This is a genomic window from Bradyrhizobium sp. KB893862 SZCCT0404, from assembly GCF_018130885.1.
Lineage (GTDB): Bacteria > Pseudomonadota > Alphaproteobacteria > Rhizobiales > Xanthobacteraceae > Bradyrhizobium > Bradyrhizobium stylosanthis.
Window position 1 is genome coordinate 1 of sequence record NZ_JAFCLT010000004.1, and the last position, 112,467, is coordinate 112,467.

At 66.1% G+C, this 112,467-nt stretch carries 105 protein-coding genes and 1 pseudogene (1 of these 106 only partly in view); 57 read left to right on the forward strand and 49 right to left on the reverse strand.

Annotated features, from left to right (window positions below; genetic code table 11):
• Positions 1-206 (forward strand): annotated as a pseudogene (locus JQ617_RS17815) (methyl-accepting chemotaxis protein); the annotation flags it as partial.
• A gap of 123 nt (positions 207-329) precedes the next feature.
• Here JQ617_RS17815 and JQ617_RS17820 read toward each other — a convergent pair.
• Positions 330-4,142, reverse strand: coding sequence for a YhdP family protein (locus JQ617_RS17820; RefSeq protein WP_212027875.1), 3,813 nt, complete (start codon positions 4,140-4,142; stop codon positions 330-332).
• A gap of 204 nt (positions 4,143-4,346) precedes the next feature.
• Here JQ617_RS17820 and JQ617_RS17825 point away from each other — a divergent pair, with 204 nt between their 5' ends.
• Positions 4,347-5,027, forward strand: a complete 681-nt coding sequence (locus JQ617_RS17825; RefSeq protein WP_212027454.1) for a peroxiredoxin — start codon at positions 4,347-4,349, stop codon at positions 5,025-5,027.
• Positions 5,028-5,139: 112 nt separating this feature from the next.
• On the forward strand, positions 5,140-6,504 hold the full coding sequence (locus JQ617_RS17830) for a M23 family metallopeptidase (protein WP_212027455.1): 1,365 nt from the start codon (positions 5,140-5,142) through the stop codon (positions 6,502-6,504).
• Between the two features lie 53 nt (positions 6,505-6,557).
• Here JQ617_RS17830 and JQ617_RS17835 read toward each other — a convergent pair whose 3' ends face one another.
• Both JQ617_RS17835 and JQ617_RS17840 read right to left on the reverse strand, forming a co-directional pair.
• Entirely contained in the window at positions 6,558-7,754 is a 1,197-nt protein-coding gene (locus JQ617_RS17835) for a DUF5666 domain-containing protein (protein ID WP_212027456.1), read from the reverse strand.
• Positions 7,751-8,635 (reverse strand): DUF6502 family protein, encoded by an 885-nt coding sequence (locus tag JQ617_RS17840; protein WP_212027457.1) that lies wholly within the window; start codon positions 8,633-8,635, stop codon positions 7,751-7,753. The genes JQ617_RS17835 and JQ617_RS17840 overlap by 4 nt, the downstream gene beginning before the upstream one ends.
• Positions 8,636-8,762: 127 nt before the next feature.
• Between JQ617_RS17840 and JQ617_RS17845 the strand changes: the two genes are divergently transcribed.
• Genes JQ617_RS17845 through JQ617_RS17865 form a run of 5 tightly spaced genes read left to right on the forward strand, consistent with a single transcriptional unit; the run spans position 8,763 to position 14,287 of the window.
• Positions 8,763-8,924: a hypothetical protein gene (locus tag JQ617_RS17845; protein ID WP_212027458.1), complete on the forward strand. Its 162-nt coding sequence runs from the start codon at positions 8,763-8,765 to the stop codon at positions 8,922-8,924.
• 8 nt (positions 8,925-8,932) lie between these two features.
• Positions 8,933-10,882, forward strand: coding sequence for a glycosyltransferase (locus JQ617_RS17850; RefSeq protein WP_212027459.1), 1,950 nt, complete (start codon positions 8,933-8,935; stop codon positions 10,880-10,882).
• Positions 10,883-10,885: 3 nt separating this feature from the next.
• Complete coding sequence (locus JQ617_RS17855; RefSeq protein ID WP_212027460.1) at positions 10,886-11,626, forward strand: ABC transporter ATP-binding protein; 741 nt, start codon at positions 10,886-10,888, stop codon at positions 11,624-11,626.
• Complete coding sequence (locus tag JQ617_RS17860) at positions 11,623-13,002, forward strand: glycosyltransferase family 4 protein (RefSeq protein ID WP_212027461.1); 1,380 nt, start codon at positions 11,623-11,625, stop codon at positions 13,000-13,002. Before JQ617_RS17855 ends, JQ617_RS17860 begins: the two co-directional genes overlap by 4 nt.
• Positions 13,003-13,012: 10 nt before the next feature.
• Positions 13,013-14,287 carry an O-antigen ligase family protein gene (locus JQ617_RS17865; protein ID WP_212027462.1) on the forward strand — a complete coding sequence of 425 codons (1,275 nt, stop codon included), beginning with the start codon at positions 13,013-13,015 and terminating at the stop codon, positions 14,285-14,287.
• 7 nt (positions 14,288-14,294) lie between these two features.
• Here JQ617_RS17865 and JQ617_RS17870 read toward each other — a convergent pair whose 3' ends face one another.
• The 7 genes from JQ617_RS17870 to JQ617_RS40355 all read right to left on the reverse strand — a co-directional run bounded on the left by JQ617_RS17870 (position 14,295) and on the right by JQ617_RS40355 (position 24,236).
• Complete coding sequence (locus JQ617_RS17870; RefSeq protein WP_212027463.1) at positions 14,295-15,530, reverse strand: ABC transporter substrate-binding protein; 1,236 nt, start codon at positions 15,528-15,530, stop codon at positions 14,295-14,297.
• A gap of 106 nt (positions 15,531-15,636) precedes the next feature.
• A complete protein-coding gene (locus JQ617_RS17875; RefSeq protein WP_212027464.1) occupies positions 15,637-16,539 on the reverse strand; it encodes a DMT family transporter in 903 nt (300 codons plus the stop codon).
• A 142-nt stretch (positions 16,540-16,681) separates the two neighbouring features.
• Positions 16,682-17,563, reverse strand: a complete 882-nt coding sequence (locus JQ617_RS17880) for an NAD(P)-dependent oxidoreductase (protein ID WP_212027465.1) — start codon at positions 17,561-17,563, stop codon at positions 16,682-16,684.
• A 2-nt stretch (positions 17,564-17,565) separates the two neighbouring features.
• Positions 17,566-18,697 (reverse strand): peptide chain release factor 2 gene (gene prfB / locus JQ617_RS17885; RefSeq protein ID WP_212027466.1). Its coding sequence is split into 2 segments (ribosomal slippage): positions 17,566-18,627 and positions 18,629-18,697, totalling 1,131 coding nucleotides; the frame shifts between segments, so codons are not numbered across the junction.
• Between the two features lie 110 nt (positions 18,698-18,807).
• Entirely contained in the window at positions 18,808-21,324 is a 2,517-nt protein-coding gene (locus JQ617_RS17890; RefSeq protein ID WP_063683756.1) for a penicillin-binding protein 1A, read from the reverse strand.
• A gap of 233 nt (positions 21,325-21,557) precedes the next feature.
• The gene (locus JQ617_RS17895; RefSeq protein ID WP_212027467.1) at positions 21,558-22,856 is read right to left on the reverse strand and encodes an N-acetylmuramoyl-L-alanine amidase; all 1,299 of its coding nucleotides are present in this window, start codon (positions 22,854-22,856) and stop codon (positions 21,558-21,560) included.
• Positions 22,857-23,471: 615 nt separating this feature from the next.
• Positions 23,472-24,236, reverse strand: a complete 765-nt coding sequence (locus tag JQ617_RS40355) for a hypothetical protein (protein WP_349630628.1) — start codon at positions 24,234-24,236, stop codon at positions 23,472-23,474.
• Positions 24,237-24,281: 45 nt separating this feature from the next.
• Between JQ617_RS40355 and JQ617_RS17900 the strand changes: the two genes are divergently transcribed.
• Positions 24,282-26,687, forward strand: a complete 2,406-nt coding sequence (locus JQ617_RS17900) for an Rne/Rng family ribonuclease (RefSeq protein WP_349630629.1) — start codon at positions 24,282-24,284, stop codon at positions 26,685-26,687.
• A 68-nt stretch (positions 26,688-26,755) separates the two neighbouring features.
• Here the strand turns inward: JQ617_RS17900 and JQ617_RS17905 are convergent, their stop codons facing one another.
• Positions 26,756-27,436 carry a helix-turn-helix domain-containing protein gene (locus tag JQ617_RS17905; protein WP_212027469.1) on the reverse strand — a complete coding sequence of 227 codons (681 nt, stop codon included), beginning with the start codon at positions 27,434-27,436 and terminating at the stop codon, positions 26,756-26,758.
• 207 nt (positions 27,437-27,643) lie between these two features.
• Between JQ617_RS17905 and JQ617_RS17910 the strand changes: the two genes are divergently transcribed.
• Together JQ617_RS17910 and JQ617_RS17915 are read left to right on the forward strand one after the other, a co-directional pair.
• Positions 27,644-29,140 carry an amidase gene (locus JQ617_RS17910; protein WP_212027470.1) on the forward strand — a complete coding sequence of 499 codons (1,497 nt, stop codon included), beginning with the start codon at positions 27,644-27,646 and terminating at the stop codon, positions 29,138-29,140.
• A 27-nt stretch (positions 29,141-29,167) separates the two neighbouring features.
• Entirely contained in the window at positions 29,168-30,400 is a 1,233-nt protein-coding gene (locus JQ617_RS17915) for an NAD(P)/FAD-dependent oxidoreductase (RefSeq protein ID WP_212027471.1), read from the forward strand.
• Here JQ617_RS17915 and JQ617_RS17920 read toward each other — a convergent pair.
• Positions 30,397-32,454, reverse strand: coding sequence for a tetratricopeptide repeat protein (locus tag JQ617_RS17920; protein WP_212027472.1), 2,058 nt, complete (start codon positions 32,452-32,454; stop codon positions 30,397-30,399). The two genes, JQ617_RS17915 and JQ617_RS17920, sit on opposite strands and share 4 nt — an antisense overlap.
• 87 nt (positions 32,455-32,541) lie before the next feature.
• Entirely contained in the window at positions 32,542-33,378 is an 837-nt protein-coding gene (locus JQ617_RS17925; protein WP_212027473.1) for a helix-turn-helix transcriptional regulator, read from the reverse strand.
• Positions 33,379-33,484: 106 nt separating this feature from the next.
• Between JQ617_RS17925 and JQ617_RS17930 the strand changes: the two genes are divergently transcribed.
• On the forward strand, positions 33,485-34,375 hold the full coding sequence (locus tag JQ617_RS17930) for an SDR family oxidoreductase (RefSeq protein WP_212027474.1): 891 nt from the start codon (positions 33,485-33,487) through the stop codon (positions 34,373-34,375).
• Positions 34,376-34,505: 130 nt separating this feature from the next.
• On the opposite strand, the gene JQ617_RS17935 is transcribed toward JQ617_RS17930, so the two are convergent.
• The 3 genes from JQ617_RS17935 to JQ617_RS17945 all read right to left on the reverse strand — a co-directional run bounded on the left by JQ617_RS17935 (position 34,506) and on the right by JQ617_RS17945 (position 37,753).
• Positions 34,506-35,840 carry a dicarboxylate/amino acid:cation symporter gene (locus JQ617_RS17935; protein WP_212027475.1) on the reverse strand — a complete coding sequence of 445 codons (1,335 nt, stop codon included), beginning with the start codon at positions 35,838-35,840 and terminating at the stop codon, positions 34,506-34,508.
• Between the two features lie 83 nt (positions 35,841-35,923).
• On the reverse strand, positions 35,924-36,481 hold the full coding sequence (locus tag JQ617_RS17940) for a biotin transporter BioY (RefSeq protein WP_063683766.1): 558 nt from the start codon (positions 36,479-36,481) through the stop codon (positions 35,924-35,926).
• An 84-nt stretch (positions 36,482-36,565) separates the two neighbouring features.
• A complete protein-coding gene (locus JQ617_RS17945) occupies positions 36,566-37,753 on the reverse strand; it encodes a pyridoxal phosphate-dependent aminotransferase (protein ID WP_212027476.1) in 1,188 nt (395 codons plus the stop codon).
• Positions 37,754-37,943: 190 nt separating this feature from the next.
• Between JQ617_RS17945 and JQ617_RS17950 the strand changes: the two genes are divergently transcribed.
• From JQ617_RS17950 to aat, 10 genes are all read left to right on the forward strand, one after another.
• On the forward strand, positions 37,944-39,344 hold the full coding sequence (locus JQ617_RS17950; RefSeq protein ID WP_212027477.1) for a M48 family metalloprotease: 1,401 nt from the start codon (positions 37,944-37,946) through the stop codon (positions 39,342-39,344).
• Between the two features lie 95 nt (positions 39,345-39,439).
• Complete coding sequence (locus tag JQ617_RS17955; protein WP_212027478.1) at positions 39,440-40,207, forward strand: DsbA family protein; 768 nt, start codon at positions 39,440-39,442, stop codon at positions 40,205-40,207.
• Between the two features lie 210 nt (positions 40,208-40,417).
• On the forward strand, positions 40,418-41,185 hold the full coding sequence (locus JQ617_RS17960; protein WP_212027479.1) for a DUF1236 domain-containing protein: 768 nt from the start codon (positions 40,418-40,420) through the stop codon (positions 41,183-41,185).
• A 248-nt stretch (positions 41,186-41,433) separates the two neighbouring features.
• Positions 41,434-41,901, forward strand: a complete 468-nt coding sequence (aroQ, locus tag JQ617_RS17965) for a type II 3-dehydroquinate dehydratase (protein WP_212027480.1) — start codon at positions 41,434-41,436, stop codon at positions 41,899-41,901.
• A 35-nt stretch (positions 41,902-41,936) separates the two neighbouring features.
• Positions 41,937-42,428, forward strand: coding sequence for an acetyl-CoA carboxylase biotin carboxyl carrier protein (accB, locus tag JQ617_RS17970; RefSeq protein ID WP_212027481.1), 492 nt, complete (start codon positions 41,937-41,939; stop codon positions 42,426-42,428).
• A 59-nt stretch (positions 42,429-42,487) separates the two neighbouring features.
• Entirely contained in the window at positions 42,488-43,846 is a 1,359-nt protein-coding gene (gene accC, locus JQ617_RS17975) for an acetyl-CoA carboxylase biotin carboxylase subunit (protein ID WP_212027482.1), read from the forward strand.
• Between the two features lie 109 nt (positions 43,847-43,955).
• Positions 43,956-45,473: a sensor histidine kinase gene (locus JQ617_RS17980; protein ID WP_212027483.1), complete on the forward strand. Its 1,518-nt coding sequence runs from the start codon at positions 43,956-43,958 to the stop codon at positions 45,471-45,473.
• Entirely contained in the window at positions 45,470-45,910 is a 441-nt protein-coding gene (locus JQ617_RS17985; protein WP_212027484.1) for a response regulator, read from the forward strand. The genes JQ617_RS17980 and JQ617_RS17985 overlap by 4 nt, the downstream gene beginning before the upstream one ends.
• Entirely contained in the window at positions 45,907-47,010 is a 1,104-nt protein-coding gene (locus JQ617_RS17990) for a sensor histidine kinase (RefSeq protein WP_145659426.1), read from the forward strand. The genes JQ617_RS17985 and JQ617_RS17990 overlap by 4 nt, the downstream gene beginning before the upstream one ends.
• Positions 47,011-47,066: 56 nt before the next feature.
• The gene (aat, locus tag JQ617_RS17995) at positions 47,067-47,747 is read left to right on the forward strand and encodes a leucyl/phenylalanyl-tRNA--protein transferase (protein ID WP_063683778.1); all 681 of its coding nucleotides are present in this window, start codon (positions 47,067-47,069) and stop codon (positions 47,745-47,747) included.
• Positions 47,748-47,754: 7 nt separating this feature from the next.
• Here aat and JQ617_RS18000 read toward each other — a convergent pair whose 3' ends face one another.
• The gene (locus tag JQ617_RS18000; RefSeq protein ID WP_212027485.1) at positions 47,755-48,786 is read right to left on the reverse strand and encodes a DUF2155 domain-containing protein; all 1,032 of its coding nucleotides are present in this window, start codon (positions 48,784-48,786) and stop codon (positions 47,755-47,757) included.
• Positions 48,787-48,995: 209 nt separating this feature from the next.
• Between JQ617_RS18000 and lipP1 the strand changes: the two genes are divergently transcribed.
• From lipP1 to JQ617_RS18015, 3 genes are all read left to right on the forward strand, one after another.
• Entirely contained in the window at positions 48,996-49,943 is a 948-nt protein-coding gene (gene lipP1, locus JQ617_RS18005) for a LipP1 family hormone-sensitive lipase (RefSeq protein ID WP_212027486.1), read from the forward strand.
• Between the two features lie 117 nt (positions 49,944-50,060).
• Entirely contained in the window at positions 50,061-51,065 is a 1,005-nt protein-coding gene (locus tag JQ617_RS18010; RefSeq protein ID WP_212027487.1) for a Na+-dependent transporter, read from the forward strand.
• Between the two features lie 195 nt (positions 51,066-51,260).
• Complete coding sequence (locus JQ617_RS18015; RefSeq protein ID WP_212027488.1) at positions 51,261-54,398, forward strand: acetoacetate--CoA ligase; 3,138 nt, start codon at positions 51,261-51,263, stop codon at positions 54,396-54,398.
• 9 nt (positions 54,399-54,407) lie between these two features.
• Here the strand turns inward: JQ617_RS18015 and JQ617_RS18020 are convergent, their stop codons facing one another.
• Together JQ617_RS18020 and JQ617_RS18025 are read right to left on the reverse strand one after the other, a co-directional pair.
• The gene (locus tag JQ617_RS18020) at positions 54,408-55,202 is read right to left on the reverse strand and encodes a methyltransferase domain-containing protein (RefSeq protein WP_249157239.1); all 795 of its coding nucleotides are present in this window, start codon (positions 55,200-55,202) and stop codon (positions 54,408-54,410) included.
• Between the two features lie 35 nt (positions 55,203-55,237).
• Positions 55,238-56,176, reverse strand: a complete 939-nt coding sequence (locus tag JQ617_RS18025) for a GlxA family transcriptional regulator (RefSeq protein ID WP_212027490.1) — start codon at positions 56,174-56,176, stop codon at positions 55,238-55,240.
• Between the two features lie 104 nt (positions 56,177-56,280).
• Here JQ617_RS18025 and JQ617_RS18030 point away from each other — a divergent pair, with 104 nt between their 5' ends.
• Positions 56,281-56,967, forward strand: coding sequence for a DJ-1/PfpI family protein (locus JQ617_RS18030; protein ID WP_212027491.1), 687 nt, complete (start codon positions 56,281-56,283; stop codon positions 56,965-56,967).
• 392 nt (positions 56,968-57,359) lie between these two features.
• On the opposite strand, the gene JQ617_RS18035 is transcribed toward JQ617_RS18030, so the two are convergent.
• On the reverse strand, positions 57,360-57,767 hold the full coding sequence (locus JQ617_RS18035; RefSeq protein WP_212027492.1) for an NADH:ubiquinone oxidoreductase subunit NDUFA12: 408 nt from the start codon (positions 57,765-57,767) through the stop codon (positions 57,360-57,362).
• Between the two features lie 247 nt (positions 57,768-58,014).
• Between JQ617_RS18035 and JQ617_RS18040 the strand changes: the two genes are divergently transcribed.
• From JQ617_RS18040 to JQ617_RS18050, 3 genes are all read left to right on the forward strand, one after another.
• On the forward strand, positions 58,015-58,641 hold the full coding sequence (locus JQ617_RS18040) for a BA14K family protein (protein ID WP_212027493.1): 627 nt from the start codon (positions 58,015-58,017) through the stop codon (positions 58,639-58,641).
• A gap of 243 nt (positions 58,642-58,884) precedes the next feature.
• Positions 58,885-59,298 carry a response regulator gene (locus tag JQ617_RS18045; protein WP_063683789.1) on the forward strand — a complete coding sequence of 138 codons (414 nt, stop codon included), beginning with the start codon at positions 58,885-58,887 and terminating at the stop codon, positions 59,296-59,298.
• Positions 59,295-61,535 carry a CHASE3 domain-containing protein gene (locus JQ617_RS18050; protein ID WP_212027494.1) on the forward strand — a complete coding sequence of 747 codons (2,241 nt, stop codon included), beginning with the start codon at positions 59,295-59,297 and terminating at the stop codon, positions 61,533-61,535. The genes JQ617_RS18045 and JQ617_RS18050 overlap by 4 nt, the downstream gene beginning before the upstream one ends.
• A 101-nt stretch (positions 61,536-61,636) precedes the next feature.
• On the opposite strand, the gene JQ617_RS18055 is transcribed toward JQ617_RS18050, so the two are convergent.
• On the reverse strand, positions 61,637-62,533 hold the full coding sequence (locus JQ617_RS18055) for a DMT family transporter (RefSeq protein WP_212027495.1): 897 nt from the start codon (positions 62,531-62,533) through the stop codon (positions 61,637-61,639).
• Between the two features lie 763 nt (positions 62,534-63,296).
• Between JQ617_RS18055 and JQ617_RS18060 the strand changes: the two genes are divergently transcribed.
• From JQ617_RS18060 to JQ617_RS18070, 3 genes are all read left to right on the forward strand, one after another.
• Positions 63,297-67,070: a vitamin B12-dependent ribonucleotide reductase gene (locus tag JQ617_RS18060; RefSeq protein ID WP_212027496.1), complete on the forward strand. Its 3,774-nt coding sequence runs from the start codon at positions 63,297-63,299 to the stop codon at positions 67,068-67,070.
• Positions 67,071-67,073: 3 nt separating this feature from the next.
• Positions 67,074-67,946: a DUF4062 domain-containing protein gene (locus JQ617_RS18065; RefSeq protein ID WP_212027497.1), complete on the forward strand. Its 873-nt coding sequence runs from the start codon at positions 67,074-67,076 to the stop codon at positions 67,944-67,946.
• 687 nt (positions 67,947-68,633) lie between these two features.
• Positions 68,634-69,428: a transglycosylase SLT domain-containing protein gene (locus tag JQ617_RS18070; protein WP_212027876.1), complete on the forward strand. Its 795-nt coding sequence runs from the start codon at positions 68,634-68,636 to the stop codon at positions 69,426-69,428.
• A gap of 140 nt (positions 69,429-69,568) precedes the next feature.
• Here JQ617_RS18070 and JQ617_RS18075 read toward each other — a convergent pair whose 3' ends face one another.
• Positions 69,569-69,970, reverse strand: a complete 402-nt coding sequence (locus tag JQ617_RS18075) for a carboxymuconolactone decarboxylase family protein (protein WP_212027498.1) — start codon at positions 69,968-69,970, stop codon at positions 69,569-69,571.
• A complete protein-coding gene (locus tag JQ617_RS18080; RefSeq protein WP_212027499.1) occupies positions 69,906-70,334 on the reverse strand; it encodes a MerR family transcriptional regulator in 429 nt (142 codons plus the stop codon). The genes JQ617_RS18075 and JQ617_RS18080 overlap by 65 nt, the downstream gene beginning before the upstream one ends.
• A gap of 367 nt (positions 70,335-70,701) precedes the next feature.
• Here JQ617_RS18080 and JQ617_RS18085 point away from each other — a divergent pair, with 367 nt between their 5' ends.
• A complete protein-coding gene (locus tag JQ617_RS18085) occupies positions 70,702-71,691 on the forward strand; it encodes a hypothetical protein (RefSeq protein ID WP_349630630.1) in 990 nt (329 codons plus the stop codon).
• Positions 71,692-72,083: 392 nt separating this feature from the next.
• Here JQ617_RS18085 and JQ617_RS18090 read toward each other — a convergent pair whose 3' ends face one another.
• The gene (locus JQ617_RS18090; protein WP_212027500.1) at positions 72,084-72,365 is read right to left on the reverse strand and encodes a hypothetical protein; all 282 of its coding nucleotides are present in this window, start codon (positions 72,363-72,365) and stop codon (positions 72,084-72,086) included.
• A gap of 193 nt (positions 72,366-72,558) precedes the next feature.
• On the opposite strand from JQ617_RS18090, the gene JQ617_RS18095 reads away from it, so the two are divergent.
• Positions 72,559-72,771 (forward strand): hypothetical protein, encoded by a 213-nt coding sequence (locus JQ617_RS18095; protein ID WP_212027501.1) that lies wholly within the window; start codon positions 72,559-72,561, stop codon positions 72,769-72,771.
• 9 nt (positions 72,772-72,780) lie between these two features.
• Here JQ617_RS18095 and JQ617_RS18100 read toward each other — a convergent pair whose 3' ends face one another.
• Both JQ617_RS18100 and JQ617_RS18105 read right to left on the reverse strand, forming a co-directional pair.
• Positions 72,781-73,074, reverse strand: a complete 294-nt coding sequence (locus JQ617_RS18100) for a hypothetical protein (protein WP_349630631.1) — start codon at positions 73,072-73,074, stop codon at positions 72,781-72,783.
• A gap of 131 nt (positions 73,075-73,205) precedes the next feature.
• Positions 73,206-73,829: a cell envelope biogenesis protein TolA gene (locus tag JQ617_RS18105; protein ID WP_212027503.1), complete on the reverse strand. Its 624-nt coding sequence runs from the start codon at positions 73,827-73,829 to the stop codon at positions 73,206-73,208.
• A 465-nt stretch (positions 73,830-74,294) separates the two neighbouring features.
• Here JQ617_RS18105 and JQ617_RS18110 point away from each other — a divergent pair, with 465 nt between their 5' ends.
• Entirely contained in the window at positions 74,295-74,645 is a 351-nt protein-coding gene (locus JQ617_RS18110; RefSeq protein WP_212027504.1) for a zinc ribbon domain-containing protein YjdM, read from the forward strand.
• 235 nt (positions 74,646-74,880) lie between these two features.
• On the opposite strand, the gene JQ617_RS18115 is transcribed toward JQ617_RS18110, so the two are convergent.
• Both JQ617_RS18115 and JQ617_RS18120 read right to left on the reverse strand, forming a co-directional pair.
• On the reverse strand, positions 74,881-75,801 hold the full coding sequence (locus JQ617_RS18115; RefSeq protein ID WP_212027505.1) for a DMT family transporter: 921 nt from the start codon (positions 75,799-75,801) through the stop codon (positions 74,881-74,883).
• Positions 75,802-75,833: 32 nt separating this feature from the next.
• Positions 75,834-76,283 carry a nuclear transport factor 2 family protein gene (locus JQ617_RS18120; protein ID WP_349630632.1) on the reverse strand — a complete coding sequence of 150 codons (450 nt, stop codon included), beginning with the start codon at positions 76,281-76,283 and terminating at the stop codon, positions 75,834-75,836.
• 130 nt (positions 76,284-76,413) lie between these two features.
• Here JQ617_RS18120 and JQ617_RS18125 point away from each other — a divergent pair, with 130 nt between their 5' ends.
• Positions 76,414-76,974 (forward strand): bifunctional transcriptional activator/DNA repair enzyme AdaA, encoded by a 561-nt coding sequence (locus tag JQ617_RS18125; RefSeq protein WP_212027506.1) that lies wholly within the window; start codon positions 76,414-76,416, stop codon positions 76,972-76,974.
• Positions 76,975-76,977: 3 nt separating this feature from the next.
• On the opposite strand, the gene JQ617_RS18130 is transcribed toward JQ617_RS18125, so the two are convergent.
• The gene (locus JQ617_RS18130; protein ID WP_212027507.1) at positions 76,978-77,124 is read right to left on the reverse strand and encodes a hypothetical protein; all 147 of its coding nucleotides are present in this window, start codon (positions 77,122-77,124) and stop codon (positions 76,978-76,980) included.
• A 261-nt stretch (positions 77,125-77,385) separates the two neighbouring features.
• Positions 77,386-77,631 carry a hypothetical protein gene (locus tag JQ617_RS18135; RefSeq protein WP_212027508.1) on the reverse strand — a complete coding sequence of 82 codons (246 nt, stop codon included), beginning with the start codon at positions 77,629-77,631 and terminating at the stop codon, positions 77,386-77,388.
• Positions 77,632-78,242: 611 nt separating this feature from the next.
• On the opposite strand from JQ617_RS18135, the gene JQ617_RS18145 reads away from it, so the two are divergent.
• Positions 78,243-79,550, forward strand: a complete 1,308-nt coding sequence (locus JQ617_RS18145) for a hypothetical protein (RefSeq protein WP_212027509.1) — start codon at positions 78,243-78,245, stop codon at positions 79,548-79,550.
• 4 nt (positions 79,551-79,554) lie between these two features.
• Here the strand turns inward: JQ617_RS18145 and pdxY are convergent, their stop codons facing one another.
• The 3 genes from pdxY to JQ617_RS18160 form a co-directional block, all read right to left on the reverse strand.
• Positions 79,555-80,373: a pyridoxal kinase gene (pdxY, locus tag JQ617_RS18150; protein ID WP_212027510.1), complete on the reverse strand. Its 819-nt coding sequence runs from the start codon at positions 80,371-80,373 to the stop codon at positions 79,555-79,557.
• A gap of 135 nt (positions 80,374-80,508) precedes the next feature.
• On the reverse strand, positions 80,509-81,150 hold the full coding sequence (locus JQ617_RS18155; protein WP_212027511.1) for an FMN-binding negative transcriptional regulator: 642 nt from the start codon (positions 81,148-81,150) through the stop codon (positions 80,509-80,511).
• 91 nt (positions 81,151-81,241) lie between these two features.
• Positions 81,242-81,886 (reverse strand): TetR/AcrR family transcriptional regulator, encoded by a 645-nt coding sequence (locus JQ617_RS18160; protein ID WP_212027512.1) that lies wholly within the window; start codon positions 81,884-81,886, stop codon positions 81,242-81,244.
• Between the two features lie 120 nt (positions 81,887-82,006).
• Here JQ617_RS18160 and JQ617_RS18165 point away from each other — a divergent pair, with 120 nt between their 5' ends.
• The 3 genes from JQ617_RS18165 (at position 82,007) to JQ617_RS18175 (ending at position 83,773) form a co-directional block, all read left to right on the forward strand.
• Positions 82,007-82,672 carry an O-methyltransferase gene (locus JQ617_RS18165; RefSeq protein ID WP_212027513.1) on the forward strand — a complete coding sequence of 222 codons (666 nt, stop codon included), beginning with the start codon at positions 82,007-82,009 and terminating at the stop codon, positions 82,670-82,672.
• Positions 82,673-82,856: 184 nt separating this feature from the next.
• The gene (locus JQ617_RS18170; protein WP_014495640.1) at positions 82,857-83,201 is read left to right on the forward strand and encodes a DMT family transporter; all 345 of its coding nucleotides are present in this window, start codon (positions 82,857-82,859) and stop codon (positions 83,199-83,201) included.
• Positions 83,201-83,773: a TetR/AcrR family transcriptional regulator gene (locus tag JQ617_RS18175; protein WP_212027514.1), complete on the forward strand. Its 573-nt coding sequence runs from the start codon at positions 83,201-83,203 to the stop codon at positions 83,771-83,773. The genes JQ617_RS18170 and JQ617_RS18175 overlap by 1 nt, the downstream gene beginning before the upstream one ends.
• A gap of 110 nt (positions 83,774-83,883) precedes the next feature.
• Here the strand turns inward: JQ617_RS18175 and JQ617_RS18180 are convergent, their stop codons facing one another.
• The 3 genes from JQ617_RS18180 to JQ617_RS18190 form a co-directional block, all read right to left on the reverse strand.
• A complete protein-coding gene (locus JQ617_RS18180) occupies positions 83,884-85,491 on the reverse strand; it encodes a hypothetical protein (RefSeq protein ID WP_212027515.1) in 1,608 nt (535 codons plus the stop codon).
• Positions 85,492-85,713: 222 nt separating this feature from the next.
• Complete coding sequence (locus JQ617_RS18185) at positions 85,714-86,031, reverse strand: hypothetical protein (RefSeq protein ID WP_212027516.1); 318 nt, start codon at positions 86,029-86,031, stop codon at positions 85,714-85,716.
• A gap of 129 nt (positions 86,032-86,160) precedes the next feature.
• On the reverse strand, positions 86,161-86,340 hold the full coding sequence (locus JQ617_RS18190; RefSeq protein ID WP_063683832.1) for a hypothetical protein: 180 nt from the start codon (positions 86,338-86,340) through the stop codon (positions 86,161-86,163).
• A 137-nt stretch (positions 86,341-86,477) separates the two neighbouring features.
• On the opposite strand from JQ617_RS18190, the gene JQ617_RS18195 reads away from it, so the two are divergent.
• Positions 86,478-86,768, forward strand: a complete 291-nt coding sequence (locus JQ617_RS18195) for a DUF3551 domain-containing protein (RefSeq protein WP_186467303.1) — start codon at positions 86,478-86,480, stop codon at positions 86,766-86,768.
• 14 nt (positions 86,769-86,782) lie between these two features.
• Here the strand turns inward: JQ617_RS18195 and JQ617_RS18200 are convergent, their stop codons facing one another.
• The 3 genes from JQ617_RS18200 to JQ617_RS18210 all read right to left on the reverse strand — a co-directional run bounded on the left by JQ617_RS18200 (position 86,783) and on the right by JQ617_RS18210 (position 90,324).
• Positions 86,783-87,010: a hypothetical protein gene (locus JQ617_RS18200; RefSeq protein WP_249157240.1), complete on the reverse strand. Its 228-nt coding sequence runs from the start codon at positions 87,008-87,010 to the stop codon at positions 86,783-86,785.
• Between the two features lie 220 nt (positions 87,011-87,230).
• Positions 87,231-88,247 carry an SH3 domain-containing protein gene (locus JQ617_RS18205; RefSeq protein WP_212027517.1) on the reverse strand — a complete coding sequence of 339 codons (1,017 nt, stop codon included), beginning with the start codon at positions 88,245-88,247 and terminating at the stop codon, positions 87,231-87,233.
• A 154-nt stretch (positions 88,248-88,401) separates the two neighbouring features.
• Positions 88,402-90,324: an FAD-binding monooxygenase gene (locus tag JQ617_RS18210; protein ID WP_212027518.1), complete on the reverse strand. Its 1,923-nt coding sequence runs from the start codon at positions 90,322-90,324 to the stop codon at positions 88,402-88,404.
• A gap of 102 nt (positions 90,325-90,426) precedes the next feature.
• Between JQ617_RS18210 and JQ617_RS18215 the strand changes: the two genes are divergently transcribed.
• Together JQ617_RS18215 and JQ617_RS18220 are read left to right on the forward strand one after the other, a co-directional pair.
• Entirely contained in the window at positions 90,427-90,882 is a 456-nt protein-coding gene (locus JQ617_RS18215; RefSeq protein WP_063683840.1) for a MarR family winged helix-turn-helix transcriptional regulator, read from the forward strand.
• A 118-nt stretch (positions 90,883-91,000) separates the two neighbouring features.
• Positions 91,001-91,435 (forward strand): COG4315 family predicted lipoprotein, encoded by a 435-nt coding sequence (locus JQ617_RS18220; protein WP_212027519.1) that lies wholly within the window; start codon positions 91,001-91,003, stop codon positions 91,433-91,435.
• 19 nt (positions 91,436-91,454) lie between these two features.
• Here JQ617_RS18220 and JQ617_RS18225 read toward each other — a convergent pair whose 3' ends face one another.
• A complete protein-coding gene (locus JQ617_RS18225) occupies positions 91,455-92,051 on the reverse strand; it encodes a L,D-transpeptidase (protein WP_186467301.1) in 597 nt (198 codons plus the stop codon).
• Between the two features lie 351 nt (positions 92,052-92,402).
• On the opposite strand from JQ617_RS18225, the gene JQ617_RS18230 reads away from it, so the two are divergent.
• On the forward strand, positions 92,403-93,494 hold the full coding sequence (locus tag JQ617_RS18230; RefSeq protein WP_212027521.1) for a hypothetical protein: 1,092 nt from the start codon (positions 92,403-92,405) through the stop codon (positions 93,492-93,494).
• A gap of 436 nt (positions 93,495-93,930) precedes the next feature.
• Positions 93,931-94,161 carry a DUF6894 family protein gene (locus tag JQ617_RS18235; RefSeq protein WP_063683845.1) on the forward strand — a complete coding sequence of 77 codons (231 nt, stop codon included), beginning with the start codon at positions 93,931-93,933 and terminating at the stop codon, positions 94,159-94,161.
• Here the strand turns inward: JQ617_RS18235 and JQ617_RS18240 are convergent, their stop codons facing one another.
• Positions 94,162-94,947 (reverse strand): SDR family NAD(P)-dependent oxidoreductase, encoded by a 786-nt coding sequence (locus JQ617_RS18240; protein ID WP_212027522.1) that lies wholly within the window; start codon positions 94,945-94,947, stop codon positions 94,162-94,164.
• A 128-nt stretch (positions 94,948-95,075) separates the two neighbouring features.
• On the opposite strand from JQ617_RS18240, the gene JQ617_RS18245 reads away from it, so the two are divergent.
• From JQ617_RS18245 to JQ617_RS18255, 3 genes are all read left to right on the forward strand, one after another.
• Positions 95,076-95,468 (forward strand): hypothetical protein, encoded by a 393-nt coding sequence (locus JQ617_RS18245; protein WP_212027523.1) that lies wholly within the window; start codon positions 95,076-95,078, stop codon positions 95,466-95,468.
• A gap of 107 nt (positions 95,469-95,575) precedes the next feature.
• Positions 95,576-95,827 carry a hypothetical protein gene (locus JQ617_RS18250; RefSeq protein ID WP_212027524.1) on the forward strand — a complete coding sequence of 84 codons (252 nt, stop codon included), beginning with the start codon at positions 95,576-95,578 and terminating at the stop codon, positions 95,825-95,827.
• Between the two features lie 128 nt (positions 95,828-95,955).
• The gene (locus JQ617_RS18255; protein ID WP_212027525.1) at positions 95,956-98,067 is read left to right on the forward strand and encodes an ATP-binding protein; all 2,112 of its coding nucleotides are present in this window, start codon (positions 95,956-95,958) and stop codon (positions 98,065-98,067) included.
• A gap of 7 nt (positions 98,068-98,074) precedes the next feature.
• On the opposite strand, the gene JQ617_RS18260 is transcribed toward JQ617_RS18255, so the two are convergent.
• The 4 genes from JQ617_RS18260 to minC form a co-directional block, all read right to left on the reverse strand.
• On the reverse strand, positions 98,075-98,260 hold the full coding sequence (locus JQ617_RS18260) for a hypothetical protein (RefSeq protein ID WP_063683853.1): 186 nt from the start codon (positions 98,258-98,260) through the stop codon (positions 98,075-98,077).
• Positions 98,261-98,471: 211 nt separating this feature from the next.
• On the reverse strand, positions 98,472-98,753 hold the full coding sequence (gene minE / locus JQ617_RS18265; RefSeq protein ID WP_028136732.1) for a cell division topological specificity factor MinE: 282 nt from the start codon (positions 98,751-98,753) through the stop codon (positions 98,472-98,474).
• Positions 98,750-99,565, reverse strand: coding sequence for a septum site-determining protein MinD (gene minD / locus JQ617_RS18270; protein ID WP_212027526.1), 816 nt, complete (start codon positions 99,563-99,565; stop codon positions 98,750-98,752). Before minD ends, minE begins: the two co-directional genes overlap by 4 nt.
• 21 nt (positions 99,566-99,586) lie before the next feature.
• Positions 99,587-100,285, reverse strand: a complete 699-nt coding sequence (gene minC, locus JQ617_RS18275) for a septum site-determining protein MinC (protein ID WP_212027527.1) — start codon at positions 100,283-100,285, stop codon at positions 99,587-99,589.
• Positions 100,286-100,651: 366 nt separating this feature from the next.
• Between minC and panB the strand changes: the two genes are divergently transcribed.
• On the forward strand, positions 100,652-101,473 hold the full coding sequence (panB, locus tag JQ617_RS18280) for a 3-methyl-2-oxobutanoate hydroxymethyltransferase (protein WP_212027528.1): 822 nt from the start codon (positions 100,652-100,654) through the stop codon (positions 101,471-101,473).
• 36 nt (positions 101,474-101,509) lie between these two features.
• On the opposite strand, the gene JQ617_RS18285 is transcribed toward panB, so the two are convergent.
• Positions 101,510-102,514, reverse strand: a complete 1,005-nt coding sequence (locus tag JQ617_RS18285) for an ABC transporter substrate-binding protein (protein ID WP_212027529.1) — start codon at positions 102,512-102,514, stop codon at positions 101,510-101,512.
• Between the two features lie 100 nt (positions 102,515-102,614).
• Between JQ617_RS18285 and JQ617_RS18290 the strand changes: the two genes are divergently transcribed.
• The 6 genes from JQ617_RS18290 to JQ617_RS18315 all read left to right on the forward strand — a co-directional run bounded on the left by JQ617_RS18290 (position 102,615) and on the right by JQ617_RS18315 (position 107,809).
• Positions 102,615-103,262, forward strand: coding sequence for a TetR/AcrR family transcriptional regulator (locus tag JQ617_RS18290; protein ID WP_063683865.1), 648 nt, complete (start codon positions 102,615-102,617; stop codon positions 103,260-103,262).
• 83 nt (positions 103,263-103,345) lie between these two features.
• Entirely contained in the window at positions 103,346-104,116 is a 771-nt protein-coding gene (locus tag JQ617_RS18295; RefSeq protein ID WP_212027530.1) for an ABC transporter permease, read from the forward strand.
• 18 nt (positions 104,117-104,134) lie between these two features.
• The gene (locus JQ617_RS18300; RefSeq protein ID WP_212027531.1) at positions 104,135-105,172 is read left to right on the forward strand and encodes an NAD-dependent epimerase/dehydratase family protein; all 1,038 of its coding nucleotides are present in this window, start codon (positions 104,135-104,137) and stop codon (positions 105,170-105,172) included.
• On the forward strand, positions 105,159-105,980 hold the full coding sequence (locus JQ617_RS18305) for a GNAT family N-acetyltransferase (RefSeq protein ID WP_212027532.1): 822 nt from the start codon (positions 105,159-105,161) through the stop codon (positions 105,978-105,980). The genes JQ617_RS18300 and JQ617_RS18305 overlap by 14 nt, the downstream gene beginning before the upstream one ends.
• 6 nt (positions 105,981-105,986) lie before the next feature.
• Positions 105,987-107,042: a dihydrodipicolinate synthase family protein gene (locus JQ617_RS18310; protein ID WP_212027533.1), complete on the forward strand. Its 1,056-nt coding sequence runs from the start codon at positions 105,987-105,989 to the stop codon at positions 107,040-107,042.
• The gene (locus JQ617_RS18315; RefSeq protein ID WP_212027534.1) at positions 107,030-107,809 is read left to right on the forward strand and encodes an ABC transporter ATP-binding protein; all 780 of its coding nucleotides are present in this window, start codon (positions 107,030-107,032) and stop codon (positions 107,807-107,809) included. The genes JQ617_RS18310 and JQ617_RS18315 overlap by 13 nt, the downstream gene beginning before the upstream one ends.
• A gap of 231 nt (positions 107,810-108,040) precedes the next feature.
• Here JQ617_RS18315 and JQ617_RS18320 read toward each other — a convergent pair whose 3' ends face one another.
• Positions 108,041-109,132 (reverse strand): TRAP transporter substrate-binding protein, encoded by a 1,092-nt coding sequence (locus JQ617_RS18320; protein WP_212027535.1) that lies wholly within the window; start codon positions 109,130-109,132, stop codon positions 108,041-108,043.
• Positions 109,133-109,355: 223 nt separating this feature from the next.
• Positions 109,356-110,054, reverse strand: a complete 699-nt coding sequence (locus tag JQ617_RS18325; protein ID WP_349630633.1) for a MarR family winged helix-turn-helix transcriptional regulator — start codon at positions 110,052-110,054, stop codon at positions 109,356-109,358.
• A 92-nt stretch (positions 110,055-110,146) separates the two neighbouring features.
• Here JQ617_RS18325 and JQ617_RS18330 point away from each other — a divergent pair, with 92 nt between their 5' ends.
• Both JQ617_RS18330 and JQ617_RS18335 read left to right on the forward strand, forming a co-directional pair.
• The gene (locus tag JQ617_RS18330) at positions 110,147-110,290 is read left to right on the forward strand and encodes a hypothetical protein (protein ID WP_212027536.1); all 144 of its coding nucleotides are present in this window, start codon (positions 110,147-110,149) and stop codon (positions 110,288-110,290) included.
• Between the two features lie 63 nt (positions 110,291-110,353).
• Positions 110,354-112,210, forward strand: coding sequence for a tannase/feruloyl esterase family alpha/beta hydrolase (locus JQ617_RS18335; protein WP_212027537.1), 1,857 nt, complete (start codon positions 110,354-110,356; stop codon positions 112,208-112,210).
• A gap of 207 nt (positions 112,211-112,417) precedes the next feature.
• On the opposite strand, the gene JQ617_RS18340 is transcribed toward JQ617_RS18335, so the two are convergent.
• Positions 112,418-112,467, reverse strand: the end of a protein-coding gene (locus JQ617_RS18340; RefSeq protein WP_212027538.1) for an SMI1/KNR4 family protein. It continues 454 nt past the right edge of the window; the window shows 50 of its 504 coding nt (coding positions 455-504); its start codon lies off the right edge, out of view; the stop codon is at positions 112,418-112,420.

Here is a 112,467-nt window from a genome sequence, read left to right on the forward strand (position 1 = left end):
CCACCGCCGAGATCGCCCGCAGCGTCTCCCAGACCGCGGAAGCGACCAAGGAGGTCACCACCAATATCGGCGGGGTCTCCACCGCCGCCAACGAAACCGGCAACGCCGCCGGCATGGTGCTTGCCGCGGCCTCCAACCTCTCCAAGCAGGCCGAGCAGCTCTCCGGCGAAGTCGGAACGTTCCTCGCCGGCGTGCGCGCGGCGTAAGGTCCAGCCGCCACCATCCCTACACGCGTCATGGCCGGGCTTGTCCCGGCCATCCACGTTCTCGGCGCTGACGATAGGAAAATGCGTGGATGCCCGGGACAAGCCCGGGCATGACGACCTCGGTTACCGCCGCGCGAGGCTGCAGCCGCTCGAGAGCTGGCGCGTCGAGCCGGTCGAGCCGTCGTTCGACTGCGACGGGAATTCCTCGAACGGCGAGTTCTGTTTGCCGGTGTTGAACTCGAAGATCTTGCGGAACAGGCCCGGCGCCATCGCCGAGATCGGGTTGACGCGCATCACCGGCGCGGCCGGCGTGCCGACGACCTCGTAGGTCACGCCGATCAGGCCCTCGTTGTTGCCGCCGCCGAGGAAGATGCCGAACAGCGGAATCTGGCCGAAGATGTTGTTGACGCCGTACATCGGCACGAAGGTGCCGCTCATGCAGACCTGGTTGCCGGGATAGTCGATCGAGCCCTCGATGGTGGCGCCGATCATCGGTCCCTTGACGACGCCGTCGCGGATCGTGAGCGCGCCGTTCTGGCGGGTGAACTCGGCGCGCAGTGCACTGAAGGAGACGCCGTTGCCGGTGCCGTTGGGCGCGCCCGCGGCGACGCGCTCGAGCTGCGCCTCGCCCTTGACGGTGAAGTCGCGCACGTTGATCAGGCCTTCGCGCGCGGTGTTCGGCTCCGACGTCGGCGGCTCCATCGCCACCACCATCTGGCCGCCGACCGCCTTGGTGTAGGTGTCGGTGAAGCGCAGCAGCGCGCCGGCATCGTTGGTCTGGAGGTAGATCACTTCGCGATTGCCCTGGGCACGGCCGCCGCGCAGATCGGCCGCAACCGGCGTATCACGGCCGATCTTGCCGCTCAGCGTGAAAGCCTTGATGGCGCCGCTGCGCTTCGACATCTTGGCATCGACGCTGCGCATCGCTTCGCCGTTGAAGCCGGCGACCGCGCCGAGCTTCACGTCGATGTCGAAATCGACGTTCTTCAGCTTGCTCTTGGCATCGTCCTTGGAGTTGCCTGAGATCGCCGACTTCAGGAAGCCGCGGCCGTCGAACACGTCGCCGCGCATGCTGCCGCGCACCACGCCGTCCTGGCTACGCTCGACCTTCAACGACGCCTTGTCGCCGTCCGACGGCGCGTAGGTCGGGAAGTTCGCGTTCATGAGGTCGCCGTTCGGATCGACCTCGAGCGAGCCCTTGATCGACGCGCCGCCGCCTTCGATGACGATGTCCTCGAAACGGGTCGATTGCGCCGTCGGCACCACCTTGAAGCTGGCCTTGCCGGACTTGCCCGGCAGCTTGACCCAGCCCGGCAGGATATTGTCGAGCTTGACCGAGGTCAGGTCGGCCTCGACGCCGAGCTTGGTGGTCTGGTCCGGACCGCCGGCGATCTTGCCGGACAGCTTGATCGGCAGCGAGCCGCTGACGGCGGGGCTGAGATCGAAGCCAAGACGGGCGCGGCTCGCATCGTCGAGCGTCGCCTGCAAGCGGACATCCGCATCGCCCTCGGCCGGCTTGCGGTAGTCGAGCGAAGCCGCCTGCCCGTTGATCTTGACGTCGCCCTTGACCTGGTAGCCCTGGTTGTTGGCGGCGATCTTGAGGTTGTTGGCCTCCAGCTTCTGGTTCATCACCAGTTTTTCGGCGGAGAAGCCGTTGAGATCGGCGCTGACGGCGTAAGTGGTGTCGGCCTTGGTCAATTCACCCTTGACCGGCATGCCGAGCTGGATGTTCGCCGAGAACGTGCCCTTGGCGGTGTTGGGATCGACGACGGTCGCCGACAGATCGCTGAGCCGATCATTGGCGAGCATTTCGGCGGCCGCAGGCACGGGACCGTCGACGCGGAAGCGCGTGCGCGACGGCGACGGCTTGGGCGCCATGTCGGGCACCTCGAAGGTGAAATCGGAGATCGTGACCTTGCGGCCGGCGGGCGTGTCGGCAATGCCCTGCGTGATATTCACGGTCGCGGTACGCCCGGTCACGCGCGCCTTCAGATCGGCATCGTGCACGACGGGCATGCCGTCGACGGGGCGCACGGCGACGCCGCTCGCCACGATGTTGACCGAGAGGCCGTCGTCGGGGATCGGCGGACCCTTGCGCGGAAGGTTCTTGGTCGGTGAATTGACGCCGATCTCGATGCGCTGGAGCGTGCCGCGCTCGATCCGCTCGATCACCCATTCGCGCAGTTCGGGCACGATCAGCGTCGGCCACATCCGCTTCAGCGCGGAGGCCGACATCGGCGTTCCCGCGAAGCCGAGCGTGAGCCGCGGCTCGCCCGAATAGTCGATCGCGCCGGTGCCGGCGACGCCGATCTCGCCGTTGGAGACATCGGCCTGCGTCAGCAGCATGCGCTTGTGGTCGGTGTCGAAGCGGAATCCGATCGCGATGCGGTTGAAGACGAGCGGCGGCTCGTTGTCGATGCCGCCGAGGAGGATCGATCCGCCGCTGAAGCCGAGCTGCCAGTCGTTGATGGTGCCGTTGGGCGGCTCGACATGGGCCAGCAGCGTCAGGCGGTTGGCGCCGGAGAGGATCTTGAACGGGGCGACCAGCACCCGCCGGTTGGCGTCCCACTCGATATTGATCTCGGCGGAATCGATCGCCATCGGATAATCGGGCGTATCGGTGTCGATGATGTTGCCCGCGCCGATCGTGATCTTGCCGCGGAAGAAGGTCGGCACGCCGTCGCGGCCGAGCTCGCCCTTGAGCTCGCCGGTCAGCGGCAGGTCGGCGGTATAGGTGAGATCCTTGACGCGCAGCGCCAGCAGGATGTTGGAGGTCGAGACCTTGTCGGCCTTGATGTCGACCGAGCGCACGCCGTTCTCGGCGGGGCCGATCGTGGCGCGCAGCATCCACGGCTTCGCCCCCTCCTCGCCGAGGCTGAGCGCGACGCCGCCGCGGCTCGGCCGGCGCAGGCTGAGCGTGATGTTCTCGAAGGTCCATTTGCTGCCGCGCTGCTGATCGTCGACGATCAGGTTGCCGTTCTTCAGGCCGATCTCGTTGAGGTTCTGCCCGTCGAGGCCGGTCATGCTCAGACTGTCGAGCCAGTCGAGGCCCTGCAGGATTCCGCTCTGCGCTGTCGCCTGAGGCGCGGCCTGAGAGGCGGCTTGCGAGGTGTCCTGGCCCGCGGGCGCAGTGGCGAAAGGCGGCGGCGGGACGCCATTGCGCGGGAATGTCGGCGGCAGGCCGGCATCCTTCTTGGAGGCAACGCCCGTTGCCAGCGGCTTTGCGGTGTCGCCGGCGGAGACCGTGACGGTCCCGTCCGGCGCGATGCGGATGGCGAGCTCGGCGTCGACCAGGTTGAGGCTTTCCGCGCGCAGATGCCCCATCAGCAGGCCCGCGCCCGACAGCCTCACCTCCGCCTTCGGCGCGCTGGCGACGATGGCGTGGTCGCGGTCGCGCACGATGATGTCGCGGATGCGCACGGCGATGCGGACCCGCCCGGCCCGCTCGATCTGGGTGCCGCCGACCTCCACGGTGTTGCCGTGGCCGATATTGTCCTCGATGGCGGCCGCCAGCCAGGGCGTTGCGATGTCGAGATTGATGGGCCCCGCGCCAAGCCGCCACCACAGCGCGCCGAAGCAGCCGACGAAGATGACGATGAGGGCGCCCACCACCAGGGCCAGCCGCTTCAGCCAGCGGCCGCCGCCGAACCATCGGCGCATCGAGCCGAAGCCGTCACCAAAGCGATGGAAGCCCGAATGGGAACGCGACAGCAGCCGGCGTGCCCGATGGCCCGCCGCCGCTTCCTGCTCCGGATCCCAGTCGGCGTCGTCCCATTGCTGCGGCTCGTCCTGGCCGCGCTGCCGATCGAAATCCCGGTTGTAGTCCTGGGGCGACGTATTCCTTGCCATTGCCTCTCGATACAGGCGCCCGTCGTGGGGTTGAGCGCCGCCGGGACCGCAGCCGTCGACAGGGATCGAAGCGCCCCGCCCCGGCATTGCCGCCATACCTCGAATATTCCTGCTGTTCGTCATTTCGCCCCGGGAGCGCGTTCAACGAGCAGTGGGGTGGTGCGTGGAATTCCTTGTAACCATACTCCGGCGTCGTCAGACTTGCCCAGCCGAGGGCACGATTCCGGCACACCGGACGAGAGCTGCAATACCGCTTCGGTTGACAGGCCGAAAGCGTCGAAAGGAAGGCGTATGTCCAAGAAATCCCGAAAGAAATCGACCAAAACGCCCTCCGGCATCGCAACCGCTAAAAAGAAGACCCCGAAAACCCGGGCAACGACTCAAACAAAGGCTGGGAAAACACAGCGGACGCCGGCCGGCAAATCAACCGGGAGCATAGCAAAGACAGCATCGCATGGGGCCGCGTCGAAACAGTTAAATTCCTCCAGATCGAAGCCTGCGGCGAAGCCGGCGTTGACGGAAGGTCAGAAAGCCCCCGCCTTCCGCCTGCCCCGCGACGGCGGCGGCGTGGCCACGCTGGCGGACTATGCCGGCCAGAAGCTCGTCCTGTTCTTCTACCCCCGCGCCGACACCCCCGGCTGCACCCGGGAGGCCATCGACTTCACCCGCCTTGCCGGCGCCTTCACCGCCGCCGGCACGGCCGTGGTCGGCATTTCCGCGGATCCGTTAAAGGCCCAGGAGAAGTTTCGCGACAAGCATAGCCTCGGCGTCCCGCTGATCTCCGACGAGAAGCACGAGATGCTCGAGGCATATGGCGCCTGGGGCGAAAAATCCATGTACGGCAAGAGCTTCCTCGGGATTCTTCGCACTACGGTGCTGGTCGGAAGCGACGGCAAGGTCGCCAAGGTCTGGCGCAATGTCCGGGTCGACGGCCATGCCGATCAGGTGCTGGAAGCGGCAAGAAGTCTTTAACCAGCCCGTTAAGTTCTAACGGTTCCGTTTCCGGAAAATTAACCATGACGGGCCCAGATTGCCGCGGCAATTAGGCCGCAAGGAACCCATCCGACCGGCGCCGGGAGTGCCGATGTCGAAAAGTTCTGCCCAATATACGCAGTACCCGCAGCATCACCCCCACGACCACGGACGGGCTTACCATCGGCGTCCCCTCGCCGTCGCAGCGGCCGCTGCGATTCCGCTTCCCGACGCCGACGACGCCTACACCATCGTCCATCACGGCAAGCAGGTTCGTCTCGGACCGGTCGTGTTCTGGATCGTGGTCGGCACCGTCGTGCTGCTCGGCCTGTGGTCGGCCGCGACCGCCACCTATTTTGCCTTCCGCGACGACGTCCTGACCCGGCTGATCGCCCGCCAGGCCGAGATGCAATACGCCTATGAGGACCGCATCGCCGAGCTGCGCGCCAAGGTCGACCGGACCACCAGCCGCCAGCTGCTCGACCAGGAGCAGTTCGACCAGAAGCTCGACCAGATCATGAAGCGCCAGACGGCGCTGGAGTCCCGGGCAACGGCGCTGGGCGCCATGCCCGACGTGACGGGATCGATCCCGCGCACGGCGCCGCAGCGCGGCGATGCCAACCAGGGCGCGACGCAGGGCACGCCCAAGCCGTCGCCGATCAGCGACACCGTGATCTTCGTGGCGCCGCCGGATCGCGAGGCGCGGCTCGAGTCGCGCGCGCCGGCCATGCTGGCCGCTCCGACCCAGTTCGCCAAGAACCAGGGTTTCGACAACGTCCTGGTCCGACTCACCACCTCGCTCGACCAGGTCGAGCGGCGCCAAATCGCGGCGCTGAGCGCCGTCGAGGACGGCATGGATTCGCGCATGCGCCGCATGCGCGGCGTCGTCAGCGATCTCGGCCTCAATCTCGCCAGTCTCGAAGCCGCCGTGCCGCGCAGCGCGATGGGCGGACCGTTCGTTCCGGTCAAGCTGACCGCCAATGCCGGGCCGTTCGAGAAGCAGCTCAATCGCATCAACACGACCCGCGCCGAACTGGATCGGCTCAATCGCACGCTGGCGCTGGTGCCCTATCGCAAGCCCGTCATCGGCGAGGTCGAGTTCACCTCCGGTTTCGGCGTGCGCAGCGATCCGTTCCTGGGCCGGCCGGCGATGCACACCGGCCTCGACTTCCGCGCCGCGACCGGCGATCCCGTCCGCGTCACCGCCTATGGCAAGGTGGTCTCGGCCGGCTGGTCCGGCGGCTACGGCCGCATGATCGAGGTCGATCACGGCAACGGGCTTTCGACGCGCTACGGCCATCTCTCCGAGATCAGCGTCAAGGTCGGCGAGATCGTGAAGATCGGCCAGGTCGTCGGTCTCGTCGGCTCGACCGGCCGCTCGACCGGCCCGCATCTGCACTACGAAACCCGCATCGACGGCGAAGCCGTCGACCCCCAGAAGTTCTTGCGCGCCGGCGTCCGCCTCAGCGCGGGCTGAGCCCAAGCTCTCGCCAAATCCAAGCCAAGCTCTGTCAGAGCGCGCGGACCGGTTCAGCGCCGGCCGCCCATCCCGCCTCCGGGACCACCAAAGCCTCCGCCACCCATTCCGCCGCCGGGCCCCATCGGTCCGCCGGGCGAGCCCATGCCGCCAGGGCCCGAGGGGCCACTCGGTCCGGTCGGCCCAGAGCCTGGGTTTGCACCGGGGCTCGATCCAGGCGCGGGCGTGCCGCCAGGGCCGGGCTGACCGCTGCCGGGATTCGGCGCGCCGCGATCGGGATGCAGGATCGAGCCACCGCCCGACCGGTTGGGACCGCCGGTGCCACCAGGCGACTGCTTCGGCGCGCCCGGGAATTGACTGACCGCCTGCGCCGAATCCACCTGGAGGCCGCGCGAGCGATCGAACACGCCGTTGACGACCATGCGAGCTTCGCCCGCAGCCGGTCCGAAGCGTGAGCCGTCGCGCGCGAGGAGCCCCGAGCCGAGCTGGAGATTCGCGCCCGACCGCTGCACGTAGGCTTCGATCGACAGCCGGCTCGCGCCGACGAGATCCGAGAAATCATCGATCCGCGTGCGCGCGGCCTGCATCGCGCCCAGGCTCGCACTGCCCTCGACCTGGACGCGCTGCCCGACCAGCAGCGGATCGACGCCGTTCAGCCTGAGCCCGCCGATATGCAGCCCCTCGGGACCGCGCTCGACAAGACCCGTCACGCGCGCGGCCGTATCACGGCGCGGCTCGACCAGGCTTGCGACGATGACGCCGTCGGTGCGGCGCAGGCCGTAGACGGCGACCTGCGCGCCGGCGCGAAGCTTGCTCTCCTTGTCGCCGGCGACGATCTTCTGGCCCAGCACCGTCAGCTCGTTGCCCTTCACCTGTTCGATCGGCCCTGCGACCTCGCTCGCGATCGCAATGTTGCGCGTGACCAGCGTGCCGTCGGCCTGCCGGGTCGCGACCACGCGCGCGAGCTGGCCGATGCGCAAGCTGCCGGTGCCGGCCGGCTCGCCGTCGATCCGGACCGGAACATCGCTGGCATAGGTCACGCGCTCGCCGTTGACGTAGATGCTGCCGAAGCGCTGGATCACGCCGACGATGCCGGTGCCGCCGATGCCGTGGTCATCGCCGCGCGTGATTCCGGTGCCGCCGATGCCCTGGTCGGTGCCGCGTTTGACCTGCGCGCGGGCCATCGCCGTGCCGGCGAGCCAGAATCCCATCAACAGCAGACGGCGGGAGATCAGCGGCGGCCGGCTCATGAACCGCCCTCTTTGCCGGTTTCCTTGCCGGCGTCCTTCGTCTCGCCCTCTTGGTCGGCGTCCTCGCTGTAGATGTAGATGCCGAAATTCCAGCGGGCGTCACCACCCTTGTCCTTGGCGAGCGCGCGGTTGGCCTCGCGGTTGGCGGTCTTCAGCGCGTCCATGGCGAGTTCGCGCGAGCGCGCCTCGAGGCGCCGTGCCAGCTTGGGCGAGATGTTGTTGTAGTGCACTGCGCGTTCGAGGAAGCGCGGCCCGTCCGAGACGTTATGCGCGGCGGCGGCGATGTGGTCGTGCAAATTGCGGCCGAGATAATGCCATTTGCTGTCGTCCTCGCCTGACGGAACGAAAGCGGCCTCGACCAGCTCGATCTCGTCTTTGTCGTTGATGGTGACGAGCTTGCGGTCGACCCACTCGTCGAGCACGGCGCGCGGGCGCACGTCCTTGGTGACGGAGGCGACGAGCTGCTCGAATGACGGCGCATCGCCTTCGGCCGTGCGCGGCAGCGCGAGCGGCTCGCCCTTGGCGTCGGTGAATTCGGGGGCGGCGAGCCAGCGCGCGATCACGGCACTTGTCAGCGACACCGCAGCGGGGGCCTCGTGCACGGGCGCGCCAGCGCCGCGCAGCCGCGCCACCTCCTTGCGATGGATGCCGGTGAGCAGGCTGACGCGGCTGTCGGTCTGCTCCTTCCCTTCCAGCGCAAAATCATGCTCGGCGACGTTGACGAAGAGCTCGCGAAGCAATTGCGCCAGTGCCGGAAACGTCATGCCGCTCCGGATGCACAGACGCACGAGCGGGCGCAGCAGCCGCGCCAGCGGCGCGTGCAGCTTCGCGGCGGCATTCGGCTGTGGTGCCGCTGCTTTGGGCCCGGACTTCGCATTCATGTCTGAATTGTACCAATGCCCCACGTGGGACACAATCCCACATTTTCCCGTTTTGCGATTGACGTGGTAAATTTTCCCACATATACGAAACGCCACTGAGGGGCGCGACGTAAAGGGAATCACACCCATGGCTGACCGCTTGGTCCGCATTTCCAGTTCACAGCGTGCTGTGCCGGCTCCCGATTGGGGGCACGGCGCAATCGAGCCGATGCTGCCCGCGCTGCTGCGCGGCGTGATCTTCATCTCGGTGCTGGCCGCACCGTTCGTCGCAGCGCTTCTCGCAGGCTGACCGCGCCCATGCATCACACCCAAGAGACTTCACCCGAAACGCACGAAGCCCCGCGCCGCCCGTCGGTGCTGCACATCTTCAAGATCTACTATCCCGACCTGTTCGGCGGCACGCTGACGGTGATCCGCGACATCTGCGCGAGCCTGAAGGACGCGTTCGCCTCCGCCGTGCTGGTCTGTTCGCAATCGGCTGAGCGGCGCGAGATCGTCGTCAACGACGTGCCGGTCGAGCGCGTCCGCTCGTTCGGCAACATCATGTCGCTGCCCGCCGCTCCGACCTATCCCTGGCGTCTGTGGCGCAAGATCGCGACGCACGATCTGCTCGCGCTCCACGCCCCCTTCCCGCTCGCCGACCTCGTCTTCGCCTTTGGCTTCGGCGCCAGGCGGCCGCTGGTGGTGCATTGGCACGCCGACATCGTCACCCATGCTGGGCTGCGCTGGTTCATCCAGCCGCTGATGCGGCGGACGCTGCGCCGGGCCAAGGCGATCATCGTCTCTGACCACGTATTGATCGACAAGACGCCGCTCTTGCGCGAATTCGCGGACAAGTGCCACGTCGTGCCGTTCGGCATCGACACCTCAGGCTATGACTGGCCGACGATCGAGCCGCATCACGTCAACGATCGCGGGCGGCTCGTGCTCGCCTGCGGCCGGCTGGTGCCCTACAAGGGCTACGACGTGCTCATCCGCGCCGCGGCCAGGCACAATTTCGAGGTCTGGATCATCGGCGAGGGCGTCGAGCGGCCGCGCCTCGAGCAGTTGATCCAGGAGCTCGGCCTCGGCGACCGCGTGCGCCTGCTCGGCTCGGTCAGCGACTGCGAGCGCATCAAGCTGATGTGCCTGTCCGACGTCTTCGTCATGCCGTCGGTGACCAACGCCGAGACCTTCGGCCTCGCCCAGCTCGAGGCCATGGCGGCCGGCCGTCCGGTCGTGAACACCGCGCTCGACACCGCGGTGCCGCGCGTCGCCCGCCACGGCATGGAGGCGATCACCGTGCCGCCGGGCGACGCCGAGAAGCTCGGCGAGGCCATCGACACCCTGATCCGTGATCCCGAGCGGCGCCGCCGCATGGGACTGGCGGCGCGCACGCGCGCCCTGTCCCGCTATTCAGCTACGGCGTTCAAGCAGGGCATGGAGACCGTCTACCGCGACGCCGTCGCCGCATCCAACGCGGAGCGACCGGCGACCGCCGAGCGTCCGCAAGCGACCGGCTGGCTGGATACGGTGCGGATCGCGGCGGCACTGGCCTGGTCCGACATGCGGCACCGCTACGTCCGCTCGCTGCTCGGCCCGTTCTGGATGTCGCTGCAGATGGCGATCGTGGTCCTGGTGCTGGGCTCGGTGATCGGCCAGATGTCGAACACCGGCATGCTGGCGCGCCTGCCGATGCTGGCGCTGTCGATGACGGCCTGGACCTTCCTCAACGGCGTGGTGCTGGATGCGACCACGGCGCTGCAGAACTCGGCGAGCCTGATCCGCGACCGGGCGCTGCCGCCGGTGATCTTCCTTCTGCAATGCACCTTCCGTCAGGCGCTGTTCGCACTCCATAATGCCTGCGTGCCGCTGCTGCTGTGGCTCGTGTTCTCGCCGCACGACCTCTCCCATGGGCTGGCGGCGCTGCCCGGCCTGCTGCTGTTCGTGGCCTGCACCTTCGCCCTCAGCCTCGTCCTCGGCGCCATGGCCACTCGCTATCGCGATCTCAAGCCGATCATCGAATCCACTTTGATGCTCGCCTTCCTCGCCTCGCCCATCATCTGGTCGTCCGACATCATCAACCACCGCTCGACGGTGATGCGCATCAATCCGCTGACGCATCTGTTCGCGGTGTGGCGCGAGCCGCTGGCGGGCGGCCATGTCGATCCCGCCAGCATCGTCTACGTCCTCATCGTGCTGACGCTCCTGATGCTCGCGAGCGTGCTGACGCTGGTCCACCTGCGCAAAGCGGCATTCTGGATCTGACGCATGGTCTCGGTCAGTCTTCGCAACGTCTGTCTCGACTACCCGCTCTATGGCGCCTACGACTTCTCACTGAAGCGGCGGCTGCTCGGGCATCTCATCCGCGAGCCCGGCGAGATGCGGATCATCCGCGCCGTCGACGATGTCACGATCGAGGCGGAAGCCGGCGCCCGCATCGGGCTCGCCGGTCCCAACGGCTCCGGCAAGTCGACGCTGCTTCGGCTGATCGCCGGCGTGTATCCGCCGAGCAGCGGCAGCGTTGCGCTTAAGGGCAGCGTCGTGCCCCTGCTCGGCCTCAACGCCGGCGTCAACCTGGATTTCGTGGCGGAGGACAATATCGCACTGCTGCTGCGGATCAGCGGACACAAGCCGAGCCGCGCCGTGATCGACGAGATCTGGGCCTTCACCGAGCTCGAGGAGCGCATGCGGCGGCTGCCGCTGCGAATGTTCTCCTCGGGCATGCTGATGCGGGTGCTGTTTGCGACCGCCACCGCCTTTCCCGCCGACATCCTCCTGCTCGACGAATGGCTCAGCGTGGTCGACGAGCATTTTGCGGAGAAGGCGCAGCAGCGGCTGCTGAACATGGTGTCGCAGGCGGCGATCGTGATCATCGCCTCGCACGACCAGCCGCTGCTCCGCCGCACCTGCACCAGCATCATCAATCTCGATCACGGCCGCATCGCCTCGACTGTCACGGTCGAGCCGCACGCCACACACGCCATTGAGCTTCGCGAGAAACGCGCATGAAACAGAACATCCTCGTCGTGTCCGAGTCGCTCGGACAACCCAACCACAAGCGCGGCATCTTCCATTTCACCCGGGAACTGGTCCGCTCGCTCGCCTCGGAGGGGCACGAGCTCACGCTGCTCGTCGAGACCTCGAAACGCTATCGCAAGCTTTGCCGGCGCGAGCGGCGCACGAAGCTGTTCGCGGCACAGGCCCGCAACATCGAGCTGCTGGCACTCTATCGCTTCCTCGACGAGATCAACGTGAGTGGCCCGGTGACGCTCAGCGGCGCGCGCGGCAAATTCGATTGGCTCCGTCACAGGGCCGGAACGTTGCTGTCGCGGGACAACATACTCTGCCTCCTGCGCGCTATCGGCCTGCGTGGCCTGAATGTGCGGCTGATCGAGAACCGGCCCACAGCCCTCGAATATATTCCGCCGGATCTGAGCCATCTCGAGCTGTTCAGCGATTTCCAGCTCGAATCCGGATTCTTCAACTACCAGGACTCCTCCGCTTTCTTCCTGCTGCCGCCGCCGCGGATCGACGCCCGCGACTACGACGTCATTGTCGTGGACACCCCGACCCGGGTGGCGATCAAGCGCAGGCCGGACGCCAAGGTGATCTGCGTCGTTCACGATCTGCTGCCGCTGACCGATCTCAAGCTCAGCGACATTGCCACGCGGCAGTTCCTGGCGCGCATACGCACCAGCCTGCGTCAGGCCGACGAGCTCGCCTTCGTTTCAAATTACAGCATGATGCGGTTCAGGGAACTGTTGCCGCAATATGCGCATCTACCGGCGCGGGTCGTGTATCCCCGCACCCGGTTCGACGCCCCGGATGTCCTGCACCTCCCAGCCCCGTCGGGGCGTCCGGGGCGGCCGAGCTTTGTCGTCATCGTCTCCAACGAGCCACGCAAGAACGTCGCCGCCGTCATCCGCGCCTTCCGTGACGTGCCGCAGGCCGATCTCGTCGTGATCGGCTATGCCGGCGAGACCAGCCGGATGCGCAACCTCCCGCAAAACGTCCGCTTCGCCGGCTATGTCGACGAGCACGAGAAGGCCGCCTTGATCGCCGAGGCGCACGGCCTGATCATGCCGAGCCTGGCCGAAGGCTTTGGCGTACCGATCATCGAGGCGCTGGCCGCGAACACGCCGGTGCTGTGCTCGGACATCGCGGTCTTCCGCGAGGTCGCGGGGGAACTTGCCGATTATTTCGACCCGTTCTCGACGGACTCGATCGCGGCCTCCGTCACCCGCGTGCTGACGCGGCAGGAGGAGTGGCGCGGCAAGATCCGCGCGCGGCGCCACGAGCTTGCGGCGCGTTTCGGCTATGAGACCCAGGCCCGCGATTTCCTCGGGCGCGAGGTGCCCAGGGAGCGGCTGGTCGCGGCACGCTAGGCATCTGCGCATGACCGCCGAATCCGCGTTGTGGTCCGGTCCGCCCGCACCTAGCGACATCCACGGCCGCTGGCATTCGCTGGGTCAGTCGCGCGCGCTGATCCGGACCGCGGATGTGCTCGTGGTCCTGATTGCGGCGTCGTTGCCCTGGTCCACCACGGCGCCGTCGATCTTCGTCGGCCTCTGGCTGCTGGCGGTAACGCCGACCATCGACTGGCGCGACTATGCGCGTGAGCTCACGTGGCCGGCGTTCGCCCTACCCTTCGCGCTCCTGCTGCTCGCGCTTGTGGGCACGTTGTGGTCGGAGGGGAGCTGGCCAGACCGGCTGCATGCGATCAAGCCGGTCGCAAAGCTCGTGCTGATCCCGCCGCTGCTTCACCATTTCAGCCGGTCCGATCGCGGCTGTTGGGTCGGCCTCGCCTTTCTCGTCTCCTGTGCCCTGCTTGCGGTCTTCTCCTGGATCGTCCTGCTCGATCCCGCCTGGAAGATCACTGCGACGGCTTCCTCAGGCGTTCCCGTCAAGAACTACATCGACCAGAGCCAGGAGTTCACGCTCTGCGCCTTTGCGCTGGTGTTGCCCGCTCTGACCTTTTGGCGCGACGGTCGTTCGGTCGCGGCGACCTTCTGCCTGGCCTTGATCCTGCTGTTCGTCACCAACATGGTGTTCGTCGCCGCGGCCCGCACGGCGCTGCTCTGCATGGCCGTGCTGCTGGTCTTGTTTGCCTGGAAACATCTAAGCCGCCGGGCGACGCTCGTCCTGCTGGCAGGCACGATCGTCGCGAGTGCGGTGGCCTGGACGGCGTCGCCCTATCTGCGCCAGCGCATCGCCGACATCGCCGTCGAATACCGCCACGGGCACGAAGACATCAGCCGCGCCTCGACCGCGCAGCGGTTGACCTACTGGCGCAAGGCGCTCCACGCCGTCGTCGAGGCGCCGCTGATTGGCCATGGCACCGGCGCGATCAAGCGCCAGTTCGAGCGCGCCGCCACCGGCGAAAACAGCCTCGCTGCGGAGATCGTCAGCAATCCGCACAACCAGACCCTCAACGTCGCGATGCAATGGGGCCTTTTGGGCGTCGTCCTGCTCTACGTGATGTGGATCGCCCAGCTTCGCCTGTTCCTCGGCGAGGGCCTTGCCGCCTGGATCGGCCTCGTCGTTGTCGTGCAGAACATCGCGAGCTCATTGCTGAACTCGCATCTGTTCGATTTCCACGAGGGCTGGATGTATGTGCTCGGCGTCGGCGTCGCCGGCGGCATTGTCCTGAAGGCCCGCGCCCGCGGCTAGGCTCCGGCTACTGGCTGCGCTCGTGGCCGACCTCGCCGGTGATGACGTCGCCGAACAGCTCCCAGGCCTGCCCGTTGAAGCGCATCAGTTGCATCTGCTCGATGGGAAAGTAATCGTCGGCCGAGGTGTTGACCATGATGCCGGGCAGCATCAAATCGGTGTGGAAGTTCTTGAGGTTGGCGGCCTGCTTCATGACGTTCTCACGCGTGAGATTGTCGCCGCACTGCTTCAGCACCTGGGTCATCGCCTCGGCCTGAACATAGCCATAGATGTTGTTGGCGTTGGCCTTGTCGCCGTCAGGATAATACTTGTCCATGAACGCGCGCCATTTGATCACGGCCGGGTCCTTGTCCCAGGTCGGATCGGTCGGATCCTTGAGATAGACGGTCGAGATGATGTCCTTGGAATAGTCGAGCCCGGCGGGCTTGAGCACCGAGGCGACCGAGGTCGCGGTGTTGGCGAGGAAGAACTTCGGCTTCCAGCCGAGCTCGCCCACTTTGCGGATCGCCTGCGCCGAGCCTTTCGGGGCAGCCCATGAGAAGAAGATATCCGCCCCGGAATCGTGCAGCGCGACGATCTGCGAGTCGATCGAGGGGTCGCTCACCTCATAGGACTTGTCGGCGATGATCATGCTCGCCTTGTCGCCGAGCCCGTCCTTCAGGCCCTTGAACTGGTCCTTGCCGGCGTCGTCGTTCTGCCAAAACACCGCGATCTTGCCGTTCGGAAAATTGTCGCGGATGTATTTTGCGTAGATCCGGCCTTCGCTCTGGTAGTTCGGCTGGAAACCCATGGTCCATGGGAAATTCTTCGGGTCCCCGAACTTGGTGCCACCGGAGGCGACGAAGAGCTGCGGCACCTTCTTCGCATTCATGTATTTCATGATCGCGGAGTTCGAGGGCGTGCCGAGCGACTGGAAGATCAGCAGCACTTCGTCGCTCTCGACCAGCTTGCGCGCCTGCTCGATCGCCTTCGGCGGCGAATAGGCATCGTCATAGCTGATGAAGTCGATCTTGCGCCCGTTGATGCCGCCCTGCTCGTTGATCATCTTGAAGAAAGCGGCCTCGGTCTTGCCGATCACGCCATAGGACGACGCCGGCCCGCTATAGGGCATGATGTTGCCGATCTTGATGTCGGTATCGGAGGCGCCGGGGTCGTATTTCTTCTGCGCAGAGGCCGGTGCCGTGGCGAGCACTCCGGCAGCAAGCAGAACGAGGGCAGCGAGATTCTTGCGACGACCCGGCATCGGTCTCTCCCCTATTTTGTAGTCTTGTTTTGTGGAGAGTGTCGCAAGGAGACTCGTCGCTGGCAAGCGCTTCGATTTTCCGCAGCGTGAAACGTTGTTGCGGAACCTATTCGACGCGGCACAGCAAGCCGAGCGCACGCCCGTCGATCACCAGCAGCGCGCTGCCGATCACAATCGCGCCCGCGATCTCGCGCGCAGAGATCGGCTCGCCCAGCACCAGCCAGCCCAGCAGGATCGCGGTGACGGGAATGAGCAGCGTCACCAGCATGACATTGCTCGCGCCCGAGCGCCGGATGATCTGGAAGAACACGATGTAGGCGAGCGCCGTAGACAGGGTGGCCAGGCCAAGTACAGCCAGCCACGTCATGGCGCCGGGCATCGGCAGATGCCACGGCTGCTCCATGATTCCGGCGACGGCCGCCATCATCACCGTCGATGCCATCAATTGAAACGTCGCCGTTCCAAGCGGCGCCGGGTCCTTCAGCAGCCGCCGCGCCGCGAGCGCCGCAAAGCCGTAACTGAGGGCGCCGCCCAGGCAAAGCAGGATGCCGAGCCCCTGCCCCGGCCGCGTCTCGATGCCCCATCCGCGCAGGACGACCACGCCGGCGACACCCAGAACCACCCCGGCCACGCGCCGCGTCTGCAAGGCTTCTTCGCCCACTGCCGCCATCACCATCACCGTGAACAGCGGCGTCGTCGCATTCAGGATCGACGCCAGCCCGCTCGGAATGAAAGTCTGGCCGATCACGATCAGCGAGAATGGGATGACGTTGTTGAGCAGTCCGATCGCGAAGAACGGCTTCCATCCCGCAATGCCCTTCGGCAAACCTATCCCTTGCATGCGGAGCAGCATGGCCGCGCCGAGCGCGACACGCAAGAACACCAGCGTCAGGGGCGGCAATTCCCGCAAGGCCGCGCCATTGAAGAAGAACGAGCCGCCCCACAGCACCGAGAGCACAGCGAGCAGCGACCAGTCTCGCGCGTCGATCCGGTTGTCATTCGGGGACATGTGTCTCATCTCGGCGGCCGAGCCTGTCGCCTAGAACGCGGCTATGGCGAAAGCCACCCGATTTCCGATGAAGCTCGGTTTGCAGACCCAATGTCCGGAGGCCGCGGAGCGAGCGAAGCTGCTCCATGTGGTTGCGTTCGGCCTAGGACGGCTGCTTCGGCCGCGACACCAGCTCGATCATCCTGCCCTCATCGTCGTCGGGCATTGCCGCCTTCGCCTGCGCATAGGACTCGACCGCGGCGCGCGACACCAGCGGCTTGTCGGCGAGCAGGCTCTCGGCGAGCTTCACGGCGTAGGCGGCATCCTTGTGCCGCAACGCTGCGGTGAAGGTCGCGCCGGAAAAATCGCGGGCGACCATGCGCTTCGAATGCCGCTGCACTTGCGGGCTTGCGGCGACGCCCGCCTGGATCGACTCCAGCACCAGGTTCATGTCGAGCCCGGCCTGCTCGGCGATCGCGAGCCCTTCGGCAAGGCCGGCAATCTGGATCGCGCCCATGAGATTGTTGATGAGCTTGTAGACGGTGCCGGAGCCGACCGCGCCGAAATGACGGATGGTCGAGCCGATCGGCTCGAGGAAAGGACGGGCGCGCTCGAGATCGGCGCTATCTGCGCCGACCAGCAGCGTCAGCTTCCCGGCGGCTGCCGCATCCGGCAATCCCGTCACGGGGCAGTCGATATAGATCAGCCCGCGCGCGTTCAGCTCGCGGCCCATCTCGCGAGCGTGGTCATAGGAGACCGTGGAGCATTCGATCGCGATGGTGCCGGCTTTGGCCGTCTTGGCCGCGCCCTCCGGCCCGAGCCAGACCGCGCGCGAGGCCTCGTCGTCGGCCACCATGGTCACGACCGCATCGGCATCGATCGCGGCATCTTCCGGCGAGGTCGCCCACAGCGCGCCGCGCGCGATCAGGTCTTCCGCCTTGGCCTTGCTGCGATTCCACAGCGTGACCGTGAAGCCGGCATCGAGATAGCGGCCGGCCATGCCATGGCCCATCCGCCCAAGCCCGATGAAGGCGACGCGTGTCATGGCTAGTCCACGTCCTCGACGTCGCCAGCGGTGGTGCCGAAGGCGCGCTGCGCCAGCGTCGCGGCCATGAACTCGTCGAGATCGCCGCCGAGCACGCCCGACGTGTCGGAGGTCTGCACGCCGGTGCGCAGATCCTTCACCATCTGGTAGGGCTGCAGCACGTAGGAGCGGATCTGGTGGCCCCAGCCGATATCGGTCTTGGCGGCCTGATCGGCGGCAGCCTTCTCCTCGCGCTTCTTCAGCTCGATCTCGTAAAGGCGCGCGCGCAGCATGTCCCAGGCCTGCGCCCGGTTCTTGTGCTGGGAGCGGCCGGCCTGGCAGACCACCGCGACGCCGGTCGGGATGTGGGTCAGGCGCACCGCGGATTCGGTCTTGTTGACGTGCTGGCCACCGGCGCCGCCCGAGCGCATGGTATCGACGCGGACGTCGGATTCCTTGATGTCGATCTTGATGCTGTCGTCGATGACGGGGAACACCTGCACGCTCGAGAACGAGGTGTGCCGCCGCGCGTTGGAATCGAACGGCGAGATGCGCACGAGGCGGTGCACGCCCGCTTCGGTCTTCAGCCAGCCGTAGGCGTTGTGCCCGGAGACCTGGATGGTCGCCGACTTGATGCCGGCCTCTTCGCCCTCGGACTCTTCGAGATACTCGACCTTGAAGCCGTGCGTTTCGGCCCAGCGCGTGTACATGCGCAAGAGCATCTGCGCCCAGTCCTGGCTCTCGGTCCCGCCTGCGCCGGCATGGACTTCGAGATAGGAGTCGAAGCGATCGGCTTCGCCCGACAGCAACGCCTCGAGTTCGCGCCGCGCGACTTCCTTCTTGAGGTTCCTCAGCGCGGCTTCGGCTTCGGCCACAACACCGTCATCGCCCTCGGCCTCGCCGAGCTCGATCATGCCGATATCGTCTTCGAGCTCCTGCTCGACCTTGCCGATGCCCGACAGCGAATCCTCAAGCGAGGTCCGCTCCTGCATCAGCTTCTGGGCCTTCTGGGGATCGTTCCAGAGATTGGGATCTTCTGCGAGCTTGTTCAGCTCGGCGAGGCGTGCCGTCGATTTCTCGACGTCAAAGATGCCTCCTCAGCAGCCCGACTGACTGCTTGATCTCTTCTACCAACCGTTCGATTTCGGCGCGCATGTCGTTCTCTGGTCTCGCGGAATTCCGCGTGCAATTCGAAATGGGGATGTAACGGCGGCGGCTGCAAAGCGCAACCGCCCGAACCGCAATCGTCAGTCTTGTCCTAAGCCTTAGTAGAGACCACCGGTGCCCGGCCGCATGAAGAAGCCGGAATCCGGCTGCTGCTGCTGCGAGGCCGGCATGCCGCCGCCGCCGCGCCCGTCCGCGTCGGCCACGCCGATGACGGAGTAATTATCCGGCGGCGCCGTGCCCGGCTTGAAGGCCTCCAAAATGGTTCCGCCGGTCTCGCCGGGGCCGGCGCGCATGCCGGTCTTGGAGACGACGCGAACCAGCTTGATGCCGGCCGGCACCTTGAACGGAACGGCGGGCTTGTCGGCGAGCGCGAGCTTGAGGAAATCGCGCGCGATGGGCGCGGCCAGATGGCCGCCGGTCGCGGCGTTGCCCTTACCGAGCGCGCGCGGCTTGTCGTAGCCCATGTAGATCGCAACCGCGACGTCGGGCGAGAAGCCGACGAACCAGGCGTCCTTGGCCTCGTTGGTGGTGCCGGTCTTGCCGGCGATCGGCTTGCCGACCTCCTTCACCACGGTCGCGGTACCAGCCTGCACCACGCCTTCCATCAGCTCGGTGATCTGATAGGCGGTCATGGAATCCAGCACCTGCTCGCGGCGGTCGATCAGCTGCGGCTCGTTCTGGTTCTTCCAGCCGCCCGGTGCATCGCAGCCGCGGCATTCGCGCTGGTCGTGCTTGAAGATGGTGTGGCCGTAGCGGTCCTGGATGCGGTCGATCAGCGTCGGCTTCACGCGGCGGCCGCCATTGGCGAGCATCGAGTAAGCCGTGACCATGCGCATCGCCGTGGTCTCTCCGGCGCCGAGCGCGTAGGAGAGATAGTTCGGTAGTTCGTCATAGACGCCGAAGCGGCGGGCATATTCGCCGATCAGGGGCATGCCGATGTCCTGCGCGAGGCGCACCGTTACGGTGTTGAGCGACTGCCGCAGCGCGTTGCGCAGCGTCACCGGTCCCTGGAACTTGCCCGACGAGAAGTTTTCAGGCCGCCACACGCCGGCGCCCTGCCCCTGGTCGATTTCGATGGGCGCATCGAGCACGACGGTCGACGGCGTGTAGCCGTTGTCGAGCGCGGCCGAATAGACGATCGGCTTGAACGACGAGCCCGGCTGCCGGTAGGCCTGCGTGGCGCGGTTGAACTGGCTCTGGTCGAACGAGAAGCCGCCGACCATCGCGAGCACGCGGCCGGTCCACGGATCCATCGCAACCATCGCGCCGGACACTTCGGGGATCTGGCGCAGGCGGTACTGACCTTCGACCGGCTGTCCCTCCTTAGTGTAGAGCGGATCGGCATAGATGACGTCGCCGGGCTGCAGCACTTGCGCCACCGAGGTCGGGGTCCTGCCCTTGGCGTTGCCCTGGGCCGCCCTCGCCCAGCGTACACCGTCGACGGTGACGAGGCCGGTCTCGCGCTGCTTGCTGATGGCGCCACCGAGCTCGCGGCTCGGCTGGAAGCCGATACGCGCCGACTGGTCGCTGGTCTCCAGCACCACCGCCATGCGCCACGGCGAGATGTCGGACAGCGACTTGATCTCGGCGAGCTTCACGCCCCAGTCACCGGAGATATCGAGCTTGCTCATGGCGCCGCGATAGCCCTGCTGCTCGTCATAGTTCACGAGGCCGGCAACCATGGCCTTTCGCGCCATCACCTGGATCTTCGGATCGAGCGTGGTGCGGACAGACAGGCCGCCTTCGTAAAGCTTCTTCTCGCCGTAGCGCTCGAAAATGTCGCGGCGGACTTCCTCGGCGAAATATTCGCCGGCGAAGGTGTGGGCGCCGTTGGAACGATTGGTGACGGCCAGCGGCTCCTTGCGCGCCTTGTCGGCGTCGGCCTGCTTGATCCAGCCGTTCTCCAGCAGACGATCGATCACGTAGTTGCGGCGCTCGACGGCACGGTCGCGGTTGCGGACCGGGTGCAGCGTCGCCGGCATCTTCGGCAGCGCCGCCAGATAGGAGGCTTCCGCCACCGTCAGCTCGTTCACCGACTTGTCGAAATAGACCAGCGAGGCGGCTGCGATGCCGTAAGCGCCGAGGCCGAGATAGATCTCGTTCAGATACAGCTCGAGGATCTTGTCCTTCGAGTAGGTCTTCTCGATGCGCATCGCCAGCAAGGCTTCCTTGATCTTGCGCGAGAAGGAGACCTCGTTTGTCAGAAGGAAGTTCTTGGCGACCTGCTGGGTGATCGTCGAGGCGCCCTGCGGACGGCGGTTGGAGCCGAAGTTCTGCAGGTAGAGCACGCCGGCGCGCGCCATGCCGGTGTAGTCGATGCCGCCATGCTCGTAGAAATTCTTGTCCTCGGCCGCGAGGAAGGCGTTGATCACGAGCTTCGGTACCGCCTGGATGGGCAGGTACAGCCGCCGCTCCTTGGCATATTCGCCGAGCAGCGAACCGTCGACCGCGTGGACGCGGGTCATCACCGGCGGCTCGTAATCCTGAAGCTGAGAGTAATCGGGCAAGTCCTTGGAGAAATGCCAGATCAGGCCTGCCACGGCTCCGACACCGACAAGGAACACCACCGTTCCCGCGGCGAACAGGAAGCCCATGAACCGCACCAGCAAGCGCATTATGTGTTTATCCGTTCAAACTCTGGATCAGCCCAGTATCAGCCCCTTGGCACCCGAAACTGGCGCCAACCTCACGTCGCGAATTCACCGGCCTACGCAATCACATCAAGGCCGGGCCTAAAGACGCTTGCCGAGCGGGATTCTCTCCGATTCCGGAACCCCCTGCGGGGTTTTTATAAAGCGTCCGCTGTGGCCAAACTAGGGCCTTTGCGGCAGGACGGAAAAACGCGCCTTCAATTCGAGGCTCCGGCGGTCGTCGCCAGCCGTTTGGCCAGGAACCCGTCGATCGCCTGCGCCATCGAGCCCACCGCCTTGGACCGCCAGCCCTCGGACACGAGATGCTCGAGGTCGCCCTTGTTGGAGACGTAGCCGATCTCGACCAGCACCGAGGGCACGTCCGGCGCTTTCAGCACCCGGAAGCCAGCCGATTTCAGCGGATGCTTGTGCATCCGCACCGTCGACTTCATTTCGCCCATCAGCAGATGGGCAAAACGATTTGAAAACGTGCGGGTTTCCCGCTGCGTCAGGTCGATCAGGATGTCGGCGACGTCGGTCGGCTCCTCCGCAAGGTTGAAGCCGGCGATGGCGTCCGCACGGTTTTCCGCGTCGGCCAGACGCTGGGCCTCGGCGTCTGAGGCCTTGTCGGACAGCGTGTAGATGGTGGCGCCCTGCGCATCGCCCTCGGCGCGCGGCAGTGCGTCGGCATGGATCGAGACGAACAGCGCCGCCTTGAGGTTGCGGGCGACTTTGACCCGGTCGTTGAGGGGGATGAACGTGTCGTCGTCTCGCGTCAGCACCACGCGATACTTGCCGGCCTTCTCCAGCCGGTCGCGCAGCGACACGGCAAAGGCCAGCACCAGGTTCTTCTCGCTCTCGCCGCTCGATTGCGTGCCGTTGTCGATGCCGCCGTGGCCGGGATCGATCACGACGACCGGCCTGCCGTCAGCCTTCTGCTGTGCGGCCTCGGGCGCCGGCGCGGCAGGGACCGTTTTGGGCGGCGCATCGGCGATGGCAGGCCGCAGCTCGGGACGGTTCTCGGGAGCCAGCGCCTGCACGAAGGCGGCGCGGTCGACCTCCTCCAGCTCGAGCACCAGCCGGGCCGGCTGGCCGTTGGCCGCTTCCACCACGTAGGAATTTGCGATCTTGGCAGGTCCCGCCAGGTCGAACACGATTCGCGAGCCGCCGGGCATCACCAGCCCGTAGCGGAAGGCCTTGACCAGCCCCCGTCCCGCAACCCCGGTGCCCGCAGGCAGCTGAAAATTGACCTGCGGCACGTCCACGACCACCCGGTGGGGGTCGGCGAGCGTCACCGCACGGAAGGTGACGGTCTGGTCGATGTCGAGGATGAAGCGGGTCTGCTTGCCATCGCCGGCCAGCCGGGCCGCCGAGGCGATTGGAAAATTCGCCACCGCAACAGAGGGTTGCGGCTGCCCTTCCGCCGCGTTCAGACGCGAGGAATCGGCATACGGCAATGCTGCGGCGCACAACAATGCGCATCCCAGCAAAATCCATTGATTTGTGCGGCTCGCCACCGATTCCGTGCCTCCGAGCAGCCTTTTTAACGCAATAGAACCACAGGGTTAAACGATCCTTAATGACAGAATCGCGAAACTCGCTGACTGTGACCGCCGTGCGACGCTCCCTTGCACCGTTGGCCCATTCCTCGTATGTACGGAATGCTGACGGCCGATATTTCCGGTTGTGTCGCATTCAGCCTCCCGGTGCAGCGCCGGAGCTCCCAAGATTTGGGAATTCCAGCGTTTTCCGTTCTCCTCCAAGACCAGCGCGGTGCGCGGCAACGAGGTGGAACGGGCCAAGCCCCGGCGGCGGACGGTCCCCGGATACCACTTCCGTGTCCGGGACGGTTCTGACAGCGGCGTAACCCATTACCCGGTCCCTTGATCCCAAGGGGGCGGTTCGTGATCCCCAGGGCGAGCGCGCTCGCGCCATGCCTGGCCAGCAGCAACTGATTGAGGGGCGGCCTCGCCGCCCAATGTTTCATACGGGCCGACGCTTGATGCGCCAGACTGTGCCGACGAACTCTGAAGGATCATTCGCGACGCTGCGGAGTGACAAACCCGCGCGCCGCAATGGTCCTGAAGCTTCCGGTTCGGCAAGGCGCGAGAGACGGCGTTTCGGCCTTCCCCTCACCCCCGAATCAGGTGGACCGTCGCGTCACCCGGCAGCGCAGTTTGCGCCCACGGTGAGTCGCGCCCGCCGCCGCCAAGAGTTAAGACATGCCCAACAAGATGTTGATCGATGCCACCCACCCGGAAGAGACCCGGGTCGTCGTGGTCCGCGGCAATCGCGTCGAAGAGTTTGATTTCGAGACCGCGCAACGCAAGCAACTGCGCGGGAACATCTATCTCGCCAAGGTCACAAGGGTCGAACCCTCCCTGCAGGCCGCTTTCGTTGAATATGGCGGCAACCGCCACGGCTTCCTCGCCTTCAGCGAAATCCATCCCGACTACTACCAGATCCCGGTTGCCGATCGGCAGGCGCTGATCGAGGCCGAGGAACAGGCCCATCGCGAGGCCGAGGAAGAGAGCGAGAACCGCTCCCACGGCCGCCGCCGCTCGCGCCACCGCAACGCCCGCCGCCGCGGTCATGGCGAGCGCGTGCGCAGCGAGATCGTCGAAGGTCTCGACGCAAATAGCGATGCCGCCGCCCAGCCGGTCGAGGGCGAAGCTGCGAACGCCGAGGGCGCGCCGCACGAGGGCGAGCACCTGCACGCCGATGCCGGGCATCACGGCGAGCACGACGGCCACGAGCACCACGACCACGACCATGGCGATCATGATCACCACGATCATGACCACGCCGCGCATGCGCATGATGACCACCATCACGCCCATGCCGACGATCACGCGCACGACCACGACCACGACCATGGTCACGATGACCATGACCATGCTGGCGAGACGCCCGCCCCGGTCGCGGCGGTCGGCGCCGAGCCCGTGGTCGCCAGCGAGACCGCTGCCGAGCCGCAGGAGGTGCAAACCTTCGAAGCTCACAGTTCCGAGCCGCACGACGAGGCTTTCGCCGAAGCCGTGACTGCGGCCGCCGAGCCGGCTGACGCCGTGTACGGCGAGAGCGGTGAAGCACCGCATGCCGAAGCCGCGGAAGCAGCCGTCGACGACGACGACGAGGACGAGGACGACGGCGAGGAAGCCGAAGAGGAAGTCGTCGAATCCGTCGGCGGCGACGACGTGCTGGAGGAAGTGCCGGAGCGCACCTTCCGCCCGCGCCGCCAGTACAAGATCCAGGAAGTCATCAAGCGCCGCCAGGTCATGCTGGTGCAGGTCGTCAAGGAAGAGCGCGGCAACAAGGGTGCGGCGCTCACGACCTATCTCTCGCTCGCCGGCCGCTATGCCGTCCTGATGCCGAACACCGCGCGCGGCGGCGGCATCAGCCGCAAGATCACCAGCGCGCAGGATCGCTCCCGTCTCAAGGAGGTCGTGCAGGATCTCGACGTACCCGAGGGCATGGGCATCATCCTGCGCACCGCGGGCGCTGCCCGCACCAAGCCCGAGATCAAGCGCGACTTCGAATATCTGATCCGGATGTGGGAGACGGTTCGCGACCTCACGCTGAAGTCGCAGGCCCCGACCCTCGTCTACGAGGAAGGCTCGCTGATCAAGCGCTCGCTGCGCGACCTCTACAACAAGGAGATCGACGAGATTCAGGTTGCCGGCGATTCCGGCTACCGCGAAGCGCGCGACTTCATGAAGATGCTGATGCCCGCCAATGTCAGCGCGGTGAAGCAGTATCGCGACGGACAGCCGCTATTCTCGCGCATGGGGGTCGAGAGCCAGCTCGATGCGATGTTCTCGCCGACCGTGCAGCTACGCTCCGGCGGCTATATCGTGATCAACCAGACCGAGGCGCTGGTCTCGATCGACGTCAACTCCGGCCGCTCGACCCGCGAGCACCATATCGAGGACACCGCGCTCAAGACCAACCTGGAGGCGGCCGAAGAGGTCGCTCGCCAGCTTCGCCTGCGCGACCTCGCCGGCCTGATCGTCATCGACTTCATCGACATGGACGAGAAGCGCAACAACCGTGCGGTCGAGCGCAAGCTGTCCGATTGCCTGCGGCAGGATCGCGCCCGCATCCAGGTCGGCCGCATCTCGCATTTCGGCCTTCTGGAGATGTCGCGCCAGCGCATCCGCGCCAGCGTGCTCGAGAGCTCGACCGATCCCTGCCCGCATTGCGGCGGCACCGGGCATGTCCGCTCGGTGTCCTCGGTGGCGCTGCAGCTCCTGCGCGGCCTCGAAGAGATCCTGATGAAGGGCGCGACCCACAACCTCGTGGTCCGCACCCGCACCGACGTCGCGCTCTATGTGCTGAACCACAAGCGCGGCCATCTGCGCGACCTCGAGAACGGCTTCAAGGTCACGCTGGCCGTCATCGCCGATCCCAGCGTCAGCGGTCCGCAGGCCTACCTCATCGACCGCGGCGAGCAGGTGCACACCCTCGAAGCCGCCAAGGCGCTGCTCGTTGCGCAGGCCGCTGCGAGCCCGCCGCCGCTGGCTGAAGAAGCCTATGACGACGAGGAGTTCGATCCGGAGCTGGAATCCGAGATCGAGACCGAAGAGACCGAAGGCCTCTCTGAAGAGCAGGCTGGCGAAGTAGCCCCCGAGCAGGACGGTCAGCGCCGCAAGCGCCGCCGCCGCCGCCGTGGCCGCGGTGGCCAGCGCGACGGCGAGTTGCGCGAGGATGCCGCGGCGAGCCCGTCCGAGCCGGCAATGGTCGCGGGCGAAGGCGAGGAAGAAGCCGAGTCCGAGCAGGATGGCGAGGAAGGCGACGAGCAGGCCGCCCGTGGCGAGCAGCAGGGCAGCGGCGAGCGCCGGCGCCGGCGTGGTCGCAGAGGTGGACGTCGCCGTCGCGGCGGTAACGAGGAAGGTCTCGCCGGCTCCATCGGCGACGAGCTCGCTGCCGGCGCGCCTTCGGAAGCGAGCGATGCGGTTGCCGATTTCGACGGTAATGGCGGCGAGGCTGCGCCCTCGATCGCGCAGGCCGAGCACACCGCCGAGCCGCAAGTCACGCAATACGATGCTCAGCCCGACTACCGGACCGAGCTTCCGCCCGCGACGCCGGTCGCGCCCGAGCCGGCGCCCGCCGCCGTCGTGGAAGACGAGCCCGCCGACGACAAGTCCGCGCGGCGCCGCTCTACGGTCCGCGAGAAGGTGAGCTTCATGTCGAGCAGCGCGAGCGAGCCGGCAGCGCCGGTTGCCGCGGCACCGGAGCCGGTTGCTCCGCCCGCACCGGCCCCCGAGCCCGCGCCGGAAGCGGCCAGCGAGACGCCGGCCACGCCACGCCGCGCCGGCTGGTGGTCGCGCCGCTTCGGCGGCGGCGAATAAGCCGGACAGAGACTAAAAAACGCCTGGCCAAAGCCGGGCGTTTTTCGTTTCAGTGGCTCGCGTTATCGCTACGACGGCAGTTCGTCATCCCCGGGCGGCGCGACGTCGCGCGCGGCAATCTGGCGAAGCTGATCGTAGAGATCGGGCGCCTCGCTGGTGCAGAGACAGACGCCTGTTGCAGAAGGCCCCTCGCCGGCGTTGAGGTAGGCGTGGCCCATGGTGCTGTCGATGTACATGCCGTCGCCCTCGCCCAAAATCTCGGGCGCATAGAACTCGGTGTGGACGGCGACGCGTCCGCGCGTCACGACGAAATACTCCTCGCCGGCATGGCGCAGCAGGGGTCCGAACTCCTCCAGCGAGCGCGCGCGGACTTCGGCGACGATCGGCACCATGCGTTTGCCGATCAGGTCGGTGCATTGATAGGTGTAGGTGTAGAACTTCGTGGTGATCACCTGGCCCTGCCCGGCCCGGCTGATGCTCCGCCGCGCGGTGACCGGCCGGCCTCGCGCAGGCGCCGCGACCGCCGGATTGAACAGCTCGGCGATCTCCATCTTCAGGCCCGAGGTGAGCTGGAGCAGCTTGTCGTAGGTCAGCGACATCAGGCCGTTCTCGACCTTGGACAAGGTCGACAGCGCCATGCCGGTCCGTTCCGCCACCTGCTTGAGCGTCAGGCCGCGCGCCTGACGGGCGGCCTTGAGGCATTGGCCAAGCTGGGAATTGGCAATTTCAGGCGTCGTGATCTCGTTCATGTCGCAATGCTAGCACGGCCTCGGAAAAATAGTTGATCGATCGGCCTAATCTTTTCGGCCGATATGAGCCAGATCGGTCCTATTTGAGAGCTGGAAGGCCGTCCCGGCCGCAATAGGCGCACAAAACAGAGAGCTTTGACGATTATTAATGCGTCGCCCTCGCTTTCCGATATGCTAAATTGTTTTCATAATCTGAAAGGGAGCGTCGTGTCCGGACTTTGCGATTCCAGCGCCGTTGAGTTGCGCCGCCTGCTGTCTGCCAAGGCGATCTCGCCTGTCGAGCTGCTCGACGCCTGTCTGACACGCATCGCCGCCATCAACGGCGCCGTCAACGCCGTCGTGACGCTGGACGAACCGGGCGCGCGCGCCGCCGCGAAGGCGGCGGAGGCGGAAATCCTGCGCGGCGAGGATCGCGGCGCGCTGCATGGGCTCCCGGTCCTGATCAAGGACACCCAGGACACCGCCGGGATGCGCTCCACCTATGGCAGCCCGCTGCTGCGCGACAACGTGCCGGCCGCCGACCAGGGTTCGGTCGCGCGCTTGCGCGCGAGCGGCGCCATCATCTTCGGCAAGACCAACACGCCGGAATGGGCGGCGGGCGGCAACACCCGCAACCCCGTATTCGGTGCCACCGGCAATCCGTTCGATCCCATGCGCTCGGCCGCCGGCTCCTCCGGCGGCTCGGCGGTGGCGCTCGCCTGCGGCATGGCCCCGCTTGCCTCGGGCTCCGACACCGGCGGCTCCTTGCGCAATCCGGCCGGCTTCTCCGGCATCGTCGGCATGCGTCCGTCCTACGGCCTCGTGCCCAGCGAAAAGCGCATCTTCGGCTGGTCCAATCTGTCCACCGACGGGCCGATGGCGCGCAACGTCGCCGACACCGCGCTGATGCTGTCGGTGATGGCGAGCGACGATGCCCGCGATCCGCTCGCCTACACCCTGCCCGGCGAGCCTGTGCGCGCGCGGGCCGAACGCTGGGCTGCGCCGCGCCCCGCCGATCTCGGCAAGCTGCGTCTCGCCTTCACCGAGGACTTCGGCTTTGCGCCGACCGAGCAGGCGATCCGCCGCGTGTTCCGCCATCGCGTGAGCAAGCTCGCGCCGCTGTTCGCCGAGAGCCGTGAGGCAACGCCCGACTGCACCGGTGCGGACGATGCCTTCGCCGTGCTGCGCGCCGGCATGTTCCTGGCGACGCACGGCAAGAACTACAAGGAGCGTCCGGAGATGCTCGGTCCGAACGTCCGCGCCAATGTCGAGGAAGGCCTCGGCTACACGCTCGAGGACCACGCCCGCGCCGCCACGATCCAGACGCGGATCTATCGCGCCTGGCAGACCTTCTTCGCAAATTGCGATGTGCTGATCAGCCCGACCATCACGCTCAGCCCGCGTCCCTGGTCCGAGCTCTATCCCGCCGAGATCGACGGCGTGCCGACCAAATCCTATTTCCACTGGCTCGCGCTCGCCTACGCCGTCACGCTTCCCGGCCATCCCGCGATCAGCATTCCGCTCGGTCTCGATGAAGCCGGCCTGCCCTTCGGCCTCCAGATCGTCGGACCGCGCGGCGGCGATGCCATCGTGCTCGCGGTCGCCGCGAGCATCGAGGCTGCGTTCGCGCACGATGCCCAAATGTGCCGGCCCGTGCCCGATCTCGCACGGCTCACTGCCGCGCCGCCGCTGTCGGCCGCGCCCGATTTTCTCACCTGGGAATGACCCGGGTCTGACAGGAGAATTCTTCCGATGCAAAGCGCGATCATTCTTGGCGGCGGCATGGTCGGTGTGGGTGCGGCGCTGCACCTGCAGCGGCGCGGCTGGGCCGTGACGCTCGTCGACCGCAGGGAGCCCGGCCGCGAGACCAGCTACGGCAATGCCGGGATGATCCAGGCCGAAGCCGTGCGCCCCTATCCGATGCCGCGCGACCTCGCCACGCTGCTCAAGATCGCGACCGGCCGCACCAACGACGTGCGCTACAGCCTGTCCTCGCTTCACCGCCATATCGAGCCGCTGCTGCGCTACTGGTGGCATTCGGCGCCGAAGCGGCATCGCGAAGCCATCGTCGGCTGGGCGCGCCTGATCGGCTATGCGACGAGTGAGCACGACATCCTCATTCGGGAGGCTCATGCCGACAACCTGATCCGCCGCGCCGGCTACCGGGCGCTGTACCGCGATGCCGCCGACCTGGAGCTCTCGGTCAAAAACGCTGAGCAGGATGCGCGCGAGTTCGGCGTGAATTTTCGCGTGCTGTCCGGCAGCGAATTGACCAAGGCCGAGCCGATCCTGCGCGACGATCTGCCGGGCGCCATCCACTGGCTCGACACCTGGACGGTGTCCGATCCCGGTGCGCTGGTCACGGCCTATGCCGAGCTGTTCCAACGCCTCGGCGGCCGGATCGTGCTCGGTGATGCGCAAAGCCTGCAGCAGACCGCGACCGGCTGGTCGGTCGACACCGATCAGGGGCGCATCGACGCCGCGCACGCCGTCGTGACGCTCGGACCGTGGTCGCCCGATCTCTTGTACAAGTTCGGCTATCGCATCCCGCTGGTGCGCAAGCGCGGCTACCACATGCATTACAGCGGCGGTGCCTCGCTCGATCTGCCGCTGGTCGACAAGGGCAACGGCTACGCCATGGGACCGATGGCCAAGGGCATCCGCATCACCACCGGCGCCGAGCTGACGGGCCCGGATGCGCTCGCAACGCCGGTGCAGCTCGAAAGCGCCGAAGCCTCCGCCCGCGAGCTGATCGATCTCGGCAAGCGCGCCGAGCCCGACCCGTGGTTCGGCACCCGCCCCTGCACGCCCGACATGCTGCCGGTGCTCGGGCAGGCGCCGCGCCACCCCGGCCTCTGGATGAATTTCGGCCACGGCCATCAGGGTTTTACGCTCGGACCTGCGACCGGCCGCCTGCTCGCCGAGATCATGAGCGGCGAGACGCCGTCGATCGATCCTACGCCTTACCGGCCGGAGCGCTTCTAGTCCCCCGCGCCTGCGGTGAGCACCGCGAGCGCGGCCGACAGGCGCATCAAGGGATCGTCCCATTCGCGCGGCGCTCGCTGGCGGAACAGCCGCATGGTCGGATACCACGGACTGTCCTCGCGCTCGCGTAGCCAGCGCCAGTCGAGCGCGTAAGGGGTCAGCATCCACACCGGACGTCCCAGCGCGCCGGCGAGATGCGCTACCGACGTGTCGACGGCGATGACGAGATCGAGCGCCGCCACCGCCGCCGCGGTGTCGGCGAAATCGCCGAGCGCGGGCGCGAGATCGATGATGCCGTCGCCGAGCACGGACAGCACCTCGGCATCCCCGGGCCGCAGCTCCTTTTGCAGGGAATAGAGCTGCACGCCCGGCATCACGAGGCGCGGCAGCACGGCCTCGGCTGACAGTGAGCGCTGGCGATCGCCCTTGTGCCTGGCATTGCCGGCCCAGACCACGCCGACCTTCAGGGCCGTCACATCCGCAAGCGCCGCGCACCAGCGCGACAGTCTTGCGGGATCGGCATGCAGATAGGGAACGTCCGCCGGGATGGTCTCGCGCGTGGTGCCGAAGATGCGCGGCAGGCTCATCAGCGGCAGTTGCAGATCGAACGGCGGCAACGGCGCGCCGCGCGGGATCACGGTGACGCCTTGAAGCTGCTGCAGCAGCGCGGCGAGCGCAGGCTGAACCTGCAGGATGATGCTGCCGCCTTGCGCCGTCACCATCGGCACATAGCGGACGAAATGCAGGGCATCGCCGAGCCCGTATTCGGCGAACAGCAGCAATGTCCGCCCCGCGAGCGGCTCGCCCTGCCATTCAGGCTCGTCGAACACGGGATCGCCATCCGACAGCGCCTTGCATTTGCGCCGCCAGCGATAGGCCTCGAAGCCATCGGCGAACTCGCCGTTCATCAGCAGGAAATGCGCGTGATTGTACTGCGCGAGCGGCTGCTCCGGATCGAGCGCGATGGCGCGATGCGAGACCGCAAGCGCCTCGTCGATATCGCCGGCATTGCGCAGCGCCACCGCGAGATTGGCGTGGCCCTTTGCGTAAGCGGGATCGGCGACGACCGCGCAGCGGTGCGCGGCGACCGCGTCGCCGGCGCGGTCCTGCCTCTCGAAGATGATGCCGAGATTGGTCCAGGCCGGAGCGTGATCGGGCTTCAGCAGCAGCGCCTGCTCGCAGGACGCGATCGCCGCGTCGAGCTCGCCGAACTCGGAGAGACAGGCGCCGAGATTGCTGGCGACCACATGATCCGATGCGTCGCGCGCAAAGACCTGCCGGTAGACCTCGGCGGCATCCCGCAGATGCCCGGCCTCGTGCAGGACGAGAGCGAGCAGGCGCAGCGCCGGCACATTGTCCGGCGCGAGCGCGATGGCGCGGCGGTATTGCACGATAGCGTCGTCGAGCAATCCTTGCCGGTAGCGCGCGGCGCCGAGATTGCACAGCACGCCGGGATCATCGGGATCAATTTCGAGCGCGCGGCGATAGGCCGCCTCCGCCTCGCCGAGCCGCGCCTGGTCGATAAGGAGATTGCCGAGATTGAGCCAGGCAGCGCGATGCGAAGGCTCCCGTGCAATGACCGCACGATAGGCCTCTTCGGCTTCGATGAGCCGGCCCTGCCCGACGAGCGCGACGGCGAGGTTGAAGCAGGCCCGTGTCAGATGCGCATCGAGCGCCAGCGCATGGCGGTAAGCAGCTTCCGCCTCGTCGAAGCGCGCTAGCTCGCCGAGCGCCACACCGAGCTTGTTGTGCACGGTCGCATCGTCGCCCTGCCGCAGCAGCGCGCGGCGGAACGCCGCCACCGCGCCTTCCTGCTCGCCCTTCAGCGCCAGCGCGTCGCCGAGCGTGACAAGCGCCGGCGCATGGTCGGGATCGACGCTGAAGATGCGGCCGAGCAGCGCGGCGCCCTCGGCCGCGCGGTCGGTGACGAACGCCGTGACCGCCGCCAGATGCAGCGCCGGAACGTGATCCGGATCGACCTCCAAGATCTGCGCGCACAACGCATCCGCCTGATCGGGCCGCCCCGCCGCAAAATGCTCTGCCGCCTGCAACATGATCGGATTCACAGCCGCATTGCCCACGATACCACCCGCCCCTCGACACCTCTGATGCGGGTTAAACGCGCGAGCTCGCCAATTCCGTCAGTCGGCGCGCTCGGCGAGCAATGTCCTGATGCGGTCGGCGTCCTCTGGCGTCGCCGGGTTGTAGACGATCATGCTGAGATCGGGCCGGCCTTCGACATTGAAGCTCGAATATTCGAACGACATGGTGCCGTGCACTGGATGGCGCAGCCGCTTGGTGCCGTCGCCATGATGGCGCACGTCGTTGTCGCGCCACAGCGCCGCGAATTCCGGGCTGGTCCGGCACAACTCGTCGACGAAATCGGCGACATGCGAGACCGCGCCGGCGCGCGCGGCATCGGCCCGGAACGCCGCCACCACGAAGCGCGCCACGCTGTCCCAGTCGTATTGCGCGGCGCGCACGCGCGGATCGCAGAAGATGAAGCGCAGGATGTTGCGCTGGCCCGGTGGGATCGCGCCATAGTCCGTCAGCACGGCGGTTGCCGCCCTGTTCCAGGCAACGACGTCCCAGGTCGCGGTCCGCACCAGCGCAGGGCTGAATGCGAGCGCGTCGAGCACGCGCTGCAGCCGCGGCGAGACGCCCTCGCTCGCCTGGTAGCGCACCTCCGGCGGACGGCCGAGGCCGATCAGGAACAGGTGCTCACGCTCGACATCGGTCAGCATCAAGGCGCGGGCGATGCGATCGAGCACGTCGGCCGATGGCGCCCCGCCCCGGCCCTGCTCCAGCCACGTGTACCAGGTCGGGCTGATATTGGCGCGCTGGGCCACCTCCTCGCGCCGCAGGCCGGGCGTGCGCCGGCGGCTGCCGCTGAGGCCGAACGCAGCGGCATCGAGCCGGGTGCGGCGGTCCTTCAGATAGGCCCCGAGCAGGTTTTCAGCCGAAGCGGTCTCGGTCATCCTGTTAGCCATTATACCCTGATAAGGTCACTACTTTACCCGGATAAGACTAACGCAGATGGTCGTCTCCACCAACCCCCCCATCGCCAATCCCTGGAGATAGCTCATGCGTGTATTCGTCACCGGCGCCACCGGCTTCGTCGGCTCCGCCGTGGTTGCTGACCTGATCGCAAGCGGCCACCGCGTCACCGGCCTTGCCCGCACCGAGGCCGGCGCCGCCGCGCTCGCCGCGATGGGCGCGGCGGTCCATCGCGGCTCGCTCGAGGACCACGCGTCCTTGCGCAGCGGCGCGGCCGCCTCCGACGGCGTGCTGCACCTCGCCTTCAACCACGATTTCTCGAAGTTCGCTGACAATTGCGAGCTGGACCGCCAGGCCATCCTCGCGCTCGGCGACGAGCTGAAGGGCTCCGAGCGTCCGCTCATCGTCACCTCGGGCGTGGCGCTGCTCGCGCCGGGACGTCTTGCCACCGAGGATGATGCGGCGGCGCGCCACTTTCCGCGCGTCTCGGAAGCGACGGCCGAAGACCTCATGCAGCAAGGGGTCCGCGCCGGCATCGTGCGGCTGCCGCCCACCACCCATGGCGAGGGCGACCACGGTTTCGTCCCGCGCCTGATCGCCATTGCGCGCGAGAAAGGCGCTGCGGCCTATATCCGCGACGGCAACAACCGCTGGCCGGCCGCGCACCGTTTCGACGCGGCGCGTGTCTACCGGCTGGCGCTGGAGCAAGGCGCAACCGCGCGCCGCTATCACGCCATCGCGGAGGAAGGCGTGCCCTTCAAGGCGATCGCGGAGGTGATCGGAAAACGGCTCGGCGTGCCTGTCGTCTCGAAATCCGCCGACGAGGCGGAAGCGCATTTCGGCTGGTTCGCGCGGTTTGCCGCCATCGACGTCCCGACCTCGAGCGCGAAGACGCGCGCCGCGCTCGGCTGGACGCCGAAAGAAAAAGGGCTGATCGAGGATCTCGACCAGCCCTATTATTTCTCCCGGTCACCCTGAGGTGGCCGCTCCTTCAGCGGCCCTCCAAGGGCGACGGCCCGGCTGCATCTCGGCCGTCTATCCTTCGAGGCTCCCCATGGGACGCGTTGCGCCCCATGGCTCGCACCTCAGGATGACGGAGCTGACATGCTCAGTCCGTCGTGATGGCGGTTTCCATGTCCGTCGGATCGATCTGCCTCGCAAGGGCGGCGTTGAGCTTGTCGCGATCGAGCTCACCCTCCCACCAGGCGACGATCACGCAGGCCACACCGTTGCCGCAGAGGTTGGTCAGCGCGCGGCACTCGCTCATGAACTTGTCGATGCCGAGCACGATCGCCATGCCCGGCACGAGCCGCGGATCGACCACCGCGAGCGTCGCCGCCAGCGTGATGAAGCCCGCACCGGTGATGCCGGACGCGCCCTTCGAGGTCAGCATGGCCACGACCAGGATCGTGAGCTGCTGGCTGAAGCTGAGGTCGAAACCGAGCGCCTGCGCGATGAACAGCGTCGCCAGCGTCATGTAGATGTTGGTGCCGTCGAGGTTGAACGAGTAGCCCGTGGGCACGACGAGGCCGACCACCGACTTGGAGCAGCCGAGACGCTCGAGCTTCTCCATCAGGGACGGCAGCGCGCTTTCCGAGGACGAGGTGCCGAGCACGATCAGCAGTTCGTCCTTGATGTAGGCGAGGAACTTGAAGATCGAGAACCCGGCCATGCGCGCGATGATGCCGAGCACGACGAACACGAACAGCGCCGCCGTGACGTAGAACGTCGCGATCAGGCCGACCAGGTTCAGGATCGCGCCGGTGCCGAACTTGCCGATGGTGTAGGCCATCGCGCCGAACGCGCCGATCGGCGCCGCGCGCATCACGATGGAGATGACGCCGAACACCGCATGCGCGGCATCGTCGATGAAGCTGCGGATGGTGTGGCCGCGCTCGCCCAGGCTCATGATCGCGAAGCCGAACAGCACCGAGAACAGCAGCACCTGCAGGATCTCGCCCTGCGCGAATGCGCCGACCACCGTGTCCGGAATGATGTGCAGCACGAAGTCGACCGACTTCTGGCCGGCGGCCTGCTTGGCGTAGTTGGCAACGGCAGCTTCGTTAGCCGCCGCATTGCCGAATCCTGCGCCCGGCCTCACCAGATTGCCGATGATGAGGCCGATCACCAGCGCGAAGGTCGAGACGATCTCGAAATAGACCAGCGCCTTGACACCGATGCGTCCGACTTTCTTGGCGTCCTGGATATGGGCGATGCCCGAAACCACGGTGCAGAAGATGATCGGGGCGATCACCATCTTGATCAGCTTGATGAAGCCGTCGCCAAGCGCCTTGATCCAGTCGTTGGTGGCGACCGTCGGCCAGAGCCAGCCGACGATGGCGCCGAGCACGATGGCGATCAGCACCTGGACATAGAGAACCTTGTACCACGGCTTGGCTGCGGGCGGCGCAACCGGCGCCCCCGCCATCGTTGTCGTCGTCATTGTTTCACTCCCCCTCGAACTCAGAGCCAGCCAAGATCAACTTGGCCGGCTCTGTCAATTGGAACCAGTCGGAATGGTGCGCTTTACCCGCGGCGGTCGACGAGCCGGCGAGCCGCCGGCATCAGCGTCGCACCGAGCGCGTTCTTCACCAGGGACGCTGCGATGAACGGCGCAAGGCCGACCTGCCAGGCCTTCGCGGCACCCAGCCCGAGGCCGTAGGCGAGCCAGGCGAACCCGGCCACCAGTATGACGATATGACCGACGGCCATTGCCGCAAACAGCAGCATCACGCTGCGATCCCAGCCGCGCTCGGCGAGCCAGCCGGTGACGAAGGCCGCCAGCACGAAGCCGAACAGATAGCCCGCGGTCGGTCCGACCAGCGGTGCAATTCCACCCACGGGGCCCGCGAACACCGGCAGCCCCATCGCGCCCTCGGCGAGGTAGGCGATCATGGTTGCGCTGCCAAGCCGCCAGCCATAGGCGGCGCCGATCATCAGCACCACCAAAGTCTGCAGCGTCATCGGCACATAGGGCAGCGGCAGGTTCACCTTGGCTGACAGCGCCATCAAGGCGGTGCCGAGCGCAATCAGCACGAACGCACGCAGCGCGCCGACTGTTTCGCCCGGACGGGTCGGCCACATCAATGCGGCGAGAGGAGAATGCGTGGCGGACGGGACGGAACGGTCAGACAAGTTGAACTCCGGAAGGCTGGCGAAAACTGGCGGCTATTTAAGCCAGTGAGCGATCCGGTCAACTGCCTCCCGCATCTCTTCTGCCGAACGGGCATAGGAGAACCGTATGAATGAACGGCCATGGATGGGATCGAAATCGACGCCGGGCGTCGCCGCGACATGGGCCTGCTCCAGCATCTGCTTGGCGAATTCGAAGCTGTCGGAGGTGAAGTCCGAGACGTCGGCATAGAGGTAGAACGCGCCATCGGCCGGCAAGAACTTGCTGAGGCCGGCTTTGGGCAATCCCTCGATCAGAATGCGACGGTTTTCCTGGTAGCCGTGCTTGATCTCCTCCATCTCGGCCGCGCCGTCGAAGGCGGCCTCGGCCGCGATCTGCGACAGCGACGGCACCGAGATCGACAGGTTCTGCTGAAGCCGCTCGATCGGGCGCACCAGAAGCTCGGGCACCACCATCCAGCCGACGCGCCAGCCGGTCATGCAAAAATATTTCGAGAACGAGTTGATCACGAGTGCGTGGTCCGACAGCGCCGCTGCCGTCACCGCCGGAAACGCATAGTCGAGCCCATGATAGATCTCGTCCGAGATGAAGCGGATCTTGGCGTCTTCCGCCGCCGCGATCAGGCCGGCGAGCGCCTCACGGGACATCATCGTTCCCGTCGGATTGGCGGGACTGCCGACCAGCACGCCCTTCAGCGGCGCCCTGCGATGGGCGGCGAGCAGCGCCTCTCCGGTGAGCGCATGGCGCGTCTCGTTCGTGGTTTCGATCAGCACCGGCTCGCAGCCGAGCGCGGTCAGGATGTGCCGGTACGGCGGATAGCCCGGCACCGTCACGGCGACGCGGTCGCCGGGCTCGAACATCGCCAGGAATGCCAGGATGAAGCCGCCGGAGGATCCGGTCGTCACCACGATCCTGTCAGGGCTGACGTCGCATCGGTAGACGTCGCGATAATGCCGGCCGATGCGCTCGCGCAGGGATGGGATGCCGAGCGCGGAGGTATAGTCGATCCGGCCTGCCTCGAGCGCCGCATGGGCGGCCGCGATCGCGGTCTTCGGCGCGCCGGCCGCGGGCTGGCCGACCTCCATGTGGATGACATGCCTCCCGGCCGCCTCGATTCGGGCGGCCGCGGCCATCACGTCCATCACCATGAACGGGGGAACATCGCTGCGGCGGGAGGGATCAAGCCACTGCCCCAACCGGTTCCTCAATGTCGCATCGTGCATCGATTTCTGCTATTTCGCTGGCGGGCCGGCCGTCCGGTCCGGAAAACGGGGCGCTTGCGCCCCAGACTGGCCGTATTGTACGGCTCATAAGGGGTACGGCTCATAGGCCATATCGCGTATCCGGTCCGCCGCCAATCGCCAAAAACCAATCACGAAACTGCTTGCCAGACCGTTTGACCCAGACCGTTTGATGTTGCTCCAGACCGCATTGCGCAAGAAGGCCACCGCCCTCACCGCCCTCGTCACGGCGGCGGCGATCGCGCTGTCGCCGCTCCCGGCGGCGCGCGCGCAGATGAAGGGGCCGCCGATCCTGCGCGACACCGAGACCGAGCAGCTCCTGCGCGACTACACCCGCCCCATTCTGCGCGTCGCCGGTCTGGAGAAGCAGAACATCCAGATGGTGATCATCAACGACGGCACGTTCAACGCGTTCGTCGCGGACGGCCGCCGCATCTTCGTCAATTGGGGCGCGATCCTGCAGTCGGAGACGCCGAACCAGATCATCGGCGTGCTCGCGCACGAGACCGGGCATCTGGCCGGCGGCCATCTGTCCAAGCTGCGCGAGCAGCTCGCCAACGCCCAGACCCAGATGATCATCGCGATGCTGCTCGGCGCCGGCGCGATCGCCGCGGGCAGCGCCACGCGCAGCAACACCGGCAACAACGGCCTTGCCAATGCGGGCGCCGCCGCGATCGCAGGTCCCCAGGAGATGATCCGCCGCACGCTGCTGTCCTACCAGCGCCAGCAGGAGGAGAACGCGGACCGCGCCGGCGTCAAATTCCTGACCTCGACCCAGCAGTCGCCCAAGGGCATGTACGAGACGTTCAAGCGCTTCACCAGCGAGAGCCTGTTTGCTTCGCGCGGCGCCGACCCGTATCTGCAGTCGCATCCGATGCCGGCCGAGCGCGTCGCCGCGCTGCAGGAGTTCGCCAGTTCGAGCCCCTATTGGGACAAGAAGGACGATCCCGCACTGCAACTCCGCCACGACATGGTGCGCGCCAAGATCTCGGCGTTCATGGAGCGGCCGGAGACAGTGTATCGCCGCTATCCGCAGACCAACGACAGCCTGCCGGCGCGTTATGCCCGGGCCATCAGCACCTATCTGCACGGCGATCTGCGCAGCGCGCTCGCCCAGATCGACGCGCTGATCCAGGTCCAGCCCAACAACCCGTACTTCTACGAGGTACGGGGCCAGGCGCTGCTGGATAGCGGCAAGCCCGCCGAGGCCATCGCGCCCCTGCGCAAGGCTGTCGCACTTTCGAGCAACTCGCCCCTCATCGAGATGTTACTTGGGCAGGCTCTGGTTGGAACCGATAATAAGGCCTACACCGACGACGCCGTCCGGATTCTCCGCGCCGCAGTGGCGCGGGAGCCCGAGGCGCCGCTCGGCTTTACCCAGCTCGCGATGGCCTATGGCCGGAAGGGCGACTATGCCGAGGCCGATCTCGCCTCGGCCCAGGCCGCCTATCTGCGCGGCGACAACAAGACCGCCCGCGAGCTCGCAACGCGCGCGAAAACCCGTTTCGCCGTCGGCACGCCCGGATGGGTCAAGGCCGACGACATCGTGGCGGCCAAGCCGCCGCGCAACTGACGAGAACGACGCCTTAAGACCACGACGTCACGACACCGAGCTTTGAGTCCGCCGGGACGTTTTCCGAAACCTGCTTTGGATAAGAGGATTTGCCTATGCCTTCGCTGCGTCTGCTTGCCCCCGCGCTGTTTGCGCTCGCCATGTTCGGCGCAGCCGCGCCCGCGTCGGCCGACAGCTTCTCCGATGCCCAGCGCACCGACATCGAGACCATCATCAAGAACTACCTCGTCACCCACCCCGAGGTGCTCGAGGAAGCGATGACCGAGCTTAGCAAGCGCCAGGCCGCGGCCGAAACGCAGAAGCACGAGGCCAGCATTGCGCAGAACTCCGAGGCGATCTTCAACTCGCCGCGCCAGGTCGTGCTCGGCAACAAGGACGGCGACGTCACCTTCGTCGAGTTCTTCGACTACAATTGCGGCTATTGCAAACGCGCGATGACCGACATGCTGGACCTCATGAAGGCCGATCCGAAGCTGAAGGTCGTGCTGAAGGAGTTTCCGGTGCTGAGCCAGGGCTCGGTGGAAGCGGCGCAGGTCGCCGTCGCCGTGCGCATGCAGGATCCCACCGGCAAAAAGTATCTCGACTTCCACCAGAAGCTGCTCGGCGGCCGCGGCGCGGCCGACAAGGCGCGCGCCTTGCAGGCGGCCAAGGAAGCCGGCCTCGACACTGCGAAGATCGAGAAGGACCTCGCCAGCCCCGAGGTGCGCGCCACCATCGAGGAGAACTTCAAGCTCGCCGAAGCGATGGGCATGAACGGCACGCCGAGCTACGTGATCGGCAAGCAGATCGTGATCGGCGCCGTCGGCCTCGAAGGCCTCAAGGAAAAGATCGGCGTTGCCCGCTGCGGCAAGGCAACCTGCTGATCACACGTTTTCCGAGATTGGACGACGCGAGAAGGCCGGCTGAAAAGCCGGCTTTTTTCGTGGGATAAACCGTGGCGCGATCCAGCCAAATCGTTCATCCGGCATTCAACAAACAAATGCCGCGGAACAGGCGAAGTTCCGGAACAACTCAAATCTCCTTTCGTTGTCGGCGCGGGCAATGACGCAAGAAACCACGTGAGGAGAATTTCGATGTTGAACCGCTTTATGATCTCGGTTGCCGCAGTCGCACTCGTCGCGGGCACCGGTCTGGCGAACGCACAGGACAAGGGCCGCGACACTGGCGGCGCTGGCGCGCAGCAGCAGATGCAGCACTCGCAGCCTTCCGGCGGCGCCGCTGAGCGCGGCTCGATGGGCAAGGAATCCACCCATGAGAAGGGCACCGTCGGCCAGGCCGGCGGCTCGATGGAGAAATCCGGCGCCGCGGAGAAGTCCGGTGGAATGGACAAGTCCGGCACGATGAACAAGAACGCGGCCGACGAGAAGGCCGGCGCGAAGGGCGAGCACGCCCAAGGTGCACAGGACAAGTCGAAGAGCATGAGCTCGGATTCGACCAAGCCTGACTCCACCAAGTCCGGCGCCAAGGACATGAAGGCCGAGGACAACAAGGCCGGCGGCGCTGCCAAGAGCAACAATGCCGAAAACCGTCCGGGCGCGACCGACAGCAAGTCCCAGACCACGACGGGCAACGCCTCCGCGACTGCCGCGGCGCCGCCCCCCGAGAAGCGGACTGAAATCTCGACGGCGATCAAGTCGACCAAGATCGAGGAGACCACCAACGTCAACTTCAACATCTCGGTCGGCACCGCGGTCCCGGCGTCCGTCCACTTCCACCCGCTGCCGCCCCGCATTGTCGAGATCTACCCGCAGTGGCGTGGCTATGAGGTGATCTTGGTCCGCGGCCAATATGTGATCGTCCGGCCGCAGACGCGTGAGATCGTGTACATCATCGAAGGCTAACCCGCTTCGGTGAAGACCAGACGAGCCCCTGCCGAGAGATCGGCGGGGGCTTTTGGCCCATTGGCCGGCTTGTCCCCGCCGCCAGCCATCCTTCGGACTGGTTAACAAGCAATTTCCGTAGTTTCCGCACAGGTTTTTGCATGCCGGATGAGGTGCTTGAACCCGCCCCTGAGGCCCTTCAAGGCTTCCCCTAGGACGCTTTGTTACCTATAACCCCGCCACGCCGAAGCACCTCTGCCGGGACAAGAATGGCTGAACCAGCAACCGATACGATCCTCGTTCTCAACGGGCCGAACCTCAACATGTTGGGGACGCGCGAGCCCGAAAAGTATGGTCACGCGACCCTTGCCGACGTCGAGGCACTGTGCCGCGAGACGGCCGCGTCGTTCGGCCTCAAGGCCGATTGCCGGCAGTCCAATCGCGAGGGCGAGCTGATCGACTTCGTCCACGAGGCGCATGCCCGCAAGATGAAGGGCATCATCATCAACGCCGGCGGCTATTCGCACACCTCGATCGCGCTGCACGACGCGCTGCTCGCGGTGCAGATCCCGACGGTCGAGGTGCACGTCACCAACATCCACGCCCGCGAGAGCTTCCGTCACCACTCCTACACCGCGCGCGCGTCCTTCGCCTCGCTGTGCGGTTTCGGCATCGAGGGCTACCGCCTCGCCATCCAGGGCCTTGCCGCCAAGCTCGGCATCAAGCCCAAAGCCTGACGCTCCCACCACACAGAACATTCGGATCAAACAACATGGCGCGCCAGCCAGACGACAAAGCAGCCGCAAAGTTTTCCAGCGAGGATTCCGCGCTCGTCCGCGAGCTCGCCCTTCTGCTCGATGAGACCAGCCTCACCGAGATCGAGATCGAGCGCGCGGGCCTGCGCCTGCGCGTCGCCCGCAACATCAGCGTGGCCGCGACCATGCCGATGCCGATGGCAGCCGCTCCCATGGCCATGCCGGCAGCCGTTGCCGCCGCGCCCGCCGCTGCCGCGGCTGACCTCTCGAAGCATCCGGGCGCGGTGACCTCGCCGATGGTCGGCACCGCCTATTGGGCGCCCGAGCCCGGCGCAAAGCCGTTCATCGAGGTCGGCAGCAAGGTCTCGGTCGGCCAGACGCTGCTGATCATCGAAGCCATGAAGACCATGAACCAGATCCCCTCGCCCCGCGCCGGCACGGTGACGCAGATCCTGGTCGAGGACGGCCAGCCGGTCGAATACGGCGAGCCGCTCGTCATCATTGAGTAATCGATGAGGGCGGCCAGCCGCCCTCGCCGCGTCACGCGCGCCAGTCCCCTAAGGACACCATGTTCGACAAGATCCTCATAGCCAATCGCGGCGAGATCGCCCTTCGCATCCTCAGGGCCTGCAAGGAGCTCGGGATCGCGACGGTCGCCGTGCACTCCACCGCCGACGCCGACGCCATGCATGTGCGCCTGTCGGACGAGAGCGTGTGTATCGGGCCTCCGGCGTCCAAGGACAGCTATCTCAACGTGCCCGCGCTGCTCGCGGCCTGCGAGATCACCGGCGCCGATGCCGTGCATCCCGGCTACGGCTTCCTGTCCGAGAACGCGCGCTTTGCAGAAATCCTCGGCGAGCACAATCTGCATTTCATCGGCCCCAAGGCCGAGCACATCCGCCTGATGGGCGACAAGATCGAGGCCAAGAAGACCGCCAAGAAGCTCGGCATCCCCGTGGTGCCCGGCTCCGACGGCGCGGTCGGCCCCGACGATGACGCCATGGCGATCGCCAGGAAGATCGGCTTCCCCGTGCTGGTGAAGGCTGCGGCCGGCGGCGGTGGCCGCGGCATGAAGGTCGCGCACAGCGAGGCCGACTTGCAGCTCGCGCTGTCCACGGCGGCGAACGAAGCCAAGTCCGCCTTTGGCGACGCCTCGGTCTACCTGGAAAAATACCTGCAGAAGCCGCGCCACATCGAAATCCAGATCCTCGGCGACGGCCGCGGCGGCGCGATCCATCTCGGCGAGCGCGACTGCTCGCTGCAGCGCCGCCACCAGAAGGTCTGGGAGGAAGGCCCCTCGCCCGTGCTGGCCGCCGCCGCGCGCGCCAAGATCGGCGAGACCTGCGCGAAGGCGATGCGCGAGATGAAATATCTCGGCGTCGGCACCATCGAGTTCCTGTTCGAGGACGGCGAGTTCTACTTCATCGAGATGAACACGCGCATCCAGGTCGAGCATCCCGTCACCGAGAGCATCACCGATATCGACCTCGTGCTGGAGCAGATCCGCATCGCCGCCGGCGGCGACCTGCCGGCCAAGCAGGAGGACGTGCAGATCATCGGCCACGCCATCGAGTGCCGCATCAACGCCGAGAACCCGCAGACCTTCCGGCCCTCGCCCGGCCGCATCACGCAATACCACCCGCCCGGCGGCCTCGGCGTGCGCATCGATTCGGCGGTCTATCAGGGCTACCAGATCCCGCCTTATTACGACTCCCTGGTCGGCAAGCTGATCGTTCACGGCAAGACCCGCACCGAATGCCTGATGCGCCTGCGCCGCGCGCTGGACGAGATGGTGGTCGACGGCATCGAGACCACCCTGCCGCTGTTCCGCGACCTCGTCCGCCAGGACGACATCATCAACGGCGACTACCACATCCACTGGCTGGAACAGTATCTGGCCGGCAAGGTGGAACCGGCCGCCAAATAAATCCGTCGCTTGAGGGAACCCATTGCCGTCACGGGCGTTTTGAGCAGTCGGGAGCTGTTCGAAAAAGGGGCGTCGGAATTCCGTTGTTAAAATTCGAGGCGACACCGTCGTGACGGCTGAAGCGCAGCGGCGGCGCGCATTCTGGCAGGTCCTGCTGTTCGCAGCAGGCCTCTTGGTGCTGACCGCGATCAGCGCCGGCTCCGTCTACCTCGTCAACACGGCCCGCGACGACAGCAAATGGGTGATCCACACCATCGAGGTGGAGAACCAGATCAACGCGCTGCTGCTCGAGCTGCGGCGGGCCGAGAGCGGGGCGCGCGGCTTTCTGCTGACGCAGGGACCGGACTTCCGCTCGGACCACGACAGGGCCGTTGCGGCGATCGTCCCGGCGCTCGACAAGCTCACGCGCCAGATCGGCGACAATCCGGCGCAGCGCGAGGGCATCGAGAAGCTGAGTGCGGCCATCGAGACCCGTCTCGGCCAGTTCGCGCGCGAGATGGAATTCATCCGCCAGGGCGAGCCGGACAAGGCCACCGCCCTCGTTCGCGAGGCTGCCGCCACCAACACCACGACCACGATCACCAACCTTGCCAACGCGATGATCCGCGAAGAGGAACGCCTGTTCCGCCTCCGCTCCGAAAATGCCGACCGCAGCCAGACGCTGGCCGCCTCGCTCACCGGCATCGGCTCGGGCCTCGTCGTGGTGCTGGCCCTGATCTCGATCTGGCTGGTGCGGCGCTCTGCGCAGGCGCGCGATGACGCCGAGAACCGCCTGCGCGATGCCTACGCCAATCTGGAAGCCGTCGTCGACGAGCGCACCGCAGACCTGCGCGAGGCCAACAACGAGATCCAGCGCTTCGCCTATATCGTGAGCCACGATCTGCGCTCGCCGCTCGTCAACATCATGGGCTTCACCAGCGAGATCGAAGAGCTCGGCGGCGACATCTTCCGCCGCGTCAGCAGCCTCACCCACGTGCCTGCGGACGGGCCGCCGCTGGCCTCCGGCGAGGTCCCGCTGGACGGGGCCGACCAGCAGCTTTCGGCCGATTTCTCCGAGGCGCTCGGCTTCATCAAATCGTCGATCGCCAAGATGGACCGGCTGATCTCGGCGATCCTCAACCTCACCCGCGAGGGCCGGCGCGAATTCCAGCCGGAAAAGATCGACGTCCACGAGTTCGTCGAGACCATCGTGTCGACGCTGGCGCACCAGGCCGCCGAGGCGCAGGCCGAGATCCACGTCGAGCCGCTGCCCGATATCATCAGCGACCGCCTGGCGCTGGAGCAGATTTTCTCCAATCTGATCGACAACGCCATCAAGTACCTGAAGAATGGCGTGCCCGGCGAGATCAGAATTCGCGGGCGCACCAAGCTCGGTTACGCTATCTTCGAGGTCAGCGACAACGGCCGCGGCATCGATCCGAAGGACCATCAGCGGATATTCGACCTGTTCCGCCGCGCCGGAACCCAGGACAAGCCGGGACAGGGCATAGGCCTTGCACATGTGCGTGCACTTGTGCGCCGTCTCGGCGGCACCATGTCGGTATCGTCGGAACTGAACGCGGGCAGCACCTTCACCATCACGCTGCCCATTGCCTGGAACGCCAGCACCCGGAACACAGATCGATGACGCAACCAGTCACCATCATCATGGTCGAGGACGACGAGGGCCACGCCCGGCTGATCGAACGCAACATCCGCCGCTCCGGCGTCAACAACGAGATCATCTCGTTCGAGAACGGCACCGATGCGATCAAGCACCTGTTCGGCGCCGACGGCAGCGGGCTGTCCCAGAAGGGCAACGCCCTCCTGATTCTGCTCGACCTCAATCTGCCCGACATGAGCGGGATCGACATCCTCAAGCAGATCAAGGAAAACAAGTATCTCAAGGCCTCGCCCGTGGTCGTGCTGACCACGACCGACGATTCCCAGGAGATCAAGCGCTGCTACGAACTCGGCTGTAACGTCTACATCACCAAACCCGTCAACTACGAGAATTTCGCCAACGCCATCCGGCAGCTCGGGCTGTTCTTCTCGGTCATCCAGGTCCCGCCTGCCGCCACATGAACCAGAGAACGCCGACCCTGCTCTATATCGACGACGACGACGCGCTCGCGCGGCTGGTCAGTCGCGGCCTGACGCGGCGCGGCTACAGGGTCGTTCATGCCGCAAGCGGCGAGGAAGGCCTCGACCACATCCGGCGCGCGGAGACCCAGGGCGGCATCGACGTCGTGGCGCTCGACCAGTACATGCCGGGGCTCGACGGCCTCGAGACGCTCGAGCAGATCATGGCGATCCCGGGCGCGCCGCCCGTGGTGTTCGTCACGGCCTCGCAGGATTCCAGCATCGCGGTCACGGCGCTGAAGGCGGGCGCGGCCGATTATCTCGTCAAGGACGTCAAGGGCGATTTCATCCCCCTGCTCCACGTCGCCGCCGAGGGCGCGCTGCGCCAGGCCGAATTGCAGAAGGCGCGCGAGGAGGCCGAAGCGGAGATCCATGCCTCGCGCGACCGCTACGCCGCGCTTGCCGCCGAACGCGAGCTGCTGCTGCGCGAGGTCAACCATCGCGTCGGCAACTCGCTGCAGATCATCGCCTCGCTGCTGCATCTTCAGGCCAGCTCCGCCGGGCAGGAAGAGGTCAAGGCCGCGCTGACCAATGCGATGGGCCGCGTCGCCGCGGTCGCGCAGGTGCACCGCCGCCTCTACACTTCGCAGGACCTCAAGAGCGTGGTGCTGAACCAGTATCTGGACTCGCTGCTGGAGGATCTGCGCCGCTCAGCCGAGGGCAACCGGATGTCGCGCCTGACGCTGAAGGCCGAGCCGATCGAGATCGACCCGGACCGCGCCGTCGCCGTCGGCATCATCGTCAACGAGCTGGTGATGAACGCGGTGAAATACGCCTATCCTGACGGCGCCGGCCCGATCCATGTCGAGCTGACCTCGCAGGGCGAGGATCTCCAGCTCACGATCACCGACAACGGCGTCGGCGACAACGTCAAGGCCGATCCGCGCTCCACCGGCATGGGCCAGCGCATCGTCGCGGCGATGGCCAGCAAGCTGGACGCCTCGGTGGAGCGTGACCCCGCCCATTCCGGAACCCGCATCGTGCTGCGGTTCCAGCGCACGCCGCCCGCGCCCGGCAAGACCAGCACCGCCGCCGCGAGCTGACCTACCACCCTTGCCCCCATCGCAACCGCACAACGATCCTGCTATTGTCGCAAGCCATGACTTCGCGCGATTCCGCTTCGTCTGAGATCACGCCGGCCGTGCTGCTGCGCGCCTATGCCTGCGGCATCTTTCCGATGGCCGAGAGCGCCGACGATCCGACCCTGTTCTGGGTCGAGCCGGAGCTGCGCGGCGTCATCCCGCTCGACGGCTTTCGCGTCGCCTCGCGGCTTGCACGCACCGTGCGCTCGGATGCGTTCCGCGTCACCGTCAACACCGCCTTCAAGGCCACGATCGCCGGCTGCGCCGCGCCGCAGGAAGGACGCGAGGACACCTGGATCAACAAGCGCATCCGCGACCTCTATGGCGGTCTGTTCGAGCTCGGCCATTGCCACAGCGTCGAAGCCTGGCAGGGCGACGACCTCGTCGGCGGGCTCTACGGCGTCAGTCTCGGACGCGCCTTCTTCGGCGAGAGCATGTTTCACACCGCGCGCGATGCCTCCAAGGTCGCGCTGGTGCATCTGGTCGCGCGGCTGATCCACGGCGGCTTCGAGTTGCTCGACACGCAATATGTCACCGAGCATCTGAAAAGCTTTGGCGCGGTGGAGATATCGCGGCGGCGTTACACCGCGCTGCTCGACAAGGCGCTCGCCGGCGATCCCGGCGAATTCCTCAGGCTCTCGCCCGGTGACGAGATCCCGGGCGCGCGCGCGCTCGAGATCATCGCCTCACGGCAATAATCCAGCTTTACCGGCCGAACCCGGGAATACCGAACAGACCCGGCCGCTGCTCCGGCGGCGGAGGCGGTGGCGGCGCGGCCTGCGGCTGCTGCATCGGCGGCAATGGCTGCGGCGGACGCTGCTGCACCTGCTTGGGTGCGGCCTTCTTCTGTGCTGCGGGCGGCGGCGGAGGCGCGGGCTTGCTCGCGGGATCCGGTGCCGCGGTCGCAACGGTCTGCTGCGGCTCTTTGCAGTCGGTCAGCCAGATGTCGTAGATCGGATGCTCGACGCCGTGCAGGCCGGGGCTTGCGGCATACATCCAGCCCGAGAAGATCCGCTTCACCTCGCCCTGCAAGGTGATCTCGTCGACCTCGACGAAGGCGTCGGTGTTGGCGGCTTCCGTCGCCGGCCGCGTGTAGCAGGCGTCGGTCTTGACGCGGAGCGCACCGAACTGGACGGTCTCGCCGATCTCCTCGTCGAAATTGATGATGCGCCCGGTGATCTTGTCGAGGCCGGAGAAGGTCGCCTTCTTGTTGACGATCTTCTGGGCCGGCGGCTCGGTCACGACCTCGTCGCCCGGCTGCAGGCTCGCCGGCGTCTGCGGTACAGGACCACCGGGGGCGCCCTTCTGTCCGGGCTGGCGCTGGCCGGGCGCGCCCGGCTGGGCGCCTGGCGGCGCGACCGCGACGGGCGGCGGCTGGTTCGGCGGGGCGACAGGCGAGCCCGGCGGCGGGGCCAAAGGCTGGGTTTCCACCGGCCCGGGCAAGGCATTGCCCTGGCGTCCGGTCGGCGGCGGCATCGGGCGCGACGGCAGCACCCGGCCCTGCGGCGGCAGCTCGGGGACCTCTTCGTCGTCGTCGGGCACCTGCGGCTGCGGCTGGCCGCGCGGAATGCTGCCCGGCGGCCGCGGCGGCGGATCGGAGAAGATCGTGCCGATCTGCGCCTGCGCCGGCGTCGCAACCGTCAGCGCGGTGGCGGCCAGCAGCGCCGCAAGGCCTGTCAGGGTAATGGTTTTGAACATCTCGCGCGGCTTCAACAGCGAATCGGGCTTGTTGGACATTCTACAGGGGATACCGCCGCTCGCAGGTCCTCCGGTTAACACGCCGAATACGGCGGGGGAAGGGCGGCATCCCTGCCCTTCCCGGCGCCGGCTGGCCAGACCGGTCCGCGGATGGGATAGTCGGACGTCCCTCCCCGGGGGTACGAGACGGGCATTCGCCCTCCGAAAACGACATCCAGCCAGAACCCGAAGCCCCAGAGGTCGCCCCGATGCCCGTTGTGCTCGATCCCGACGCCGCCGCTGTCTACAAGGCGTTCCAGGAGGCCGGCCGGCCCGCCTACGAGACCCTGACGGCATCGGAGGCGCGCGCCTATTACGCGCAGGCGCGCTTTGCCACCAATCCCGAGCCCCCCGAGCTTGCCCGCGTCGCCTCGCTCGCGATCCCGGCCCCGCACGGGACGATCCCCGCGCGCATCTACGTGCCGAAGCAGCCGCGGCTCCAGGATGGGTTGGCACCCGCCCTTCTGTTCTTCCACGGCGGCGGCTGGGTGATCGGCGATCTCGACTCCCACGACGTCGTCTGCCGCCAGCTTGCCGATGCGGGCGCCCTGGTCGTGATCTCGGTCGACTACCGCCTCGCGCCCGAGCACAAGTTTCCGGCCGCGGCCGACGACGCGGTCGCCGCAACCCAATGGATTGCCGCGAACGCACGCGAGCTCGGCATCGACGCGTCGTGCCTGTCGATCGGCGGCGACAGCGCCGGCGGCAATCTCGCCGCCGTCGTGGCGCTCGCCGCGCGTGACGCCGGCAGCCCGGCGATCGCCGGCCAGGTGCTGATCTATCCCGCGACCGATTTCGCCATGACGCACGGCTCGCACCGCGAGCCCGAGACCAGCGTGCTGCTGACGCATTCGGTGATCCGCTGGTTCCGCGATCACTATCTGAGCGCCGCCGCCGACATCCACGACTGGCGCGCCTCGCCGGCGCGCACGCGAGATCTTGCCGGCCTGCCGCCCGCCTATGTGCTGACCGCCGGCGCCGATCCGCTGCGCGACGAGGGCGATGAATATGCCGCGCGCCTGAAACAGGCCGGCGTGCCCGTGGCCTACAAGCACTTCCCCGGCCAGTTCCACGGTTTCTTCACCATGGGTAAATTGCTGCCACAGGCCAATGTCGCAGTGAACGAGATCGGCGCGTGGTTGAGGGGATTGGGGTGACAGTCTCGTAGCCCGGATGGAGCGCAGCGCAATCCGGGTCCGCTCTCACCCGCGGAAATACCTGTCCCGGATTACGCTACGCTCCATCCGGGCTACGCACAGACAATTTCGATAGAGATGCCGTCCATCCTCAACACCGCCTTCGCCCTCCCATTGCGCGCACTCACCTGGCTCGGCAGTCAGGGTACGCGCGGAGTGGCCGCCGTCGTGTTCGTCGCGGCCGCCGTGCCGCCGCTCGGCGCATTGCTGCGTCCCTATCTCACCGAGGCGATCCTCTGCCTGCTCTGCATCTCCTTCATGCGGGTCGATCTGGCCGCGCTCTACAGCCATCTGCGGCGGCCGGCGCTGGTCGCGACCGCGACGGCATGGACCACGATCGGCGTGCCGCTGATCGTCGGGCTGATCGCGCACGCAACGGGCCTGACGACACGCGCGCCCGGGCTTTCGCTCGCCCTGATGCTTCAGAGCATGGCCTCACCGATGATGGCCTCGCCGGCCCTCGCCGCGCTGATGGGGCTCGATGCCACGCTCGTGCTGATCACGCTGGTGACCTCGACTGCGCTGGTGCCCTTCACGGCCTCGCTGTTCGCGGGCCTCTTCCTTGGCGACATGCTCAGCATCACGCCGCTGACGCTGGGCCTGAAGCTGCTCGGCATTCTCGCAGCATCGCTGCTGGCCGCGACCGCCATCCGATGGATCTTCGGCGCGGCGGCGATCCAGCGTCACAAGGCGCCGATCGACGGCCTCAACATCATCATCCTCTTCGCCTTCGCTGCGGCGATCATGGGCGACGTCGTCAGCGACCTCCTGTCCCAGCCGGTATTCACCATCAGCCTCGCAGCCCTGTCCTTCGCGATCTATTTCGCGCTGCTCGCCATCACCACGCTGCTGTTCCGCCGCATCGGCTATGAGCGCGCGCTGGCGCTCGGGCTGATGGTGTCACAGCGCAATCTCGGCCTGATGCTGGCGGCGACCGCCGGCGTGCTGCCGCCCACCACCTGGCTCTATTTCGCGATGACGCAGTTTCCGATCCACCTTGCGCCCTACATGCTGATGCCGATCGCACGGCGGCTGACGGCGCGCGCTGACGCCGCCATCGCAGCGGCAAATCGTACAACCTAGGCCTGTACCAAATCCCGAAGGCGGCTTGTTGTCGTTATTGCGGAGTACCCCCGCCGGCCTGGGGATCGTTGCGTCAATCCGACCTATACCCCATCAGGATGATTCTTCGCCCGGGATACGAAGCCTATCCTGACGCTCAGGCGCCTCACGGGCTTGGTTGTCGCGTGCCTACGTACAGGCGGGTTGGAGGAAGTGGTGTTCCGTCCCGATGCGCACGGTGGCGCACAGTCTCAGCTCACTGCCTTCAGCCAATGGTGTGAAGCCCGAACCGGGCGGCAGCTGCGCGATCACGCTGCGATGGACCGCTTCTCGGTCGAGAACTTCCGCAGCTTCTGGCGCCTCTTCCTCGAGTGGTCCGACTTGCCGCGGGACGGTGCAGCCGAGCCCGTCTGTGTCGGCGATGCCTGCGAGACCGCGCGCTTCTTCCCGGATCTCCGTCTCAACTACGTTGAGTGTCTCCTCGCCGACAGTCCCGACCAGCCGGCCCTGACCGCCTGCCACGCTGACGGCAGCCGCGAGCGGTTCACGCGTGGCGCGTTGCGCGTCACGGTTGATCGACTGGCGAAGTCGCTGCAGCGGCTCGGTGTGCGCGAAGGCGACCACGTGGTGGCAATCGCACGTAACAATGCCGAGGCGGCCATTGCCTGCTTGGCGACTGCCGCCATTGGCGCGACTTTTGCGAGCTGCGCGCCGGACATGGGCGTGCCCGCCATCCTGACGCGATTCGCCCCTCTCGAGCCCGTAGTGCTCTTCGGCTGCCTTCGAGCGGAGCGATGGGATGCGGGAGTCCCCGTCGCCGACCGCGTCCTCGAAGCGGCGGCCGGCCTGCCGAACCTCGCAGCGATCATTGCGCTGGACGATGGCTCGCTTGATGTCGACGCGGGGACCACACCGCTGCACAGGCTTACCGATCTGCTCTGTGATGATGATGGTGTCGAGGAAGGGTCAGGCTGGGTCCGTCACCCATTCAACCATCTGCTGTTCACGATGTTCTCTTCAGGCACCACAGGCCCGCCGAAATGCATCCAGCACGGTGCCGGCGGCACCTTGCTGGAGCATCTGAAGGAGCACCGGCTGCACTGTGATCTCAGGCCCGGCGACAAGCTGTTCTTCCAGACATCCTGTGGTTGGATGATGTGGAACTGGCAGCTGTCCGCGTTGGCGTCGGGCGTCGAGATTGTGCTCTATGACGGGCCGCTCGCGGCGGCAGACACGTTCTGGCGGATCGTTGCCGAGGAGTTCGTAACCGTTTTCGGCACCAATCCTGTCTATCTGCACTTCTGCGAGCAGAAAGGATTCTCCCCCGGCCAAGTGTTCGACCTTTCCGCCCTGCGCGCCGTGCTCTCGACCGGCTCCATCCTGTATCCGCGCCAGTACGACTGGGTCAGCAGCAAAGTGAAGACGTCGATGCCGCTGCAATCGATCTCGGGCGGCACCGACATCATCGGCTGCTTCGTCCTTGGCAGTCCGAATCTCCCGGTCCATCGCGGCGAGGTACAGTGCCGCAGCCTCGGCCTCGATGTCCGCTCACTGCCGCCGCCTGACGATCCGCAGGCGAGGATAGGCGAGCTGGTCTGCGCCAATCCTTTCCCCTCGCGCCCACTCGGCTTTCACGGCGATGCCGACGGCACGCGCTTCCACGCCGCCTACTTTGCCCAGAACCCCGGCTTTTGGACACATGGCGATCTGATCGAGGCCACGGCTCATGGGGGCTGGCGCTTGCATGGTCGTTCAGACGGAGTCCTCAATGTGCACGGCATCCGCATCGGAACCGCGGAGATCTACCGCATCCTCGACGACGTCGGGCAGATCGTCGAAGCGATGGCGATCGAGCAACAAGCCGAAGACGAGCCAGGCGGCACGCGCATGGTTTTGTTGCTCGTGCTGCGCAAAGACGTGGTACTCGACAGTGCACTAGCCAGGCACATCCGCGCGAAGCTTGCGCGCTGCGGCTCGCCGGCCTTCGTGCCGGCGCGTATCGCACAGGTCGAGGCGCTTCCCGTCACCGTTAACGGCAAGCGTTCCGAAGTCGCAGCGCGGGATGCGGTGAATGGCCGCCCTATACGGAATCGCGATGCCCTGCAGAACGCGGAATGCCTTGATGCCATTCGCAACCATCCGGTCCTCCGGGGGCCTCGAACCGTCAGCGCGTCACCGGAGCCGGCAGCGGCCAGCCGGATGATCCCCGACGCCGAGCGGCTGCCGAAAGACCTGCGGGCGATCTGCGAGCGCGTGCTGGACATCGCACCCATCGGCTGGTCCGACAATCTTCTGGACTGCGGCGCCGACTCGCTGGCCGTGGTGAGCCTGCTCCTCGAGATCGAGAGGTATGCGGGGCATCCGGTGCCGCTTTCGGCCTTTCTGGCCGCGCCGTCGATTGAAGGGCTGTCCGCGGTCCTCTCCGGCACGGAGGCTTTGACGGATCACCAGCTTGATCGATCGGGCCTGCACGTCCGTGCCGTGGGTCCGGAGGACGTGGAGCCGGTCTGCCGCTTTCTCGAAGAAGCGTTTTGCGAGTCGCGCATCGAGGCGACGTCATGGCGCCGCCTGTTCAATCATGGCTGGTCGGATCACGGGCGCGGCTTCATGCTTTTCGACGGCAACGCCCTGGTCGGGTTCATCGGGGCTGTCGCCGCCCGGCGCCACGTTAACGAGGGAGCGGTCCTCGTCAGCAATCTGTCCTCCTGGGTTGTAAACGCCAAGTACCGCGGCTGGGGCCTGGCACTGCTCGCCTCGATGCTGGATGACGAGAACGCCACATATACTTGCTTCACCCCACAGCCGTCATCCTGGGCTGCCCTCATGGCGCAGCGCTTCAAACCGCTGGACTCGCAGCGCATCGCCATGCCGCCATTGCTGCAGGCGGCGACCTTGTTCGCCTCGAGCCGGGCGCTGATCAGCTTCGATCCGGTGCTGGTCCGCGAGAAACTGACCCGCCACCAAAAGCAAATCTTCGACGATCACGCGCCCTACGATTGCCTGCAACTCGTCATCATCGACGGGCCCGATCATGCCTATCTCGTGGTGAAGCGCCGCGAACATCGTCTTGCCGCGAGCCGGCTGGGAGGGCTGGCACGGCTTCTGCCGCGGCCAATCCCCTATTCGGACATTCTGCATTGCAGTGCACCGGCTCTGCTGATGCGGCATCTCGAGCGCGTCAAGCTGGCGATCTTGCGCCGGCAGCGAACAGCCGCGCTCGTCGCGGAGGCGCGGCTCTTTCCGGTCCGGCCACGAGGCGTGGTGCTCCCGATGAGCACGTGCTTCCGCTCCCCATTGACCGCCGTCGGCGAGCTCGACAGGCTGTACTCGGAAATCGTGCTCCTGCCCATCTGAAGGCCGCGCTCATGCCGGCGCGCCCGCAGGTCTCGACGCCCTGAAGATGTAGCGGCTGGTGCTGAAGAAATATTGCCCTGCCGCGGTCAGGCGCTCGAACTCGCCGTGCCAGGCCTCGAGATCGTCGGCTGAAACGTCGCCGGTGCGGCTGACGAAATTCCGGATCCCCAGCGCCAGTCCCTTGCTGTAGCCCTCGTCATCGTAGCGCAAATTCAGGATCGGAAAGACGGATGCGCCGTCCAGATGAAATCCGGCCCTGGCCAATCTGGAGGCCATCGATCTGGGCAGATGTGGATGAGCGCAATGCGCCTCCCATGATGTCATGACGGCGGCCATGCGCTCCCGGTTGTCGGAATGCCAGACCACGGCGTCCCAATCCGTTGCGACGAAGACCGTCCGGCCGCCCGGTTTGAGGACGCGAAATGTCTCACTGAGGACACGGTCGACATCTGGGATGTATTCGGCGACCTGGGTGCACACGACTGCGTCGAACGATGCATCGCTCGGGCCCAACTCCGTCGCGTTGCCGATGGCATAGGAAATCCACGCATGGGCCTTCTGCCGGTTGCAGAAAGCGATCAGGTCGGTCGACACATCGATACCGACAACAGCGCCGGCAGGCCCGACGAGCTCGGCCATGCTTTCGCAGAGATAGCCCGGTCCGCATCCGATATCGAGAACGCGCTCGCCGGCGGACAGGTCGAGCTGCCGGATCGTCTCCGCACGTTGGGCCTTCACGTCGCCGGTGAGATAGAGCCGCTGCAGCCGCTTGGCGTTCTCATCGCTGTAATCCCATCCGCTCATCGTCGCCTCCATGGTCGCATGGCAAGTGAGATGCCCTACCCCGCCCGCGCCGCGCGCCGCAGCGCCTGCGGCGGCTGGCCGAAGGCGCGGATGAAGGCGCGCCGCATGCGCTCGGGGTCGCGGAATCCGGTCGTTTCCGCAACGAGCTCGATCGCCTCGCGGGAAGACTGCACGCGCTCGCGCGCGACCTCCAGCCGGAGCCGCTCGATCGCCTTGGACGGCGTCGTGCCGGTCTCGGCGGCAAAGGCGCGGGCGAAATGCCGTGCGCTCATGCCGGCGCGATCGGCGAGGTCCTCCACCGTAAGCGGCGCGTCGAGATTTTCGCGCGCCCAGGACAGCAGCGCGCCGAAGCGGCCGTTTGGCGTCTTCAACTCCAGCAGCGAGGAGAATTGCGACTGGCCGCCGCTGCGGCGATGATACAGCACGAGATGGCGCGCGGCCTCTTGCGCGATCTCCTCGCCGTGATCCTCGGTGACCATCGCGAGCGCGAGGTCGATGCCTGCGCTGATGCCCGCCGACGTCCACACGTGACCGTCGTGCGTAAAAATCTGGTCCGGCTCGAACTTCACCTTGGGATACCGCGCGACGAACTCGCGCGTTCGGCCCCAATGCGTCGTGGCGCGGCGGCCGTCGAGCAGGCCGGCTTCGGCGAGCACAAAGGCGCCCGAACAGACGCTGGCGACCCGCACCCCGCGCTTGGCCAACCGTTGCACGAAGGCCAGCGTGACCTCGCAGCGCGCGGCCTCCGCAACGCCGGCGCCGCCCGCAATGACCAGCGTCGTGATCGCATTCGCCGACTTGAAATCGCGTGCCATCATCTCGACGCCCGACGAGCTGCGCACGGGTCCCGCATTCAGCGCCAGCACCCGCAGCGCAAGCGGCTTGCCGGCGCAGCGCGCGGCGACCTCGAACACCGAGATCGGGCCGGACGCATCGAGCAACTGGAAGTCCGGGAAGATCAGGATGCCGATCATGGGCCAGGCCCCTTGATATGTCCGAAAGTGAGGGAATTATGCCATTTTGGACAGAAGAGCATCATGCCAGTTTGCGGCCGTCAAGCTCTTCATTGGAGGTTCTCATGTCGGCACCGCTCCGGATCGGTCTCTTGGTGTTTCCGCGCGTCACCCAGCTCGACTTCACCGGCCCCTTGCAGGTGTTCGCCATGCTTCCCGGCGCCCAGCTGCACCTGATCTGGAAGCGGATCGAACCGGTGCCGAGCGATTCCGTGCTCACGCTGACGCCGACCACGACCTTTGCCGATTGCCCGCAGCTCGACGTGATCTGCGTGCCCGGTGGCGGCGGCACCAACGACCTGCTCAATGACGAGGAGGTGCTCGGCTTCCTGCGGCGGCAGGCCGAAGGCGCGCAATATGTCACATCGGTCTGCACGGGATCGCTGGCGCTGGGTGCCGCCGGCTTGCTCAGGGGTTATCGCGCCGCCACCCATTGGAGCGCGATGGAGATGCTCACCCGGTTCGGCGCAACGCCGACCAAGACGCGCGTCTGTATCGATCGCAATCGCATCACCGGCGGCGGCGTCACGGCAGGCATCGACTTCGCGCTGACGCTGGTGTCGATCCTGCGCGACCGCACCACCGCCGAAGCGATCCAGCTCCAGATGGAATACAACCCCGCCCCGCCGTTCAATTCCGGCTCGCCCGACACCGCGTCCCCGGAGGTCTTGGCGTTGCTGCGAGAGCGTGGCGCCCAGAATCAGGCCCGGCGGCTCGAAGCCGTGAAACGCGCGGCCGAGAGGGTCGCGTAATCCCCGCTCTCGTGTCCCGGACGCGCTGCAGCGTGTAACGCTGCTGCGCAGAGCCGGGGCACGAGTCCCCACAACAGAAAAAGGCCGCTCGGTTTCCCAAGCGGCCTTTCCTGTCTTACGGCGGCTGCACATTCACATCGGGCGATTTCGGAGCTTCCAGACCGGGGGCCTATCTCCCGATCGAGTCCTTATCGGCGGCCGCTGCATTTCGGGACAGTCGCGAACTGTTGCCCGAACCGAACGCGATGGTTTCCCATCTCCGTAAGATGGGATCATTGAGCCGCATCGCCCTGATCGGCGCAACGGCCGTGCAAGCGCGATCCCCGCTGTTCCCGTTGTCCACAGCGGCGTGATGCGGATGCGGATGCATCCAGTCGAAGAAGTGACGGTGGTTAGCCGGGCGTCCAGGGCTGGTAGTCGCCGGTCGCCTTGGGACGCTTGCCGCTGGCGAGCGTCGAGCCCGAGGGCCGGTAGGCCATGGCCGTGCCGGTGAGATTCGGCTGGTGCGGCTTCTCCCACTCGCGGGGCTGGTAGTTGGTCTCGGTCGGCGGGGTGTCGACGACGTGGTGGATCCAGCCGTGCCAGGACGGCGGGATGCGGCTCGCCTCGGCGTAGCCGTTATAGACCACCCAGCGCCGCTCGAAGCCGAGTGTCGGGTCGATCGCACCGCCGCGGGTGCGATAATAGAGGTTGCCCTGCTCGTCCTGGCCGACCAGCTCGCCATAGCGCTTGGTCCAGAGCTGGGTGCCAAACGTCTGGCCATTCCACCAGGTGAAGAACTTCAGAAAGAACTGTTTCATGCGGCAAGGGCCCTGCTTCGTGGGGTCCTGATGCCATCCGGGCGGCAAAATGTCCAGTTCGCCGGGGCCGGCTGCGCCTTCCATAAACGCAGGGCCGCAGGCGGCCCGCCCGCCGCAAATCGGACGTGATCCGTTCATGCCGGGTACAGCGGTCCGGTGAGACCGTGCAATCACGCAACGCAAACCGGCGTGATCCAGGAACCACCACGCCGTCGTCGTGTTGGCTTCCGGGAAAAGGAGTTTGATCATGAAAAGTCTGAAAGTTTTGAGTGCCGCGGCTGCGATGGCGCTGGTTCTCCCGTTGGCGACACCGAGCTTCGCTCAGGGCCATGGCGGCCGTGGTGGCGGCGGCGGTGGTGCGCATTTCGGCGGCGGCGGCGGCGCTCACTTTGGTGGCGGCGGCGGCGCGCATTTCGGTGGCGGCGGCGCAGCGTTCCGGGGCGGCGGCGGCAATTTCGCCGCAGGTGCCGTGGCCCGGCCGAGCGGCGGCAGTTTCGCCGCAGGCGCGGTGGCCCGTCCCGCCCTCTCCCCGTCCTTCAGCGGGACCCGTAGTGTCGCAACGGCGGGCAACTGGCAGGGCGGTAGCGGCAATTGGAGCGGCCGCCACTGGCGCGGCCACCGTGGCGGCTTCTGGCCCGGCTTTGCGGCCGGCGCCGCGATCGGCGGTCTCGGCTCCTACGCCTATTACGGCGGCGGCGGCTACTACGATGACCCCTACTACTATGGCGACAGCTACTATGATGAGCCGTCAGTGGCGGTGGTGCCGGACGGCGGCGGCGACTCCGCGGCCTACTGCGCGCAGCGCTACAGATCGTATGATCCGGCCTCGGGCACGTATCTCGGCTATGACGGCCAGCGCCATCCCTGCCCGTAAGCCGACCTGACACGTCACGGGAAAAGGCGTCGCAGCGATGCGGCGCCTTTTTTCGCGAGTGTCATACCCGTCACCTGTTTCGCGTGTATCGGCATGTCGCCGTGAAACGTTGTGTACAAGTTGAGGTAACCGGACCTCAATTCACCGCACCGTGCATATCTACCCTGATCCAATCCAAAATTGACCCGACCCACGATTCGCGGATATCACCAATGCGGGGACTTCGATCTACTGGGAAATGTCATGCCGCGTATCCTCGTGGTAGATGACGATCCGATGGTCGGCGCGACCATCGAGGTCCTCCTCCAACGTCAGGGCTTCGACGTCACGCTGGCTGACGGCGGCGAAACGGGGCTGGCTGCGTTGGAAACGCAAGCTTACGACGTGATGCTGGTCGACATCTTCATGCCGCATATGCGCGGCTTCGAATCCATCCGCATCTTTCACGAGCGTGCGCCGGCGATCCCGCTGATCGCGATGTCCGGCTATGCCTTCGCCTCGTCCGCCTCGCCCTCTCCCGATTTCCTGCGCATGGCGCTGGAGCTCGGCGCGACGCGCTGCCTGCGCAAGCCATTCACGCCGGACGCGCTGCTGACCGCGATCCGGGACTGCCTCGGCGAGGCCGCACTGCCGAAGGACAAGAAAGAAGCCCCTTGATTCCCACGCAGCGCGTCATTCTCGGTGCTGGACTTGCAATCCTCCTGATCATCACCGCCGCCTCGATCGGACTCGACGTCAAGTCGCGGTCCGATACGGCCTGGATCAACCACACCGTCCAGGTCCAGAAGAAGATCTCCGATCTGCGCGTCCTGCTGCGCCGTGCCGAGAGCGCCGCGCGCGGCTACGAGATCTATCGCAGCCCCGCCTTCAGCGACGAATTCCAGACCGCGCACGCCCAGATCGCGCCGGCCCTCGCCGACCTCAAGCGCGGCGTGCGCGACAATCCCGATCAGGTGATGCTGCTGGAGGGCACCGAGTCGCTGGCGCTGCGCCGGGTCGAGATCGCCGCCGAAGCGATGCGCCTGCGGGCCGCGAATGACGAGGCCGGCATCGCCGCGCTCCAGGGCAAGGCCGAGGGCCGCGGCCTGATGGACACGGTGATGGGCAATCTCGACCGCCTGAGCGAGGAGGAAGAACGCCTGCTCACCGCGCGCTCCCAGGATTCGCGCCGCACCAGCATCGTGCTGCTCGGCATCGATGTCGCCGGCGCGCTGGTGATCCTGCTGCTGCTCGTGATGGTGATGCGCGAGAGCCAGCGCGCGCAGACCGCGCTCAAGAGCACGCTGATGGAGACCACGGCCGCCAAGGAGCAGCTCGAGGCCGCCGTCGCCGAGCGCACCGAGCACCTGGTCACCGCCCATGACGAGCTGCGCCTGTCGGTCAACGTGCTCCAGAGCACCTTTCGCAGCATGGCGGAAGCGGTGCTGGTCATCGACGACGAAGGAACCGTCCTGCTGTCCAATCCGGCCGCCGAGCGCATGCTGCTGCATCGTGCCGGCATGAACCTCCGCAATCTGCGCGCACTGTCCGATGTCTTCCATGGCGACGGCGTGACGCCGCTGCGAGCCGACGAGCTGCCCTCCTCGCGGGTCTTGCGCGGCGACGAGTTCGAAGACCTCGAGATGATCGTCCGCCCGCACAGCGGCAATTCCCCCCGCCATCTCATGATCAGCGGCCGGCCGATGCTGGACGGGCAAGGCCGCATCTCGGGCGCGGTGCTGGTCTATCACGACGCGACCAGCTCGCGCGAGACCGAGCGCCAGCTGTACCAGTCGCAGAAGCTGGACGCGATCGGCAAGCTGACCGGCGGCGTCGCGCACGACTTCAACAACATGCTGACCGTGATCTCCGGCAACACGGAAACGCTTGTGGCCGAGCTGAAGCAGCAGCCGGAGCTGCAGCGCGTGGCGCGCCTGATCGACGATGCCGCCGAGCGCTGCGCCGAGCTGATCCAGCATCTGCTCGCCTTCGCACGCAGGCAGCCGCTGCAGCCGCGCGACGTCGAGATCAACGCGGCGATCTCGGACATCGCAAAGCTGCTGCGTCCCACCCTCGGCGAGCAGATCCAGATCGAGACCGTGCTGCAGCAGGGGCCGATGACGGCGCATATCGATCCGTCCCGGCTCACCAATGCCGTGCTCAACATGGCCATCAACGCCCGCGACGCCATGCCGAACGGCGGCAAGCTGCTGCTGGAGACCCATCGTGTCGTGCTCGATGAAGCCTATGCGCAGGCCAACGCAGACGTGAGGCCCGGCGCCTACGTGATGCTGGCGGTCAGCGACAGCGGCACCGGCATGTCGGCCGATACCCAGCAGATGGCGTTCGAGCCGTTCTTCACCACCAAGGAGGTCGGCAAGGGATCAGGCCTCGGCCTCTCCATGGTCTACGGCTTCGTCAAGCAGTCCGGCGGCCACATCAAGATCTACAGCGAGGAAGGCCACGGCACCACGATCAAGCTCTACCTGCCGCCGGGCGAAGGCACGAGCGAGGTGGCGGCCAGCGTAGCGCCGCAGGCCGAAGGCGGCGCCGAGACCATTTTCGTGGTCGAGGACGATCCGCTGGTGCGCAGCTTCGTCACCGCGCAACTGCAGAGCCTCGGCTACCAGACCATCGCCGCGCCCGACAGCAAGGTCGCACTGGAGCTGATCGAGGCCGGCCAGGAATTCGACCTGCTGTTCACCGACGTCGTCATTCCCGGCGGCATGAGCGGGCGCGAGCTCGCCGACAAGGTGGCAACGCTCCGCCCCGGGCTGAAGGTGCTCTACACCTCCGGCTACACCGACAACGCCATCGTCCATCACGGCAAGTTGGATGACGGCGTGCTGCTGCTGACGAAGCCGTACCGGCGCAACCAGCTCGCGGAGATGATCAGGAAAGCGCTGGGCGGCTGAGATCGTAGGATGGGTAGAGCGCAGCGAAACCCATCGTCTCGCCGCGCGGACAGGATTGATGGGTTTCGCTGCGCTCTACCCATCCTACGCGCTGTCGCGCCTCATCGCGTCGCCAGCACCACCGCGGCCAGCGTGAACACCAGCGCGGCGATCTGCCCTGCCCCGAGCGGCTCGCCGAGCGCGAGCGCGGAGGCGACGACGCCGATGACGGGCACGGCCATGGTGCCGATCGCGGCGACGGAGGCCGGCAAACGCGCCAGCGCTGCGAACCAGCTGACATAGGCGATGCAGAACTGCACCACGGTCGAATAGACCAGCAGCCACCAGCCGACCGGCGTCACCTTGTCCAGATGCGTGGTCTCGATCAGGAGGCCGATGATCGAGATCGGCAGGCAGCCGATGCCGATCTGCCAGGCCGCGGCCGTGATCGGCGGCAGATGGATCGGGTACTTCTTGGAGAACACCGTGCCGACGGCAAAGCCGAGCGCGCCGGCGAGCGCCATGATGATCCCCGGCAGCTTCTCGGCGCTGGCGGCAATGCCGTTGCCGCCCATGATCGAGGCAAGGCCGGCAAAGGCCATCACGAGCCCCAGCGTGCGCAGCACGGTCGGCCGCTCGCCCAGCACCGGCCAGGCGATGATCGAGGCCCAGACCGGCATGGTGTAGGCGATCAGCGCCGCTTCGCTCGCCGGCAGCCAGAGCAGCGCCAGGCCCATCAGCACCATCCAGCCGGTGACGTTGAGCATGGCGGCGGTGACGAGGCGCAGCCAGATCTCAGGGGGGACCGTCAGGCTCTGGCGGCGGACGAGCGCCAGCGCCGCCAGCAGCACGGCTCCGAGCACGCCCGTCACCCCGCGCAGGGTCAGCGGCGGCAGCTCGGCGAGCAGGAATTTGGTGACGGGCCAGTTGAAGCCCCAGCCGATCGAGGTGATCGCGAGGAACATCAGGCCGGCCGGGGCGATGCGCGGTCGCTGCACCGGCCGAGTCGAATCATGCATTTGGGTAGTCCGGCAAAATCAGCCGTCAGCTTGGCCCGGATTCGCCCCCCGGACCACCACCTCGGCGGGCATGCCAGCCCTCACCTTCCGTAGGGCTACGTGAGTCTTGCTGACGCAATCCCGTCGCCCAAAAATATACCTGCCCTGTGAACAGCGGGATGAAGGCTGCACATCACCACAAGATGCAAATTTTTTCGGTTGGGAATCCCTGAGGACTCACTGATACTTGGCTCAACAACAGGTGAGGGCTTGCCCCCTGTTATCCCCCGCAATCCACCATATTTAGTATTTGATTCAGGAACTCGCACTAGTTCTTGACGGGCGCAACGGAGAGTCCTAGCTTTCGGTCCGTTCGGCGCGAGTGAGTTTGCGTCCCGCCGGCACTCCCCCAAAGGGTCCGCAGAACTGCACTCCGCCAGGCCAGACGAAGGCAGCGGGATGTGGGCTTGTCTGCCCGCGAAAGCGGACTTTTTGGGGCGCCAGAACGGGCCGGCAAAAGGCTCGAATGGCATCGGTAAAAAGTGACGTTGTGGGGCGTTGAACGCATGTCGCGCACATCCCGTTGGGGCGGATGGGCGTGGACATGCCGGCGGATGATCGATGCACGCATCGAACTGTCGCGTCGGGAGAACAAGGGCCGGGTCCACCGGCTGAACTGCGTCGCCCAAAGGCCTGATGGCCGGACGGCAACGCGAAGCGAAATGACGACCCGGAACGCCTGAACGGAGGCGGGACCGGTCAAAGAAAAGGACGGGGCAAGACCATGCGGATTGAGCGGCGCCACACCACCCAGGGACAGTCACCTTACGCCGGGATCGAGTTCCGGCTGACCACGTCGGAGATTCGCAATCCCGACGGCTCGGTCGTGTTCAAGCTGGATAACGTCGAGGTCCCGACCGAATGGTCGCAGGTCGCCTCCGACGTGCTCGCCCAGAAATATTTCCGCAAGGCCGGCGTTGCCGCGCGCCTGAAGAAGGTCGAGGAGGAATCCGTCCCCTCCTTCCTGTGGCGCTCCGTGCCCGACACCGATGCCCTCGCCGAACTGCCCGAGAAAGAGCGCTTCGTCAGCGAGCTCTCGGCCAAGCAAGTGTTTGACCGCCTCGCCGGCTGCTGGACCTATTGGGGCTGGAAGGGCAAGTACTTCTCCACCGACGAAGACGCCCAGGCCTTCTACGACGAGCTCCGCTACATGCTCGCCATGCAGATGGTCGCGCCGAACTCGCCGCAATGGTTCAACACCGGCCTGCACTGGGCCTATGGCATCGACGGCCCCGGCCAGGGCCACTATTACGTCGACCCCTTCACCGGCAAGCTGACCAAGTCGAAGTCGGCCTACGAGCACCCGCAGCCGCACGCCTGCTTCATCCAGGGCGTCGGTGACGACCTCGTCAACGAGGGCGGCATCATGGACCTCTGGGTCCGCGAAGCCCGCCTGTTCAAATACGGCTCCGGCACCGGCTCGAACTTCTCGCGCCTGCGCGGCGAAGGCGAGAAGCTCTCCGGCGGCGGCCGCTCGTCCGGCCTGATGAGCTTCCTCAAGATCGGCGACCGCGCCGCCGGCGCGATCAAGTCGGGCGGCACCACGCGCCGCGCCGCCAAGATGGTCGTCGTCGACGTCGATCACCCCGATATCGAGACCTATATCGACTGGAAGGTGAAGGAGGAGCAGAAGGTTGCCGCGCTGGTCACCGGCTCCAAGATCAACCAGAAGCACCTCAAGGCGGTGCTGAAGGCCTGCGTGAACTGCGAAGGCTCGGGCGACGACTGCTTCGATCCCGAGAAGAACCCTGCGCTCCGCCGCGAGATCAAGCTCGCGCGCCGCAGCCTCGTGCCTGACAATTACATCAAGCGCGTCATCCAGTTCGCCAAGCAAGGCTACAAGGACATCCAGTTCGACACCTACGACACCGACTGGGACAGCGAAGCCTACCTCACCGTCTCCGGCCAGAACTCCAACAACTCGGTCTCGCTGAAGGACGACTTCCTGCGCGCCGTGGAAACCGACGGTGACTGGAACCTGAACGCCCGCACCTCCAAGAAGGTGACGAAGACGCTGAAGGCGCGCGACCTCTGGGAAAAGATCGGCTACGCCGCCTGGGCGTCGGCCGACCCGGGCCTGCACTTCAACACCACCATGAACGACTGGCACACCTGCAAGGCGTCCGGCGACATCCGCGCGTCGAACCCGTGCTCGGAATACATGTTCCTGGACGACACGGCGTGTAACCTGGCGTCCGCGAACCTGCTGACGTTCTACAACACCGAGACCAAGCGCTTCGACGTCGAAGGCTACGAGCACCTCTGCCAGCTCTGGACCATCGTGCTCGAAATCTCCGTGATGATGGCGCAGTTCCCGTCCCGCGCGATCGCCGAGCTCTCCTACGAGTTCCGCACGCTGGGCCTCGGCTACGCCAATATCGGCGGTCTGCTGATGACCATGGGCCTGCCTTATGACTCCAAGGAAGGCCGTGCGCTCTGCGGCGCGCTGACCTCGGTCATGACCGGCATCACCTACAAGACCTCGGCCGAGATCGCCGCCGAGCTCGGCACCTTCCCCGGCTACAAGAAGAACGCCGCGCACATGCTGCGCGTCATCCGCAACCACCGCCGCGCCGCGCACGGTGAGGCTAGCGGCTACGAGGCGCTCTCCGTCAACCCGGTGCCGATGGACCTCGTCTCCTGCCCGCAAGGAGATCTCGTCAGCCACGCCCAGGCAGCCTGGGATGCGGCGCTCCAGCTCGGCGAGCAGCACGGCTACCGCAACGCCCAGACCACGGTGATCGCGCCCACCGGCACGATCGGCCTGGTGATGGACTGCGACACCACCGGCATCGAGCCCGACTTCGCGCTGGTGAAGTTCAAGAAGCTGGCCGGCGGCGGCTACTTCAAGATCATCAACCGCGCGGTCCCCGCGGCGCTGCGCGCGCTCGGCTATCGCGAGAGCGAGATCGCGGAGATCGAAGCCTACGCCGTCGGCCACGGCTCGCTCTCCAACGCGCCCGGCATCAACGCCTCGACCCTCAAGGCCAAGGGCTTCACCGATGAAGCCATCGCCAAGGTCGAGAAGGCGCTGCCGACCGCCTTCGACATCAAGTTCGCCTTCAACAAGTGGACCTTCGGCGAGGACTTCATCCGCGACCAGCTCGGCATCGGTGCCGAGGCGATCGCCGCCCCCGGCTTCGACCTGCTCCAGGCCGTGGGCTTCACCAAGCGCGAGATCGAGGCGGCCAACGTCCACATCTGCGGCGCGATGACGGTGGAAGGTGCCCCGCACCTCAAGGCCGAGCACTATCCGGTGTTCGACTGCGCCAATCCCTGCGGCAAGATCGGCAAGCGCTATCTGTCGGTCGAGAGCCACATCCGCATGATGGCGGCGGCGCAGCCCTTCATCTCGGGTGCGATCTCCAAGACCATCAACATGCCGAACGACGCCACGGTGGAGGACTGCAAGTCCGCCTACATGCTGTCGTGGAAGCTCGCGCTGAAGGCCAACGCGCTCTATCGCGACGGCTCCAAGCTCTCCCAGCCGCTCAACTCGCAGCTCATCAGCGACGATGAGGACGAGGACGATGCGGTCGAGAGCCTCTACGAGAAGCCGATGGCCGCACGCGCGACCCAGGTCTCGGAGAAGATCGTCGAGAAGCTGGTCGAGCGCATCATCGTGATGCGCGAGCGCGAGAAGATGCCGGATCGCCGCAAGGGCTACACCCAGAAGGCGGTCGTCGGCGGCCACAAGGTCTACCTGCGCACCGGCGAGTATGACGACGGCCGTCTCGGCGAGATCTTCATCGACATGCACAAGGAAGGCGCGGCGCTCCGCTCCTTCATCAACAACTTCGCTATCGCCGTGTCGCTCGGTCTGCAATACGGCGTGCCGCTCGACGAATATGTCGACGCCTTCACCTTCACCCGCTTCGAGCCGGCGGGCCCCGTGCAGGGCAACGACAGCATCAAGTACGCGACCTCGATCCTCGACTACGTCTTCCGCGAGCTCGCGGTGAGCTACATGTCGCGCTTCGATCTCGCCCATGTCGATCCCAACGAGACCGGCTTCGACGCTCTCGGCAAGGGCGTCGAGGAAGGCAAGGAGCCGGACGACGAGCACGGCGGCCACCACGCCACCAAGCTGGTCTCGCGCGGCCTCACCCGCTCGCGGACCGACAACCTCGTCGTGATGCGCAGCGGCTCGGCCGCGGTCTCGCAAGGCAACGACAGCGCGCCTGCCGGCGGCAGCAAGGTCACGGCGATGGCGGCGCATGCCACCAGCGCCCGTGTCGGCGACGCCCTCGAAGGCGCCGTCGCCCTGAAGCAGGAAGTCCAGCACGACCTCTCCCCCACGGAGAAGCTCGAGCAGCTCCAGTGGAGCAAGGCCGGCAGCGCCGCAGTTGCGGCTCCCAGCAAGGCCGAGCGCCGTGCGGAAGCCAAGGCCAAGGGCTACGAAGGCGAGATGTGCTCGGAGTGCGGCAACTTCACCCTGGTGCGGAATGGGACCTGTATGAAGTGCGACACTTGCGGCAGCACGACGGGGTGTTCGTGACACGTGCATAGCCAACTCCGTACGCTCAATCTCTTCCTAGCGTCACCTGGCGATCTCGCCGAAGAGCGGCGGATCGCTAGGTCGGTGATCGAGGAGTTGAATAGCTCCATTGGCCGGCCATTGGGATGGCGTATCGAACTTTACGGTTGGGAAGATAGCCCAATCGGAGCAGTGCGACCTCAAAGCCAAATAAATGAAGAGGTCAATCAATGCGACCTGTTCGTCGGGATGCTCTGGGAGAGGTGGGGACAACCACCAGGAGAAAGCGAATACAAATCTGGATTTGAGGAAGAACTTGCGCTCGCAAGAGCTCGCTGGACCCGCGATGGCCAACCAGAAATTTGGCTCTTCCTCAAAGATATTGACCCAAAATTGCAGCGCGACCCAGGCGATCAGATCAAGCTTGTTTTGGCCTTTCGACAGCGGATCCGCGAGGAGCAGAAGGTCTTTTACAAGGAGTTTCGCAGCTCAGATGAATGGACGCAGGAATTCCGCAAGCGGCTTTCTCGTTATTTGGTAACGCTAGCCGCGACTAAGGCGGAGCACTCAAATCCCTCCTCGTCGCCCATACGCCCCGAAGATCAAGCGCCCCGCGAGAATATCTCCCTAAAGACCGGAGACAACATCGGTCCATCAACACAACAGGTCCTCGATTCAGTTCAGGCGGCAGCCGAGGCAATAAGGGCGGGGGCGTTGAGCCGCTTTGAAGCTGACCTGCCGAGTGAGCCGACCTTGGCTCGGTTGATCCTTCTGGCGTCCGTGTTTCAAACAGTTCGGATCAAAGATGAGCTGCTCGGCGTACACCAAGCGAATCTAGTCTTTCGAATCCGATCTCAAATTCTTCCTACCCGGAGTGAATGGAGTATCTTCCGATAAATGGTTTGCGGCAGAAGCAAAGGCAATTGCATCCAATGACGTAAGATCGGCCGCCGAGGATGCCACACTTGCGATAATGGCACGACATGATCCGTCCGAAGCGTTCAACGAGCTATTTGCAAGTGACCACAAGCATTCCGAGACCGTCGTTACACAGGTGATCAAAGAACTTGACACGCCAAGAGTGCAATCAGCCCTGTCACATCAACTCCCAACCGTCCGTCAGCTGGCAGCTCTCGAGCTAAAGAGCCGAAATGCGATCGCGAAGCAAACGGTGCCGTTACTGCTCGCGGACAAGGATACGACCGTCCAGCGAGTCGGCATCGAGGCAGCGATTGCCCTTGGTGAACACCCGAGCCCTGAGAAGATCAGATCAGTCGCTAAGCCGACAGGACTATTATCCGAAAGGGCATGGTGCTGAGGATATTTGCGGTGACGCGCGCTAACGAGCGAAAGAAACTCCTCGATCAGTTACATAATGGAACGACCTATTTTTACGACACAATCTATTGGCTGGACCGATTGTCATATCCCGTCAGAGCCTGGCAGACGTCTTTCGCCGAATCTTTGTCAAAGCATCTAACGAGACCATATCGAAAGGATTGGTTGCGCGAATAGCAGCATCAGCCAGTAGGATGGGAGGATCGACGCGATACCCATCGATTGTGGCTCACTTTTGCCAGACCAATGCCAAGAAGAGCCAAAAGCCTTCTCTCTCGCTTTCGCGGTTTCCGGCGAAGCGCTCGGTGGGTGCGCAAATCGTTCGCGCACGCACCGCGAACGTTTCGGATCGCCAGCGGCGCGGCCATCCCGCTTGCCGCCTTTACGCTCCTCAACATCACCTACCATGTCATCCGCAAACCAACCGAGCTCTTCGTCGTCGTGGGCAACGCCCTCGACAAAGAGCCCGCCGACACTTGGCGTCAATACACACCCCTCTTCCGCACTTACTCCACCGCAACAGTTTCGCCCGAGCTGTTGGCCGCGCTGGCGCAGGTGGAGAGTTCTGGCAATCCGGTGGCGCGCACCTATTGGCGCTGGCGGTGGAGCTTCAATCCGCTAGCGATCTACCGGCCTGCCTCCAGCGCGGTCGGGCTCTTCCAGATGACCGATCCGGCCTTCGCCGAAGCCGCGCGGTTCTGTGTCCGCGGCAACGCGGTTACGCAGACCGGATGCGGGTCTGCGTTCTTCTACATCCGCGTGATCCCGAGACATGCCATCGAGCTGGCGTCGGTGTATCTAGACCGCCAGGTGGCCCTAGTGCTCACGCTCGCCGGCGACGTGAAGGCGAGCGCGCAGCAGAAGCAGGATCTGGCCGCGTTCATCCATCTCTGCGGCGCGGGTCCCGCCGCGGCCTTCGCGCGGCGCAAGTTTCAGATGATTGCGGGTGAACGCTGCGGCGATCATCTCGTCGCGGGCTATGTCGCCAGGGTGAACGCGATGAAGCGGCAGTTTGTGCGGCTGGCGGCGGAGGATTCGTAGGGTGGGTTAGCTGGCGGTCGCGCGAAGCGCGATCCGCTGGCGTAACCCACCTCTTTCGTTTCTGCAGAGACAGAAGTGGTGGGTTACGCCTTCGGCTAACCCACCCTACACACTTTCGCGCGGTCGCGGGCTAACCCACCCTACGTGCTACCCCGCGCAGCAAACACCTCCTTGGCGGCGAACAGGCCGTTGAGCGCGGCGGGAAAGCCGGCATAGACGGCCATCTGCATCATGATCTCGGCGATCTCGTCCCTGGTCAGCCCGACATTCAGGCCCGCCTCGATATGGACTTTCAGTTGCGGCGTTGCTGTGCCCATCGCCGTCAGCGCTGCGATGGTTGCGATTTCGCGGGCGCGCAGGTCGAGGCCGGGGCGGCTATAGATGTCGCCGAACGAAAACTCGAAGATATAGTTTGCGAAATCGGGGGCGATGTCCGCCAGCGCGGCGATGACGTTGTGGCCGGCCTGGCCGTCGATGTCAGCGAGCGCCCGCTTGCCGCGTTCCAGCCGGCTTTCGCCGGCGCTCGGGGATTGATGCGTCATAGTCCTTCATCCTCATTTTCACGCCGGCGTATCCGGCGATCTTGGTGTCGAGGACGACAAGGCAGGCTTGCAGATCGGCCAATTGGGCACGAACACGCTCGCGGTGCTGTTCGAGCAGCGCGCACCGTTTCGCTTCCGTGCCGGCGCCACGCTCCCGCAACGTTGCATATTGCAGCATGTCCCGAATGGGCATTCCGGTCGTCTTGAGACGGCCGAGAAATTCCATCCAGGTCAGGATCGATGCGTCGTAGTCGCGTTGGCCCGATGGATCCCTGTCGGCGTGGGGAAGCAACCCGATCCGTTCATAATATCGGATGGTGTAGGTCGTCAGTCCCGAACGCTTTGCCAGTTCACCGATCTTCATGAACGCCCATCTTTCGTCACGACGCACGGGAAGCTACCGGTTAGAGCGCACTCTAAGTCAATAGGGAAAAATGGGGTTGGCGAGCGTTGCGGCGGACGATGACAACTCAAACGTGAGCAAGTAGCCCGGATGGAGCGAACGCGAAATCCGGGGGCCTTGCCTCGAGCTGCGCTGGTCCCGGATTGCGTGGTGTCTTTCATCGGGCGGCGCTTCGCGCCGACCCGTTGGCTTCATCCGGGCTACAGGCGTCTCCGCGCCCGCCATAATTTTACCTCTGCACACGCGTTGTGTCTGATGGCGGCGAGACCTATCCTTCCCAAGATCGGACTGCCTCTCATTGACGCCCGACCGGATGGAGAGCGCATCGGTGCCTGATACGAACGACCCTAAAGCTGATGCCGGCAAGCCTGATGCAGGCAAGCCCGAGACCCCCAAGCCGGACGAGACGCGCGCCGACGGCGCGCTGGCGCGGGCCCTCGACCGGATCAAGAGCACTCAGGAAGACCTCGCGCGGCTGGACCGGCTGGTTTCCGGCATGGAACACGACAGCGAAAGCAAACCGGCCGCGCATGCAGGCGCGGGCGCGACGGCTGCAGCCGCCTCCGCGCAGAAAGACACCAAACTTCCGGATACCAAGCTCGTGGCAGTCCGCGGCCGCGATCAAGGCTTGAGGAAAGATCCGGCCATGATGCGCGCCCTGGTCATCCTCGTGCTGGCGATCGGCCTGCTCGGCGCCGCCGTCGCGTCGCAATATCGCGACGAGGCCAAATCGATCTTTGCGCGATTGGCTCCGCCGGCCGCGAGCGAGCCCCCGGAAACCGCCGCCGTGGAAACCCCGGCGCAGCCGCAGGCCGTGCTGCTGGCTGCTGCGGACGGGCCGAGCCCGGTGCCCGCGCCGCCCGTCGCCAAGGACACGGACACCGCTCCGAAGCCTGCCGCCGCCGCGCCCGACCCGTCATCGTCCGAGCTCGCGCAATCGCTCAAGGCCATCACGGGCGAGCTTGCCAACATCAACGGCAAGCTCGAGCAGCTGAAGAGCCGCAACGAGCAGACCCAGCGTGAGCAGGCCGACACCATCCAGCAGCTCAAGGCGGCGCAGGAGAAGGAAGCGGCGGACAATGCGCGCCTCGCCGCGCAGGTGCAGTCGCTGCAGACCCAGCTGACCAAATCACCCGCGCCTGCAGCGGCCGCAGCGCCTGCAGCGGCCGCAAAACCCGTCGTGCGCAGCGTGAACAGCGAACCGGCCGCACGGCCCCGGCCGCCGCCGTACATCCCGGAGGCCGCCCCCCGTCGTCCCAGGCCGCCGCCGCGCTGGATGCCGCCGCCCTATATGGGCGATCCCTACGACGATTGGTGAGCCCCCGAGGCACGGGCTGGGTCCGAACCCACGATTGGAAACGAACGTAGCCCGGATGAAGCGACTTGTCCGCCGAAGCTCAAAGAGCGAAGGCGGAAGCGTAATCCGGGGTCTTGCCCAAGCCACGTTTGTCCCGGATTACGCTTCGCTCCATCCGGGCTACGAGCTCTTGACGGCGATGGGTGGCGAGATGCCCTAGGGTTGGCAAAGGCGCGCTGGCGTCGTGCCCACGAAATCGTCCCGAGTTAGCTTTGATGGGCACGCTACAGGGCTGGGTGCGTAGCCCGGATGGAGCGAAGCGTAATCCGGGACCAGCGCAGCTTGGGGCAAGACCCCGGATTACGCTTCGCTCCATCCGGGCTACAGGCACCCATCAATTCGGCGCCCGCCCCTCACCACCAATACGGCCAGCGCCACGCCTCGTAGCGGATATACGACGGCACCAGCGGCGGCCCGTAGGGATCGACGCGATCGTCCTCGGGGCGATAGCGGTAGCGCGGCACGATGTTGTAATCCCACGGCGTCGGCCGCAGCACGGGCGCGGTGACGATGATCCTCTCCTGCGGTGCGCGAACCACCACGGCCTTTCGCGTCCGGGCTTCGGCACCTGACGTTACGAGGCTGCTCAGCGCCAGAGCCGTTCCGAGCGCACAGGCGAGCGTCAATTTTGTCATGCGTTGATCTCCTTGCCCCGAAAGAGTGCTCAAGGATGCCATGTTAGGCAAGTCAATTCGTTTTCGATTTGCCTGAATGAACGCCGCCGGCTTCATGCAAAATGTGCCCGCCGCGCAGTCCGCCAATGCGCGCTATTCGCGCTGAACTTTTTTCCTCCCCGGCCGTTCTCTGTGACAATGGAGGACGGCGACAATGTTCGATCTGCGGGCTGTGGTGATCGCGGCAAGTTTCATCCTGGCGTCCATCGCGGTGGCGGCCGCCGACAGCGCGCAGGACCAGCCCGCGAGGGTGAGCGCACCCGCGACCGGCACGCCCAGCGAGGCGCGCCCGATCCGCGTCGTCCTGCCGGCGCCCTGGGAACCGGCCCCGGCCTCGTCAGGCACGCAGGCCATTGTTCAGAAATAAGCTCTGCGCTTACTCGCCGCGCTCCTCCCCGAGCAGCGCGAGCGCGCGCGGCACCTGATCGCGGTCCGCCACCAGCACATATTCCTGCTTCGCAAGGCTGGCGCCGCTCGCGACCACGACCGCCCGTTTCGGGCAAAGTCCAAAACACCCGGTCATGACCAGCTTGGCCGGCTTGGCGCCGTCGCGCCTCGCCGCCTTCAGTTCGGACTTCAGCGCCCGCCTGACATCGCTGCCCTCGTCGCTGCGCTTGAGGCATTTCCGGCACACCAGAACCGGCGCCGCGCGGCGCGGGCGCACGACCATGGGACTTCCAGTCTTCGAGGATTTTTTGGGCATCGCGGACCTATATGGGATTGCTCTCATATAGGGATGGAACCGCGATCCTGCCGCCGCGCGCGGCGACGCAGCGTGTATGAACACGCCTTGCGGGCGCCTTACGCGCGCGACTTGCGCAGCGCCTGCTCGAGCTTCGTCCTTTGCTTGTCCCAACGGGCCTGCTCGGCCTCGGCCCGTTGGTCGAGTACGGCGCGCTCGGATTCGATCGCCTCGGCTCGCGCCTCGTGCTCCCGCCTCGCCTTGTCCAGCGCAGCCTGCGCCGTCGCGACCGCCTTGTCCCGGCGCGCGCGCTCCTTCGCGCGGGCGGCCTCCTCCTTCTGGCGTTCGGCCTCGCGGCGCCGCTCCTCCTTCTCGAACGCAGCGGCAGCCTTGCGCGCCTGCTTGTCGTCGGTCTTGCGCGATGGTTTCGGTGCGGCCTTTACCGCTCGCCGCTTCGCACGCGGCCGGGCATCGCCTTCGGCGAGATCGGTCGGCAGCTCCGCGCTCTCGGTGAACGCCTTGTTCGACCCGACCGGACGCCTCAGCACGATTCCGGGCTTGGCCATGGTCGCGGCGACCACGTCGGGATCGTCGGTCTCCCTGGCAACGCCCTGGTGAAACAGATTGGAGCTGGCGCCCCAGGCCGCAAGCGCTGCCTTCATCGAGGGCGCGGCGATGGCCTGGTCGTAGAAGCCGAGCGAGGTCTGGTAGGTCTTCAGTCGTCTCGTGGATGTCTTCGGCATCTCGCCCCGCGGCCCGGCGACGCTGTCTGCTCCCCGCCGTCGCACGGGCGCCATCCTGCCAACATACCCCTGTTTTGCCCGACGGCGCAAATGCCGTTCGGTATCGCCGAAGTCGGCCCGACGGGCGGGGGCGAATCCCAAAGATTCCGCCTGACCCGACGGGTCACAATTTCGGACTCGCCGAACCCTGAATTCCCTGGAGTTTTCTACTGTGCATGGGGTTGTTTTCGATGTTTTGGTTTCGATGACGGTTCGTAGCCCGGATGAGCGCAGCGACATCCGGGGACTATCCCGACAAACAGAGATCCCGGATATCGCTACGCTCATCCGGGCTACGACACTCAACGTCGCCGGAAATATCTTGCAGCATCGCCCGATACCCTCCGCGGAACTTTCGCTTGCTTTGCGCCGCAACGAACCTACGGTGCGGCGCGCTCCGGACGGCGGGGCAACGAAGGCGAAGCGATGACCGATGCGATGAAATGCCCTGCGTGCAGCTCCGAGCACGCCTATCAGGACCGCGGCCTCTGGGTCTGCCCGGAATGCGGCCACGAATGGAGCGGCACGGCGGATGTAGTGGCCGACGCGGCGCAGGAGGCCGGCGTGCGCGATGCCAACGGCAATGCACTCACCGACGGCGACAGCGTCATCGTGATCAAGGATCTCAAGATCAAGGGCTCGTCCTCGGTGGTGAAGGGCGGCACCAAGGTACGCAACATCCGCCTCCAGGACGCCAGCGACGGCCACAACATCGCCTGCAAGATCGACGGCATCGGCGCCATGAACCTGAAGTCGGAGTTCGTGCGGAAGGCCTGAGCCGAGGGGTTAACCAGACGGGGTAACTCTAATTCGCTGTTCCTGCCCCGGAACACAGAATTCATTTTGCCGACCGGGAAAACTATGCAAGGCTGTCTTTGCCGGGCTCGCCTTTGTAGTGCGTAGCTATTGTATCAACCCGGGGCTGGATCATTTGAAGACGCGTTTGATTGCATCACACCTTGAGACTTGAATGGCCGCCCTTCGGGGCGGCCTTCCGTCTTCTGGGGGTGGCCTAACGCTGCCGCTGCGCCAGGTAGAAGCCGCACAGCACCGTCACGAGGCCAGCCGTCTGCAACAGCGTCGGCGCCTCGCCGAGCAGCATCCAGCCGGTGAGCAGGGTCAGCGCCGGCACGCAGGCCGGAAACACCGCCGCGCGCGCGACGCCGAGGCGCTGCACCGAGACCGCGAACAGATAGAGCGCGGCGGGACCTGCGAGCACGCCCTGCGCCAGCGCCTGGATCGCGTTCTCCCACACGCCGATCGCCGCGACATGCGCAAGGCCGACGATGGCGATGTAGAGCGGCAGCAGCAGCAGCGACAGCACGTTGATGACGAGCGCGGCCGACACCGCGGACACGCGCCAGTGCCGCAGCGCCGCGCCGAAGCCTGCGAACATCAATCCGGTCAGCACGAAGATCAGGTCGCCCTGCACGCCCTCGGCGCCGATATGCCCGATCGATTCCGCGCCGATCACGCCGAGGCCGCCGACGATGACGAGCGCGCCGATCAGGCGCGAGGCCGAGATCCTCTCCTTCAGGACGATCGCTGCGAGCAGCAGCCCGCCGAGCGTGGCGCAGGACGGCTGGATCACGCTGCCATGGCCGAGCGGCACGAACAAAAAGCCGGTGTAGGAGATCAGCGACATAACGGGGCCGCCGAGCACCATCAGCACGAGGCCCCTGCCCCAGCCGATGCCGCAGAGATCGGAGATTCCGGCGCGCAGAACCAGCGGCAGGAATGCGATCCCCGACCAGACATAGCGATGCACCAAGAGATCGACCGGCGTGAAGCCGACCTTCAGCCCGTGCCGCGTGCCGGCAAAGCCGAGCGCCCAGAACAGCGCCGCCGACAGGCCGCAGACGACGCCGAGAAGCGCCGGGGCAGAATCGTTCTTGTGAATGAGAGCGTCAGCGCCGCTCGTCCGCTGATCCATGGATCAAGCCTTATGTCAGGGCGCGCATCGCCTCAACCCACGCCGCCGCAGGGCTGGCACGCGGGCTCATGCCCCCTGCCCGAACACCATCCGCCACCCTTGCGCGTGTCCATGTATTCCCGGACCTCGCGGATCCGGTCGCCCGCCACCGTGAACACGAAACAATAATCGTTCTCGTAGGGCTTGCCGCCGGGAAGCGTCGCGCGCATCCGCTCCTCCACGATCACGACATCGCCGTCGGCATGGACGCCACGGAAGGCGATATCGACCTCGGAAAACAGCCTGTGCATCTCCTGCGCGATGAAGCGCGCGATCTGCGTTGCACCGACCATGTGGTCGGTGTGATCGAGCGCGACCGCGGTGGCGTTGCCCTTCGGCGCGATCCATTCGGCATCATCGGTGAACAGCGCGGCGATGCGCGCGGCATCGCGCGATGAAAATGTCTTCCAGGCGTTCAGTACGACGTCTCTCGGGCTGGTCACGGCAGGCTCTCCGAATGCGTTGGGCTTCAGAGCCGCGTTCTAGGCCGCGATGCAAATTGCGGCTCGCCACATTCGGACCTGGTCATCCCGCAACACTTCCACACGCGCCGGTCTGCGCTATCATCCGGCCATGCTGAGCTTCGAGACTTGCAACGCCGCGCGCCTGCGCCGCGATCCCCGCTTTGACGGCCGCTTCTTCACCGCGGTGAGGACGACGGGTATCTATTGCCGTCCGGTGTGTCCGGCCAAGCAGCCGCTGGCGCGCAACGTCGTCTACTATCCGACCGCTGCGGCGGCGGAGGCTGCGGGCTTCCGGCCCTGCCTGCGCTGCCGTCCCGAGACCGCGCCGTTCTGCCCGGCCTGGAACGGCACGCGCTCGACCGTGGCGCGCGCGGTGAAGCTGATCAACGGCGGAGCGCTCGACGAATGCTCGGTGGTGACGCTCGCAACGCGCCTCGGCATCTCCTCGCGGCATCTGGCGCGGCTGTTCGAGCGGCACGTCGGTGCGAGCCCGCAGCAGCTTGCCAAGACGCTGCGCGTCCAGCGCGCCAAGCGCCTGCTCGATGCCGGCGATCACAACATGACGGAGATCGCGTTCCAGGCCGGTTTCGGCAGCCTGCGCCGTTTCAACGCCGCCTTCGCCGAGCTCTACGGCCGGTCGCCGTCGAGCCTGCGCGCGAGACGCGCATAGCCCTCAGAAGAATCCGGGGCTGAGATCGAGGCCGTAGGTCAGGCTGAGCACGAACACGAACAGCGCAGCGGCGGCGAACAATGCGAGATGCCTGACGATGAATTCACGCGGCGACGCAGTGGCAACAACGGCTTTTTGTGCAACGGGCATGACGGCTCCGGTTATGATTCCAGAATTGGCCGCTCAATATGCGGCCCGCACATCAGGCGCCGCGATCTGCAAAACAACTATTAAGAGGATCACACTCGTCTTGAACGGCCGTACATAACGCGCGTCGTTCGCGAGTCTTTTTTGCTTCCGGATTCTCGTTCCGCGCACACAAAGAAAAACCGCGCTCCCGAATGGGAACGCGGTTCGAGAATGACGCGAATTCGCAAGCGGCGAATTCACGCCAACGTCAGGATCGCTGGCCTAGCGGGCCGAGCCGACGGTCGCGGTCTTCACCTTGCGCGGGGCGAGGACGCTGGCCTGCAGCGCGGTCACGCTGGTGGCGGGCGCCGAGACCTGCTGCTCGACATGGGCGGCACCGAGCACGCGGACCTGCAGGGGCGAAGCCGGGATGCCGTTGGCCTCATAGGCCGGCAGCTCGGCGGCGAAGGTGGCAGTCGAGCCCGCGATGACGAGGGCGGCCGCGATCGAGAAAGTCTTCTTGTTCATTGGTGATGCTCCAGAAGGAAGGGTCGGAGCACATGTAAGCCTGATTTGCTGCATTGCGATATGCATCGCTGCAACGCAACATCGCGCCGCGCGCATGGCGATATGTTTAACGCGCCCAAGGTCTTGGCTGGATTTCCTGATTCCCGGCGGGTCAGCCGCCGAGAACGTTGCCCCACCCGTCAAAGACATAGGTCTTCCAGGCCACGGTTCCATCGCCCCGCAACCGGCTGGCGCGCCGGTAGTCGTCGGCCTACTCGGCGGTCCAGGTGATGATCCTGCCGGAAACACGATCGTGCAGGATGGCGGGCTCGGTGGGGTCGAAGGCGTCCATCGGACGCAGCGAGGAATGCGTGGTCATGGCCGACCCAACGCGCCGCCGCCGGCGAAGGTTGCCGCGGCGCGCAGAATTCTCCTTTACCGAATAATGTGCTCCGGAACCCTTTGGAACCCGCGTTGCCCGCAGGCCACACTCCTCGGAAAAGCCGATTTTCGCCGATTTGCGCCATTGCGCTGCCACACGGTCCCCCGAACAATTGACGCGCTGCGTGCCTTTCTGTGCAAGACTGTTCCGACGAGACTGGTTCGAACAGAACCGTTTGGAGGCAGGGATCATGAACGATCGGCGGTCTCTTCTGGTGGCAGTCTCCTGCCCCTCGGCTGTGATGGCCGGCTGGCTCGCGCTCTCTCTCTCCGCTTACGCCCCGGCCCTGATCGAGAACAGCGGCGCCAATGCGGCCGCTGTCACGCGTGCAAAGGATCTCGGCCGTCTCGAGCTCGCCGACGTCCCGCGCGCGGTGACCACCGAGGACGGCATCGCGCTGACCGCCGAAATCGCCGCCGCTGTTGCTGCCACCCCGGTTCCGGCGCCAGTTGAGGCGGCGGCGCCTGAGGTGCCCGCCATCAAGCTTGCCTCCGCCGATCCGGCCGAGATCCTGCCGGCCGAGCCGCCGCCCACGCCGCAACTGCTCCCTGAACCCGCGCCCGTCGCCAGCGAGGCTGCGCCGGCAGCGGAACCCGTCAAGCCGGAGCCCGTCAAGCTCGCCTCCGCCGATCCCGCCGAGATCGTGACCACCGACGCCTTGTCGCCCGCGTCCCTCGCGACCGGGCCGGCGCCCGCGGCGAGCAAGGCCTCGCCCCCCGCCGACACCGTCGCCGTACTCGACGAGTGCTTCATCGTGGACGCCTGCATCGACCGCTATCTTTGGGCGCTCTATCAACGCACGCCGAAGGAGGACTCGATCAAGGTGCAGGAGCGCCGCGCCGTTACCATCAAGCGCAGAGGCAAGATGGTGACCGTGATGCGCAGCTTCACCAAGCTGGTCGACGAGGATTTCGGCTGGAAGGACCCGAAGGCCGCCGAGCACGCCAACATGTCGATGATGGACTACGTCATCGGCGGCATGGACAAGAGCTTCAAGCGCAAGCTGTTCCGCACCCTGCTCGCCGCCGAGGCCGCCGGCCTGTCGCCGGGCATCACCAGCGCGTTCCGCGACGACTATCGCCAGTCGATCGCGAGCGGCCTGAAGGCGGCGTCCGATCGCTCCTATCACGGCGGCAGCACGCGCGGCGGTTATGGCCACGGCATGGCGGCCGACATCGTCTCGACCGCCGGCAACAACCGCGCGCAGCGCTGGGTCTCGACCGAAGTGCTGTGGAAGTGGGTGGACGCGAACGGCAAGGCGCTCGGCATCGGCCGGCCCTATCTCGGCCGCGATCCGCCGCATGTCGGCCCGATCGACGGCGCGGAATACGTCTCCAAGCGCGGCACCTCCGATCGCAAGGACGTCGCCAGCGCCAAGCCGAAGAAGCCGCGGGCCGTGGCCAGCAGCAAGCCACCAAAGGCACAGGCCACGCGCGAGCAGAAGAGTTCGGCCAGGCCGCAGAAATCGGCGCAGTCAGCGAGCAAGCGCGCCACCTGACCGGTTACGGCCTGCGTCCCGCCGTCAGTAGCGGCACGAGCCGCATTTCGGCCGTACCGGCCTCTTGCGTACGCACCAGCACGGCAAAGATGGTCTCGACCGCGAGCCGCACCGCCGCCTCCATCGCCGCACCCTTGGCCAGATGCGCCGCGATCAGGCCGGTGAGCAGATCGCCGGTGCCATAGGGTCGGATCGGCAGGCGCGGCGTCGCAAAGCGCGACAGCAGACCATCCGCGCACAGGATCGTCTCCACCTGCCCGTCCGGCGTATCGGAGAGCGTGCAGCCGGTCGCAACGACGTCGATGCGCCCCTCGTCCGCAAGCGCCGAGCACGCCACGCGCAGCCCCTGCGTATCCGCGATCGTGATGCCGGACAGCAGCTCGAGCTCGAACTGGTTCGGCGTCGTCAGGTTTGCGGCCGGCAGCAGACGGTGCCGCACCACGTCCAGGATGCCGTCGGCGACATAGACGCGGCCGTCATCGCCGATCACGGGGTCGCAGAGATAGACGAGCTTCGAATTCCGCGTCAGCGACCGCTCGACGAAATCGGCGACGACGGCGGCATTGCCGGGCGAGCCGAGATAGCCGGTGACCAGCACCGCAGCCTCGTCGACGAGGTCGCGTTCCTCGACGCCCCTGAGCAGATCGGCCACGAGCTCGGTCTCCAGCACCCGCCCGCGCAGGCTCGGATAGCGCGGATGGTTCGACAGCAGCGTCGTCGGCACCGCCGCGACGTTCACGCCCTCCGCCTGCATCGCGTAGGCGGCCGCGCTGTTGCCGACATGGCCGTGGACCACCTGGCTTTGAATGGAGATGACGAGCATGGGGAGGTCCGTAAGGTCAAATGCCTGATCACGCAAGCGTAGCTGCCGTAGCAAGCGTAGCCCGGATGGAGCGTAGCGTAATCCGGGGTCTGAACCCGCCGCGCGTGTCCCGGATTGCGCTTCGCTCCATCCGGGCTACGGGACCTCGTAACTGAGTCCCGGCCGCAACGCCTGCATCTTCCGCGCGAGCCGCCGGTGCCCGCTCTCCTCCGACGACGCAAGGCGGCCCGCGACCGCGACGTGATCCGCATCGCTCTTGTGCTGGTTGAGCTTGGCCTGCCCCTCGACGCTATCGACCATGAGATCGATGACGCGGATCGCCGCCAGCATGCTCTCGCGCTTGCCCGGCTCCATCTGCGCGAGATCCCATGCCGGCTTCGGCAGGCGCGCCTCGGCGACCGCGAGCAGCGCATCGCCATGGCCGCGGTTCTGGTCCATGTCCCTGAGATGAGCGACGCCTGACAGATGCACGGCCTCGTAGAGCCAGGTCGAGACGTTGTCGCGCGAGGCGTACCAGTCGTTGGAAATGTAGGCATCGTCGCCGGCGACGATCAGCAGGAAGCGCCGCGAGCCGTCCGCGAGCGGCACCAGTGGATTCCTGGCGGTGAGATGGATCTGCACCAGGGCGCGGCCGTCGCGTTCGCCGAGCACGAACGGCACATGCGAGGCACGCGGCCCGCGCTCGTCCGCCGCCACGATCGTGCCGAAGCCGCGTTGGCCGGCGAATTCCAGTGCGCGCTGCTCCTCGATATGAAACTGGGGTCGAAGGATATGCATGGCGCGGCGCTCGATGGCTGGACGATGGACGGATCGAAGCTAGCGCATCAAGAGCGGGAATCAGAACGATATCGGCCTGCAAAGGCGGATGTCAGGAATGTTTCCGGCGCCGTGCAAGCGCGCCGAGATAGGCGCAAAGCATGTCGGCCAGCCCGTCGGCATGGCGAGCGATCTCCGCCTCGCCGCGTGGTGTCTCCGAGAACCGCTTGCCGACCTCGCTGAGCGTCGTCGTGATCAGCTCGGTGGCAAGGACGCGCGTGGCATCCGGCACTCTCGGCAGTGCCTCCCGCATGAAGGCCGCAACGATCCCCTTGCCGGCTGCCCGCGCCTCCTGCGCCTCGGGAGCATCGCGGTAAAGCGGCGCAGCGTCGTCGAGCGCGGTGCGGATCGCAGCCTCCTCGCATTCGGAGCGGACGAAGGCATGGACCAGCGCGCGCAACCGCGCCGGCGGCGGCCTCGCACCATCAGCGAGAATCCCGCGCAGCATGTCGCTCGTGCGCCGCCACTCGTCGCTTTGAAGGCGGAACAGGATCGCCGCCTTGTTCGGAAAATATTGATAGAGCGATCCGACGCTCACCCCGGCCCGCTCGGCGACGCGTGCGGTCGTGAAGCGCTGCGCGCCCTCTTTCGCCAGGACCTGAACAGCCGCGTCCAGAATGGCCGCAACCAGTTCGGTGGAGCGCGCCTGCTGCGGCTGTTTTCGTGAGGAAACTGAACGGCTTCGACGATCGGCCATGGCGTCCCAGGAGGTTGCGAAGGGAATGCGAATAGGAAATGCGACGAATTAGTCGTATTTCAGAATCCGCGCAAGCCCGCGCTTCCCCGCGACCATTTGTAGACTTCCTGGAGACCTCCCATGACCATCCCGACCATCACATCGCTTGCGCCGCTGCTGGAGCGCCTCTTCAGCGAAGCCGACGCTGCAAACGGCGCAATCCACGCCGCAATCGCCGACCTGTCCGACGCCGAGCGGGCACGGATGATGCGGAGCAAGACCGCTTACCGCGATCTCTATGGGCGCCTGAAGGACGTCCCCCTTGCGGTCTCGCGCGAGACCGGCTTGCTGCTCTACATGCTGGCGCGCAGCTCCCGCGCCAGGGCGATTGTCGAGTTCGGCACCTCGTTCGGCATCTCGACCCTGCATTTGGCCGCAGGCTTGCGCGACAATGGCGGCGGCCGCCTCATCACCAGCGAGTTCGAGCCGTCCAAGGCGGCACGGGCGCGCGACAACCTCTCAGCAGCGGGGTTGATCGATCTCGTCGACATCCGCGAGGGAGACGCGCTGAAGACGCTGAGCACTGATCTGCCCGATACCGTCGATCTCGTGCTGCTCGACGGTGCCAAGGCGCTCTACCCCGAGATCCTCGATCTGGTCGAAGGCCATCTGCGGCCAGGCGCGATCATCGTTGCCGACAATGCCGACGACAGCCCCGACTATCTGGCGCGGGTCCGGGCACCCGGCAGCGGCTACATGTCGACGCCCTTTGCCGAAGACGTCGAACTCTCCGTCCGCATCGGCTAGCACGGCATTGGAACCTGCGACAATCGGAAGCCGCCGTGCGATTCATCGCATGGCGGCTTCCTGCTGCGGACCGGCCTGTCGCAGGCTCGTCACCGACACGTGATAGCAGCGTCTGGCAAAGGCCATGTTCGGCGTGCTAAACATACCTACCGCGCGGTATCTTTCGCGCCTATATGAGCTTGCCATGACGTCCGCCTTCAACGCCTACGCCGCGCTCGCCCTCGCCATCGTGTTCGAGGTCACCGCATCCGCCTTCCTGCAGCAGTCCGCGCAGTTCACGCGGCCGTGGCCGACGCTCGCCATGGTGCTGTTCTATGTCGCCTCGTTCTATGCGCTGTCGGTCGCGATCCGGGTCATTCCGCTCAGCATCGCCTATGCGATCTGGGGCGGGGTCGGCATCATCCTGACCGCGACCGTCTCGTTCGTGCTGTTCCGCCAGATGCTGGATGCGGCGGCGTTCGTCGGGATTGGGTTGATCGTGTCGGGGGTCGTGGTCATCAACCTGTTCTCGCAGACGACGGCGCATTGATGCCGGCAAGCGCCTATACCCGCGCCAAGCAACCCGAACAGGTCAGGCGCGCCCTGCTCGACCACGCCGCGGCCATTGCCATGGACCACGGCGTCTCCGGTGTCACGGTGCAGGCGGTGGCGGCGGCGGCCGGCGTCACCAAGGGCGGACTGTTTCATCACTTCGGCAGCAAGCAGGCCCTGATCGAGGGCCTGTTCGCCGATCTGCTCGGTCGCGTCGATGCCGAGATCGACGCCGCCATCGAAGCCGATCCAAAGCCGCGCGGCAGCTTCACGCGGGCCTATGTCAACGCCGTGTTCACCGGCAAGGCTTTCGGCTTTGCGACGCCCTGGGCGGCGCTCAGCATGGTCGTCGTCACCGATCCGTCATTACGACAGCTCTGGAACGACTGGATCAAGGCCCGGCTCAAGCGCCACCGCGCAACCGACGCGACGCCCGAGCTTCATGTCGTCCGCCTCGCCGCGGACGGAGCCTGGCTGACCTTCGTCACGACGGGACAGACGCGCATGAGTGCCGAGCTGCGCGCCGTGCACGACCGGCTGATCGCGCAGACCTATCGGCGCGGTAGCTGACCGGTGCTCCGTAGCCCGGATGAAGCGAAGCGCAATCCGGGGCAACTGCCGCCGCGGCCATAGATGTCCCGGATTCTGCTGCGCTCCATCCGGGCTACGCGCTCTACGAACTACGGCGCCGTTCTGATCTTCGCGCGCAGCGATGCCGGCTCCACGATCCCCGGCAGGAAGCTGAAATTCGCCGAGGTCTTGCCGTCGACCAGCGTCGCGAAATTGTGGCAGCTGACGCATGAGCCCGGACCCGCGGCCCCATTGCTCAGATAGTTCTGGATGTAGGTCTCGAGCGTCATGTTGGAGAGCATGCCCGGCACGGCGTTAGACGGAACAGGATTTGGCGGGGTCGGGGGCTCGACATTGCCGCCCCATTGCGTGCCGACCAGCATGTAATTCTGGAACACGCTCTTGAGCGACCCGAGCGCCATTCGCCATTGCGCGTTGAGCACCTCCGTCGTCGGATAGATCCGCCAGCAGCGCACCGCCTGCGGCTGCGCCGTCGCGCTGGTCGTGCCGCCCTGCGCGTACGGCTTGCGCGGATTCCAGGGAAACGCCGTCTTGGTGCCGCCGGGCGATTGCGGCGAGATATTGGTGCCGAGGCCCGACGTGGTGGGGTTGAAGAACGAGAAATGCGAGCCCGGCGCCGGGTTCGCCGGTCCGCAGCTCGGCTGGTTGATCCAGTTCGTGGCCTTGTCGGTGCCGCAGCCACCCGCGACGTTGCAGGGCGCGTTCGCGAGCGGCGCGTTGTCGACATGCTCGAACGTCGCCCAGATCCATTGCGGCCGGAGCGCGGGATTGGTCTTGTCCACCGGATTGCGCTGGAGGATGTGCATGCCGACCAGCCCTACCCGCTCGCTGCGGCAGAACGGGCGGCCGTCGCGCACGAGATCGCCGGACACCGCGAGCAGGATGTTCTGCGTGAAGAATTTTGACGGATCGTCCTTCGACGGGTCGAGGATGCGCCAGGACGCCTTGATCTCGATCGAACCGTTGGCGCCGTCGGGCACCGTGGCCGAGGATGTGAACTCGGCACCTCCTGGGTTGTTCTTGATGAACTCGAGCTGGCCCGCCCTGGTCGTCAGCGTCTGCGACTTCTGGCCACCCGGCGCCCGCAGATATTGCGCCTCGATGTCGTTGACGCGCCGCTCGAACAGCGTCCAGTTGCCGTTGATGTCGATCAGCGGCTTGTTGGTCGCGGCCTGCAGATATTCCTCGTTGTTCGGCATCGGCTGGCCCTTGCCGTTCGAGCCGATATGGAAGATGGGGAGAGCCAGCGCCTGCGGGCAGCCGGCGACGACTGGCGAGTTGCCGAACAGCGACGAGACAGATGGATAGGTCTGCCAGACCCGCCGTCCCGGCTGCGTCAATCCTTGAGCCGCCGGATCCTTGACGCCGCTCGCCACCCAATTGAGCGCGACGAACATCTGCCACGACATGTTGTCGAACGGCGATTGAACGTCTTCCTTCTCGTTCTGCGGCGGCTGGCCATAGAGGCCGTTATAGCCCTGGGTTTGCGCCAGGCCCTGATCGGGACCGATATAGGCCGGCACGATGGAGCACAGTCCGCCCGTGCCATTGGCGCAGAATTTTGCCTGCGGAAGATAGGGCGGTGCTGCCGGCTGCGATTGCGGCGCCTGCGCCTGTGCGAGCCGATGCGACGGCACTGCCAGCACGACCGCGGCAAACGCCAGCGACGTCAGGGCCAAAGACGTCCAATGCTTCATGGGAGGTCCTCTGGATGCGAGCTCAACCGCCCCGTCTCGCCCGAGCTCAAAATGAGATGCGCGACAAAATCCCGAAACCCGCCCGACAGGGCATTTCGGTTGCTTTCCAGATCAAAGCTACTTTAGGTTTAATACCACCTCACGACGGATCGTACAATCATTCTATTTCTGATTGCGACGATGGGCGAGGAAACGGGACGCAGCGGATCGTGGCGACCGCGACTAGTTGCTCGTCACCGGCTTGGGCGGTCGCGGCGCTGATTTGGAGGGCTTTGCACCTGGCTTGGCCGCGGCCCGCGGCGGCGGCGTATCGACGGACACCAGATACGCGGCGAGCGCCTTGGCGGAGTCGGAACTGGTGGCGTAATGGTCTTTCAGGAACCAGGACAGCGTCAGGCTGAAGCGTCCCTTGGCGAGGCCGCGCGGGCTGCGGTGGCAGGTCGCGCAGCCGTCGGCAAACAGCCGCTCGGCCGACTTGCCGGCATCGAGATTCTGAGCGAAGGCGACAGTTGCCGTCAGCGCGGCGGCCGCCACAGTCATGAGGGGCGCGATCAGGCCGCGCCCCGGTCGGAATAGCGATATCAACGTCATCCCCCGGAGCGTTTTCGAGCGAAGCGGATAGACCGCCTCGCGTCAAGAATACGCCTCAAACCAGAGCCTGTCGTGCGGTCAAGCCGCCAGCAACTGATCGAATTCGGGCGGCGCGTAGGCCTTGCCGTCTTGGTCGGTGATGACGACCTGCCATCCCTCGCTCGCCCACACCCTGGCCTTCGCCACAATCAGCAGCCGGCTCTCGCGGTTGAAACTGTACTTCTCATTGTCGCGTTCTGCGACCATCTTGTAGGCCAATGCGCATCCCCTTGCGTCGCCCGCACCCACATTCCAAGTGGCAGCGGGCTTTGGCGGCAATTCGCCGGGAGCGTGGCAATTTGGTGCCATCCGAGGCAGCATTGTGCTTGGCTCCGGCCGAACCACGGAGGTCGATCTTGCGCCCGATCATGAATGCGATTCAGCTTGTCGCGGGCTTGCTTGGCATCGGTTTGCTTGGCATCGCTCTGGCCGGCGCGCCCGCAGCGGGGCAGACCTACGACCCGCGCTATCCCGTCTGCATCGAGGTCTACACGATCGACGGCAGCACGATCGATTGCAGCTTCACCTCGATCGCACAGTGCGCTGCGACCGCATCCGGTCAATCCGCGCAGTGCTATGCCAATCCCTATGCCGCGCAGGGCCGGCAGCAAGGCCTGGCCTCGTCGCCGCCGCGACGAAACCGATAGCCGGAGCGTCCAGATCAGTGGACGCGGATAACGTGGGGACGGCCGAGATCGATCAGCCCCTGCACTGCCGAGAGGCGGTCGTCGAGAGCCGCGATCGTCAGCAGAAGATTGTTGCGGCGCTCGTCGAGCATTCCCATTTCAGCGCCGGAAAGTTTCGTGCTCGTCCGTTCCTTCTGGATGCCTTCGAGGGATTTGCGCAGTCCGGCAATCAGGCCGGACAGTTGCTTGGCCTCTTTGGTCATCGACCGCTTCGCGACATTTTGGCGGCGCGTCTCCGCCTGGCTCTGTCTCATCACATCCTCCCGTGCCCCGCTGCCCCGAGTGGATGCTTACATCTTTGGGTACACATCTTACGATCGATGAAATCTGCCCGCGAAGAACTTTCTTAAATTGTACGCGCAGGGAACCGGAACCGGCTGCACTGAAAAGCCCGGCGCGAAGGCCGGGCTTTTTCCTGGGATCTTAGTGCTTCTCGTGGCCGCCGCCGGGGCCGCCGGCGGGCGCACCGCCACCGCGCGGGGCGGCGTTGATGTGCGGGGCACCGCCGCCACCGCCGTGCGGCATCGCAGGCGCAGCGGCACGCGGCGCCGGCATCTGCGCACGGGCATTCATCGGCGAGCCGTGGCTCACATTGGGCTGCGCGACATGCGGCATCGCAGGCCGTGCGGCAGGTGCAGCCGAGACGCGCGGAGCTTCATGCGCACGTGCCATCGGCGGCGCATGCGCGGCCGCGCGGTTCGCAGGCTGCTCGCGCATCATGCGTGCCTGGGCATCGCGCGGATTGCGGATCTGCGCATTGGTCCGCTCGTGAGCGATGCGCTCGCTCCGCTCCGCACGGGTCCGGTCTGCTGCAACCGCAGCGTCGCGCTTGGTGATCGCTGCGTCACGCTTGGTGATCGTGGCGTCGCGTTTCGCGATCGCCGCGTCGCTCTTCGCGATCGCTGCATCACGTCCGGAGATCGCAGCGGGACCCTTGCCACGCACGCCTTCGCGGCCCAGCGCGATCGCCGCATCACGCGTCGCCGCGCGGCCGATACGGGCCGCACGCGGATCAATCGTCATCCGCGTGGCGACGTTCTGATGCGAGGTCCAGTAATTATTCCAGTAGGCGTGGCGGCGATACCAGGGCCGCCCCTCGTAGTAGCTCGACCAGTACGAGGTCAGCACGAAGGGGACGACGGGCACGTCGATCTCGTCGACATAGTCCGGGAGATAGACGTAGTGATTGCGGTAGAGGTATTCGAGATATTGCGACGACACCCAGCCGCGATCATCCGAGAAGCTCACGTCGCACCAGGCATTGCCGCGCAGGCAGCCATGGATGTTGACGCGAGCGCCCTCGGGGATGCGATCGACCATGGGAAAGCCCGAACCCGGTCCGGCGCGCAACCCGGTCGAGACGGTGACGATGCCCGGCGCGGCCAGTGCGGCCGTCGGGGCGAGCAGCAATGCTGCAACCAGAACGCTTTTGAGTCTCATTGTGTGTTCCTCCTCTGCGAGTCGGAACGCGCAGGCGGAACGAGCGTTCCGCGTGCAGAGGTCGCATCCGTCGAAAGATTGAGATGCAACCCGTACGCGGTTCAATATTCATTCGCCGTTCATCGGCGCGGCGCGCAGAAGCACTGCGAACGCGTCAATTCACCGGCAGCATGAAGCCGTCGAAGTACGACGCAAGCGCAGCAAAGTCAGTGATCGGCAGCACGCTTGCGACGTACTGATCCGGCCGCACCACGACCACGCAGCCGGCGGCGCGATCGATGCCGCGCATCGCAAAGACGTCGTCGCCGCCCTTGAGGTCCGGACAGAACATCTTCTCGTAGTCGATGAGGCCATAGCGGCCCTTGCGCGGCAGCAGCAGAGCGGGCATCGCCTCGACGGCAAGCGCGCGATGATCCTGCTGGAAGACCGCGCGCAGATCGATCACACTGTCGATGTCGGCGCCGGCGGGCGTGTAGCGCCGGAGCGGCGATCCCCTCGCCCCGCTGAGGAAATCGCACAGCGCGCGGATGGCCGAGCCCGAGGCAGCAGGATCTTCCGCCGGCGAGAACGCGTAGATACGGAAGCGGCCATCGGCCAGCGATGCGTGGCCGAGATGGACCGGCTTGGCATCCCCGAGCCGGATGACCGGCGCGGAATGGAAGCGCTTGCCGATGACGAAGCCTTCGGCGAGATGCTGGTGTGATGTCGCGCCGGTGAGAACCGACGGCTTGTAGTGCGTCGCCGTGCCTGCGGTGTAACGGCCGTGCCGGACGAAATAGTCCTGCGTTTTGGCCGCATCGGCGCCGCCGGCCTTGGCGGCCGACGCCAATATCCCCGCCCACTCCCGATCGAAATCGATCAGCTCCTTCGCGACCGCCTGGCGCTCCGCCGAATAGGAATGCAGAAGGCCTGGCGCGCACCGCCCCCGCAGCACGGCAGCGAGCTTCCAGCCGAGATTGAAGGCGTCCTGCATCGAGACGTTCATGCCCTGCCCGGCCTTCGGGCTGTGGGTGTGGCAGGCATCGCCGGCTATGAAGATGCGCGGCTGGCGCGAGGCGATCGCGGCTTCCGGCACGTCGTCGAACTTGTCGGTCAGGCGCTGCCCGATCTCGTAGACCGACCACCAGGCGATCTCCTTCACATCGAGCGTATGCGGCTTCAGGATCCGCTGCGCCTTCGCGATCACGTCGTCGGCGGTGATGTTGCGATTGGCGACGCGTTCACCGACATCGAGCTTGGCGAGCTCGACATAGATGCGGACCATGTAGCCGCCTTCGCGGGGAATGATCAGCAGGCTGCCGTCCTTCGCCGACTGGATCAGGGCCTTGAAGCGGATGTCGGGAAAATCGGTCACCGCCAGCACGTCCATCACGCCCCAGGCGTGATTGGCGGAGTCGCCATGCAGCTCGCGGCCGATCGATTTGCGCACCGTGCTGCGCGCGCCGTCGCAGCCGACGACGTAGCGCGCCTTGATGGTCTCGACCTTGCCCTCGTGTCCGGCATCGACGCGCTCGAGCCGCACGGTCACGGCATGGTCGGAAGGGCCTGCGGCCGGATCGACCTGGAGGTCGAGCAGGCGGCGGCTGTAATAGGGCTCGAGCTTGGCAGGCGCCTTACGCATGACGTCGAGAAAGCCGTCATGGATGCGCGCCTGGTTGAGGATGACATGCGGGAATTCGGACAGCCCGTCCTCGACGTCCTGCACCCGGCCGCTGCGCACGATCTTGTCCGGCGCCGCTTCGTCCGGCTTCCAGAACGTCGTCTCGTTGACCCAATAGGCCTCCTTCAGCACGCGCTCGCTGAAGCCATAGGCGTGAAACATCTCCATGGTGCGGCAGGCGATGCCGTCGGCCTGCCCGACCTGCAGCCGGCCCGGCTTCTGCTCGACGATGCAGGTCTTGATGTCACCGAACTGCGCGAGCTGCGCCGCGAGCGTGAGGCCCGCAGGCCCGCAACCGACGATGAGGACATCGACCTCGGCCGGGACAGTGCCCGCCGCGCCGGAAGCCTGAACGCGCTCCGCGGGATCGGCGATCTCGGGATCGCCCGGCTGGAATCCATTCAGATGGAATTGCATGAGCACTTCTCCCGTCAACGTCTTCTTCGATATTGCTCAGTATGCTGACTATCAGTATACTTGTCAATAATCCCCGCCGTCCCGCTTGCTGAGGAGAATTCGGTGAAAGACAACAACGACATGCCCGGGCATCTGGCGCGCCGGTTCCAGCAGATCGCGGTCGCGGTGTTCCTGGCCGAGGTCGGTGACGCCGGCTTCGACCTGACGCCGGTGCAATACGCCGCACTCGCGACCATCAAGGCCAATCCAGGGCTCGACCAGGTGACGCTGGCCGGCCTGATCGCCTACGACCGCACCACCATCACCGGCGTGATCGACCGCCTGGCGCAGAAGGGTCTCATCGAGCGCCGCGCCAGTCCGCGCGACCGCCGCGCTCGCGAGCTCGAGATCACCGACGAGGGCCGGCGCACGCTTCGCAAGATCACGCCAGCGGTCGAGTCCGCCCAGCGCCTCATGGTGCGCGGGCTCAGCGCGAAGGAAGCCGAGGATCTGATGCGGCTGCTGCGCAAGGCCATCGCCGCCGGCAACGAGCTGAGCCGCGCGCCGCTGCGCGAATAGGCGTGTTTGGTCCGTAATTGCCGCAGGCCCGCGAAACCTGGAACTAACCTTCGACTGTTACGGTCGGCAACATTCGGCGCTTAACGCGCGATTAACTTTGCCGTTTCGGGAGTTTTGGATGTCCAGGTTCATTATCGCCGCGGCGGCCATCGCGCTCTCGGCCGTCCCTGCGTTCGCGAACGGCCATGGCGGCGGCGATGCCCCTCCTCCGCCAAAGCCCGAAGCGACAACCGCGCCGGCCAAGGTGGTCCTGACCAAGCAGGGTCCCAAGCTGGTCGATCTCAAGGGCATGACGCTCTACACATACGAGCGCGACACCACCGGCAAATCATCGAACTGCAACGGCAAGTGCACCGAGGCCTGGGTGCCGCTGCCCGCAACCGCCGACGCCAAGGCCGTCGGCGACTTCACCGTGATCAGCCGCAACGACGGCAGCAAGATGTGGGCCTATCGCTACCGCCCGCTCTACACCTCGCCCGCCGACAAGGCGCCGGGCGATGCCAACGGCAATGCGACGACGCTGCAATGGCGTATCGCACGGCCCGAGGAGTGAGCGAGGCGCGGCGCGCGAGCTAGCCGCGCCAGCGTCTGCCGGCCTCGACCTGCGCGCTCTGCCCGGGCGGCAGCACCACGACGGTCGAATTGAGCTTCACCCGGTCGTAGAGATCGATCACGTCCTCGTTGCGCATCCGGATGCAGCCTGACGAGATCGCCTGCCCGATATATTCGGGCTGGTTGGTGCCGTGGATGCGGTAGAGCGTGTCCTTGTTGCCGGCATAGAGATAGATGCCGCGTGCGCCGAGCGGATTGGCGGGACCGCCGGGAACGCGTGCCGGATAAGGCCCGAGCCGCGCCTGGATGTCCGCCGTCGGCACCCAGTCCGGCCATTCCGCAAGGCGGCCGACGCGCGCGACGCCGGAGAAGGCCATCGCCTCCTCGCCGACCGCGACGCCGTAGCGGATCGCCTTGCCGTCAGGCAGCACGAAATAGAGATAGCGCGCATCGGTATCGACCAGGATCGTGCCCGGCATCTCCTTGCGCGGATAATCGACGATGTGACGCAGATATTGCTCGGGCACGCTCGCCTGGGCGTAAGGCGTGTGCGCGAGCAACTGCCGGTCGCGCGGCGTCATGCTCGCGTCCGTAGATGGCGAAAGCGTCGTCTGCATGCAGCCGCCGAGCGGCAACAAGGCAGCAACGAAAAAAGCGAGAACAGATTTTGGCACCACCGGCCCCCCGATAGCGGATAGCAGCGCCCCCAGCGCTTCGAGATACTGCCCAAATCGTGCTGAAAACAAGGCAGGCTGGAACACGTGCCCGTGTTCGATAATCCCGGTTCCATCACCACAAACGGCGGAAGAGCGTCGCACCATCTCCATCCTCGCGCCTTGCTTTGGTCAAACGCGGCTGGACTCGTGCGTCATCCGCCCGATGACGGGGCTTCACCTGGCTCGCGCCAATGCGAACGACCAGTCTCGAAACGCCTGGGCTTCAACACCCGGGCCTCTAAAGGAGCTGCGATGCTCGCCACGCTGAACAGCAAGCAAATCGTCGATGAGATCGTGAAGGACACGGTCAAGGACAACGATCCGCACGACGCGATACAGATTTCGCCAGAGATCGTGCTGGCCTCGCGCCCGATCAGCGTCGCGCCCGCACTGGCGCCCGAGATCACGCCGCGTCCGGAGCCGAAGTTCGCGCCGGAGCCCAAGATCAGTTCTGAACCCAAGATCGATTCCGAGCCCAAGGCCACGTCCGAGCCGCGGTTCAGCCCTGAGCCGAAATTCAGCCCGCACGCGGAGCCACCCGCTTCAGTGTCCTCGGTGGCCACCGAAGTGCGCGTCACGGCCGACGATGGTCACGGCCGAAAGAAGCGCTCCTCTGCCGGCAGATGGATGCGTGGCGCCTTCGTCACGTTCCTGTTTGCGGGCACCAGCGCGGCCGCCACGATTGCGTGGGAGAAGCACGGTGATACCGCAAGGCAGAAGCTCGCGGAATGGACGCCGGTATTGGCTTCGCTGCTGCCGTCGACACCACAGACTGCGCCGGTCGCCGCTGCACAGGCCGCCCCGCCCGCACCGCAAGCCGCGGCGGATCAGCCGATCGATCAACCCGCGGCAGCGCCAGCCGTGGCCGATCAACCTGCAAGCCCACCTGCGGTTCAGGTTGCCGCCGCCGCGCCTGCGGCAACACAGAGCGATGCAGCGCAGTCGGTGCAGTCGATGACGCGCGATCTCGCGACGATGGCGCAGCAGATCGAAGCGCTCAAGGCCAACATCGCCGAGTTGAAGGCCGGGCAAGAGCAGATGGCGCGCGAGATGGCGAAGCCGCCCGCACCGAAGCCGGTCGTCGAGGCGAAGCCATCAGTCGATCCGCGCGCACGCGTGTCCGCGCTGCCGCCGCGCGCACCGGTTCCGGCACCGCCGCCGGTTCGCAAGCCGAAGCCCGTCGTGTCGCACACCTACATGCCGGCCTATTCACCTGCGCCGGTCGCACCTCCGCCGCCGCCATCGCAAGCTGCGGCGGTCCCGCCGCCTCCGCCGGTCACGACGACGCAAGCCGTTGCCGATGACGACGGACCTGTCGTGCGTCCGCCGATGCCGCTGCGCTAGAGCGTGATGCGGAGCCGAAGGGCCGCGTTGGCGCAAAGCGCGACGCGGTCTTTCGCAAAGATCATCCGAGTCGATGTGATGCGTTGAGTCCGGGTGACTACGGGAAGCGATGGTTGGATCGCTTTCCTCAATGAGAAAAGGCCGTCGGGATCTAAGCCGCCGGCCTTCTCTTGCAGCTGCCGGTTCCCGGAGCCCGGTTCTGCTGCAATTCCATGCCTTATGATCACGCCGGTATATTTAATAAACTCTTAACGAGCTTTCGTGCTGCACATCATTTCTGCGCCATAGGCACAGAGATTGTGCGGCTCGTTCATTCGATAAAGACAGACTCAGTGGTATCATCCGCGATGTGTCGGGACTTCCGTTGAAGACTTGATTTCAAGATTTGAAATGAGACTTGCAACTGAAACTTGGGTCGTCACACCGGGGAATTCGGATGCCTTACTACTCCTTCGATCTTGTGGTCGGTGAAGAGTTCAAGAACCAGGGTGGAATCATCCTCGAGGACATCGAGGTTGCTTCCGACCGCGCCGATCAGCTGGCGTGCGAGCTGTCGCAGGTGAAGCCGGAGCTGCAGCAGAAGGGCTGCGCCGTGCGCGTCACCGACCGCGATCAGAACGAGGTCTATCGCACCCCGCTCGATCCCGTGCCGGCCTGGCAGCGCTAGCTACTCATCGAGCACCGGCGCTTCGAACCAGTTCGTCAGCGACAATCCGCCGTCGACGACGAAGGCTGCGCCGGTGACGTAACCCGCGATCTTGTTCGACAACACGCTCAGTGCCATCGGAGCGAGGTCGTTCGCCTCGCCGAGCCGTCCGAGCGGAATGTGCCGCGCCAGCGAGGCGTCGGCGACGAACCCGCCCGCTGCGATCGCCCCCGGCACCAGCGCGTTGACGCGGATGTTGTGGCGGCCGAAGCTCTTCGCAAGCTCCTTCACCAGCATCGCTGTGCCCGCCTTTGCCGTCGAGTAGTGCGGCAGGTTGCGCGGCGTGCCGGCGTGCAGCGAGGTCAGGAACAGGAACGAGCCGGGTCGCTTCGCGGCGATCAGTCCTTTGGCAAGCTCGCGCGCCAGGTGAAAGCCGGCATCGAGATTAACCGCGTGCATCTCCTGCCAGGTCCTGCGATCGACCGCGAGCGCATGATCGGCCTCGCGCCGCGGCGGCGAGGCGCTGTGCACGAAATGCGTCACCCCGCCCAGCGCCGCGCGAGAGGCAGCCAGCAGCGCATCGCAGGCTTCCAGCTTTGCGAGATCGCCGACCCAGGGAACGGCCAACTCGGGCCTCGCGCTCGCGGCGATCGCGGCACTCACCCGTTCCGCACCGACATCGGCGAACACGGTCCGGACGCCCTCGCCGACCAGGGCCTGCGCGATCGCGCGGCCGATGCCGTTGCCCGCGCCGGTGACGAGCGCGGTGTCGGCTGCGGGATCGAATGGGGCGCTGAACAGGCTCATGTCGTTCTCCGGGGTCCTCTGGCGCCAGTCTAGTGCACCGCACCGCGATGCGACAATTGCGTGCCGGCACCATTGCGGAGCAGCGCCCCGGACGCTAGCCTCCCCAAAAATCGAGGAGGATACCAAGGATGCGCACCGGTTTTCTGATCGCGGGCCTGCTGCTGCTGACCGCGCCGGCCCAGGCGGGCGACAGGCCCATACGTTCGACCTATGTGACGATGGTCCTGCAGGCCTTCGCCGCCAAGGTCGAATGCCCGGGCACCGATCTCGTCTATCAGGACCTCGTGCAGAAGGCCCAGCAGATGCAGCTGCCCGACGGCACCACCGAGAAGGTGCGCAAGGCGATTGCCTGGATGCACACCGGCGGCAAGATGGGCGAGAAGCAGGACGACGATCTGATGGCTGAGGTCGCGGTCGCGACCCAGGCCACCGACATGGACCAGCGTCGTCTCGGCATGCCCGGCTGGTGCGAGGCCCAGAAGACCAACCTTGCCGGCCTGATCCGCAGCAAGGGCGGCTAACCCGGTCTTTCCAATCGGACGTTAAGCACGCCGCGGCGGAACCGCCGCCGTGGCAAATAATCGTCACATTCCTCGCGAGCATGCGGCTCTTCGAACAGGAGACCTCCATGCGGATTGCGCATTTCGTCTTTACCGCCGCGCTTGCGGCGAGCACCGCGATGGCCGCCCCGGCCCTCGCGCGTAATAACGATGCCCAGAAAGGCGAGGACAAATCGATCTCGTCCTCCACCTGCAGCGCCTATCAGCAGGCGGCGGACGGATCGTGGGAGCAGCTGCCCTGCAAGGAGACGGGCGAGCGCGGCCAGCCGCAGACACAGCAAAAGTCCGGCCGCCAAGGCACCGATCAGGGCGAGCACTGAGCCGCCGACGAGACGGGAACTTCCGGGTTCCACCCCCGTTGAGCCGGTGGCAGTGGTGGAGTGCCCATGAATCGGCATGGGCAGGACCGCCAAGGCGGCCTCTGGAAACGCAAACCCTGCGAGCGTGCGTGGCTTCGATCGAGTTTGATGACCTTCAACACCGTCTGAAGGCGCTGGAGGAGGAAAACGCACGCCTTCGCGCGCTCGGGATGGCTGACCAGACCGGGCGCCGCAGGGCAGAATCCGCGCTGGCCGAGAGCGAGGAGCGCTACCGGACGCTGTTCAACTCGATCGACGAAGGATTCTGCATCATCGAGTTCTTCGATGGCCCGCACGGCCCGCTCAGCGACTACGTCCACGTCGAGGCCAATCCCGCCTACACCCAGCACGCCGGTATTCCCAACGTGGTCGGCCAGAAGGTCCGCGAGATGGTCCCGGCCGAAGCCGACGGTTGGGTCGAGCTCTATGGTGGCGTGCTCAGGACCGGCCAGCCGATCCGCTTCGAGCGCGAGCTGGTCGCAACCGGCCGGCATCTGGAGCTCGCCGCCTTCCGTGTCGAACCCGCCAGCCGCAAGCAGGTCGCGGTGCTGTTCCAGGACATCACGTCGCGCAAGCGCGCCGAGCGGGAATTGCAGCAGCTCAACGAGACGCTGGAAGCGCGCGTGATCGCCGCCCTGGCGGAGCGCAAGCTGATGGCCGACCTCGTCGAGGGCACCGACGCCTTCGTCCAGGTCGTCGCCCCCGACTTCCGCTGGCTCGCGATCAACGGCGCCTCGGCGCGCGAATTCCACCGCATCTACGGCATCTTGCCCAAGGTCGGTGACAACATGCTCGAACTGCTTGAGGATCAACCCGAGCATCGCGACGCCGTCCGCGCCGTCTGGTCGCGAGCCCTCGCCGGTGAGGCCTTCGTTGAAATCGCCGAGTTCGGCGAGCCCGGCCGGTCCCGCCGCTGCTACGAGATGCGTTTCAACGGCCTGCGCGACGGCGAGGGCCGGCTGCTCGGCGCCTACCAGTTCTCCTACGACGTCACCGATCGCCTGAGGGAACAACAACGGCTGCGCGAGGCCGAGGAAGCGCTGCGCCAGTCGCAGAAGATGGAAGCCGTCGGGCAGCTCACCGGCGGCATCGCGCACGACTTCAACAACCTGCTCACCGGGATCATCGGCTCGCTGGAATTGCTTCAGACCCGGCTCGGCCAGGGCCGCGTCAAGGAGATCGACCGCTACGTGACGGTGGCGCAAGGCGCCGCCAAGCGTGCCGCGGCGCTGACGCACCGGCTGCTGGCATTCTCGCGGCGGCAGACGCTCGATCCCAAGCCGACCGACCTGAACCGGCTCGTCATGGGGATGGAGGACCTGATCCGCCGCACCGTCGGCCCCGAGATCGCGCTGGAAGTCGTCACTGCCGGCGGATTGTGGCCGACCCTAATCGACGCCTCGCAGCTGGAGAACGCCCTCCTCAATCTCTGCATCAACGCGCGCGACGCGATGCCAACCGGCGGCCGGCTCACGATCGAGACCGCCAACCGCTGGCTCGACGATCATGGCGCCGGCGAGCGCGATCTGGAGCCTGGCCAATACGTCTCGCTCTGCGTCACCGATACTGGTACCGGCATGCCCCCCGACGTGGTCGAGCGCGCGTTCGAGCCCTTCTTCACCACCAAGCCGATTGGTCAGGGCACCGGGCTCGGCCTCTCGATGGTCTACGGCTTCGTGCGCCAGTCCGGCGGCCAGGTCCGGATCTATTCCGAGGTCGGCCAGGGCACGACCATGTGCCTCTATCTGCCGCGGCATTACGGCAAGGACGCCGACAAGCCGTCCGCGCTGTCCACGAGGAGCGCGGCGCGGCAAAAGGCGAGCCACACCATCCTCGTCGTCGACGACGAGCCGTCGATCCGCATGCTGCTGACCGATGCACTGGAGGAGCTCGGCTTCAGCGTGCTCGAGGCACATGACGGCCCGACCGGCCTGAAGATCATGCAGTCGGATGCGACCATCGACCTGCTGGTGACCGATGTCGGCCTGCCCGGCGGCATGAACGGCCGCCAGCTCGCGGACGCCGCGCGCACGACGCGGCCCGCGCTGAAAGTGCTGTTCATTACCGGCTACGCGGAAAACGCCATCATCGGCAACGGCCAGCTGTCGCCCGGCATGCAGGTGCTGACAAAGCCGTTCGTGGTCGAGGCGCTGGCGAGCCGCGTCCTCGACATGATCAAGGATGGAACCGGAAGAAGGTAAGCGCGCGTCAGCTGAGGGCCGGCCCGCGCATGATCTTCATGGCATCCTCAATGTGACGCCATTCCTTGGCCTCATCGGCCTCGCCGCGACCCTCGCAGGCCTGCGCCTGTTCGGCCGCCTTCGCGATCGCCGCAAAACCGTGCCGCTCCAGCATCTGGCGCGCGACGGTGTGGACCTGCAGCTCGGACATCATGGGCGCTCTCCCGGTATGAGGAAACCGCGGTGCCCGGCTCGGCGTTTCCCGCGGCTCCAGGACAACGATCTCGCTAGCGGTCCCGTTCCGCCTCGGCCGATCACAACGCAGCCCCGAGAAACTTGAACCGCCAAACGACGAAGGCGGCCCGCCATGCCCGGCGGACCGCCTTCTCACCCACCCCAAAGCTGAAATTCGCTAGCCGCGTCCCCTACGCGACCGCCGCTTTCTTGCGCTCGAAGTCGTTGGGCACCTCGATATCGACCTCGAGGGTCGAGACCTCGTCGCCGCGCTCGAGCCGGACGATGACCTTGGTCGGGTCCAGCGTCACATGCTTGGACACGACGGCGAGGATTTCCTCACGCAGCACGCCGAGCAGATCGGGCTGGCCGCGCATTCCGCGCTCATGGGCAAGCAGGATCTGCAGCCGTTCGCGTGCGACCGGTGCAGAGGCCTTGTTGCCGCGGAGAAGCCGAAGCAGACCCATGCTCATGCAGCCCTCCGTCGCAGCAGACGATCCATGAAACCCTTGCGCTCGGTCGGCACCTGCATGGCGATGGTCTCGCCGCACAGCCGCCGCGCCGCGTCCATATAGGCCCGTGCGGGCGCACCGTCCGCGTTGGACAGCGTGACGGGCGTGCCGACGTTGGAGGCCTTCAGCACGTCCTGGCTCTCGGGGATGATGCCGAGCAAGGGCGTTGCGAGGATCTCGAGGATGTCGTCGATGGTCAGCATCTCGCCGCGCGCGGCGCGCGAGGGATCGTAACGGGTGATGAGAATGTGCTTCTCGACCCGCTCGCCCTTCTCGGCCCGCACGGTCTTGGAATCGAGCATGCCGATGATGCGGTCGGAATCGCGCACCGAGGAGACTTCCGGATTGGTGACGATCACGGCCTCGTCGGCAAAGCGCATTGCCATGGAGGCGCCGCGCTCGATGCCGGCCGGGCTGTCGCAGATCACCCAGTCGAAGCGGCTGCGCAGGTCGGCGATGACCTTGCCGACGCCCTCTTCCGTCAGCGCATCCTTGTCGCGGGTTTGCGAGGCCGGCAGCAGCCAGAGGTTCTCGAGCCGCTTGTCCTTGATCAGCGCCTGCGGGAGTTTCGCAACGCCCTGCACCACGTTGATGAGGTCGAACACGACGCGGCGCTCGGCGCCCATCACGAGGTCGAGGTTGCGCAAGCCCACGTCGAAATCGACGACGACGACCTTGTCGCCGCGTTGCGCCAGCGCGGCCCCCAATGCGGCGGTCGTCGTCGTCTTGCCGACGCCGCCCTTGCCTGATGTCACGACCAGTACCTTACTCATCTGAAATGTCTCCTTTGCTGGTCAGTTCAGTGCGGTAATTCGCATGGTATTCCCCTGCAGCCAGGCCTGCGCCGGCTTGCCGCGCAAGGCGGCGTCGATGTCGTCCGCAGTCTGGTAAAAGCCATCGATCGCAAGCAGTTCAGCCTCGATCTTCTGGCAATAGATGCGCGCGCTGGTGTGACCGTTCACGCCGGCCATGGCGCGGCCGCGCAGCGCGCCGTAGATGTGGATGGAACCGCCGGCGACGACTTCGGCGCCGGAGCCGACCGAGCCGAGAATGGTGACGTCGCCTTCCGGGAAGATCACGGTCTGGCCGGAGCGCACGGGCGCCTCGAGCAGCAGCGAGGTCGGCTTGGCCTCGGCCTTCGCTTCGGACTTCTTGGGCGCGGTCGGCTCGACCACGCAGCTGCGGCCGCCCGAGAGCAGCGGCGGCATCATCGGCGTCAGCCGTCCCTCCTCCACGCCCTCGATGCCGAGCACGCGGATGTTGCGGTCCTGCAGGCTGGTCAGCAGATGGCCGATGCCGGCCTGGCTGAGGTCGACCGAGGACAGGTCGATCACCACGGGACGGCCGGCGAAGAAGCCCGGAGAGCGGGCAATCGTGGCGTCGATCTCGGCCAGCCAGTCCTGGATCGGAACCGTCGGCACGAACACGAAGGCCACGTAGGAACGCCCGCGCAGGCGCACCATCTGGCGTTGGACTTTTGCTGCAGCCTCCATAGCGGCCGACTCGTTCCCTGTTATTGAATGGTTAACGATGCGGCGGATATGGTTAACGGCCGGTTAATATCTCCGCGGGGTTACGTAAGCGCGTGGATGAGCCTGGGTGGCCCTGCTCTCGTGTCCCCGACGCGGTGCGGCGCGAAGTGCCACTCCGCAGAGCCGGGACCCAGGAGCGGCACGGACAACGCGGAGAGATGGGCCCCGGCTCTGCAGCGCACCGTCGCAGGGACGCTGCGCTGTGTCCGGGGCACGAGAGCGGAGTGAGTCGCGCCCTCTCACCCCACCCTCCTTGTGATCGCAGTCCCGATTGACACCGTCGCGCCAACTGGTTTCGATCCGCCTCCCCCACGGATGGAGCCGATCATGTCAATTCAGTCGTCCATCAAGCGCAAGACTGCGCCGGACATCCGGGCGCGCAAGCGCGGCGAGCCGATCGTCATGCTGACCTCGTATCATGCGCACACGGCAGCGCTGGTGGATCGGCATTGCGACGTGATTCTGGTCGGCGATTCCCTTGGCAACGTCATGCACGGCTTCGAGACGACGGTGCCTGTCACGCTCGACATGATGATCCTCCAGGGCGCTGCCGTGATGCGCGGCTCCAGGCAGGCGCTGGTCGTGGTCGATATGCCGTTCGGATCGTATGAAGCCTCCAAGGAGCAAGCGTTCAACGCCGCAGTACGGATCATGAAGGAAACCCAATGCGGCGCGGTCAAGCTTGAAGGCGGCGTCCGCATGGCCGAGACGATCGCATTCCTGTCCGGGCGCGGCATTCCGGTGATGGGCCATATCGGCCTCACGCCGCAATCCATCAACACGCTCGGTTCGTTCCGTGCCCAAGGGCGCAACGAGGCGGATTGGGGTCCGATCGTAGACGACGCCAGGGCCGTCACCGAGGCCGGTGCCTTCTCGGTCGTGGTCGAGGCCGTGGCCGAACCGCTGGCGCGCAAGATCACGGAGACGATCGCGATCCCCACCATCGGCATCGGCGCGAGCGGGGCCTGCGACGGCCAGGTGCTCGTGCTCGAAGACATGCTCGGGCTGTCGCCCCGAACTCCGAAATTCGTCCGGCGGTACGGCAATCTGGGTCCGGCCATTGAAGCCGCGATCGAAAGCTATGCCGCCGACGTCCGGTCACGCGCCTTTCCCGGCCCCGAACACGTCTACGACATGAAGAAGAACTGACGGCAGCAAGCCGTCAGGCGCCGCTTACCTCACCGGCTACTTCTTCACCTTGCTCGCATCCATCTTGATGGCGGGATCGAGCATCTTCGTCGTGAACGCCGTGGTCACGTCGAACGGCTTCTCCATGCCGAGATACGTCTGGACCAGGTCGTAGTCCTTCTTCATCCGCTCGCCGTCGATCCAGCCGAGGCTCTTGGTGGTGGTGAACTCGTCGGTCATCAGGAACTTGATGCGCTCCCACTGCCGCTCCTGGTTCTCCTTGTCGAGACCGGAGACCTGGTCGAGCAGCGCCTTGAGGCAAGGGGCGGCATCGGCGACGCAGGCCGCGAAGGCCTTCTGCGTGACGCGGACGAATTCCTCGACCACCTTCGGGTTCTTCTGCAAATACGCGCCGTTGACGATCAGCGAGTTGCCGTACGGATTGAGGCCGATGTCCTTCCAGTTGACGTAGCCGAGGTCCTGGCCGAACTCGATCACCTTGAGATCGTGCTCGTTGTAGAAGTCGCTGATGATGTCGACGGTGTGGCTCTTCAGCGCCGCGATCTTCGCGGTCGGTCCGACATTGACGAAGCCGACCGCATCGGGCGCGATCCCCGCAGCCTTGGCGAAGGCCGGCCACATCACGCGCGAGGCATCGCCCGGCGGGTTGCCGATCTTGTGGTTCGGGAAGTCCTTCACCCCGTTCACGCCGTAGCTCTTCAGCCAATAGAACGTCTGCCCGGTGTTGGCGTAGACGCTCATCACCGCCACCGTGTCGGCGCCCTTGCTCTTGGCCACCAGCATGGTGGCGAGGTCGGCGACGCCGAACGGCGAGCCGCCGGAGCCGACCTTGGCGGCGGAGACGCCGGAGCCCTTGCCGGTCTCGATGGTGAGGTCGATGCCCGCCTTCTCGTACCAGCCCTGCGCCTTGGCGTAATAGTACGGCGAATGGTCGGCCGTCGGCGTCCAGTTCAGGATCAGGTTGACCGCCTCGCCCGCGCTCGCCGGCACCGCCGGCAAACCGAGCGCCAGCGCCACAACAGCCGCCTGCAAATGCTTCATCGCATCTCTCCTCATTCCCGCGACCCGGCTTGTCGCTCTCCCCTTGTGAGGATACCAATGCAACAAGCCCGCCCTCCACTTGTCAACTGTTTGGTTGGAAATGCCCGCAAAGCGATCTGGCGACACCGTGCCGCAGCGCCGCGATCCCGTCGCGACCCGCAAGAAGCTGCTCACCGCGGCGCGCCTGGAATTCGCCCGCCACGGCCTTGCCGGCGCCCGCGTCGACGAGATCGCGGAGCGCGCGGCCGTCAACAAGCAGCTGGTCTACCACTATTTCGGCGACAAGGACGCGTTGTACCTTGCCGTGCTCGAATGGGTCTATGAGGACATCCGCGAGCAGGAGCGAAAGCTCAATCTCGAAGGCCTGCCGCCGGACAAGGCGATCCGCCGGCTGATCGAGGCCTCGTTCGACCATCTGGCGGCAAACCCCGATTTCATCGTGCTTCTGAACGACGAGAACCGCGGCGGGGCGCCTCATGTCCGCGGTTCCACGCGGCTCGAGGCGATGCATTCCCCGCTGGTCAAGAGCGTCTCCCACATTCTGCACGAGGGCGTGCGTAGCGGGCTGTTCCGCAAGGGGATCGACCCCGTGCAGCTCTATATCTCCATTGCAGGCCTTTCCTATTTCTTCTTCTCCAACACGCCGACGCTGTCGGCGATCTTCGGCAAGGACCTGTCGAGCCGCGCCCAGCGCCGCGCCCGCCGCCGCCATGTCGTCGATCTCGTGCTGCAGTCGCTCCGGCCTTAATCAACCAACTGGTTGAAACTTGCCCCGGAGGCGTCTAGGCTGACCGCGGCGGCAGAGAGGCCGCGGGCAACAGGGAGCAGACGGTGGCAGCTGACGGCGCACGCACCGCACGCAGCTTTGCGATCATCCTGATCGTGCACCTCGCCGTGCTCGTGCTCTGGCAGGTCCTGGTCGACGCCTTCCACGTCCCGAAATTCATCCTGCCCTCGCCGCTGGCGACGGTGCAGACGCTGGGCACCGCGAGCTATGCCTGGGGCGCCAACACGCTGGTGACGGCGGTCGAGATCCTCGGGGGCTTTGCCCTCGGCGCCTTCGTCGGCGTCACGCTGGCCGTGATCTTCAGCTGGGCGCCGCTGCTCAGCCTCGTCCTGCTGCCGCTGTTCGTGACCTTGAACATGATCCCCAAGGTCGCGCTCGGGCCGCTCTTCATCGTCTGGTTCTCCTACGGCATCGTGCCGAACATCCTGATCGCCTTCAGCATCTGCTTCTTCCCGATCCTGCTCACCACCGCGCGCGGCCTGCGCGAGGTCGAGCCCGATTTGCTCGACCTCGTCAAATCGCTGCGCGGCTCGCGCTGGACGCTGTTCCGCAAGATCCAGCTGCCGGGGTCGCTGCCTTACGTGTTCTCCGGCATGAAGGTCGGTGCCATCCTCGCGGTCGCCGGCGCCATCGTCGGCGAGTTCATCGCCTCCGAGCGCGGGCTCGGCTACCTCATGATCCAGGTGCAGTCCTCGCTCGACACGCCCGCCATGGTGATGGCGGTGGTGTTGCTGACCCTGCTCGGCGTCGCCCTCTACGGCCTCGTGCTCGTCCTCGAACGCATGTTCGTGGTGGGCGATGCAAGACAGACCTGAAGACCAAGGACGAAATCCATGCTCCTCACCCGCCAGACCCTGCCGAAGACGATCCCCGATATCGCAGCGCTCGACGATCTCCTGTGCCGGCCGACCCAGGCGCTGATCGACGACCTCGCCAAGGTCGAGGGCGACATCATGATCCTCGGCGTCGGCGGCAAGATGGGCCCGACGCTGGCGGGCCTTGCGAAGGCGGCCGTGCCCGATCGCCGCGTCATCGGCGTCGCCCGCTTCAGCGAACCCGGCGTGAAGGACTGGCTGCACGCGCGCGGCGTCGAAACCATCAATTGCGATTTGATGGACGAAAAGGCGATTCAGGCGCTGCCGAAGGCACCGAACATCGTCTTCATGGCCGGCCGCAAATTCGGCGCCGAAGGCGATCTGTCGCTGACCTGGGCCATGAACGCGCATGTGCCGGCGCTGGTCGCGCAGGCCTTCCCGTCCTCGCGGATCGTGGCCTTCTCGACCGGCTGCGTCTATCCCTTCGTGCCCGTCGACGGCAAGGGCTCGACCGAGGACATGGCGCCGAATCCGCCCGGCGAATACGCCCAGTCCTGTGTCGGCCGCGAACGCATGTTCGAGTATTTCTCGCGCAAGTCCGGAACGCCCGGCCGGCTGTTCCGGCTCAATTACGCGATCGACATGCGCTATGGCGTGCTGCACGACATCGCGACCAAGGTGCTTACTGGCGCGCCGATCGACGTCAGCCTCGGCCATGTCAATTTCATCTGGCAGGGCGATGCGTCCGCGCAGGCGCTGCGGTGTCTGGCGCATTGCACGGCGCCGACCTCGCCGATCAACGTCAGCGGCCACGAGATCCTTGCGGTGCGCGATCTCGCGCAAAAATTCGGCGCAAGGTTCGGCCGTGCGCCGGTGCTGGTCGGCAAGGAGGAGCCGACCGCATGGCTCACCGACACGTCGAAGGCCGTCGCGCTGTTCGGCCTGCCGGTGGTCGACACCGAGCAGTTGATCGCCTGGACCGCGGACTGGGTCTCCCGCGCCATGCCGAGCCTCGGCAAGCCCACCAAATACGAGGTGCGCGATGGACGATACTGACACAACGCTCATCCTCAAGCTCGGCGCCAGCGACGCGATTGCCGGGCTCGCGCTGTCGACGGAGGCGCACTGGAACCAGACCGAGGAAGACTGGCGCGTCTTCCTGCGCGACGGCGTCGTGTTCGGCATCCGTGACGGCATGCGGCTGGTCGCGACCGCGGCGCTGCTGCCCTATTCCGGCAACAACGCCTGGATCAGCATGGTGCTGGTGTCGGCCACGCACCGCCGCCGCGGCTTCGCCACCCGCCTCGTCGATACCTGCCTGGAGACCGCAAGCAGGAACGGCCTGACGAGCTGGCTCGACGCCACGCCCGACGGCGCCGCCGTCTACGGCCCGCTCGGCTTCACGCCGACGCTGCAATTGCGCCGGCTGAAGCTGGCGAAGCCCGCGCAGACCTCGGCGCCGGCGCCCGCGATCGCTACGCTCGAGGCCCTCCGCGCGCGGGACCGGCACGTCACCGGTTTCGACCGCACCGCCCTGCTCACCGCCTTCGCGCAGCGCTCAGGCTCGCGCATCGTCACCGCGAACGGCGGCATCGCGCTGATCCGCGACGGCCGCACCGCGCGCCATATCGGCCCCTTGTTTGCCGACAATGCCGCCGAAGCGCTGGATCTCGTTCACGCCATTGCGCGCTCCGAGAGCCGCCCCCTCCTGCTCGATGCGGTCGCCTCGCAAGGCCCGTTCCTGGAGGGACTGACCGCATCGGGCTGGGCCGTCGAGCGCCCGTTCCAGCGCATGCGGTTCGGCCCCGCCACGACCGCGGGCGATGAATTGCCCTTCGCCGTCGCCGGTCCCGAATTCGGATAGGACATCATGCACCACAGCCAGATCAACGCCGACATCCGCAAGCTGATCGCCGACGGCACCGTGCTGCCGGCGCATCCACTGGCCCTCACCGCCGAGCGCCAGCTCGACAAGACGCATCAGCGCGCCCTGACGCGCTATTACATCGACGCGGGCTCGGGCGGCCTTGCCGTCGGCGTCCACACCACGCAATTCGCGATCCGCGACGTCGGACTGTACCGGCCGGTGCTGGAGCTCGCGGCCGCGACGGCAGCGAACTGGACCAAGCGTCCGCTGGCGATGGTTGCGGGCCTCGCCGGTCCGACCCGGCAGGCCGTCACCGAGGCCCGCACCGCGCGCGACATCGGCTATCACGCCGGCCTGCTCAGCCTTGCCGCGATGAAGAGCGCCTCCGAGGACGAGATCATCGCGCATTGCACGGCGGTCGCCGCCGAGATTCCGCTGGTCGGCTTCTATCTGCAGCCGGCCGTCGGCGGCGTCATCCTGTCGAGCCGGTTCTGGCAGCGTTTTGCGTCGATCGACAATGTCATCGCGATCAAGATCGCGCCGTTCAACCGCTACCGCACGCTCGACGTGCTGCGCGGCGTCGCCGCCGCCGGCGCGCTCGACCGCGTCGCGCTCTACACCGGCAATGACGACCACATCCTGCTCGACCTGATGCTGCCGTTCGATCTGCGCGACAAGGGCGTCACCACGCGCACCTATTTCAAGGGCGGCCTGCTCGGCCACTGGTCGGTCTGGACCGCAAGCGCGATCAAGCAGTTCGAGCGCTGCAAGCAGGCGCGGCACAAGGACAGCGTGCCGGCCGATCTGCTCGCGCTCGATGCCCGCGTCACCGACTGCAACAGCGCCTTCTTCGACGTCGCCAACAATTTTCACGGCTGCATCGCCGGCTGCCACGAGATCCTGCGGCGCCAGGGCCTGATGCAGGGGCTGTGGTGCCTCGATCCCAACGAGGGCCTCAGCCCCGGCCAGAAGGACGAGATCGACCGCGTCTGCCGCGAGCATGCCGACCTCAGCGACGACGCCTTCGTCGCCGCGAACTTGAGCAAATGGCTGGCATGACGGAGGAGCCCTTCATCAGCCTGCGCGGCGTCCGCAAGGTCTATGGCAGCGGCGGCACGGAGTTTCTCGCCGTGTCCGACGTCACCATGGACGTGCAGGAAGGCGAGCTGGTCTCGCTGGTCGGTCCCTCCGGCTGCGGCAAGACCACGGTGATGAAGATTCTGGCCGGCCTGCACGGCGCCGACGGCGGCACCGTCAAGATCGGCAACGCCAAAAGTCCGTTCGACCCCACGCGCGACATCGGCATGGTGTTCCAGCAGGCGCTGCTGTTGAAGTGGCGCACCATCCTGGACAACGTGCTGCTGCCGGCGGAGATCGTCGGCCTTCCCATGAAGGCCGCGCGCGAGCGGGCGCGCGATCTGCTGAGGCTGGTCGGGCTGGCCGGCTACGAGCAGAAATATCCGCAGCAGCTCTCCGGCGGCATGCAGCAGCGCACCGCCATCGCGCGCGCCTTCATTCACGATCCCAAGCTGATCCTGATGGACGAGCCGTTCGGCGCGCTGGATGCGCTGACGCGCGAGCAGATGAACCTGGAGATGCTGCGGATCTGGCGCGAGAGCGGCAAGACCATCATCTTCGTCACGCATTCGATCCAGGAGGCGGTGTTCCTGTCCTCGCATTGCGCGGTCCTGACGGCGGGTCCTGCGAAGATGGCCGACTATTTCCCGATCGACCTGCCCTTCCCGCGCGACCTGCCGCTGAAGACGACGGACGCGTTCGGTGCCTATGCCAGGCGGATCTATGCGAAGCTGGGGCTCGCTTCGTAGCCCGGATGAAGCGAAGCGTAATCCGGGACAGCGTTGATGACGCGCGATATCCCGGATTTCGCTGTGCTCCATCCGGGCTGCGCACCGCGAACTCAGATTCCGTAGGGTGGGCAAAGCGCAAGCGTGCCCACCATTTGCCAATGAAGCGTGAGAACGTGGGCACGGCGCAAGGGCGCCTTTGCCCACCCTACGAGAGCCGGGCGCGGCGTGAACACCGCGCCCTCCTCGTCATCAGGCCTTGTTGCGCATCTTGCTGAGCAGATAGTTGTCGTAGAAGTTTTCCGCGATCTGCGTGTAGAACAGCAGCTCCTTCATATACGCGTCGTGGCTTTCCTTGGTGCGCTTGAACAGATCGCTCTTGGCGGCGAGCTCGTTCAGATGCTCCTGGGTCGCGTTGTAGCAGGCTTCCATCACCGGCTGCGGGAACGCCTTGAGCTCCGCGCCGTTGGCGATCAACCGCTTCAGGGCCGCCGGATTCACGCTGTCGTACTTCTCGAGCATCCAGGCGCCGGCCGCGGACGCGGCCTGGTTGACGACCGCCTGGTACTGCTTGGGCAGGCTCGCCCATTTCTCGTCGTTGACGATCATGTGCAGCATGGCGCCGCCTTCCCACCAGCCGGGGAAGTAGTAGTACTTGGCGACCTTCTGGAAGCCGAGCTTCTCGTCGTCATAGGGACCGACGAACTCGGCGGCGTCGATCGAGCCCTTCTCCAGCGCCGCATAGACGTCGCCGCCGGCGAGCTGCTGCGGCACGATGCCGAGCTTGGCCAGCACATGGCCGCCCATGCCGGCGATGCGGAATTTGAGGCCCTTGAGGTCGTCGACGGTCTTGATCTCCTTGCGGAACCAGCCGCCCATCTGGGTGCCGGAATTGCCGCACAGGATGGCGTGCGTCTTGAACGGCTTCAGCGCCTCGTTGGTCAGCTCGGCGCCGCCGCCGAAGTACCACCAGGACTCCTGGTGACGATGGTTCATGCCGAACGGCGCGCCGGTGGCGTAGGCCAGCGCCGGCTCCTTGCCGATGTAGAAATACAGCGGCGTCTGCGCCATCTCGACCGAGGCGACGCTGACGGCATCGAGCGCCTGCAGGCCCGGGACGAGCTCGCCGGCGGCGAAGGTCTGGATCTGGAACTTGTTGTCGGTGGCTTCCGCCACGTATTTCGCGAAGGTCTGCGCCGTGCCGTAGATGGTGTCGAGCGACTTCGGGAAGCTAGAGGTCAGGCGCCATTTGATCTCGGGCGCGCTCTGCGCGATCGCAGGTGCAGCAACCAGCGTCGTCGCGCCGGCGACCGCGCCGCCCTTGAGGAATGTACGGCGTTTCATGATCGGGTCTCTCCCTTGATGCAAGCTTCGAAACGGGTGGCTCTGTGACCCGGCTGGCCACGGCCTTGGCCGACCGTTTGCCTGTTCCCGGCGCAGAGTTCAAGTTACGAGAACGCATAGTGGCGCGGCCATCGGCCGCCAAAAGGGCTTAACCAACCAAGGACTTGATCAAGGGCTTGCGAAAGGCGGCTCAGACGTCCTGGAAAATCAAGTGTGCTGGAAATCAGGCATCCTGGAGAAAGACCGACAGCGCCCGCTGCAGCTCCTTGAAGGCGCGCGGTCCGATCTTGGCCGCGAGCGTCTTCTCGCTCTCGGCGATCGCCGGGCGCAGGCGGCCGAGCAGCGCGGCACCGGCCTCCGTCAGATACAGCACGTAGTAGCGGCGGTTGATCGCTGAGGCCGAGCGCTGCACCAGCCCCCGCCGCTCCAGATGATCCACGAGGCGCCCGAGCCCGGCCCGCTCGATCGAGAGGGATTGCGCGATGGCGAGCTGATTGACGCCCGGATTGGCATCGATCACCGACAGGACCGAGAACTGCGCCGCGCTGATATCGAAGGCGGCGAGCCGGCGGCTGACGTCCTTGAAGACCCAGAGCTGGGCCCGCCGGATGCGGTAGCCGAGCGACCGGGACAGGTCGTCGGAGGCGAGCAGCCTGGGCCGGCCGGTCTTTGCGGCCGGCGCGGGGCGCGGGGCGGATCGCTGCGGCTTCGTGGCGGGTGCCCGGCGCTGTGCGCCCTTGGACGATCGCTTCCTGACGCCCGCCTTCTTCGGCTCCATCGACGATGATCTCTCGCAAGCCGGCGCTGCGGCATCCACCCGGCCATCCGGGATTCGAATATCGAGACTATCGCAGCCGGCCCGGATCGAGAAGCCGGGCCGGCCCGCGCGCTTCGCGAGCACAGCTTCTACGACAGGTTGCACCGCATGATCGCGTGCTGCGTCATGTTGACACGACAACATCGCGCGCCCTAGGATCGCGACATCCCGCCGCAACACGAGCGGGACCAAGGGGGATGACGTCCGTGCTTCCATCAGAGATGGGCGACGAGCCGCGCGCGCTTGCGCGTCGCGGCGCGATCTATGCGCGCAGTAAGCCGGCGCGCAATTGGCGTCCCGCCCCCTGCTTCGGCAACGACATCGTCAACGACACGATCTGAACGAACGCGCCCCCGCGGCGCGCTTTCGCTCGACCATGGTGGATGAAACTGGGAGGAACTGACATGAAACGCCTATTTCTCGCATCGACGATCATGGCCGGCTGTGCCGCTGTGGGCACGCAGGCCATCGCGCACGGATTTCCGCCGAGCGGGGTCGCGCCGCGCGCGTCCTGCACGGCCCTCACCGGCCTCACGCTGCCGAACACGCAGATCCTGAGCGCGACGCAGAAGTCGGGCTATTGCAACGTGATCGGCATCATCAACAAGCGCGTGTCGACGCAGGACCCCGATCATTTCACCTACGGCATCGGCTTCGCGCTCAATCTGCCCAACACCTGGCACGGCCGGTTCGAGATGATGGGCGGCGGCGGCACCGACGGCAGCCTCAATGCCGATCCGCAGGGCGCCGCCGGCGTCGAGCTCGGCCAGGGCTGGGCCGTGGCAGCCAATGACGGCGGGCACGAGGACAACGCCAACAACGTCGTCGGCGGACATCAGGACGACGATGTCAATGCCGGCGGCTCCGCGCATTTCGCGATCGATGCGCAGGCACGCCGGGACTACGGTTACAACGGCATCGAGAAGACCGCGACGATCTCCCAGAAGATCATCTCTTATTTCTACGGGCTCGATACCGTCTATTCCTACATCATGGGCTGCTCGAACGGCGGCCGCGACGCCATGATGGCCTCGCAGCGCTTCCCCTGGCTGTTCGACGGCGTCATCTCGCAAAACCCTGGTTTCAACCTGCCGCAGGCGGGCCTTGCGGAAGCCTGGAACGAGCAGGTGCTCGGCACGCTCTCGACCAGCACGGACGTCAACGGCCAGCCGTTCATTCCCGACACGTTTCCCGGGCAGGACCTCCAGGTGGCCTCGGCCGCGATCCTGAGCGCCTGCGATGCCCTCGACGGATTGGTCGACGGCATCATCGACAATTATCACGCCTGCACGGCGAAGAAGGTGTATCCGGCGCTCGCCAAGTACACCTGCGGCACCGGCTCGCACGGCAACACGCCGCACGGCGGCACCTGCCTCACCACCGGGCAAGTGGACGCGCTCAAGAAGATCTATGCCGGCCCGGTCAACTCCAGGGGACAACGGCTCTATTCGAACTGGTTCTGGGACGCCGGCATCTGGACGCCGCCGACCGCGCCGGGTGCGGGCTGGCAACTCTGGAACGTCGTCACCGCGCCGGTGCCTGGTGTGAACACCGCGATCAACCTGACGCTCGGCGCAGGCGCGATCCCGATGATCTTCCAGACCCCGCCGGTCGTCACGCCCGTGAACGGGCCGAACGGCCAGGAAGCCTTCGTGTTCAAATTCAACTTCGACACCGACGCGCCGAAGATCTTCACGAAGACGGCCGCCTATCCCGAGAGCAGCATGGACTTCATGGCGGCGACCTCGACCGATCTGCGTCCGTTCAAGTCGCGCGGCGGCAAGCTGATCATCTCCTCCTCGGTCAATGACGGCATCTTCTCGGGCGCTGCGATCGCCCGCTGGTACCGCAACATGGACCGGCGCATGGGCGGACGCGCCGAGGATTTCGCGCGGCTGTTCATGGTGCCGAACATGGCCCATTGCGGCGGCGGCGCGGCCACCGCGAGCTTCGCCGGGAACGAGCTCAAGGCCCTCACCGACTGGGTCGAGAAAGGCATCGCGCCGGACCGCATCGTCGCGGCCAACACCAATGCCACCTCGCCCTATCCGGCCGGCGGGCTGTTCGATCCGCGCATCGCCCAGAACTTCCCGGCCAGCGGCACGCGGCCGCTCTGCGTCTATCCGAAGATCGCGGCGTACAAGGGCAGCGGCCTGACCAACGACGCCGGCAGCTTCGCCTGCATCGACCCCGGCTTCAGGCCGGGCGGCGACCACGACTTCCACGATGACGACGACGGGCGCGGCGACGACAGGCATTGAGGCGTCGTCTGTCCCTCTCGTGCCCCGGACGCAGCGCAGCGCTACTTTAGCGGTGCGCTGCAGAGCCGGGGCCCACGCTTCCGCATTGTAACGTGCTCGCTCTGGGTCCCGGCTCTGCGCAGCAGCGCAAGAGCGCTGCGGCGCGTCCGGGACACGAGATCGATTACGCGCGTGCGCTCATCTGTCCCTGCGAAATGTCCTAAGGCCTCACGCCGCCTCGGCCTGCGCGTACACTCCGGCCATGAACGCACCGAAAC

Excerpts from the sequence above, each read along its gene's own strand:
- JQ617_RS17820 (WP_212027875.1), bottom strand. The coding sequence starts at position 4,142 with ATGCCGGGGCGGGGCGCTTCGATCCCTGTCGACGGCTGCGGTCCCGGC.
- JQ617_RS17825 (WP_212027454.1), top strand. The coding sequence starts at position 4,347 with ATGTCCAAGAAATCCCGAAAGAAATCGACCAAAACGCCCTCCGGCATC.
- JQ617_RS17830 (WP_212027455.1), top strand. The coding sequence starts at position 5,140 with ATGTCGAAAAGTTCTGCCCAATATACGCAGTACCCGCAGCATCACCCC.
- JQ617_RS17835 (WP_212027456.1), bottom strand. The coding sequence starts at position 7,754 with ATGAGCCGGCCGCCGCTGATCTCCCGCCGTCTGCTGTTGATGGGATTC.
- JQ617_RS17840 (WP_212027457.1), bottom strand. The coding sequence starts at position 8,635 with ATGAATGCGAAGTCCGGGCCCAAAGCAGCGGCACCACAGCCGAATGCC.
- JQ617_RS17845 (WP_212027458.1), top strand. The coding sequence starts at position 8,763 with ATGGCTGACCGCTTGGTCCGCATTTCCAGTTCACAGCGTGCTGTGCCG.
- JQ617_RS17850 (WP_212027459.1), top strand. The coding sequence starts at position 8,933 with ATGCATCACACCCAAGAGACTTCACCCGAAACGCACGAAGCCCCGCGC.
- JQ617_RS17855 (WP_212027460.1), top strand. The coding sequence starts at position 10,886 with ATGGTCTCGGTCAGTCTTCGCAACGTCTGTCTCGACTACCCGCTCTAT.
- JQ617_RS17860 (WP_212027461.1), top strand. The coding sequence starts at position 11,623 with ATGAAACAGAACATCCTCGTCGTGTCCGAGTCGCTCGGACAACCCAAC.
- JQ617_RS17865 (WP_212027462.1), top strand. The coding sequence starts at position 13,013 with ATGACCGCCGAATCCGCGTTGTGGTCCGGTCCGCCCGCACCTAGCGAC.
- JQ617_RS17870 (WP_212027463.1), bottom strand. The coding sequence starts at position 15,530 with ATGCCGGGTCGTCGCAAGAATCTCGCTGCCCTCGTTCTGCTTGCTGCC.
- JQ617_RS17875 (WP_212027464.1), bottom strand. The coding sequence starts at position 16,539 with ATGTCCCCGAATGACAACCGGATCGACGCGCGAGACTGGTCGCTGCTC.
- JQ617_RS17880 (WP_212027465.1), bottom strand. The coding sequence starts at position 17,563 with ATGACACGCGTCGCCTTCATCGGGCTTGGGCGGATGGGCCATGGCATG.
- JQ617_RS17890 (WP_063683756.1), bottom strand. The coding sequence starts at position 21,324 with ATGCGCTTGCTGGTGCGGTTCATGGGCTTCCTGTTCGCCGCGGGAACG.
- JQ617_RS40355 (WP_349630628.1), bottom strand. The coding sequence starts at position 24,236 with ATGGTCATGGTCATCGTGACCATGGTCGTGGTCGTGGTCGTGCGCGTG.
- JQ617_RS17905 (WP_212027469.1), bottom strand. The coding sequence starts at position 27,436 with ATGAACGAGATCACGACGCCTGAAATTGCCAATTCCCAGCTTGGCCAA.
- JQ617_RS17915 (WP_212027471.1), top strand. The coding sequence starts at position 29,168 with ATGCAAAGCGCGATCATTCTTGGCGGCGGCATGGTCGGTGTGGGTGCG.
- JQ617_RS17920 (WP_212027472.1), bottom strand. The coding sequence starts at position 32,454 with ATGTTGCAGGCGGCAGAGCATTTTGCGGCGGGGCGGCCCGATCAGGCG.
- JQ617_RS17925 (WP_212027473.1), bottom strand. The coding sequence starts at position 33,378 with ATGACCGAGACCGCTTCGGCTGAAAACCTGCTCGGGGCCTATCTGAAG.
- JQ617_RS17930 (WP_212027474.1), top strand. The coding sequence starts at position 33,485 with ATGCGTGTATTCGTCACCGGCGCCACCGGCTTCGTCGGCTCCGCCGTG.
- JQ617_RS17935 (WP_212027475.1), bottom strand. The coding sequence starts at position 35,840 with ATGACGACGACAACGATGGCGGGGGCGCCGGTTGCGCCGCCCGCAGCC.
- JQ617_RS17940 (WP_063683766.1), bottom strand. The coding sequence starts at position 36,481 with ATGTGGCCGACCCGTCCGGGCGAAACAGTCGGCGCGCTGCGTGCGTTC.
- JQ617_RS17945 (WP_212027476.1), bottom strand. The coding sequence starts at position 37,753 with ATGCACGATGCGACATTGAGGAACCGGTTGGGGCAGTGGCTTGATCCC.
- JQ617_RS17950 (WP_212027477.1), top strand. The coding sequence starts at position 37,944 with ATGTTGCTCCAGACCGCATTGCGCAAGAAGGCCACCGCCCTCACCGCC.
- JQ617_RS17955 (WP_212027478.1), top strand. The coding sequence starts at position 39,440 with ATGCCTTCGCTGCGTCTGCTTGCCCCCGCGCTGTTTGCGCTCGCCATG.
- JQ617_RS17960 (WP_212027479.1), top strand. The coding sequence starts at position 40,418 with ATGTTGAACCGCTTTATGATCTCGGTTGCCGCAGTCGCACTCGTCGCG.
- aroQ (WP_212027480.1), top strand. The coding sequence starts at position 41,434 with ATGGCTGAACCAGCAACCGATACGATCCTCGTTCTCAACGGGCCGAAC.
- accB (WP_212027481.1), top strand. The coding sequence starts at position 41,937 with ATGGCGCGCCAGCCAGACGACAAAGCAGCCGCAAAGTTTTCCAGCGAG.
- accC (WP_212027482.1), top strand. The coding sequence starts at position 42,488 with ATGTTCGACAAGATCCTCATAGCCAATCGCGGCGAGATCGCCCTTCGC.
- JQ617_RS17985 (WP_212027484.1), top strand. The coding sequence starts at position 45,470 with ATGACGCAACCAGTCACCATCATCATGGTCGAGGACGACGAGGGCCAC.
- JQ617_RS17990 (WP_145659426.1), top strand. The coding sequence starts at position 45,907 with ATGAACCAGAGAACGCCGACCCTGCTCTATATCGACGACGACGACGCG.
- aat (WP_063683778.1), top strand. The coding sequence starts at position 47,067 with ATGACTTCGCGCGATTCCGCTTCGTCTGAGATCACGCCGGCCGTGCTG.
- JQ617_RS18000 (WP_212027485.1), bottom strand. The coding sequence starts at position 48,786 with ATGTCCAACAAGCCCGATTCGCTGTTGAAGCCGCGCGAGATGTTCAAA.
- lipP1 (WP_212027486.1), top strand. The coding sequence starts at position 48,996 with ATGCCCGTTGTGCTCGATCCCGACGCCGCCGCTGTCTACAAGGCGTTC.
- JQ617_RS18010 (WP_212027487.1), top strand. The coding sequence starts at position 50,061 with ATGCCGTCCATCCTCAACACCGCCTTCGCCCTCCCATTGCGCGCACTC.
- JQ617_RS18020 (WP_249157239.1), bottom strand. The coding sequence starts at position 55,202 with ATGAGCGGATGGGATTACAGCGATGAGAACGCCAAGCGGCTGCAGCGG.
- JQ617_RS18025 (WP_212027490.1), bottom strand. The coding sequence starts at position 56,176 with ATGATCGGCATCCTGATCTTCCCGGACTTCCAGTTGCTCGATGCGTCC.
- JQ617_RS18030 (WP_212027491.1), top strand. The coding sequence starts at position 56,281 with ATGTCGGCACCGCTCCGGATCGGTCTCTTGGTGTTTCCGCGCGTCACC.
- JQ617_RS18035 (WP_212027492.1), bottom strand. The coding sequence starts at position 57,767 with ATGAAACAGTTCTTTCTGAAGTTCTTCACCTGGTGGAATGGCCAGACG.
- JQ617_RS18040 (WP_212027493.1), top strand. The coding sequence starts at position 58,015 with ATGAAAAGTCTGAAAGTTTTGAGTGCCGCGGCTGCGATGGCGCTGGTT.
- JQ617_RS18045 (WP_063683789.1), top strand. The coding sequence starts at position 58,885 with ATGCCGCGTATCCTCGTGGTAGATGACGATCCGATGGTCGGCGCGACC.
- JQ617_RS18055 (WP_212027495.1), bottom strand. The coding sequence starts at position 62,533 with ATGCATGATTCGACTCGGCCGGTGCAGCGACCGCGCATCGCCCCGGCC.
- JQ617_RS18060 (WP_212027496.1), top strand. The coding sequence starts at position 63,297 with ATGCGGATTGAGCGGCGCCACACCACCCAGGGACAGTCACCTTACGCC.
- JQ617_RS18070 (WP_212027876.1), top strand. The coding sequence starts at position 68,634 with ATGCCAAGAAGAGCCAAAAGCCTTCTCTCTCGCTTTCGCGGTTTCCGG.
- JQ617_RS18075 (WP_212027498.1), bottom strand. The coding sequence starts at position 69,970 with ATGACGCATCAATCCCCGAGCGCCGGCGAAAGCCGGCTGGAACGCGGC.
- JQ617_RS18080 (WP_212027499.1), bottom strand. The coding sequence starts at position 70,334 with ATGAAGATCGGTGAACTGGCAAAGCGTTCGGGACTGACGACCTACACC.
- JQ617_RS18090 (WP_212027500.1), bottom strand. The coding sequence starts at position 72,365 with ATGACAAAATTGACGCTCGCCTGTGCGCTCGGAACGGCTCTGGCGCTG.
- JQ617_RS18095 (WP_212027501.1), top strand. The coding sequence starts at position 72,559 with ATGTTCGATCTGCGGGCTGTGGTGATCGCGGCAAGTTTCATCCTGGCG.
- JQ617_RS18100 (WP_349630631.1), bottom strand. The coding sequence starts at position 73,074 with ATGGTCGTGCGCCCGCGCCGCGCGGCGCCGGTTCTGGTGTGCCGGAAA.
- JQ617_RS18105 (WP_212027503.1), bottom strand. The coding sequence starts at position 73,829 with ATGCCGAAGACATCCACGAGACGACTGAAGACCTACCAGACCTCGCTC.
- JQ617_RS18110 (WP_212027504.1), top strand. The coding sequence starts at position 74,295 with ATGACCGATGCGATGAAATGCCCTGCGTGCAGCTCCGAGCACGCCTAT.
- JQ617_RS18115 (WP_212027505.1), bottom strand. The coding sequence starts at position 75,801 with ATGGATCAGCGGACGAGCGGCGCTGACGCTCTCATTCACAAGAACGAT.
- JQ617_RS18125 (WP_212027506.1), top strand. The coding sequence starts at position 76,414 with ATGCTGAGCTTCGAGACTTGCAACGCCGCGCGCCTGCGCCGCGATCCC.
- JQ617_RS18130 (WP_212027507.1), bottom strand. The coding sequence starts at position 77,124 with ATGCCCGTTGCACAAAAAGCCGTTGTTGCCACTGCGTCGCCGCGTGAA.
- JQ617_RS18135 (WP_212027508.1), bottom strand. The coding sequence starts at position 77,631 with ATGAACAAGAAGACTTTCTCGATCGCGGCCGCCCTCGTCATCGCGGGC.
- JQ617_RS18145 (WP_212027509.1), top strand. The coding sequence starts at position 78,243 with ATGAACGATCGGCGGTCTCTTCTGGTGGCAGTCTCCTGCCCCTCGGCT.
- pdxY (WP_212027510.1), bottom strand. The coding sequence starts at position 80,373 with ATGCTCGTCATCTCCATTCAAAGCCAGGTGGTCCACGGCCATGTCGGC.
- JQ617_RS18155 (WP_212027511.1), bottom strand. The coding sequence starts at position 81,150 with ATGCATATCCTTCGACCCCAGTTTCATATCGAGGAGCAGCGCGCACTG.
- JQ617_RS18160 (WP_212027512.1), bottom strand. The coding sequence starts at position 81,886 with ATGGCCGATCGTCGAAGCCGTTCAGTTTCCTCACGAAAACAGCCGCAG.
- JQ617_RS18165 (WP_212027513.1), top strand. The coding sequence starts at position 82,007 with ATGACCATCCCGACCATCACATCGCTTGCGCCGCTGCTGGAGCGCCTC.
- JQ617_RS18170 (WP_014495640.1), top strand. The coding sequence starts at position 82,857 with ATGACGTCCGCCTTCAACGCCTACGCCGCGCTCGCCCTCGCCATCGTG.
- JQ617_RS18175 (WP_212027514.1), top strand. The coding sequence starts at position 83,201 with ATGCCGGCAAGCGCCTATACCCGCGCCAAGCAACCCGAACAGGTCAGG.
- JQ617_RS18180 (WP_212027515.1), bottom strand. The coding sequence starts at position 85,491 with ATGAAGCATTGGACGTCTTTGGCCCTGACGTCGCTGGCGTTTGCCGCG.
- JQ617_RS18185 (WP_212027516.1), bottom strand. The coding sequence starts at position 86,031 with ATGACTGTGGCGGCCGCCGCGCTGACGGCAACTGTCGCCTTCGCTCAG.
- JQ617_RS18200 (WP_249157240.1), bottom strand. The coding sequence starts at position 87,010 with ATGACCAAAGAGGCCAAGCAACTGTCCGGCCTGATTGCCGGACTGCGC.
- JQ617_RS18205 (WP_212027517.1), bottom strand. The coding sequence starts at position 88,247 with ATGAGACTCAAAAGCGTTCTGGTTGCAGCATTGCTGCTCGCCCCGACG.
- JQ617_RS18210 (WP_212027518.1), bottom strand. The coding sequence starts at position 90,324 with ATGCAATTCCATCTGAATGGATTCCAGCCGGGCGATCCCGAGATCGCC.
- JQ617_RS18220 (WP_212027519.1), top strand. The coding sequence starts at position 91,001 with ATGTCCAGGTTCATTATCGCCGCGGCGGCCATCGCGCTCTCGGCCGTC.
- JQ617_RS18225 (WP_186467301.1), bottom strand. The coding sequence starts at position 92,051 with ATGCAGACGACGCTTTCGCCATCTACGGACGCGAGCATGACGCCGCGC.
- JQ617_RS18230 (WP_212027521.1), top strand. The coding sequence starts at position 92,403 with ATGCTCGCCACGCTGAACAGCAAGCAAATCGTCGATGAGATCGTGAAG.
- JQ617_RS18235 (WP_063683845.1), top strand. The coding sequence starts at position 93,931 with ATGCCTTACTACTCCTTCGATCTTGTGGTCGGTGAAGAGTTCAAGAAC.
- JQ617_RS18240 (WP_212027522.1), bottom strand. The coding sequence starts at position 94,947 with ATGAGCCTGTTCAGCGCCCCATTCGATCCCGCAGCCGACACCGCGCTC.
- JQ617_RS18245 (WP_212027523.1), top strand. The coding sequence starts at position 95,076 with ATGCGCACCGGTTTTCTGATCGCGGGCCTGCTGCTGCTGACCGCGCCG.
- JQ617_RS18250 (WP_212027524.1), top strand. The coding sequence starts at position 95,576 with ATGCGGATTGCGCATTTCGTCTTTACCGCCGCGCTTGCGGCGAGCACC.
- JQ617_RS18260 (WP_063683853.1), bottom strand. The coding sequence starts at position 98,260 with ATGATGTCCGAGCTGCAGGTCCACACCGTCGCGCGCCAGATGCTGGAG.
- minE (WP_028136732.1), bottom strand. The coding sequence starts at position 98,753 with ATGAGCATGGGTCTGCTTCGGCTTCTCCGCGGCAACAAGGCCTCTGCA.
- minD (WP_212027526.1), bottom strand. The coding sequence starts at position 99,565 with ATGAGTAAGGTACTGGTCGTGACATCAGGCAAGGGCGGCGTCGGCAAG.
- minC (WP_212027527.1), bottom strand. The coding sequence starts at position 100,285 with ATGGAGGCTGCAGCAAAAGTCCAACGCCAGATGGTGCGCCTGCGCGGG.
- panB (WP_212027528.1), top strand. The coding sequence starts at position 100,652 with ATGTCAATTCAGTCGTCCATCAAGCGCAAGACTGCGCCGGACATCCGG.
- JQ617_RS18285 (WP_212027529.1), bottom strand. The coding sequence starts at position 102,514 with ATGAAGCATTTGCAGGCGGCTGTTGTGGCGCTGGCGCTCGGTTTGCCG.
- JQ617_RS18290 (WP_063683865.1), top strand. The coding sequence starts at position 102,615 with ATGCCCGCAAAGCGATCTGGCGACACCGTGCCGCAGCGCCGCGATCCC.
- JQ617_RS18300 (WP_212027531.1), top strand. The coding sequence starts at position 104,135 with ATGCTCCTCACCCGCCAGACCCTGCCGAAGACGATCCCCGATATCGCA.
- JQ617_RS18305 (WP_212027532.1), top strand. The coding sequence starts at position 105,159 with ATGGACGATACTGACACAACGCTCATCCTCAAGCTCGGCGCCAGCGAC.
- JQ617_RS18310 (WP_212027533.1), top strand. The coding sequence starts at position 105,987 with ATGCACCACAGCCAGATCAACGCCGACATCCGCAAGCTGATCGCCGAC.
- JQ617_RS18315 (WP_212027534.1), top strand. The coding sequence starts at position 107,030 with ATGGCTGGCATGACGGAGGAGCCCTTCATCAGCCTGCGCGGCGTCCGC.
- JQ617_RS18320 (WP_212027535.1), bottom strand. The coding sequence starts at position 109,132 with ATGAAACGCCGTACATTCCTCAAGGGCGGCGCGGTCGCCGGCGCGACG.
- JQ617_RS18330 (WP_212027536.1), top strand. The coding sequence starts at position 110,147 with ATGACGTCCGTGCTTCCATCAGAGATGGGCGACGAGCCGCGCGCGCTT.
- JQ617_RS18335 (WP_212027537.1), top strand. The coding sequence starts at position 110,354 with ATGAAACGCCTATTTCTCGCATCGACGATCATGGCCGGCTGTGCCGCT.